Source organism: Stenotrophomonas sp. STEN046, from assembly GCF_056759755.1.
On record NZ_JBRRDR010000015.1, the window covers coordinates 1 to 86,263 of the forward strand.

General features: G+C 65.9%; 83 protein-coding genes, 1 tRNA gene and 1 riboswitch. Of the genes, 22 read left to right on the top strand and 62 right to left on the bottom strand.

The window, feature by feature from the left end; translation table 11 throughout:
- Positions 1-110: 110 nt before the first annotated feature.
- Positions 111-1,403, bottom strand: a complete 1,293-nt coding sequence (locus ACVOLJ_RS09265; protein WP_475280926.1) for a tryptophan--tRNA ligase — start codon at positions 1,401-1,403, stop codon at positions 111-113.
- Positions 1,404-1,511: 108 nt separating this feature from the next.
- Between ACVOLJ_RS09265 and ACVOLJ_RS09270 the strand changes: the two genes are divergently transcribed.
- Positions 1,512-2,306: a hypothetical protein gene (locus ACVOLJ_RS09270; RefSeq protein WP_475280925.1), complete on the top strand. Its 795-nt coding sequence runs from the start codon at positions 1,512-1,514 to the stop codon at positions 2,304-2,306.
- 64 nt (positions 2,307-2,370) lie between these two features.
- On the opposite strand, the gene ACVOLJ_RS09275 is transcribed toward ACVOLJ_RS09270, so the two are convergent.
- The 3 genes from ACVOLJ_RS09275 to rocF form a co-directional block, all read right to left on the bottom strand.
- The gene (locus ACVOLJ_RS09275; RefSeq protein WP_475280924.1) at positions 2,371-2,592 is read right to left on the bottom strand and encodes a CsbD family protein; all 222 of its coding nucleotides are present in this window, start codon (positions 2,590-2,592) and stop codon (positions 2,371-2,373) included.
- A 196-nt stretch (positions 2,593-2,788) separates the two neighbouring features.
- Positions 2,789-2,926 (bottom strand): entericidin A/B family lipoprotein, encoded by a 138-nt coding sequence (locus ACVOLJ_RS09280; protein WP_053520147.1) that lies wholly within the window; start codon positions 2,924-2,926, stop codon positions 2,789-2,791.
- Positions 2,927-3,086: 160 nt separating this feature from the next.
- Positions 3,087-4,007, bottom strand: a complete 921-nt coding sequence (rocF, locus tag ACVOLJ_RS09285; protein ID WP_475280923.1) for an arginase — start codon at positions 4,005-4,007, stop codon at positions 3,087-3,089.
- 125 nt (positions 4,008-4,132) lie between these two features.
- Between rocF and ACVOLJ_RS09290 the strand changes: the two genes are divergently transcribed.
- Positions 4,133-5,068 (top strand): hypothetical protein, encoded by a 936-nt coding sequence (locus ACVOLJ_RS09290; RefSeq protein ID WP_475280922.1) that lies wholly within the window; start codon positions 4,133-4,135, stop codon positions 5,066-5,068.
- Positions 5,069-5,566: 498 nt separating this feature from the next.
- Positions 5,567-5,971, top strand: coding sequence for a hypothetical protein (locus tag ACVOLJ_RS09295; protein ID WP_475280921.1), 405 nt, complete (start codon positions 5,567-5,569; stop codon positions 5,969-5,971).
- Between the two features lie 33 nt (positions 5,972-6,004).
- Here the strand turns inward: ACVOLJ_RS09295 and ACVOLJ_RS09300 are convergent, their stop codons facing one another.
- From ACVOLJ_RS09300 to birA, 6 genes are all read right to left on the bottom strand, one after another.
- A complete protein-coding gene (locus ACVOLJ_RS09300; protein ID WP_481564010.1) occupies positions 6,005-6,307 on the bottom strand; it encodes an addiction module antidote protein in 303 nt (100 codons plus the stop codon).
- A 57-nt stretch (positions 6,308-6,364) separates the two neighbouring features.
- On the bottom strand, positions 6,365-6,652 hold the full coding sequence (locus ACVOLJ_RS09305) for a type II toxin-antitoxin system RelE/ParE family toxin (RefSeq protein ID WP_475280919.1): 288 nt from the start codon (positions 6,650-6,652) through the stop codon (positions 6,365-6,367).
- A 205-nt stretch (positions 6,653-6,857) separates the two neighbouring features.
- A tRNA-Thr gene (locus tag ACVOLJ_RS09310) sits at positions 6,858-6,933 on the bottom strand.
- Between the two features lie 41 nt (positions 6,934-6,974).
- Positions 6,975-7,820 (bottom strand): SPOR domain-containing protein, encoded by an 846-nt coding sequence (locus tag ACVOLJ_RS09315; protein ID WP_481564011.1) that lies wholly within the window; start codon positions 7,818-7,820, stop codon positions 6,975-6,977.
- A gap of 9 nt (positions 7,821-7,829) precedes the next feature.
- Positions 7,830-8,561 (bottom strand): type III pantothenate kinase, encoded by a 732-nt coding sequence (locus ACVOLJ_RS09320; RefSeq protein ID WP_475280917.1) that lies wholly within the window; start codon positions 8,559-8,561, stop codon positions 7,830-7,832.
- The gene (birA, locus tag ACVOLJ_RS09325) at positions 8,558-9,523 is read right to left on the bottom strand and encodes a bifunctional biotin--[acetyl-CoA-carboxylase] ligase/biotin operon repressor BirA (protein WP_475280916.1); all 966 of its coding nucleotides are present in this window, start codon (positions 9,521-9,523) and stop codon (positions 8,558-8,560) included. The genes ACVOLJ_RS09320 and birA overlap by 4 nt, the downstream gene beginning before the upstream one ends.
- Positions 9,524-9,666: 143 nt before the next feature.
- On the opposite strand from birA, the gene ACVOLJ_RS09330 reads away from it, so the two are divergent.
- Both ACVOLJ_RS09330 and ACVOLJ_RS09335 read left to right on the top strand, forming a co-directional pair.
- Entirely contained in the window at positions 9,667-9,942 is a 276-nt protein-coding gene (locus tag ACVOLJ_RS09330; RefSeq protein WP_475280915.1) for a hypothetical protein, read from the top strand.
- The gene (locus ACVOLJ_RS09335) at positions 9,909-10,697 is read left to right on the top strand and encodes a M90 family metallopeptidase (RefSeq protein ID WP_475280914.1); all 789 of its coding nucleotides are present in this window, start codon (positions 9,909-9,911) and stop codon (positions 10,695-10,697) included. Before ACVOLJ_RS09330 ends, ACVOLJ_RS09335 begins: the two co-directional genes overlap by 34 nt.
- Before the next feature lie 46 nt (positions 10,698-10,743).
- Here ACVOLJ_RS09335 and ACVOLJ_RS09340 read toward each other — a convergent pair whose 3' ends face one another.
- From ACVOLJ_RS09340 to ACVOLJ_RS09465, 26 genes are all read right to left on the bottom strand, one after another.
- Positions 10,744-12,168, bottom strand: coding sequence for an ATP-binding protein (locus ACVOLJ_RS09340; protein ID WP_475280913.1), 1,425 nt, complete (start codon positions 12,166-12,168; stop codon positions 10,744-10,746).
- Positions 12,169-12,190: 22 nt separating this feature from the next.
- Positions 12,191-12,874: a response regulator transcription factor gene (locus ACVOLJ_RS09345; RefSeq protein ID WP_004136763.1), complete on the bottom strand. Its 684-nt coding sequence runs from the start codon at positions 12,872-12,874 to the stop codon at positions 12,191-12,193.
- A gap of 72 nt (positions 12,875-12,946) precedes the next feature.
- On the bottom strand, positions 12,947-13,315 hold the full coding sequence (locus tag ACVOLJ_RS09350) for a hypothetical protein (RefSeq protein WP_475280912.1): 369 nt from the start codon (positions 13,313-13,315) through the stop codon (positions 12,947-12,949).
- 212 nt (positions 13,316-13,527) lie between these two features.
- Entirely contained in the window at positions 13,528-14,532 is a 1,005-nt protein-coding gene (gene dusA, locus ACVOLJ_RS09355; RefSeq protein WP_475280911.1) for a tRNA dihydrouridine(20/20a) synthase DusA, read from the bottom strand.
- 135 nt (positions 14,533-14,667) lie between these two features.
- Complete coding sequence (locus ACVOLJ_RS09360; protein WP_481564012.1) at positions 14,668-17,427, bottom strand: peptidoglycan-binding protein; 2,760 nt, start codon at positions 17,425-17,427, stop codon at positions 14,668-14,670.
- A 61-nt stretch (positions 17,428-17,488) separates the two neighbouring features.
- Positions 17,489-18,289 (bottom strand): lysozyme inhibitor LprI family protein, encoded by an 801-nt coding sequence (locus tag ACVOLJ_RS09365; protein WP_475280909.1) that lies wholly within the window; start codon positions 18,287-18,289, stop codon positions 17,489-17,491.
- Positions 18,290-18,518: 229 nt separating this feature from the next.
- Entirely contained in the window at positions 18,519-19,973 is a 1,455-nt protein-coding gene (locus ACVOLJ_RS09370) for a SulP family inorganic anion transporter (protein WP_481564013.1), read from the bottom strand.
- Between the two features lie 227 nt (positions 19,974-20,200).
- Complete coding sequence (locus ACVOLJ_RS09375) at positions 20,201-20,878, bottom strand: hypothetical protein (RefSeq protein WP_475280907.1); 678 nt, start codon at positions 20,876-20,878, stop codon at positions 20,201-20,203.
- Position 20,879: 1 nt separating this feature from the next.
- Positions 20,880-21,158: a hypothetical protein gene (locus ACVOLJ_RS09380; protein WP_475280906.1), complete on the bottom strand. Its 279-nt coding sequence runs from the start codon at positions 21,156-21,158 to the stop codon at positions 20,880-20,882.
- Positions 21,158-24,646: a TipJ family phage tail tip protein gene (locus ACVOLJ_RS09385; protein ID WP_475280905.1), complete on the bottom strand. Its 3,489-nt coding sequence runs from the start codon at positions 24,644-24,646 to the stop codon at positions 21,158-21,160. The genes ACVOLJ_RS09380 and ACVOLJ_RS09385 overlap by 1 nt, the downstream gene beginning before the upstream one ends.
- Complete coding sequence (locus ACVOLJ_RS09390; protein WP_475280904.1) at positions 24,643-25,248, bottom strand: tail assembly protein; 606 nt, start codon at positions 25,246-25,248, stop codon at positions 24,643-24,645. Before ACVOLJ_RS09390 ends, ACVOLJ_RS09385 begins: the two co-directional genes overlap by 4 nt.
- On the bottom strand, positions 25,241-25,981 hold the full coding sequence (locus tag ACVOLJ_RS09395) for a C40 family peptidase (RefSeq protein ID WP_475280903.1): 741 nt from the start codon (positions 25,979-25,981) through the stop codon (positions 25,241-25,243). Before ACVOLJ_RS09395 ends, ACVOLJ_RS09390 begins: the two co-directional genes overlap by 8 nt.
- A gap of 63 nt (positions 25,982-26,044) precedes the next feature.
- The gene (locus ACVOLJ_RS09400; RefSeq protein ID WP_475280902.1) at positions 26,045-26,740 is read right to left on the bottom strand and encodes a phage minor tail protein L; all 696 of its coding nucleotides are present in this window, start codon (positions 26,738-26,740) and stop codon (positions 26,045-26,047) included.
- 149 nt (positions 26,741-26,889) lie between these two features.
- Positions 26,890-28,071: a hypothetical protein gene (locus ACVOLJ_RS09405; RefSeq protein WP_481564014.1), complete on the bottom strand. Its 1,182-nt coding sequence runs from the start codon at positions 28,069-28,071 to the stop codon at positions 26,890-26,892.
- Positions 28,037-28,507 carry a hypothetical protein gene (locus tag ACVOLJ_RS09410; RefSeq protein ID WP_481564015.1) on the bottom strand — a complete coding sequence of 157 codons (471 nt, stop codon included), beginning with the start codon at positions 28,505-28,507 and terminating at the stop codon, positions 28,037-28,039. The genes ACVOLJ_RS09405 and ACVOLJ_RS09410 overlap by 35 nt, the downstream gene beginning before the upstream one ends.
- Before the next feature lies 1 nt (position 28,508).
- Positions 28,509-29,732, bottom strand: coding sequence for a carbohydrate binding domain-containing protein (locus ACVOLJ_RS09415; protein ID WP_481564016.1), 1,224 nt, complete (start codon positions 29,730-29,732; stop codon positions 28,509-28,511).
- Entirely contained in the window at positions 29,702-30,841 is a 1,140-nt protein-coding gene (locus tag ACVOLJ_RS09420; RefSeq protein WP_481564017.1) for a hypothetical protein, read from the bottom strand. The genes ACVOLJ_RS09415 and ACVOLJ_RS09420 overlap by 31 nt, the downstream gene beginning before the upstream one ends.
- Before the next feature lie 74 nt (positions 30,842-30,915).
- Positions 30,916-32,064, bottom strand: a complete 1,149-nt coding sequence (locus ACVOLJ_RS09425) for a hypothetical protein (RefSeq protein WP_475280897.1) — start codon at positions 32,062-32,064, stop codon at positions 30,916-30,918.
- A gap of 8 nt (positions 32,065-32,072) precedes the next feature.
- Positions 32,073-32,402 (bottom strand): phage tail protein, encoded by a 330-nt coding sequence (locus ACVOLJ_RS09430; protein ID WP_475280896.1) that lies wholly within the window; start codon positions 32,400-32,402, stop codon positions 32,073-32,075.
- Complete coding sequence (locus ACVOLJ_RS09435; protein ID WP_475280895.1) at positions 32,399-33,583, bottom strand: phage tail tape measure C-terminal domain-containing protein; 1,185 nt, start codon at positions 33,581-33,583, stop codon at positions 32,399-32,401. Before ACVOLJ_RS09435 ends, ACVOLJ_RS09430 begins: the two co-directional genes overlap by 4 nt.
- 264 nt (positions 33,584-33,847) lie before the next feature.
- Positions 33,848-34,105 carry a DUF1799 domain-containing protein gene (locus ACVOLJ_RS09440; protein ID WP_475280894.1) on the bottom strand — a complete coding sequence of 86 codons (258 nt, stop codon included), beginning with the start codon at positions 34,103-34,105 and terminating at the stop codon, positions 33,848-33,850.
- Between the two features lie 50 nt (positions 34,106-34,155).
- The gene (locus ACVOLJ_RS09445) at positions 34,156-34,464 is read right to left on the bottom strand and encodes a phage tail assembly chaperone (protein ID WP_100441274.1); all 309 of its coding nucleotides are present in this window, start codon (positions 34,462-34,464) and stop codon (positions 34,156-34,158) included.
- Positions 34,464-35,123 (bottom strand): phage tail protein, encoded by a 660-nt coding sequence (locus ACVOLJ_RS09450; RefSeq protein ID WP_475280893.1) that lies wholly within the window; start codon positions 35,121-35,123, stop codon positions 34,464-34,466. Before ACVOLJ_RS09450 ends, ACVOLJ_RS09445 begins: the two co-directional genes overlap by 1 nt.
- 78 nt (positions 35,124-35,201) lie before the next feature.
- Positions 35,202-35,558 (bottom strand): tail completion protein gp17, encoded by a 357-nt coding sequence (gp17, locus tag ACVOLJ_RS09455; protein WP_475280892.1) that lies wholly within the window; start codon positions 35,556-35,558, stop codon positions 35,202-35,204.
- Positions 35,559-35,572: 14 nt separating this feature from the next.
- Positions 35,573-35,923 carry a head-tail adaptor protein gene (locus ACVOLJ_RS09460; RefSeq protein ID WP_475280891.1) on the bottom strand — a complete coding sequence of 117 codons (351 nt, stop codon included), beginning with the start codon at positions 35,921-35,923 and terminating at the stop codon, positions 35,573-35,575.
- Positions 35,920-36,432 (bottom strand): head-tail connector protein, encoded by a 513-nt coding sequence (locus ACVOLJ_RS09465; protein ID WP_475280890.1) that lies wholly within the window; start codon positions 36,430-36,432, stop codon positions 35,920-35,922. The genes ACVOLJ_RS09460 and ACVOLJ_RS09465 overlap by 4 nt, the downstream gene beginning before the upstream one ends.
- Before the next feature lie 381 nt (positions 36,433-36,813).
- Between ACVOLJ_RS09465 and ACVOLJ_RS09470 the strand changes: the two genes are divergently transcribed.
- Positions 36,814-37,770, top strand: coding sequence for a cation diffusion facilitator family transporter (locus ACVOLJ_RS09470; protein ID WP_475280889.1), 957 nt, complete (start codon positions 36,814-36,816; stop codon positions 37,768-37,770).
- A gap of 111 nt (positions 37,771-37,881) precedes the next feature.
- Positions 37,882-38,307, top strand: a complete 426-nt coding sequence (locus ACVOLJ_RS09475) for an organic hydroperoxide resistance protein (RefSeq protein ID WP_049438558.1) — start codon at positions 37,882-37,884, stop codon at positions 38,305-38,307.
- Between the two features lie 134 nt (positions 38,308-38,441).
- Here the strand turns inward: ACVOLJ_RS09475 and mmsB are convergent, their stop codons facing one another.
- Genes mmsB through ACVOLJ_RS09500 form a run of 5 tightly spaced genes read right to left on the bottom strand, consistent with a single transcriptional unit; the run spans position 38,442 to position 43,980 of the window.
- Positions 38,442-39,332, bottom strand: coding sequence for a 3-hydroxyisobutyrate dehydrogenase (gene mmsB / locus ACVOLJ_RS09480; protein ID WP_475280888.1), 891 nt, complete (start codon positions 39,330-39,332; stop codon positions 38,442-38,444).
- Positions 39,329-40,504: an enoyl-CoA hydratase/isomerase family protein gene (locus ACVOLJ_RS09485; RefSeq protein ID WP_475280887.1), complete on the bottom strand. Its 1,176-nt coding sequence runs from the start codon at positions 40,502-40,504 to the stop codon at positions 39,329-39,331. Before ACVOLJ_RS09485 ends, mmsB begins: the two co-directional genes overlap by 4 nt.
- Complete coding sequence (locus ACVOLJ_RS09490; protein ID WP_475280886.1) at positions 40,501-41,298, bottom strand: enoyl-CoA hydratase; 798 nt, start codon at positions 41,296-41,298, stop codon at positions 40,501-40,503. Before ACVOLJ_RS09490 ends, ACVOLJ_RS09485 begins: the two co-directional genes overlap by 4 nt.
- On the bottom strand, positions 41,295-42,449 hold the full coding sequence (locus ACVOLJ_RS09495; protein WP_481564018.1) for an acyl-CoA dehydrogenase family protein: 1,155 nt from the start codon (positions 42,447-42,449) through the stop codon (positions 41,295-41,297). The genes ACVOLJ_RS09490 and ACVOLJ_RS09495 overlap by 4 nt, the downstream gene beginning before the upstream one ends.
- 25 nt (positions 42,450-42,474) lie before the next feature.
- Positions 42,475-43,980, bottom strand: coding sequence for a CoA-acylating methylmalonate-semialdehyde dehydrogenase (locus tag ACVOLJ_RS09500; RefSeq protein ID WP_475280884.1), 1,506 nt, complete (start codon positions 43,978-43,980; stop codon positions 42,475-42,477).
- A gap of 115 nt (positions 43,981-44,095) precedes the next feature.
- Here ACVOLJ_RS09500 and ACVOLJ_RS09505 point away from each other — a divergent pair, with 115 nt between their 5' ends.
- Both ACVOLJ_RS09505 and ACVOLJ_RS09510 read left to right on the top strand, forming a co-directional pair.
- The gene (locus ACVOLJ_RS09505; RefSeq protein ID WP_475280883.1) at positions 44,096-45,463 is read left to right on the top strand and encodes a helix-turn-helix domain-containing protein; all 1,368 of its coding nucleotides are present in this window, start codon (positions 44,096-44,098) and stop codon (positions 45,461-45,463) included.
- A 179-nt stretch (positions 45,464-45,642) separates the two neighbouring features.
- Positions 45,643-46,596 carry a DUF1028 domain-containing protein gene (locus ACVOLJ_RS09510; RefSeq protein WP_481564019.1) on the top strand — a complete coding sequence of 318 codons (954 nt, stop codon included), beginning with the start codon at positions 45,643-45,645 and terminating at the stop codon, positions 46,594-46,596.
- Positions 46,597-46,665: 69 nt separating this feature from the next.
- Here the strand turns inward: ACVOLJ_RS09510 and ACVOLJ_RS09515 are convergent, their stop codons facing one another.
- Positions 46,666-48,540 carry an RpoH suppressor gene (locus tag ACVOLJ_RS09515; RefSeq protein WP_481564020.1) on the bottom strand — a complete coding sequence of 625 codons (1,875 nt, stop codon included), beginning with the start codon at positions 48,538-48,540 and terminating at the stop codon, positions 46,666-46,668.
- A 114-nt stretch (positions 48,541-48,654) separates the two neighbouring features.
- Positions 48,655-48,886: riboswitch (cobalamin riboswitch) on the top strand.
- 219 nt (positions 48,887-49,105) lie between these two features.
- Here ACVOLJ_RS09515 and metE point away from each other — a divergent pair.
- The 4 genes from metE (at position 49,106) to ACVOLJ_RS09535 (ending at position 53,688) form a co-directional block, all read left to right on the top strand.
- Complete coding sequence (metE, locus tag ACVOLJ_RS09520; protein ID WP_481564021.1) at positions 49,106-51,403, top strand: 5-methyltetrahydropteroyltriglutamate--homocysteine S-methyltransferase; 2,298 nt, start codon at positions 49,106-49,108, stop codon at positions 51,401-51,403.
- 68 nt (positions 51,404-51,471) lie between these two features.
- Positions 51,472-52,143 carry an epoxyqueuosine reductase QueH gene (locus tag ACVOLJ_RS09525; RefSeq protein WP_481564022.1) on the top strand — a complete coding sequence of 224 codons (672 nt, stop codon included), beginning with the start codon at positions 51,472-51,474 and terminating at the stop codon, positions 52,141-52,143.
- A gap of 55 nt (positions 52,144-52,198) precedes the next feature.
- The gene (pncA, locus tag ACVOLJ_RS09530; protein WP_475280879.1) at positions 52,199-52,825 is read left to right on the top strand and encodes a bifunctional nicotinamidase/pyrazinamidase; all 627 of its coding nucleotides are present in this window, start codon (positions 52,199-52,201) and stop codon (positions 52,823-52,825) included.
- 143 nt (positions 52,826-52,968) lie between these two features.
- Positions 52,969-53,688, top strand: a complete 720-nt coding sequence (locus ACVOLJ_RS09535; protein ID WP_481564023.1) for an NYN domain-containing protein — start codon at positions 52,969-52,971, stop codon at positions 53,686-53,688.
- Here the strand turns inward: ACVOLJ_RS09535 and purU are convergent.
- A complete protein-coding gene (purU, locus tag ACVOLJ_RS09540) occupies positions 53,681-54,532 on the bottom strand; it encodes a formyltetrahydrofolate deformylase (RefSeq protein WP_475280877.1) in 852 nt (283 codons plus the stop codon). The genes ACVOLJ_RS09535 and purU overlap by 8 nt on opposite strands.
- 114 nt (positions 54,533-54,646) lie before the next feature.
- On the opposite strand from purU, the gene ACVOLJ_RS09545 reads away from it, so the two are divergent.
- A complete protein-coding gene (locus tag ACVOLJ_RS09545) occupies positions 54,647-55,558 on the top strand; it encodes a LysR family transcriptional regulator (RefSeq protein ID WP_481564024.1) in 912 nt (303 codons plus the stop codon).
- A 3-nt stretch (positions 55,559-55,561) separates the two neighbouring features.
- Here ACVOLJ_RS09545 and ACVOLJ_RS09550 read toward each other — a convergent pair whose 3' ends face one another.
- The 3 genes from ACVOLJ_RS09550 to ACVOLJ_RS09560 form a co-directional block, all read right to left on the bottom strand.
- A complete protein-coding gene (locus ACVOLJ_RS09550; RefSeq protein WP_481564025.1) occupies positions 55,562-56,665 on the bottom strand; it encodes an NADH:flavin oxidoreductase/NADH oxidase in 1,104 nt (367 codons plus the stop codon).
- 122 nt (positions 56,666-56,787) lie between these two features.
- Positions 56,788-57,594 (bottom strand): NAD-dependent protein deacetylase, encoded by an 807-nt coding sequence (locus ACVOLJ_RS09555; protein WP_475280874.1) that lies wholly within the window; start codon positions 57,592-57,594, stop codon positions 56,788-56,790.
- Between the two features lie 43 nt (positions 57,595-57,637).
- On the bottom strand, positions 57,638-58,051 hold the full coding sequence (locus ACVOLJ_RS09560; protein WP_475280873.1) for an acyl-CoA thioesterase: 414 nt from the start codon (positions 58,049-58,051) through the stop codon (positions 57,638-57,640).
- A gap of 92 nt (positions 58,052-58,143) precedes the next feature.
- Between ACVOLJ_RS09560 and ACVOLJ_RS09565 the strand changes: the two genes are divergently transcribed.
- Positions 58,144-58,779, top strand: coding sequence for a LysE family translocator (locus tag ACVOLJ_RS09565; RefSeq protein ID WP_481564026.1), 636 nt, complete (start codon positions 58,144-58,146; stop codon positions 58,777-58,779).
- 28 nt (positions 58,780-58,807) lie between these two features.
- Here the strand turns inward: ACVOLJ_RS09565 and ACVOLJ_RS09570 are convergent, their stop codons facing one another.
- The 8 genes from ACVOLJ_RS09570 to ACVOLJ_RS09605 all read right to left on the bottom strand — a co-directional run bounded on the left by ACVOLJ_RS09570 (position 58,808) and on the right by ACVOLJ_RS09605 (position 67,446).
- Positions 58,808-59,176: an XVIPCD domain-containing protein gene (locus ACVOLJ_RS09570; RefSeq protein WP_481564039.1), complete on the bottom strand. Its 369-nt coding sequence runs from the start codon at positions 59,174-59,176 to the stop codon at positions 58,808-58,810.
- A 161-nt stretch (positions 59,177-59,337) separates the two neighbouring features.
- Positions 59,338-59,949, bottom strand: coding sequence for a hypothetical protein (locus ACVOLJ_RS09575; RefSeq protein WP_481564027.1), 612 nt, complete (start codon positions 59,947-59,949; stop codon positions 59,338-59,340).
- Positions 59,950-59,976: 27 nt separating this feature from the next.
- Entirely contained in the window at positions 59,977-60,396 is a 420-nt protein-coding gene (locus ACVOLJ_RS09580) for a hypothetical protein (protein WP_475280870.1), read from the bottom strand.
- A gap of 446 nt (positions 60,397-60,842) precedes the next feature.
- Positions 60,843-61,349, bottom strand: coding sequence for a hypothetical protein (locus ACVOLJ_RS09585; protein WP_481564028.1), 507 nt, complete (start codon positions 61,347-61,349; stop codon positions 60,843-60,845).
- A 203-nt stretch (positions 61,350-61,552) separates the two neighbouring features.
- Entirely contained in the window at positions 61,553-62,572 is a 1,020-nt protein-coding gene (locus tag ACVOLJ_RS09590; RefSeq protein ID WP_475280865.1) for a ribonucleotide-diphosphate reductase subunit beta, read from the bottom strand.
- A 129-nt stretch (positions 62,573-62,701) separates the two neighbouring features.
- On the bottom strand, positions 62,702-65,113 hold the full coding sequence (locus tag ACVOLJ_RS09595; RefSeq protein WP_475280864.1) for a ribonucleoside-diphosphate reductase subunit alpha: 2,412 nt from the start codon (positions 65,111-65,113) through the stop codon (positions 62,702-62,704).
- A gap of 564 nt (positions 65,114-65,677) precedes the next feature.
- Entirely contained in the window at positions 65,678-66,778 is a 1,101-nt protein-coding gene (zapE, locus tag ACVOLJ_RS09600; protein ID WP_475280863.1) for a cell division protein ZapE, read from the bottom strand.
- Positions 66,775-67,446, bottom strand: a complete 672-nt coding sequence (locus ACVOLJ_RS09605; protein ID WP_475280862.1) for an alpha/beta hydrolase — start codon at positions 67,444-67,446, stop codon at positions 66,775-66,777. Before ACVOLJ_RS09605 ends, zapE begins: the two co-directional genes overlap by 4 nt.
- Before the next feature lie 43 nt (positions 67,447-67,489).
- Between ACVOLJ_RS09605 and ACVOLJ_RS09610 the strand changes: the two genes are divergently transcribed.
- Positions 67,490-68,347, top strand: coding sequence for an EamA/RhaT family transporter (locus tag ACVOLJ_RS09610; RefSeq protein ID WP_475280861.1), 858 nt, complete (start codon positions 67,490-67,492; stop codon positions 68,345-68,347).
- 52 nt (positions 68,348-68,399) lie between these two features.
- Here the strand turns inward: ACVOLJ_RS09610 and ACVOLJ_RS09615 are convergent, their stop codons facing one another.
- From ACVOLJ_RS09615 to ACVOLJ_RS09625, 3 genes are all read right to left on the bottom strand, one after another.
- Positions 68,400-69,839: an ExeM/NucH family extracellular endonuclease gene (locus ACVOLJ_RS09615; RefSeq protein WP_481564029.1), complete on the bottom strand. Its 1,440-nt coding sequence runs from the start codon at positions 69,837-69,839 to the stop codon at positions 68,400-68,402.
- 143 nt (positions 69,840-69,982) lie between these two features.
- The gene (locus ACVOLJ_RS09620) at positions 69,983-70,501 is read right to left on the bottom strand and encodes a c-type cytochrome (protein ID WP_475280859.1); all 519 of its coding nucleotides are present in this window, start codon (positions 70,499-70,501) and stop codon (positions 69,983-69,985) included.
- Between the two features lie 199 nt (positions 70,502-70,700).
- Complete coding sequence (locus tag ACVOLJ_RS09625; RefSeq protein ID WP_481564030.1) at positions 70,701-71,318, bottom strand: TetR/AcrR family transcriptional regulator; 618 nt, start codon at positions 71,316-71,318, stop codon at positions 70,701-70,703.
- Between the two features lie 157 nt (positions 71,319-71,475).
- Between ACVOLJ_RS09625 and ACVOLJ_RS09630 the strand changes: the two genes are divergently transcribed.
- The 4 genes from ACVOLJ_RS09630 (at position 71,476) to ACVOLJ_RS09645 (ending at position 76,547) form a co-directional block, all read left to right on the top strand.
- Positions 71,476-72,639 carry an isovaleryl-CoA dehydrogenase gene (locus tag ACVOLJ_RS09630; protein ID WP_475280857.1) on the top strand — a complete coding sequence of 388 codons (1,164 nt, stop codon included), beginning with the start codon at positions 71,476-71,478 and terminating at the stop codon, positions 72,637-72,639.
- 10 nt (positions 72,640-72,649) lie between these two features.
- The gene (locus ACVOLJ_RS09635) at positions 72,650-74,260 is read left to right on the top strand and encodes a carboxyl transferase domain-containing protein (protein WP_481564031.1); all 1,611 of its coding nucleotides are present in this window, start codon (positions 72,650-72,652) and stop codon (positions 74,258-74,260) included.
- A gap of 8 nt (positions 74,261-74,268) precedes the next feature.
- Positions 74,269-76,284, top strand: coding sequence for an acetyl/propionyl/methylcrotonyl-CoA carboxylase subunit alpha (locus ACVOLJ_RS09640; RefSeq protein ID WP_481564032.1), 2,016 nt, complete (start codon positions 74,269-74,271; stop codon positions 76,282-76,284).
- 83 nt (positions 76,285-76,367) lie between these two features.
- Positions 76,368-76,547, top strand: a complete 180-nt coding sequence (locus tag ACVOLJ_RS09645; protein ID WP_481564033.1) for an NHLP-related RiPP peptide — start codon at positions 76,368-76,370, stop codon at positions 76,545-76,547.
- Between the two features lie 3 nt (positions 76,548-76,550).
- On the opposite strand, the gene ACVOLJ_RS09650 is transcribed toward ACVOLJ_RS09645, so the two are convergent.
- Positions 76,551-77,714, bottom strand: a complete 1,164-nt coding sequence (locus ACVOLJ_RS09650; RefSeq protein WP_481564034.1) for a putative peptide maturation dehydrogenase — start codon at positions 77,712-77,714, stop codon at positions 76,551-76,553.
- 119 nt (positions 77,715-77,833) lie between these two features.
- On the opposite strand from ACVOLJ_RS09650, the gene ACVOLJ_RS09655 reads away from it, so the two are divergent.
- Entirely contained in the window at positions 77,834-78,118 is a 285-nt protein-coding gene (locus ACVOLJ_RS09655; RefSeq protein WP_475280852.1) for an NHLP-related RiPP peptide, read from the top strand.
- 7 nt (positions 78,119-78,125) lie between these two features.
- Here ACVOLJ_RS09655 and ACVOLJ_RS09660 read toward each other — a convergent pair whose 3' ends face one another.
- From ACVOLJ_RS09660 to aceB, 4 genes are all read right to left on the bottom strand, one after another.
- Positions 78,126-80,624 carry a putative peptide modification system cyclase gene (locus ACVOLJ_RS09660; protein WP_481564035.1) on the bottom strand — a complete coding sequence of 833 codons (2,499 nt, stop codon included), beginning with the start codon at positions 80,622-80,624 and terminating at the stop codon, positions 78,126-78,128.
- Between the two features lie 15 nt (positions 80,625-80,639).
- On the bottom strand, positions 80,640-81,680 hold the full coding sequence (locus ACVOLJ_RS09665) for a GGDEF domain-containing protein (RefSeq protein ID WP_475280850.1): 1,041 nt from the start codon (positions 81,678-81,680) through the stop codon (positions 80,640-80,642).
- 337 nt (positions 81,681-82,017) lie between these two features.
- A complete protein-coding gene (gene aceA, locus ACVOLJ_RS09670; RefSeq protein WP_481564036.1) occupies positions 82,018-83,319 on the bottom strand; it encodes an isocitrate lyase in 1,302 nt (433 codons plus the stop codon).
- A 64-nt stretch (positions 83,320-83,383) separates the two neighbouring features.
- A complete protein-coding gene (aceB, locus tag ACVOLJ_RS09675) occupies positions 83,384-85,006 on the bottom strand; it encodes a malate synthase A (RefSeq protein WP_481564037.1) in 1,623 nt (540 codons plus the stop codon).
- A 110-nt stretch (positions 85,007-85,116) separates the two neighbouring features.
- On the opposite strand from aceB, the gene ACVOLJ_RS09680 reads away from it, so the two are divergent.
- Entirely contained in the window at positions 85,117-86,085 is a 969-nt protein-coding gene (locus tag ACVOLJ_RS09680) for a LysR family transcriptional regulator (RefSeq protein ID WP_481564038.1), read from the top strand.
- Positions 86,086-86,263: the final 178 nt, after the last annotated feature.

Consider the following 86,263-nt stretch of genomic DNA (forward strand, 5'->3'; position numbering starts at 1 on the left):
GGGCGGGGGGGGCCCGCACATATAGGGGCGGGGGGGGGGTGGGCCCGGGTCGGGCGGGCGGGGGGCCGTATTCCCCCAGCCCGGGCGGGGCCCGCGCCCGACACTACCCCTTACGCTTCGCGCAGCAACGCAAGCGCGGCAAGCACGGCATCGACTTCGGCATCCAGCTTGAACAGCTCGCTCTGCAGCTGGTCGCCCTGCTCGGCCTGCTTCAGCACGGCAATCAGCTGTCCGGCATCGCGCGGCGAATCAAAGCCTTCACTCTGGATCAGCAACGTGCCATCGCCAGCGGTCAGCTTGAAGTAGAAGCGGCCATCCTTTTCGCGGTACTGCTTGAACAGCGGCGGCGCTGCGCGGGCCACGCCAGCGTCTTCGCTGGCGATGTCACCAGCGCTGGACAGATCACGCAAGCCCACCGCATGGCGCAGCTCGGCGAGCAACGGCGCTGCCAGCTGCTCACGCAGCTGCTGGCCACGACGCGTGAGCAGCGCTTCGATTTTTTCCGGCTCGGCCATCAACGCGTTGTAGCGCTCGCGCAGCGGCGACAGCTCCTCATCGATGCGCTCGAACAGCTGCTGCTTGGCATCGCCCCAGCCAATGCCATCGGCGAAGGCCTTGGCGAAGGCCGCGGTCTGCTCCGGGGTGGCAAACGCCTGGTACATCTGGAACAGCGCCGAGCCCTCGGTGTCCTTCGGCTCGCCCGGTGCGCGCGAGTCGGTCAGGATCGAGAACACCAGTTTCTTCAGCTCCTCGCGCGGTACGAACAGCGGAATGGTGTTGTGGTAGCTCTTGCTCATCTTGCGGCCATCCAGGCCCGCCAGCGTCGCCACCTGCTCGTCGATCACCACGTCCGGCAGCGGGAAGTACTCCTTGCCGTAGACGTGGTTGAAGCGCTGGGCGAAGTCGCGCGCCATCTCGATGTGCTGGATCTGGTCACGGCCCACCGGCACCTGGTTGGCCTTGAAGATGAGGATGTCGGCCGCCATCAGCACCGGGTACATGAACAGGCCGGCGCTGACGCCCGCATCTTCATCCACGCCTTCCTCGCGGTTCTTGTCCACCGCCGCCTTGTAGGCGTGGGCGCGGTTGAGGATGCCCTTGCTGGCGATGGCGGTCAGGAACCACATCAGCTCGGTGGTCTCGCGGATGTCGCTCTGGCGGTAGAACCACACATGCTCCGGGTCCAGGCCACACGCCAGCCAGCTGGCCGCGATCTCCAGGGTCGCGCGCTGGGTGCGCTGCGGGTCCTGCGACTTGATCAGGCTGTGCAGGTCGGCCAGGAAGAAGAAACTCTCGATGTCCGGCGCACGGCTGGCCGCAATGGCCGGGCGGATGGCGCCAACGTAGTTGCCCAGATGGGGCGTGCCGGAGGGGGTGATGCCGGTAAGGACTCGGGTCGTCATGACTGCGTGGGGTAACCTTCAATGAACGGGGCCAGTTTACCGTGCACGCGGTCAACCCCGTCAGAGCCCCCGGCGCGTTTGTTCACTCAACCCCGCTGGAGACGCCCGATGAAACGCCTGCTGCCCCTGCTGCTGATCCTGCCCCTGGCCGGTTTCCGCCCGGCCCCGATGCCGCCGCCGGTGTACGACGATGGCCCGGTGCGGGTCGCCCTGGTGGACCGCGACCGCGGCACCGAACTGCGCGCCTACCCGGCCGACGGCCAGCGCTGGGTGGCCGGCGAGCGCGGTCATCGCTACGCGGTACGCCTGTACAACGACAGCCCGCGCCGGGTACTGGTGGTGCTGTCGGTGGACGGCGTCAACGCCATTTCCGGCGAAGATGCCGATCCTTCGCAGACCGGCTACGTGCTCAACCCGGGCCAGCGCGCGGACATCACCGGCTGGCGCAAGACCCAGGATGAAGTGGCACAGTTCGTCTTCAGCAGCCCCAGCGGGAGCTATGCCAGCCGCACCGGCCGTCCGGACAACGTCGGCGTGGTCGGCGTTGCCGTCTTCGAGGAAGCGCGCCGCTGGCGGCCGCAGCCCAGCCCGATCCTGCGCCGTCCGCTACCGGCGGCCGAGGCCTCTGCCGCCGCAGATGCCAGCGCCAGTCGCATGGAAGGCTACTCGGCCAAGTCGCAGGCACCGGCACTGGGCACCGGCCACGGCGCCCGCGAGAGTTCTTCGGTACGTGATACCGATTTCGAACGCGCCAGCCGCACCCCGGCCCAGGTTCTTCAGCTGCGCTACGACAGCGCCCGCAACCTGCGCGCGCGCGGCATCGTGCTTGATTCGCCCTCGCGCCTGGATCGCCAGCCTCAGGCCTTCCCCAACCGCTACGTACCCGACCCGCCGGCGCGTTGAGCGCGAACAGCAGAACGCCCGCACCATCACGGTGCGGGCGTTGCAGGATGCAGCCGCTGCGCGGTTACTTGTAGTCCGGGTAATCCTTGTGCATCGCCTTCTGGAAATCACGCACTTCGGTTTCCGCACGATCCTTTGCCCAGCCATAGCGTTCCTGCAGGCGGCCGGCCAGATATTCGGCATTGCCTTCGGCCACATCGAAATCATCGTTGGTCAGATCGCCCCACTTCGCCTGGGCCTTGCCCTTGAGCTGCGACCACTTGCCGGAAATGATGTCTTTGTTCATCGCTGAGGCTTCCTTTGAGTGCAACGGCGTTGTTACCGTGATTGCAGGGTGCCGCATGCGCTGTTGAAGCACGGTCAACCGACCATGAAAATGCTGCTCACCTGCTTGAATGGTTCACTACGCCTGCACCCCAACACGCGCCCACGAAAAAGGCCGGGAAGATCCCGGCCTTTTCCTGTTGCGCACCGCGTCGGGCTCAGTTGCCCTTGGCAGCATCCTCAACCTTCTCGCCCGCCTTCTGCACGTCCTTGCCGGCGCCGGCAACGGTGTTGCAGCCGGCCAGCATGGCCACAGAGAACATCGACAACAGCATCAGGGCAACTACGCGCTTCATGGGCTTCTCCTTGGGTTCGCCGCTACCGTTCAATCACGGGATCGGTTGGTGATCGGGGCGGCAGACTGGCCTGAAGCCACCCCTGCCGCGTGAAGTGCAATCTGGCGGCAGTGGCGTGGAGCGGATGTGAACGGCGCGCAGAACCGTTCAGGCTGCCCCTTCAATCGCGCATCAGGGTGGACTTGCCGAACAGGCTTTCAACCAGGTCCACGGCCAGTTCGGCGGTGCTGTTGTGGTTGTCCAGCAGCGGGTTCAATTCCACGATATCCAGCGAGCCCATGCGCCCGCTGTCGGCGATCATCTCCATCACCAGCTGCGCCTCGCGGTAGTTCACCCCGCCCGGCACCGTGGTGCCCACGCCCGGGGCGATGCTCGGGTCGAGGAAGTCCACATCGAAGCTGACGTGCAGATGGGTGTTCTCGTCGATGCCGGCCAGCGCCGCTTCCACGGTGCGCTTCATGCCGTTCTCATCGATGTAGCGCATGTCGTACACATCGACCTTGTGGGTCTTGATCAGGCGCTTCTCTTCCGGGTCCACCGAGCGGATGCCGATCTGGTGCATCTGCGAAGGCTTGATCGCCGGCGAGGTGCCGCCCAGCTTGGTCAGCGCATCCGGGCCCAGGCCGCACAGGCAGGCCACCGGCATGCCGTGGATGTTGCCCGAAGGGGTGACCTCGCTGGTGTTGAAATCCGAATGGGCATCCAGCCACAGCACGCGCAGGTCCTTGCCCTGCTCGCGGCACCAGCGCGCCACCGCGGTGATCGAACCGATGCCCAGGCAATGGTCGCCCCCCAGCATGATCGGCATGCGCCCGGCCTGCAGTTCGGCGTAGCTGGCTTCCATCAACGCGTGGTTCCACGCCACCACTTCATCCAGGTGGCGATAGCCCTGCACCGGCGCGGTCCACGGGTTGCGCGGGCCATCCAGGTTGCCCAGATCGCGCACGTCCACGCCGCGCGCTTCCAGCGCCTCGGGCAGGCCGGCCACGCGCAGCGCTTCCGGCCCCAGGCGGGCGCCGCGATGGCCCGCCCCGATGTCGGTGGGAACGCCGATCAGGGATACGGAAATGGGATGGGCCATGGGTGCCTCCTGCGAACGAAAAAGAAGCACAGTCTAGCCAGACGCATGTGACACCACTCGCGGCGGTGCAGCAGGACAGGCGCGTGGTTAAGATCGGCGTTCCACACGGACGATCGGAACATCCCATGGCGCCTCCCGCCCTCGCCTACGCCCAGCAAGCCCTGATGCAGCTGCAGCAGCGCATCCATGCCTTCACCCTGGAAGAGGCGGACGAGTACGAGCTGGATATCGACGACCTCACCCAGCCACTCGGGTCTTCGCAGCTGCAGCGGCTGACCGTGGCGCCGCTGTACGGCGGGCTGCACGTGGAATTTTTCGGCAACCCGTGGGACGAGCCATTCGAATGGACGCTGGCCTGCCTGTCTGACCCTGCCGTCGCCGCCAGCGTGATGTCGCTGTGTTTCACCGGCCCGGATGAGGGCGCCAACGGCACCCGCGAGTGGGAGTTCAGCGCATTGCTGGACAGTGCTGTGCAGTTCCCGCGCCTGCGTTCACTGGTGATAGCGCCCACCGCACCGGAGCACCACAACGCATCGCTGATCCAGCGTGCCGGTTCCATCATGGAAGAAGGTGGAGAGATCGCCCGTTTCGCTGCCAAGGCCCCCCATCTGAGCGAGCTGGTAGTGCCCAATGCACCGGACGCCACGTTCTTCGAGGTGCCGCTGCCGCATCTGCACAGCCTGCGCATCGGCGGCGGCTTTGACACCCAGCACTTCATCGAACGGCTTGCCACAGCGCGCAACCTGCCTGCGCTTGGACTGCTGGATTTCACCGAATCCAGCGAGGTGCAGTTCACCTGGGCCGAGCAACGCCAGGTCGATGCAGTGACCCCGTTCGCGGCCTATGAGCGGCTGTTCGCCAGTGACGCACTGGAGCCGGTGCACACCCTGCGCCTGCGCAACAGCGCGTTGGATGTGGAGCAGCTGCAGGCACTGCATGCGATGCGCCCGGGGTTGCAGTTCATGGTGATCCAGGCGGGCATGGGCGGCTATGTCAGCCACTTCGCCAAGGATGTATTCCCGTGGCGACACCTGGTGCCAGGGGATACGGGACAGCGCTGACGTCGACGTTTGGCGACAGGTGGGTTGTGTGCAAGGTTTGGACAGCGCGTCAAGCTGCCTTTGCAGTGCCTATGCCGCAGGGCATCTGACGCGTGGTTGCAGAGGATGGCATCAGGCGCCTGGATCAAGGCTGCGCAGGCTGTCGTTTTTGCCTGCGAATCGGGCAATACAGGCCAATCGCGATAATTCATTTTTCCTTTCGCAAAGCACGGATTCATCGGAACAATTGATTGGCAGGTCACGACTTCGCGTGCCCAAGATGAATCGCCATCGACAACGGATGGCCGGGACTTCCAAGCCCGTGTATCGAGGATGTTTACGCTTGTCAGCCGGCGTCGCTCGTATGTGGGCGGCGTCGGTTGGCAATCCGTCTGCTGCTGTATGGCGGGCGGTGCGTGGGGGCCTCGTGCCCGCCGGCTCTTCGATACGGTCTTGGAAGCCACGCATCGCCTGCCACCCTTTACCGGTGGCACCTCCGTTCCTGCCGAGGCTGCCCGCATGTCCAAGACCCACCATCCATATCTGACCGCCACCCTGGGCGATGCCGCCGCGCGCCTGCCACCCGAACTGGCCCTGCCGCTGGAAGCGGCCTTCGCCTCTGCGAACGACGTGCCTGCACCCATTACCCTGCCCAGCTGTCTGCAACGCATCCGTGCAGTCGATGCGTCCGACGGCCAACCTTGGCGCAGTCCCGCAACGACGCCGGCGCAGGGAATGGCGATTGCCCGCGCCGATCGCGCAACTGCCGGCCTGATCACGCTGCTGGAGATTTTCCACGCCAGCGAACGTGTGCGCGTTGATGGCGAAGAGAAAGACGATATCGGCGATGGCACGCGAGAGGGATTGCTGCTCGCATGTCGTGGGCTGGCAGAATATGTGGTGTTGCAGTTGCACGTGGAGTGAGCTGCCGACGTGCATGCCTGATGGAGCGCTGGTCTACATGGCGCTGGCGTGCAGCTGCACACCCAGGGCCCGCGTCACCTTGAGGATGGTTGCAAAATCGGGGCTGCGCTCGCCCGACAGGGCGCGATACAGGCTCTCACGCGACAAGCCCGCCGCACGTGCAACTTTGCTCATCCCCTGGGCGCGCGCGATATCACCCAATGCCCTGGCAATGAACGCCGAATCGCCGTCGCTTTCAGCAATGCAGGCATCGAGATACGCAGCCATTTCCTGTGGCGTCCGAAGGTGCACGGCCACGTCAAATGCTTCGAGTTCGACCTTTTTCTTGATGGCCATGATGCGGTTGCTCCAGTACCTGGTGAAGGAGACGGTGCGCCTGCACTCGTTCGAATGTCACAGGGAACGCGCCATTTCCCGTGCCTTGTCGATGTCCCGCTGCTGTGAACGCTTGTCACTGCCAACCAGCAGAATCACCCACTGGTTGTGTCTTTGGGTGTAGTACACGCGGTAGCCCGGCCCAACATCGATGCGCAGTTCGGAAATGCCATCGCTCAGATTGCGGTGGTCCCCCGGATTTCCTCCGGCGAGCCGAACTATCCGGGCCAGGATGCGAGCTCGCGCGGTCACGTCCTTGAGAGCGTCAATCCATGTCGCGAACTGACGGGTACGCTGGATCTTCATGAAGGAATGTAGCCTACTGGCTACACCTCTTCAAGCACTGGATGCGGGAGGACCGCACCGCCAAGACAGCGCGCAGTGGATGGAACATCCGGCAGCCGCCAGCGCAGCGCCGAAAGTCACAATGAAAGATGAGAGGAAAAGTACTGTGGCCGGCAGCAACGCTCGACCCGCTGCCCCGCTTGGGAGGAGCGTCAGCAATGGCTGATGGTGCCGCTTATCCGAATCGAACGGATGACCTACTGTTTACAAGACAGTTGCTCTACCAACTGAGCTAAAGCGGCACGGGGTGAAACGCCGACGGCAGCGCCGCGGTGGAGGGATTCTAGCGCAGTCGCGCGCATTCCAGCGAGCGGCCCTGCGCGGCCCCACTGCGCTGCTGCGCCTGTGCCGGTTCGGCGGCGGCGGCCAACTGCCCTTCCAGCCACCACTGGCCGGCATCGCCACTGGCTACCAGCCGCGGCTGGAAGCCCGCCGCCTGCACGGCCGCGATGCGCCGCTCGGCGCCTTCGCGGTTGCGGTACTGGCCCAGGGCGATGGCGTTGGTCTCTTCGCCCTGGCTGATGATGTAGTAGTCGCTGAGGCCGGCGGCAACGACGCGCTTGACCGTGGCCTGGGCGTCCTCGCGGCTGGCGGCCGCTGGCAACAGCACGCGATAGCGGGCGCTGCCACTGGCGGCCGGCTGCTCACGCAGGCGCACCTGGCTGAGCAGACTGCCCGCACGGCCCTGTGCAGTCGTTGCCGCCGCGCGGTCGGCGAATGGGCCCAGGGCGATGCAGCGCGCAGGCGCAGGCGGCTTCTCAGCCACGGGCCTTTCCGCGATCGGTTCGGCCGGCTTGGCAACGGCGGCCACCGTTTCGGTGGGCTTGGGCGCTTCAGTCGGCTTGGCTGGCGGCGGCGCAGCGACGGCCGGCGCGGGTGCTGGTGCTGGTGCAGCTGCGACGGCGACGGTCGGCGCGGCTTCGCGTTCCACCAGCGCTTGGCTGGGCGCAGCGGCAGTGGTCTGTGCCACGGCGGCCGCATCGGTACCGCCGGGCAGCCAGCGCAGCTCGGCCACGCCGGCCGGAGGCGGCGGCAACGGCGCCCGCGCAGGTTCATCGCGCAGCAGCCACCAGCAGGCAACACCAAGATTGAGGATCGCCAGCACGACGATCAGGGCACGGGTCAACATGCGCCGATACTAGCCTGCAGGCTGGTGCACCGCCCAGCGGGCGAGGCCATCCAGCACCAGCGAGGGGTGATAGTCGGCGCCATCCAGCAGCGGCATCAGTGCCGGTGCGCCGCCGCCATGCACCAGCAGCGACGGCATCACGCCCAGCAGCGTCTGCGCCTGGCGGGCGCTGCGCTCGACCAGGGCCACGGCGGCACCATCGCAGCCGGACGCCAATGCATCGGCGGTATCGTTGGCAAATTCGCTGTAGTCACCGCCGCTGGCGGGCAGCTGCACCGCGCGCGCATGCAGGGCCTCGCGCATGGTGGTGGGCGAGGCGGAAATACGCCCACCGTGATGCTGGCCATCGGCATCGAGCAGGTCGATGGTCAAGGCGGTACCTACCCCGACAACCAGCACCGGCCGCTGCGCCTTGGCGGCCGCCAGCAGCGCCAGGAAGCGATCGACGCCGAACTTTTCCGGTCGCGCATAGGCGATGCGCACGCCTGCACATTGGGCGCTGGTGCGCACCACATGCACGTGTTCAAAGCGGCGCTGCAGCTGATCCAGCATGGCGCTGGTCAGCGACGGTGCCGCCACGCTGGCGACGAACGCGGTAGCGCCGCTGGGCAGGCTGTGCGGCGGTTGCGCGGCCATGCCCTCGGCGCCATGCGCCCAGGCCTGTACGTCACCGGCACGGTCACCCTGCAGCGGTGCGAACTTGAAGCGCGAATTGCCCAGATCGAACAACCAGTCGCTCATGCCTTCCTCACGCTCACTTCGCCGGCATGCAGCAGGCGCTCGCGGCCGTCGATGCGCACGCGCAACGCGCCGTCGTCGGCCAGGCCGAGCGCGGTGCCGTGCTGCCACTGGCCATCCAGCTGCACGCGCACTTCGCGCCCCGCCAGCATGTCGAACGCTGCATAGCGCGGCAGGAACGGCGCCAGCCCGTCGCGATCGAATGTTTCCAGTGCCGGCAACAGGCGGGCCAGTACCGCGGCCACCACCGTGTTGCGATCCACCGGTTCACCGGCCAACGTGTCCAGGTCCACCCAGGGCTGGGTGATCTGTTCGGCAAAGGCCGGCGGCATGTGCACGTTGATGCCGATACCGATGACCGCGCGCGCCGGGCCGGCGTACTCGCCGCCGCCTTCGGCCAGCAGGCCGACCAGCTTGCGGCCGTCCACCAGTACGTCGTTGGGCCACTTCAGCTGTGCCTGCGCATAGCCCAGGTCATGCAACGCCTCGGCCACGGCGACCCCAGCCACCAGGCTCAGGCCGGCCAAACGGCCCAGGCCACCCTCGAACAGACGCAGCACCGACAGGTAGACGTGCGCCGCCAGGGGTGAGGCCCAAGTACGGCCGCGACGGCCCCGGCCACCGGTCTGGCGCTCGGCCAGCAGAACGCTGACGCCGCGCTGGGGTGCGCTGCAACGCAGCAATTCTGCGTTGGTGGAGTCCACCGTCCAGGCCACCTGCAGGTCATGCAGCAGGGCGGCAGCGTCCTTCGGCAGGCCGGCACGAATGGCAGCCGGGTCCAGCAGGTCGATCGGCCGGGTAACCCCGTAGCCCTCGCCAGCGCGGCCCTCGATCTCCACCCCGGCAGCCCTAAGCCCTTGAATGCGCTTCCAAATGGCGGCCCGGGTCTGCCCCAGCTCACGCGCCAGGGCGTCGCCGGACAGGCGACCGGCAGCGAGTTTGGCCAGCAGTTGGCGATCGTCCACGGCAGCTTCCACAAAGACAGGACGGAATTATGCGGGAAAGCCGCCAGCGACGCCCGCCGGGCCCGGTTCGGCCGGGCTTCCAATCTGGCGCCGGGTTCGGGCTAGAATCGGGAGCTCACCCTCCCTTAACGTGGATGTCGTCAATGCGCCGTTACGCCCATTGCCTGATCCTGCTGACGATGCCCTTCGCGGCGTCTGCAACGGCAGCGCTTGATGACAGCCGTGGCGCTTGCGTGTATTCGGCAAGCGACGCTGCCTCGCAGCGCGCACCGGCTGCCGCGCCGGCCCCTGCCGCAAAGCCGGCACCGGCACGCCCGGCCGCCAACACCAGTGGCAGTGGCGGCGGTGGTGATGACGATGTTCTGCAGCGCATCCGCGCGCCGAAGTGGCACAGCTACCTGCCGGGCATGTTCCGCTGATCAAGTCGTTGCTGCGGTGGCTGCGGCCCGCGCCGCGGCCGATTGAAGACGCACACTGGAACGCTGCCTGCCACCGCGCCGCATGGTTGCGCGGCCTGGACGACGAACGCCGCAACAGACTGCGCGTACTTGCCACGCGCTTCCTGCATGAAAAGACCATCTCCCCGATTGGCGAGCTGCAGCTGCAGCCTGCCGATGGCGTGCTGCTGGCCGCATTGTGCTGCCTGCCCTTGCTGGAGTTCGGTGAGGTTGGCCTGGAAGGCTGGTCGCAGCTGATCGTCTACCCCGATGCATTCCGCGTGCATCGCAGCCACATGGATGCGGCCGGCGTGCTGCACGAATGGGATGACGAACTGATTGGCGAGTCGTGGGACAGCGGTCCGTTGATCCTGTCCTGGGCCGATGTGCAGGCTGATCTGGCCGCGCCGCACGAAGGCTACTGCGTGGCGGTGCACGAGATGGTGCACAAGCTGGATGCGCTCGACGGTGCGATGGACGGCACGCCACCGTTGCCGCGCGCATGGCAACGCGAATGGGCGGCCGCCTTCCAGCAGTCCTACGACGCCTTCTGTGCGCAGGTGGATGCGGGGGTGGAAACGCTGATCGACCCGTATGCGGCTGAAGCACCGGAAGAGTTCTTCGCGGTTGCCAGCGAGTACCACTTCTCCGCGCCGGACCTGCTGGCCGAGGCATTGCCGGAGGTGGCCGTGCACCTGCGCCGGTTCTACGGCGAGCCGCCGAAGATGGTGGGTTGATTCATCCGTTCGCCGGGCATGGCCCGGCGAATCCGGATGCAAAGGCTTACGGTCCCGGCGGCAGACGTACTTCGAAGCGGGCACCGCCCAGCTCGCTGGAACGGGACACCATCAGTTCGCCGCGGTAATCCTTGATCAGGTCCTGCACGATCGACAGGCCGATGCCGTGGCCCTGCACGCGCTCATCGCCGCGCACGCCACGCTGCAGCACCTTGCCGATATCCTCCGGCGCGATGCCCGGGCCGTCGTCGTCGACCGCCAGCAGCAGGCCGGCGCGACGTGCGTTCGGTGCCGGCAACGGCTGCGCGGTCAACAGCACGCGGCGCTTGGCCCACTTGAAGGCGTTTTCCAGCAGGTTGCCCAGCAGTTCCTGCAGGTCGCCCGGTTCGCCATGGAAGCGCGCGGCCGGGTCGATATCGAATTCGCACAGCACGCCCTTCGACGCGTAGACCTTTTCCAGGCCGCGCACGATTTCCTCGGCGTTGGATTCGATCGGCAGCGGCGCGGAGAACAGCTTGTGGCCCGACGAAGCGGCGCGCGCCAGCTGGTAGGACACCAGGTTGTTCATGCGCTGCAGCTGCACGTCCAGTTCCTCGCGCAGGGCACCATCGCCGGCGCCACTGTCCATCTGCGTGCGCAGCACCGCGATGGGTGTTTTCAGGCTGTGCGCGAGATCGGCCAGGGTATTGCGCTGGCGTTCCAGGTTCTCGCGCTCGCCTTCGATGAAGGCATTGATGCTGTCGGTCAGCGGTTCAAGCTCGCGCGGGTGGCGTTCGCTCATGCGCTCGGTTTCACCGCGCTGCACCTTGGTCAGTTCGGTGATGACCCGGCGCAGCGGCCGCAGGCTCCACTGCAGGATGACCGTCTGCAGCAGCAGCAGGATCAGGCCGATGCCGCCCAGGTAGAACCAGACGCGGCTGCGGAACACGCGCAGCTGCGCACCCAGCGCGCGCGAGTCTTCCATCACGTAGATGGTGTACGGGAATTCAGTGGCGGGGTCGGCATCGGCGTCCCACACCAGGCCCAGGCCATAGCGGTACACCGAGCCCTGGCTGCCGTCGATCTGGATCATCGGCAGCGGGCCTTCGAACACTTCCTGGCGCGGCGCCAGCAGGCCACCACCGACGGTGGGCAGCATCGGACCCTCGGCGGACATGGAATTGCCCTTGCCGTCGGGCATCACCACCTGCAGGTAGAGGCCACTGCCGGGCACGTCGAAGCGCGGATCCGGTGGCTGCTCGCGGATGTACAGCGAGCGGTCACGGGTGAAGTCGATGCCGGCCGCGTAGGCGGTGGCGTAGTTTTTCAGGCGCTCACGCAGGTTCGCCTTCGCCGTATCGGCGAAGGCGGCATCCAGCGCGTAACCGGCCAGGGCCAGGAACGCGACCAGACCCACGGACGCGGCGAACATCTGGCGCGCCTGCAGAGAGCGCGGCCGCCAGCGTCGGAAGAACCACAGACGGCCGGACATCGTTTATCGCCTGCTGAAGGCCTCAGCCCTCGTTGCGCGGAATCGCGAAACGGTAGCCACGACCGCGCACGGTCTCGATCGGCTTCAGTTCGCCATCCGGGTCCAGCTTCTTGCGCAGGCGACCGATGAAGACCTCCAGCACGTTCGAGTCGCGATCGAAGTCCTGCTGGTAGATGTGTTCGGTGAGGTCGGCCTTGGAGACCAGTTCACCGGCATGCATCATCAGGTACTCCAGCACCTTGTACTCGTAGCTGGTGAGGTCGACATTGCTGCCGGCAACGCTGACGGTCTGCGCGGCCAGATCCAGGGCAACCGGACCGCATTCCAGGGTCGGCTTGCTCCAGCCAGCGGCGCGGCGCAGCAGCGCGTTGACGCGGGCCAGCAGCTCTTCCACATGGAACGGCTTGACCAGGTAATCGTCGGCGCCCTGCTTGAGGCCCTCGACCTTGTCCTGCCAGCTGGAACGTGCGGTCAGGATCAGCACCGGGAACTTCTTGCCTTCATCGCGCAGGGCCTTGATCAGCTCCATGCCCGACATCTTGGGCAGGCCAAGGTCGATGATGCCGACGTCGAACGGCACTTCGCGGCCCATGTACAGGCCTTCTTCGCCATCCTGTGCAGCATCGACGGCAAAACCTTCGCGCTTGAGCCGGGCTGCCAGGGTCTCACGCAGCGGGGCTTCGTCTTCGACCAGAAGGATACGCATGAACTCTCCCTAGTGTGCTGGGTGTGGCCCGGAGGCCTGTGGGTACGGGTTGATAGCGTCAACTATCCCTGTTCAGGGGTTATCGCCGCGTAGTGATGACATATCCGACCGCGGCGTGCGCGGCTGTGAACGTGCCGGGGCGGGGTCGTCCATGTAGCGGACGCGACCACGGTCGTCCATGTATTTGACCCGGTTGATATCACGACCATCGAACGGCACCCGCTCTGCACCCAGGATGTGGCCGCCGGTGGTGCGCTGCACGCGGCGCACGGCATCGGACAGCGAGCGCTCGTTGTTGGCCGCGCGGCCACCCCGCTCCATCATTTCAGCACGCCCCTGTTCCCGCTGCGGATCCTGCGCCAGCGCCGAAGACAGCGGGGCAGCCGCCAGGACCACGCAGGTGGCCAGGGCAATACGGCGGTGGAAGGGAGCGGAAGACATCGATGCGATCCTAGCCGAGCACGGCGATTCGTTCAAAAGTCGTAAATCGGGACACCGGAATGGAACCCGGCGTTTTACAAATCTTTTGCAAATTCTTGGTTTCGAGCGGTGAATCCGGTCTGAACTTTTCTGACTGCTGCGTCGCGTTGTTCAGCTAAGTGAACATTCGGGACGATTCCGGCGTTCTTGTCAAGTCAGAAATGTGACTGCGGTCACGCTGCGGCGCGATCGGCTTCGCGTTCGGTGACGGCCAGTGCCTGCTCGAGCAGCGCCCAACCGGCCCCCGGGCGATGCGCGCCCTCGCTCAGCACCTGGCGGAATGCGCGGCCACCGGGCTGGCCGTGGAACAGGCCCAACAGGTGGCGGGTGATGTGCTTCAGGGCCAGGCCTTCGCCCAGGCGGGCCTCGATGTAGGGACGCATGGCGCGCAGCAGCTCGGCCCGCGGGCGCAGCGCTGCGCCGGCCTGCAGCGCCTCCAGCTGATGCAGCAGGTAGGGGTCGTGGTAGGCCGCGCGGCCGAGCATCACGCCATCGACATGCGCAGCCTGCGCCTGCACCGCTTCGATGCTGGCCAGGCCCCCATTGAGCACCACCGGCAGCGCCGGGCGCTCCTGCTTGAGGCGGTAGGCCCAGTCGTACTTCAGTGGCGGAACCTCGCGGTTCTCCTTCGGCGACAGCCCCTTCAGCCAGGCGTTGCGGGCGTGCACCACCACCATCGCCGCGCCGGCATCGACCTGACGGTCGACGAAGCTGGCGAACACGTCGTAGTTGTCGTCTTCGTCTACACCCAGCCGGCATTTCACCGTCACCGGGATATCCACCGCGGCGACCATCGCTGCCACGCACTCGGCCACCAGCACCGGCTCGCGCATCAGGCAGGCACCGAAACGGCCGGCCTGCACGCGGTCGGACGGGCAGCCACAGTTGAGGTTGACCTCGTCGTAGCCCCAATCGGCAGCGATGCGCGCGGCCTGCGCCAACAGCGCCGGATCGCTGCCGCCCAGCTGCAGGGCCAGCGGCTGTTCGCTGGCATCGAAGCCGAGCAGGCGCTCGCGGTCGCCATGGATGACCGCGTTGGCGTGCACCATTTCGGTGTACAGCCGTGCGCCCGGCGCCAGCAGGCGGTGGAACACCCGGCAGTGGCGGTCGGTCCAGTCCATCATGGGGGCGACGGACAGGCGCAGGGAATCGGCGTAACGGGCGGTGGCGGACGTCATCGGGCGGTTGATCGTGGAGACTGGCAATGCCAGTGAGATCAATAGTTTACACCGATAGGCTGAACGGGGCCGGCCGGGGCCGGGCACTGCCCGGAGCCGGCGCACAGCCGGCCCCGGGAAATCCTCGCGGCCGCCTTACTGCGCGCGCCCCTTCACCTGTTCCTGCTGCTGTTCCTGCACGCGCTGGTTGAACTGGGTATCCAGCTCCTCGGTCTGGCGGGTGCTGGCTTCAACCGACTGCGAAACGGCCTGACGGCTGTCGACGAAGGTGCGCTGCGCGGCCGGATCGCCGACATTGCCCTGCACGGCGAACAGACCGCTGCCATCCGGGCGTGCGACCACGTGGTCGATCTGGCGCATGCCGGCAATCTTGCTCTCGTAGGCCAGCTGGCCGGCGGCCCGTTCGGTGTCCTGCGCGTTGGCGAACAGCGGGCACAACCCGGCCTGGACCCGCTGCTGCTGCAGCACCTGCAGCTTTTCCAGGGCCTGCTCGAAACGCCCGTGCTCGGCGTGCGACGGATCGCGCATGCTGGGAAGCGCCGCTGCGGCGGCGGGCTCGGCCCGGGCCGGAGCCACCGGTGCCGCCGAATGGCCACCGGCTTTCACTGCCGCCGGATCGTTCACCTTGGCCAGGGTCAACCTGCCCGCCTTGCCGTCATCATCCAGGCCGTTGTTGGCCTGGAACTGCTTCACCGCGGCAACGGTGTCCTTGCCGTAGATGCCATCGGCCGCCAGCGCTTTGCCGTCGGCGCCCACGTGGCCCAGTGCCGCAAGCTTGCCCTGCAGTGCCTTGACCTCGTCTCCGCGCTCGCCCTTCACCAGCATCCCATCGGCCATCGGCGCCTGCAGCGTGGCACGTGCGGCCTGCGCCGCTTCCGGGCCCTGTGCCTGCACCTTGCCGCCCAGGGTGATGCGGTCATTGAGCATGTCGCCGAGGTACTTGCGGAACTGCGCAGGCTCCACTTCGATGTGTGCGTGCACCGCACCCGGCGAGCCCACGTCGGACTGCCGCACCAGCGGCGCGCCGTACTCGACGAAATCCCCGGTCTTGTACGGAATGGAGCCGCGTTCGCCGTGCAGCACCTGTCCCACCAGTTCGCGCCGGGCATCGCCAACCGGGTGGCTGTAGATGCTGATGGAGTTGGTGCCGTCGTTGTTGAGCTTGACGTAGCCGGCGACCGGATTGGGAACCATCAGATTGCGGCCACCTGACCGGTCGGTCAGGATCAGGTCCTTCTGCACCAGCGGAATGTTGTTGACGTCGCCACGCCGGCGCACGGCCTCCAGCTCGCCCTCGACCATCTCCGCGCTACGGTCGACCCGGCTGGCATCGCCCGCGCGAACGGCGGCGGCGTTGGTGTTGGGATGATGGATCTTCAGTTCCCGGAACGCTTCTTCGCCACTGATGCCGTGACGCAGGATGCGGTTGCTGCCGCCATTGCCGAACGGCTCCACCACCGAGATGCGCCCGCCGCCAGGTGCAGCGGCCGCAACAGGCCCGCTGTGGCGCTCGGGCGCAGGTGCCGTGGCGGGTCCGGCCGGTGCAGCAGGCGCGGCCGGTGTCGGCGTTGCAGGGCGGTGCTGTGCCGCTTCGGCCTGGATTGCATTGCGCGTGCCTGCGTCAGCCATGCCGGTGGCCGGCAGATGGTGCTGCTGCTGGAAGGTGTTGAGGGCGTGCTGGCTCCCCGCCCCCAGGTAACCATCGGCGGTAATCGCTTTGCCCCGTGCATCGGTGAGCCCCAACGCCGCCATGTCAGCCTGCAGCGCGCGTGCCTCGCGGTCGATCGCGCCCAGCGTTGCCGGACCGGCCTTGCCATCCACCGGGGTCAGCCCATGATCGCGCTGGAAGGCTTCGACGGCCTGCCGGGTAGTGGCATCGAACTGTCGGTCGGGGTGAATGCCCTGCGCGCCTGCGCCGCCATAGCCCAGTGTGTGCAGGTTGTGTTCCAGCTTTTCCACCGCGCGGCCGCTGGAACCTTCTTTCAGGACCTGCGCACCGCCACCGTGTCCGTGCGCTCGCGCCTGTTGCAACGCCACCCGGATGTCCGGATCACTGCCCTCGGTGGCGGGCGCAAAATCGCGGTGCCCCACTTTCAGGTGTGCGCGATCCATTTCGGCGGAGTGCTGCGCATAGGCATCTTCATACCCGGCAGCGACATCGGCAGCAGCCAACCCGGCATAGGAAGGGGTGCGATGGCGGATGGCAGCGGCCTGGTCGCGCAGTTCTTGGTAGTCACCACCGCGCTTGAGCACCGCTTCCAGGCCATCTAGCCGGCCCGGCAGCTGGTTGGCAGTCTTGGCGATCAACGCGATGGCCTCGAAGCGCTTGTCCTCGGCGATGCCGCTGCCATGCTTGTCCAGCATGGTCATGGCGATATTCGTGGCATTGCGCACCTGCGGGTAATCGATGTGCGTGTGGATCCACTGCTTGCCTTCCGCCGAGCCGGCCCAGGCATTGATGCTGTCGCGCGTCGGCGCATCGATGAAGCGGATGGATGAGCGCTTTCCCTCACCATTGCCGTGGCTGAGCAGATCCGCACGCAGGTCAGTGCGATCATGCGTGAAGGGCAGGTTGTGTGCCTTGGCGTAGGCACTGGCCTGGTCGATGACCCCATCGACATACGTTGTCTCGCCCGGCTTCAGTTTGCGCTCTTGCGTCGCGCCCAGTGGCCACTCGCCACGTTGGCCGAAATCCACCTGGATGGTGCCCAGCGAATAGCCGCTGTTGTCCCTCACCGCGCTGACCGTGCCCCATTGCGGCTCATTAAGGTGCTTGGTGATACCGGCAATGCTGAGGTGGTACGACGATCCGCCACCTTCGGTGCCGCGTCCGACAGCAAAGAATACCGCTCCGGCAGTGGCGTCCAGGTTACGCGTGTCGATATTGTTCGGCATGGCTCACTTCCTTGTCCGTGGAGGGATGACCGTGATGCAGTTGCCTGTTGGCGACGGTGGATCAGGGCGTCAGCACGCGCGCGTGCAGCTCGACGGCGCGGTTGGCGTACCGGTTGATGCGGCACGACTGTGCATCCAGCGCCTGTCCGACGCCGTCGGTGGCCGGGCTGCAGCGCTTGTCGGTGTCTTCAGCCCAATCGGCCTGCTCGTCCATCCAGCGGTCCTTGGCCGGACCATCGGGGCCCCCCATCAGCCGGGCGACCTGCTTTTCAAGCAGTCCCTGGTGATGGGCGAGCTCGGCTGCGTCGCAGGCTTCCAGCTGGTCGTCCATGCCGCGGGCGTCCTGCACGCAACGCGTGTATTCCGGACGCAGCGTGGCCTGGGTATAGGAGGTATCCGGCGGTGCGCTCTGCGCCAGCAGCTGGTCGGCACGGTTGGCCACACGGTACAGGCGGCATTCCTGCGCGTGCTGCAGTTGATCTGCGCTGCTGTTGGAAGCGGCGGTGCAGTGACGGTCGGTGTCGTTGCGCCAGGTCGCCTGGGCGGCTGTCCAGGTCTGCTTCGCACTGCCATCCAGCGTTGCGACGGCCTTGGCGGCCGCGTCAGCCAGACGGGTTTCCTGATAGGCCAGCTCGTCTTTGCCGCAGGCAGCCAGCTTGCCGGCATCCTGTCCGGCTTCATCCACGCACCAGCCATAGGCCGAGCGCAGACGGCCATCGGTATAGGACGCATCACGCTGCGGCTTCGCACCTTCGGTCGAGGCCGGTGCCTGCACTTGGGTCGCACCAGGCGCTGCTGGCTGCAGCGCAGCAGCAGCGCTATCGGTTGGGGGCGCCTGGCAGGCGGCCAGTACCAGGCACATCGCCAGCATTCCTCCCCGCCGCGTGCCAGGAGAGATCCGTTCAAGGCCCCGACGGGCATTTGCTGCCTGCATTGCTCACTACTCCCTGGCACGTGGCCGGCTGTGCCGGCAAGCAGGGGCCGTCCATCGGCCCCGTGACGGGGACAATGCTACGTCAGCCTTGGTTTCAGATGGCTGACTGGATTCAGCTTTCCGGGGTGTCGCGCAGGCCCAGGCCGAAAACCACGGCTCAATGCACCCTGCCGCGTGCGCCCACCTTCTCCACCAGCGTCTGGCTGGCCGCATTGAGGCCGACCACGGTGACCTGCGCGCCATGCGCGGCGAGCTTTTCCTGCGCGCGTTCCAGCGCGGCCACGGCGGTCAGGTCCCACAGATGGGCATCGCGCAGATCGATCTGCACCTTGGCCGCCACGTGCTGGTAATCGAAGGCGGCGCCCAGTTGCCCGGCCGAGGCAAAGAACACCTGGCCGCGCACGCGGTAGACCTGGGTATCTGCGCTGTCTTCGCGCTGCACATCGAGCATGCGGCCGACCTTGCGGGCAAAGAACAGCGCCGAGAGCAACACGCCGCTGAGCACGCCCTTGGCCAGGTCGTGAGTGGCCACGGTGACCACCACGGTCAGCAGCATGACCGCCGACGAGCTGCGCGGATGCGTGCGCAGGTCGCGCAGCGAGCGCCAGCTGAAGGTGCCGATGCTGACCATGATCATCACCGCCACCAGCGCCGCCATCGGGATCTGCCGCACCAGGTCGCTGCCGTACACCACTAGCACCAGCAGCAGGGCACCGGCCACCAGGCAGGACAGGCGGCCGCGGCCTCCGGAAGTCACGTTGATGACCGACTGGCCGATCATCGCGCAGCCGGCCATGCCACCGAGGAAGCCGGTGAACGTGTTGGCCACGCCCTGCCCGACGCACTCGCGGTTGCGCTCGCTGGGCGTTTCGGTGATGTCCTCGACGATCTGCAGGGTCATCATCGATTCCAGCAGGCCGACCACCGCCAGCGTGGCCGACACCGGCAGCAGGATGCGCAGCGTTTCCCAGGTGAGCGGCACATCGGGAATGAGGAAGTGCGGCAGGCTGTCAGGCAGCTGGCCCATGTCCCCGACCGTGCGCACGTCGATGCCGAAACCGATCACCACGGCGGTGAGCAGGCCGATGGCCACCAGCGGCGAGGGCACCACGCGGGTGATGCGCGGCAGCAGGTAGATGATGGCCAACGCGGCAGCACACAGCACGTACACGGTAGGACCACGGCCGACCAGCTCGGGCAGCTGTGCTACGAAAATGAGGATCGCCAGTGCATTGACGAAGCCGGTGATGACCGAACGTGAGACAAAGCGCATCAGCGAGCCGAGCTTGAACACGCCGGCCAGCACCTGCAGCAGGCCGGCCAGGATGCTGGCGGCGAACAGGTACTGCAGGCCGTGGTCGCGCACCAGATCGACCATCACCAGCGCCATTGCACCGGTGGCGGCGGAGATCATGCCCGGACGGCCGCCGGCAATGGCGGTGATGACCGCGATGGAGAATGCGGCGTACAGGCCCACTTTCGGATCGACGCCGGCAATCAGCGAGAAGGCGATGGCTTCGGGAATCAGCGCCAGGGCGACGACCGTGCCGGACAGCAGATCACCACGGATGTTGCCGAGCCATTGCTGGCGCAGGGGGTAGAGAGTTTGCATGGAAAAGCTCCGCACGCACGCGGGCATGGCCACGTGGCGCTGCAGTGGAAGGACACGGTTGCCTGGGCCGGCGATGCCGGCTGCCGAAGAGCGGCAGGGTTCAGGGTGGCGTGATCACTGCAGTGCGTCGTCGGGGAGCGTGGAAGGGGCGCAGTCTACGGGAAGGCGCCGGGCGGCTCAAATGGCCGACCGGTTCCTTCTGCACCCGAGGTTACGCACCGGCGGCGCTAGTAGCCGGTGACGTCAAGCACGGCGAGGGCCGCGTTGTTCCCGGTATAGGTGAACCCGGTCGGCAGAGGCAATCCGTAGTAGGGACCGTAGGTGCGTCGCGCTTTGGGTGTCATCCCGAAGGTGATGGTGCCACCGTTCACAGCCCCGCCGGCAACACTCACGTCCTCGTATTGCAGGTATTCCTGTGGATCACCCCATCGCCGGAAGGTGTTCACCGAATCGAACGCATAGACCAGAGGCATCACTGCCCAGGCGCGCCCGGGATCAAACTGTGCACTGCCCTGCCAGCCGGGCCGGGTCGATGCCGAGCGCAAGCCAGCCACCCGCGCAGCCTTTCTGCCGGCGTCGAACATCAACCGGCCAGCACTGTCGCGGATGATCAGGCCAAAATTGCTCGGCGGCTCCTGCGGCGGCGCGTATACGTACCACTGCACCACTGCACCGGGTGGACCGAACAGATACAGCCCGGTCGGATAGCCATCGATCTGGTTGTAGTACTGGCAGCCCACCACCGAGGTCGAGCGCACGGCCACGGTACCAGCGTGGTTGCCGATGAACCGGCTGCCTTCACTGTCCAGCGTGTCGGTGCCTTGAGCGAGCATCGCCAGTGTGGGGAAGGCATCGTCGACCAGCACGGTGCCCCAGTCATTGATGATCTTGATTCCTGAGGTCATGTCAGCGTGCCCATATTTCGACGGTGCCGGGATAGCGCCTATTGGCGGGGACATTGACGTGACGCCAGCTGATGGTGCCGGAGGCCATGTCAATGGTGAAGTCCGGGGCATACTGGCCACGGGCGACTGCCGTCAGATCGGTATCCTCCGGCTGCCGGGAGAAGGCAGCGCTGCCATCGACTGTGCCGTACTGCACGCGTGCAAGCACGCGGAACAGCCGGCCCTGCGGGTCATAGCCCAGACTGCCATCAGCGTTGAAGACCTGGATTCCTGCTGGCATCACCACACTCCCATCTGCACGCGCAGCGTTCCGGCTGCATCAAATACCTGGATCACGTTGTTGACGATGGTCAGATAGCCGCCGGTGTCAGGGCCGGTCATGGTCATCGCACCGCTCTTGTCCAGTCGCCAGCGTGGCTGCCCACGGGCACCCACTGCATTGGACTGGATGAAATCACCGATCATCGCGTTCTGGATCCTGCCGTTGCCGATCAATGCCTGGCTGATGAAGGTCTGCCCGTTCTCGACCACGAAAGGCGTGGTGATCTGCCCGTTCCTCTCATTGATCAGGGCAAAGCGATCGGCCTGCATCAGGATCTGGCTCTGGTAACTGCCATCGGGCTGCTGCTCGACGCCCAGGCCCATGCCGGCCATGTAGATCTGCCCGGCGCTGGTGATCTGCGCCTTGACCGTATAGGTCGCGCTGACCTTGCCATCCAGGTTCACCACCGCCTGCGAGACCTGCTGGATCGCAGCACTGACACCTTCGATCTTGCCGGGAACACCATCAATGGATGCCTCGACGGTATCCACGCGCTTGGCCAGTGCGGCGTCCTTCTCGGCCATCACGCTGTAGACGGTGATGGCGCCAGCACTGACGTCGTTCTCACCGACGTTGTAGTCCTCCTCACCCGCGCTGTGATCGCTGACCTGGGCAAACAGGCCGTCGACCTTCTGCCCCTGCGCAGCCACCTTGCCGTCGACGTCGGTGACGTCCAACTCGAGCTGGTCGACACGACCAACAATAGCGCCAGCTTCAGCAACAGCATCGCCGATGTCCTTCCAGTGGCTGCCCGGTGGCGTTTCGTTGCCTGCAGCGCTGCCTTGCCAACTCCAGATCCGGCCGTCGTGGATGACGGTCTGGCCCGGGGTGTAGGTCGCCGTCGCGTCCCAGACCAGCGGCAGTACCCCGGTGATGCGCTCGATCTTGCCCCTCAGCTGCTGACCCAACGCGCTTTCGTTGATGCGGCCGGCGAAGTACGCGTCGTAGTCGTCCGGATTGCTGCTCGATTCGCCGATCACGCCCTCATCCACCGGATGCCAGGGACCGATGTTGCCGCTGCGATCCACCAGCCGTCCCCAGAACCAGAACCGCGCGCCCGCTGCCAGGCCGTTCATCTGGTGCTGGGCCTGCGGATAGGCGAAGTCGCCCAGCTTGATCGCACTCTCGCGATTGGGGCCAGTGCTGTACCAGAGTTCGGTCCGCGCGGTATCGGTTGCGCCTTCGGGGAAGCCCCAGAACAGCGCGATGCCGAACGGACGGCTGCTACTGGTCAACGATGAGAGCGCCGGCGGCGGCGTGGTCTTGCCCTCGATGGTGGTCAATGCACTGAGCATCGGCTGCGACACCGCGCCCAGCGCATTGACCGCGCGTACCCGGGCCAGGTACTGGCCGGCGTACACACCCCTTACTTCCAGGCTCTGCGTACCCACGCGCCCGGCCCGCACCCAGTTGAGATCACCGCGACGCCATTCCACGTCGTAGCCGATCGCCTTGTCTGCGGCATCCCATTCGATGGTGAGCACGGAGGTGGCGATGCCCTGGTCGATCACTACATGCGAGGCCATCCGCACGTTGGCCGGGGGCGGCTGCACGCTGGGCGGCACGATGCTGATCGGCAGCTGTTCCAGGCGCGTGCCATCGTCGATGGCAGCGTACTTGCCCGGTACGTGCTTGAGCGCGGTGACCTGATAGGTCAGCTCCTCGCCTTCGCTGATCGACAGCACGCGGTACTGCTGCAGTGCCAGCTCGGACGACTCCAGTGCCCAGACCGACTGCGCGACCGGCAGCGCCGACCACGGCGCGGTGACGGTGACCGTCTCGCCGTCCACCGATTGCACGGTGCGCGCTTCGGAATGACCACTGGGCAGCGTCGCACGCAGGGTATCGCCGGCTTCAATCTTCTCCGGTGGCTGGTCCAGCACCAGCGTGCGCGTGCCCGCGCTGCGGATACGACCCGCGTTGCGGCGGCCGGCCCGGTTCGGATCGGCTACCTGGATCACATCACCCGGCATGCAGGCCAGCGCGTCCAGGCCCACCGCGAAGCTGATGGTCTCGGTTTCCAGCATCTCGGTATGCAGGATGTGGTTGCCAACGCGCTGCGCCTGCGAGCGCGAGTGGCAGCCTACCGCTGTCACTTCGGTCTGGTTGATGCCGTAGCGGGCGACACCGGGCAGGTGCTGTACCACTTCCACCTTCTGCCGGCCGAAGTCCTCCGGATCGATCCAGGACACCAGGGCGACGGTGTGCCGGGCCTTGCGGCTGCTGCCTTCGTAGCGGAAGCGCCCGTCGATGACATTGGCCTGGCTGTAGGTCTGGATCGGATCCTTCGGCATGTCGGCCGAGGCCATCACCTGCCCCGCGGCGTAGAAGCTGATACCGCGGAACATGCTGGCGATGTCCTGCAGCACGCGATAGGCCTCAGCGCGGGTCTGCAGGTACAGGCTGCAGGTAAAGCGCGGTTCCTTGCCGCCCTGGCCATCACTGACCAGTTCGTCGCAGTAGCGCGCGATCTGGTACAGCCGCCACTTGTCCACCCAGTCCAACGGAACCCGGTGGCCCAGGCCGAAGCGATCGTTGGTGACGATATCGAAGAACACCCAGGCCGGGTTGTTGGTCCAGCCACTCTTGAAGGTACCGTCCCACACGCCACTGTAGATGCGGCTGAGCGGATCGTAGTTGGACGGGATGCGCACGATGCGCCCCCACAACTGATAGGAGCGGGTTGGAATGTTCTGGAACTGGCTGGCATCGACCTGCACCGCCGCCAACGCGCAGTTGGGATAGCGCAGCTTGGCATCGATGATCTCGGTCATCGACAGCACGTTGATGGTGTCGGCGATGGTGCTGCTGTTGGCGTTCGCGGTCAGCCGGCGGATGCGTACCTGCCACTGGCTGCCCGACGGCAGATCGATGCGGCGGCTGCGCTCGTACTGGCTGGTGGTCTTGCCACTGAAGGCATCGTTCAGCACGGTGCTGAACGGACCACCATCGGTAGACAGGTCCACTGCGTACATGATGCGGTAGCCCTCGGTGTCGCCATTTTCAGTGTTGGTTTTCTGCAGTGCCGGCACTGCGAAGCGGATACGCACCGCCGACAGGTCGGCACCGGACACGGTACGCACCACCGGCGCATCGCTGCGCAGTTCGACGTTGATGCCGACTTCATTCTCGATGGAGGGGAAGCCCGCGATGTGCTCCTGGTCCTGGGTGCCCGAACGCGTCTGCACATCCACGCCGGAGAAATTCTGCGTACCGTCCGGATTCTCGATGGGTACCTGGTCCAGGTAGATCGACTGCTTGCCGGCGACCAGCCCGCGGATCTCGCCTTCACTGGCAAGGTCAATAATGCGGGCAACCGCCATGGAATGCAGGCTGTCAGGTGTCTCCACCGGCGTACGGGCATTGCTGGCGCCCTTCTTGGCGCCGGCCAGTACCGGAAGCGGTGCACCGCGCTCACGCGGTTTGGAATGAGTGATCTGATTCAAAACTGGTCCTCCGCCAGGATGCCGCCGCTGATCACGGCCGAGCCGATGAACATGCCTTTGCTGTCATGGCCGCCATAGGCCACCGGCACGGGATTGCCTTGCGCCTGTGTATTGACGGTGCCGTTCATGCTGTAACTGGGTGCGTTGTCGGGAGAGTCTTTGGCGCCCAGGCCTTTGGGCTGGGGAGAGAGCATCTGCGTCACGCCGCCAATGACCATCGAAACGCCCATTTTGATCATTGGCTCACCGATTGCCCCGTATCCATAGGCCGATGCAATCGCGCCGACTACGATCAGTACGACACCCGCAATCGTCTGCAGCACGCCGCCTCGTTTGCTACCCACCATGACCGGCGCAATGCGGATTTCGTCCTGGCCCGGCGGGTCGTGAAGCTGCTCTTTGGACAGGTTCTGACTGCCGGCGAACACGGCAAACTCCATGCCCTTGGACTTGGCCCCCATCAGATACTGCTGGAAGCCCGGCAGCATCGTGCACAGCGCATGCACGGCCTCGGCCGGGCTGTTCACTGCCAGCCGGAACTTGCGCCCGAAGCGAGCACCCAGCTTGCCGTACAGACGAATGGTACGAAGACGATCAGTCATGGCGCACCTCGCGATGGCGGACGATGCAGCGTGTGCGTTCGGCCCACATGCCGCCGTAGGGCACGGTCTCGGACAGGCGGCCATGCAGGTGATGCAGCATCTGGCCGTCGCCCAGATAGACGCCGGCATGATTGGCGACCGGTGAGCGGATCTGCATCAGGATCATGTCGCCACGCTGCGGCTCGCCATCGATCAGTTCGAAACCTTCCGCGCGTAGCCGATCCAGGCTGTACAGGTCCTGGCCCTTGTCCCACCAGTCGTCGTCGCGGACGTATTCGGAGAGGGCGATGCCCAGTTCGCGCGCATGGAAGTCACGCACCAGGCTGTAACAGTCCAGCACGCCATGCGCGAACTGGCGGCCAACCAACGGCGCGACATAGCCGTTCGGCTGGACGGTCTGCAGATCGCCGCACTCGGGCGCCTCGCCGTCGACCTGACCGACGCTGATGATGTGCCAGGTCAGGCCACTGTGCTCGCACATCACCCGATCCGCGTCCGACGGTGTGGCCGCCGCGTCAGGATGGCTGTGCACCAGGGCCAGCACCTCGCCCTTGTCCTCGGCCACGGCGTAGTCCTCGGCCGGCAGGCGGAAGTGCTCGCTTGGGGTGCCCGCCAGATTGCGGCAGCGCAGATAGTGTTCATGGCCATCGATGGCCACGATCAGCCCGCAGCACTCGCGCGGGTAGTCGGCCACGGCATGCGCCTGGATGGCCTGCAGGGTTGTTGGTTGCATGTTTCACCCATGAAAAAGGCCCGCGCGAGCGGGCCTTGAAGTGGAAAGTCGGGAAAGGCGGGGTCAGGAGCGAAGCAGGCCCGCGGCGGGGAAGCCGCCGTACGGCAGGGGTTTGTCCTGACCGAAGCGCAGCTTGCAACTGCGCACACGGCCACCACACTGGTCACGTGCAGGATCATCGGTGGCCACGTCGTCGCCATCGGCGACCGCCGGCCCGTTGTAGCCGCAATAGGGGCCACGGTAGCCACCGCGCACCAGCCAGCCGCACATGCCGGCGATGATCTGCCGACCAGGCAACTGCTCGCCATTGAGGTCGATGGCCGTGGTCAGTTCAAACTCGACCATCTGCTTGTCTTCACCGACCTTGCGCTCGATGAACCAGACCTCATCGGGAAAGTGTTCTGCAGGGTCGGCGCTGGGATTGCCTTCCTCGAAGTTGGTCGCATCCAGATACTTGGCCAGCGTCTGCCGACGGATCACGCGGGCACCGACCAGATCGTCGAACAGCAGGCACATCGCGGTGATGCGGCCGTCGATGTTGCTGACCCGCAGCCGCGGGTTCGGTGGCTGGTCGCTGGTGCGCTCGAAGCCGCTGGCCTCGATCGGCCAGGGGCCGTACTCTTGGCCCTGCCACCAGATCACCCCGCTCTGCAGGTGTGCGTGGAAGAACAGCTGGTCGGCACCAAAGCTGCTGGCGTCCAGTTCGAAGACGGTGATGCGGCCACCCGGCTCGAGTTGCTGGGCATCGGCGGTGATCATGGAGTGCGCTCCTGTGCGGCAATGGGGAATGGCGGTACGGGATGGGAGGGTTGGCCGCAGGGCACGATGACGCGGTGCCCTGGGCGCAGTGAGGCATTGCTGGTGAAGCAGCTGATGCGTCCGGGTTCGGTGTGGGTTGCGCGCATGGCTCAGAGCTCCGCGTCGGCGTGCACCAGGACCTGGGAGGTGGTCGACCACACCACCACCGCGCCCCACTGCTGCATGTTGTTGGACATCCTGGACAGCACGGCCGCGTCCACGGTGGACTGCCAGCCCGGATCGCCCCCGTTGAAGTTGATGAGACTGCCCTCGGAGCCGAAGCCCACCAGGTTGAGCGCGACCGATGGCGAGGTGATCCTGGGCGCCACGCGCTTGCGCACCTTGAACGGAATGCAGGCACGCGAATCGCCGTTGGCGGTGTAGGTGATGCCCAGGATCCGGTTCACATCGACCGTTTCGTAGTAGCGCTGGCACAACAGCAGTTCATGCGCCTCGGGCCTGCGATCGAAGTCGGTCGCGGTATCGCCTTCCTCGACCTGCACTTCAGCCAGGTAGACCACACCACTCTTCTGCCCTGCCCCGAACGCGCGCCCCGCGAAGTTCGCGCCCGCATCCAGCCACAGACTGAGCTGCAGATAGCTGTCGGCGCCCAGGGTCTGCCCTGCGATGCCAGGCACGTCCACCGTCAACTGATGCCAGCGCCACATCGTATCGAGCGTGATGCCGCCGCCGATGCTGTCAATCGCCGTTGAGCCGCCGGTGCCGAAGGATTGCTGGAATTCCAGGCCCACCTTGAAGTTGTCGACTGTGGCCCGAGCCTTGAAGCTGATGGTGACCCGCTTTCCCGCGCACGTACGCACGTCCTCGATGCGCTGTTGCACCAGTGCCATGCTGTCGGCGCCAGCGACACTTTCAACGGTGAGTTTCAGCAGGTGGCGCGAGCCCGCGATCAGTCTGCCCGCCGCACCACCACCTGCGGCGATGTCGTCGCGCGATGCGGAGAGGGTGGTCGAGTGGGAGTTCACCAGCCAACGATCTGCGGCATGACGGGCGCCTGTGGCTGCGGGAAAGGCCGTGCCCCGCTGCCAGACCCGGAAGTCGCCATTGATCAGGCGGTTGCGGCCTGCCATCCGGCTATCCAGGTCGTCCACGGCGGCCTGTACGCCGTCCAGCCCCACGTAGACCTCGGCAAAGTTCTCGTTGATCTTGGTGAATGCCGGCCGCTGCGTTTCACCCCGTTTACCATTCGCTTGAAGGGTATCGAGGTCGATGATCTTTCTTGCCATGAGCGCTCCTCTAGATGCCTGCAGGCCCGCGATCCGGGCGATCACGGTCGGTAGCCGCGCACAACCAGTCAAATGCCTCCGGCTGCGGCAGCTGTTGCCTGATCTGATCCCAGGTCTGCGCATCTTCGGGCGATGCAATGGTCAGGTTCTTCAACGCCAGATTGACCGCGTCGCGCCAGGCAACCATCGCTCTGGCCTCGCAGGAAAGCCCGGGGATCACACTGCTGGTGTAGCTGCAGCAACTTTCTACGGATGTATGGCCCAGTGTCTGGGCGAACTCGCACATCCATTGCTCCGCCTGGCGTCGCAATAGATGGAGATGCTCAGGGGATCCAGCCGGATAAGGCAGCGGCACCGGCGAAGGCGCGTTGCCTGCCCGGATCCAGGTCTCGTAGTCTCGCCACATCCAGTGGCCACGCGGAATGAATGCTCCGCTGTCTGTGCACTTGATGATGTCCGGCTCGTGCGTCAGTTGATACATGTCAGAGCTCCGCATCCGCAGTCCAGTGGAAGGAGGAACCCCAGTTCCCGGGTGCCGACACGTAGTTGACCTGGGCTCCGGAATGGCCGGGGTTGGTGATGGAAGTCACCGTGCCTGCAGCACCGGATGCACCGGAAACCTGGCCGGCGGCACCGGTTGTGTCGTTGTAGACGGTGTAGGCAGGTGTCGCCCGCTTCAGCACGCGGCAGCGGATGTGCGAGGTACTGCCCACGCCGACCGTGCGGTCGTAGAACTGGTTGTCCCGCCCGGATACATCAGCGGTGCCCGGCGGTACATCGATGTTGTAGCTCTTCTCGAAGTAGCGCTGGCACAGCAGCAGCTCCAATGCGTCTGGTCTACGCTCGAAGTCGGTGGCTGCCGCGCCATCTTCCAACTGCACCAGTGCGATGTCGAAGTTTCCGGTCTGATGGCCCAGGCCAGGCACTCGATTGCTGAAATCCGGACCGGTGGACACCCACAGCGAGACCCACGTGCAGTGCCCAGCACCATTGGTGTTCTTTCCGGCCACGCTGGGTACATCGAATGTCATCGTGTACCTGGTCCAGGTTCCTGTCAGCGTGGCGATGCCAGCAAATATCTGCACCGAGGAGTCCTGGCCACGGAGATCCTGCTCGATTTCCACGGCAATCTTTGCGCCAGGGGCTGCCTTCGCATAGAAAGACAGCGTCAGCGTCCTGCCGCTGAGCAGTGTTACGTCTTCGATCAGTTGTGAGACGCGCTGGTAGCTGTTTCTGGCAGAGGAAGCACCCACGTTGACATTCATGTACCAGCGCGGGTTGCCGGGAACCGCGGTCTGCCCGGGTTCCAGCGGGAAGCGCGCCATCGAAAGGGTCCCATTGCCGTTGTCGCGCTTCCAGCGATCGGCCAGATAGTGCGAGCCTGTGCCCTGCGCCAGGCCCCACCCGCGCTGCCAGAAGCGGAAGTCACCATTGACGAGGTAGTTCCTGGCCAGTGATCTTCCCGCCAGTGCTGCATCCAGGGCGGCTGGAATTGCAGCGACTACCTGTTGAGCGTCATTCAGGCCGCTGTACACCTCGGCAAAGTTTTCGTTGATCTTGGTGAATGCCGGCCGCTGTGTTTCACCCCGTTTCCCATTCGGTTGAAGGGAATCGAGGTCGATTATTTTTCTTGCCATGTCAGGTTCCTGTTGTTCTGGTGAGAGACCGCTGCGGATCAGAACTCGGCATCGGCCCACCAATGCCACCAGCCACCCCAACGGCCTGCGTTGTTCGACCAGTTGACTTCATAGCCTGAGTTGGACGCATAGTTCACAGTGCACGGCACCCTCGAAATGTTGTCCTCGGCGATGTGCCCATCCTGCTGCACGGTGTCAGCCGAAATGATCATCACGTAGGGGTGGGCGCGCTTGGAGGTCTGGAACCGGATGCTCTGGTAGTGGGCGATCCCCGGTGTATTGACTGAGAACGCTTCGCGGCCTTCGTTGGTCGCCGTGTTCGGCGGCACGTCCAGCGCGTAGCTTTTCTCGTAGTAGCGCTGGCACAGTGCCAGTTCCATACCCGCTGGCCGCCAGTCAAAGCGCGACGCCGTGCGACCTGCTTCGACCTGGAACTGGGTGAAGCCAAACGATCCGTTCTGACCCACCAGCTGCCCGCCCTGGCCCGTACCGCACAGGTCGAACACCACGTACAGATGATCGTTGCCATGGGTGCCAAGCGCCTTCCCTTTGGTGCTTGGCACGCTCACGGTGATGCTGTGGCGGCTTGCCGCCGTCCCCAGTGTGAGCACACCGGCTTCGGTAACCGTCTGTGCCGCAGGTGAACCTCCCGTTCCGAAATCCTGGATGACACGCACGCCCACCCTGCGACCCGGGACATCGCTGTTTGCCCATACCGATATCGTGATATCGCCGCTTGCGCTGCGGACACCCTCGATCCGCTGTCCCATCCATGCACCACTGCTGGCGACGGCACCGGAAACCGTGCAGACGAGGATGGAGCGGGTGTCCTCCGGGTATCCGGCCTGCCGGCCGTCATAGACAACGCGCTGGATGTCCTGGTTGCAGCTCAACGCAGAGTTGGAGAAGCGGTCAGCGAAGAAGGTTTCCGCCCCCAACGTCCCTGCGCCGCTGCCGACGCGGCCGGAGGTCCGGCGCTGCCAGAACTGCAGGCCACCGTTGATGAGCAGGTTCCTGCCTGGGATGCGCTCGGTGATCACCGCTTCAATACCCTGCGGAACCGATGCCAGTGCGTCGTAGACTTCCGCGAAGTTCTCGTTGACCTTGGTGAACGCCGGGCGCTGTGTTTCACCCCGCTTTCCGTTCGGTTGAACGGAATCGAGGTCGATGATTCTCAATGACATGCCTGCTGATTCCTTGTCACTTTGGGTGTGGCACGGAGCCGCTTACGCCGCGGTCGTACTCGCCGATTTCAGATTTCTGCGTCCAGCGTGATTCCGGTACCTGCGCCGGCCGAGTCGCCGCTCTGCAGGATGCCGGCCTGACCTGCAACCCCGTCAGTCAGTGAACCGATAATCGTCATCCGCGTTGATGAAATTTCCACTGCGTCGAGGGTTGTCAGGCCAACCGCGCCGGTTCCCGTAAGGAGCCGCCACAGTGGCAGGCTGGAAAACCCGACTTTGGGAAGGGTGCGCATGCGCTGGTTGAATCGATAGGTCAGGTAGACCTTGTTGTCACCTCGGATGAGTCCGACGCCAGCGTTGAAGCGAACACCGCCATCGAAGTGGTCTCCCGTGGCATCAGCCTGGTAGTAGCGTCGGCAGCGCTGCATTTCTTCGTCCAGCGGACGCCATTCGAAAGCCGTCCCCATGGTGCCGTTCTCCCACTGGAACTCGCCGAAGTAGAGCTGCCCGTGCTGCGCACCCAGGCCAGCAGTGCGATTGGCGAACTGGGTGCCCGCCGATACCCACACGCAGACCACCACGGCCCCCTCATCGGATAGTGTCTTTCCCGAGATGGAGGGCAACGTCACCGTCTTGCGGATTCTGTTCAGGCCGGGGGCGAGCTCGAAGACCTCTGGTGCAATGGCCAGTACCGGTGCGCTGCCCGTGGCGCCGAATGTCTGCGCGAACTCCAGGGCAATCCTGCGCCCCCCTGCACCCGCATTGAATACCAGGAAAGACACGGTGCTCTGAGCATCGGCGAAGTTGCGCACATCCTCCACACGCTGCTCGAATACGAAGAAGTGCTTCTCCTGGTCGGTGTTTCCACTCGAGCTGGCGGACAGCGTGTATTTGCTGCGGGGAAAATTGTTGTCCCCCATCGCCGTGGGATTCCGTCTGAACACCGGATCGGCGATGCCCTGCATCTGAAGGAACCAGCGATCAGCCGTGTACCTTCCGGATGTGCTGAAGCTGGTGCCCCGCTGCCAGCAGTCAAAATTTCCGTTGATCAGGCGATTTCTTCCCGAGACAGCACGCGCGACAGCCTCGGGAACTGCGTCCACCGCCAAGGCCACTTCCTTGAAATTCTGGTTGATCTTGGTAAAGGCTGGGCGCTGGGTTTCGCCCCGTTTGCCGTTGGGCTGGATGGTGTCCAGATCGATCTGCTGAAGATCCATGTCCGCTCCTACGGCTGGTACGTCTGTTCAAACGTCGCGGTGATGCTGAACACCGAACCGCCCAGGTGCGCATCGGTATACGTGTCGCAGCCATACAGGCCGGTGCCCAGCGGGCCTCGCCAGAAGAAGCTCCGGCCCACGTGGCCATCCAAAAACGCCACGATCTCGTTGATCGTGCTGCGGTTCCCTACGAACTGCAGCTGATAGCTGCGCAGGCGGGCATTGAGCCCGTCTGCTGCTGCCTGCGCGTAGCCATCGCCGAAGCGCGCACGCTTGACGGTGGCGGTGGTGGTACCGGTGCTCTGGCTGGTTGCCGCCCAGGTAAAGGTGTCGGTCATCGTGCTGCACTCCTGCTGAGGACGCCGCCAGCCTTCATGTCACGCATCTGCAGATCGCGGTACTTGCGTTCCACGAACTGGCCGATCTCGTTGCCGAACTGCTGCAGCATGCTTTCGTTGCTGGTCACTTCCTTGCCGCCGTTGTTGTCGATACGGATGTTGACGCCCACACCACCACCGCCGCCGCCACCGTGTGCGGCCACGCCCAGGCGGCCATCGGGCCCTCGCTGCAGCGGCATGATCGCCTCGGGCCCTGCTTCACCGAACACGCCAGCGCCCTTGGCGAAGGCGAACAGCTGCGGGGTGTTGTAGATGCCGCCGGAATAGGCCGACAGGCTGGGCGACTGGTAGACGCCACCGTTTGCGTTGGCCTCCACCCCGGTGCCATAACCGAGCAGGCCCGTGATCTTTTTGACGCCCCAGACGATTGCCTGCTGGATGGCGATCATCTTGAGGTCGGCGATGATCGACTTGGCCAGTTCCTTATAATTTGACTTGCCCGTCTTCACGAAGCTCTGCAATGCCGCCTCGGCTCCGGTGAATGCCTTGGAAAATGCATCCTGAGTGGACTTGGCGGAGTTCTCGGTCTTTTCCATATACTCGCCGAGCGCGCTGCCGAAGCCCTTGCGGAACCCGGAAAGGCCCTTGGTGTCCTTGCCATCCTTGCCATCCTTGGCGCCCTTGGCATCACCCGCATTGGCGTCGCCGGCCTTGGTGTCCTTGGAAGCCGCCAAGCCTGCTGCAGCCGTCGCCTCGTCCGTCGCTGCATCCTTGGGCGCCAGGTCGACCCCCATCAGGCCGGCGATCTTCCTCGCACCCCAGACCAGCGCCTGCTGTCCCGCAATCATCTTCAGGTCGGACAGGACGGACTGGGCCAGCTCCTTGTACTTCGACTTGCCGGTGGTCACGAAGCTCCGCAAAGCCTCGTCGGCGCCGGTGAATGCCTTGTCGAACGCCTTTTTGGCCGCCGTGGCGGTATTTTCGGTCTTGCCGATATAGTCGCCGAGCGCGCCACCCAGGCCCTTGCGGATGCCCGCCAGGCCCATGTCATCCTGTTGGGCCTTCTCTTCTTTCTTTGCAGCCTTGCCGGCGTCCGCGCCCGCAGCAGTTGCGCCTGCCTTCGCCGCCGCCTGCAACTGCGTGTTCAGGGCAGTCAGCTGCGTGGACAGTGCGGTGACCAACGAAGCGCTGGTGGTCAGCACGGCATTGAATGCCTGCTGCACCGTACTGATTTTTTCCAGCTGCCGCTGGAACTCCTGCGTGGTGCCGGTCATCTCGGTCATGCTGCGCCTTGCTGCCTGCATGGCCGTTTCCAATGCGTTGCTGGCCTCCACGGTGGCCCGTGTGCTGCCAGGCGATGTAGTGCTCATTGAGTGTTCCTCGGGAGAGTCGACTCCGCATCGGCGGAGCCGGGATCGGCCATCGGCGTTGCCGCGATGGCCGGCTCATTCCTGCTGCATCTGCTCCAGGGCAGCGCGTTCGATGACGCGGATGGCCGCCATCACCTCGTCGTACTGGTCGCCGTCGAGCGCTTCTCGCTCCAGCTCCCGGTAGACCACGTTGTAATCCAGCCCGATCGGGCCACCTGCGCCGACGCGCCACTGGGTGGCAACCCGCGAGAAAAGTTCGATGGGAAGCACGCACTCCGGCCACAGCTCAACCTGTGGCGGCGGAAAATGCTTGGCCTTCAATCCAAGCTGCATCAGCTCGGACTCGGTGGGGGCCCGCCAGTACAGGGCCCCCACCGCCTCGATCAGTTTCCCTTGCGTGCGACCTGCAGCGCCTGGGTGTAGCCACCGATGATGGCGCCATCCAGGCCGGCCTGCTGCTGCAGCGCCAGCTCGACGCCGGCGGTGTCCAGCGTCACATCGGCATCCCAATCCACCACGATGTCCAGGATTGCCTGGGCCACGCTCAACGTGTCATCGCCCAGACGCTCCAGCAGACTGGCGTAGTCAGCCACCGGCAGGTGCCGGTAGGTCAGGTTGAGCTTCTGCTCGCGGCCGTGACCGACGATGGTCAGCGTGCTTTTGAAGCTCTCCGGCGCCTTCACCTGGAACATCAGGCGCCCTCGACCAGGATGGAATCGGCCAGCGCGGTGAACGTCGCGGTGGTGCCCATCGGGGTGTTGGCGGCCATGGTCGGGTCGCCGTTGTAGCTCAGGTAGCCGTACCAGTACAGCACGTCACCACCGACCAGCTTGGCGCGCAGGATCACCGGTTCACCCTTGGCGTCGACGTTCTTCAGTGCCGAGTACCACGGCTTCTTCGGATCGTAGAACAGCGGCAGGGTAATGGTCTTGGCGTTCTTGAAGGTCGGCATCTGCACCTGGCGACCGGTCGGGTCCTCCAGCAGGGTGCCGCTCCAGTACTGCTGCTCGCCACCGGCGGTGGTCGGGTCGCCCTGCTGGTCCAGGTCGACGAAGGCACCGGCCTTGCGCAGCACGCCGGCACCGCTGGTGGCGGGGAACAGCACGTTGTCGGTGGTGTCGATGCCCAGCAGTTCAACGGTGCCGGTGGCTTCAGCGCCGGCGCGGGTGGCGCGGTTGTTCAGGGCCGGCCAACCCGGCAGTTCAATGACCACCACATCGCCGGTATCGACGCTGTTGGCGGCGACGCTGGCCAGTGCCGGAGCAGCCTTGGAGATCGCACTGGTGGCGATGGCGGTGGAGACGACCGGTGCGAAGCCGAACTGGGTGCCCTTGGGAAGCTTGAGTGCCATGTTGCATTTCCTCGTTTGGATTGAAAAAGACGAAGCCCGGCATGTGCCGGGCTTCAGGTGGTGCGTGGAGCAGTGGAACTACGGGTTGGCGTACCACAGCCCGAACTCGAGCCGTGCGCCGTACTTCCTGAGTGCCGGCTCATGCACGGCAATGGCGGCGCCAAAGGATTCAGACTTCGGCAGACCTGCGCAGACCTGATCTTCGATGTCACGGATCAGGGTGTTGGCCTGGGCACGGGTGTCTGCCCAGACGGTCAGCTGCACGCGGGCGTGCTTCTGTTCGGGGATGGACCCTTCGTTGAACCACAGTGCCTGCCCACCCACCTGCTGGTACACCGCGCAGGGATAGGTGACTCGGTCCGGTGGAACATCCGGGTACAGGCGTCCCTGCAGCAGTCCGCCAAGCAGCTGCTGCAACTTCGGTTCGTAACTCATCGCAGTGTCCTCGCTCAGGCGGTTGCAGCCAGCTGTTCGGTGAACAGCACGGCGGTGTGTCGCGTGCCAAGGTCGGGCGCCACACCGGTGATATCGAAGGTGTGGCCGTCGTGCACGATGCGCATGCCGGCACCGATGCCTGCTTGCTGCGCTGGCGCCAGGCGCACCTGGAAGCGCTGCCGACGGATCATCGCCGGCAGCCCGCTATCCAGTTTCACCCGTGCTGCGCCGTCGGCTGTTTCGGCGGCGATGGCCGCCCACAGCTGGGTGACCTCGACCCAGGTATCCAGCGGCTGGCCCCATGCATCGTTGCGCCCATCCTGGCGCTCGATGCGGATGCGACGATTGAAGTGACCGGCATTCATGGCGTTGCCGCCGCACGATACGGGTCAAGCAACGCTGCGACGCCGAACGGCAGCTCCATCGCGATGGCGGCAACGCCGACCGGCACGTCGATGGCGTGCGTGGAAACCACCACGGCCTCGCGATGCGCATACAGGTGGCCCAGCAGCAGGCGCACCGCAGCGCGGATGCTGTCGTTGGCCGGCAGTCCCTGCAGCAGCTGCGTGCTGCGTTCGCTGGCCACGGCCAGGCGACGATCAGCGACGTCGCGCATGGCCTTGGCCTTGGCCGTGTTGGTCTCGGCATTGGCGGCGGCGACCGCGGCATCGTGCCCGGTCACCGCCGCCGCCATGTCCTGCGGCAACTGGTCCAGCGCCAGGTCCAGTGCCGCCTGGTCGGCAAACAGCGCCCGCCGCAGGTAGGCCGACGCCGCGTCGGTCGCAGCTGCCAGCAGGTCGCCCAGGATGGCGTCGTCGTAGTCGCCGTCGATACGGCAGTGCATGCGGCACTGCTCAAGTGTCAGCAGGGGCATCGAATCCTCCTTCGTTGATGGATCGTGGATGCCCCGACCCTGCGCACGCGGCTACGCCGCACGCTGTCTTCAAGGACGGCGCGAAAAGGGCAGGGTCGGGGCGGAAACAGAAACGGCCCCACCAGGACTGGCAGGGCCGCAAGCACGATGACGCGGTGCCGACGGGCGGCATGAACGCAAAAAGCCCCCGGCGGTCGCCAGAGGCTTGTATGTCATCGTGGTTTAAAAGATACGCTTGAGGTGTGCACCCGTCAATCTTTGAACCGTCACCAGTCTGGTGACTTTTCCAGGGCCTGCGCCGGTGCAGTCACGGTGGCGTGCAGTGGGCTGGATAGAATGGCGTGGCGCTGCTGCCGCAGCGCTTTCCCTGCTGGATTCCGCATGCCTGCCACTACCGAACGCTACTTCGATACACACACCGAACAGGGCGTATTGCGCCTGTCCATTGCCGGCTCGCTGCTGCTGGCGGCAGCGGCGGTGGTGTTCGGCCTGCTGGCAAACTCGTCACTGATCATCTTCGACGGCATCTACGGATTGATCGACGTGGTGATGACCTGGTTGTCGCTGCTGGTCGCGCGATTGATCGCGCTGTCCACGCAGACCGATGCGCTGCAGTCGCGACTCAACCAGCGCTTCACCATGGGCTTCTGGCACCTGGAACCGATCGTGCTGGGGGTGAGCGGTACGTTGATGATCGGCGCGGCGCTGTATGCGCTGGTCAATGCCGTGGATGCGCTGATGTCCGGTGGCCGCCAGATCGCGCTGGGGCCTGCGATCCTGTTTGCCGGCCTGTCGATCGTGGCCGAAAGTGCGCTGGCGTGGTTCGTGCTGCGTGCCAACCGGCGCATCGGCTCGGAGTTCATTGCGCTGGATGCGAAGAACTGGGTGATCGCCGCGAGCATGTCGGCCTGCTATCTGGTGGCGTTCCTCGGTGGCGTGCTGGTGCGTGGCACCTCGCTGGCCTGGGTGGGGCCGTACATCGATCCGGCCATCCTCGCCTTCGTCTGCGTGCTGGTGGTGATTGCGCCGTTGGGCACGGTACGGCGGGCGTTGGCCGGCATCCTGCTGGTCACCCCCCCGGAACTGCAGGCGCATGTGGATGCGGTGGCGCGCAGCATCGTTGCAAAGCACGGCTTCGTCGAGCACCGCAGTTACGTGGCGCAGGTGGGCCGGGGCGAGCAGATCGAGCTGTTCTTCGTGGTACGCGAGGACGATCCGCCGCGGCCACTGCTGGAGTGGGACCACCTGCGCGATGAGATCGGCGATGCACTGGGTGAATCCTCGCCGGACCGCTGGCTGACCATCATGTTTACCACTGACCGGGAATGGACGATCTAGGCCGGGCGGACGATTCGTCAAATTTTCAGGACGAGTTGTCACCCATCATCCACAGAATCCGGGCACAGTAGACATCATCGAATCACCCACCCACTGACCAGGAGCATCACGATGTCCATCGAAAAGGTTCTGTACACCGCCCAGGCCACCTCCACCGGCGGCCGTGAAGGCCGTTCGGTTTCGTCCGACAACGTGCTGGACATCCAGCTGTCGACCCCGCGTGAGCTGGGCGGCGCCGGCGGTCCGGGCACCAACCCCGAACAGCTGTTTGCGGCTGGCTACTCGGCCTGCTTCCTGGGCGCGCTGAAATTCGTGGCCGGCCAGGCCAAGGTCGCGCTGCCGGCAGAAACCACCGTCACCGGCAAGGTCGGCATCGGCCAGATCCCGACCGGTTTCGGCATCGAAGCCGAGCTGACCATCAACGTGCCGGGCGTGCCGCGCGAGCAGGTGGAAGAGCTGGTGCAGAAGGCCCACATCGTCTGCCCGTACTCGAATGCCACGCGCGGCAACATCGACGTGACGCTGATCGTCGCCTGAGGCAAAAAAAATGAGCGGATGCCGGTCGAAACCGTGCATCCGCCCATCCCACCCCGGGTGGGCCCCGGCACATGGCCAGGGACGCATTCGCTTCTGCAGCGCCGAGTCCATGCTCGGCCCTACATGTCCAGGCCTTACTTTTCGCTCGTGATCAGCTGCACGACACTGGAGAAATCCAGCTTGCCGCGGCCGGCCTGGTGGTTCATCGAGTACAGGTTGCGCGCCACTTCGCCCAGCGGAATCGACGCGCCGACACTCATCGCCGCTTCCACCGCCAGGCCCATGTCCTTCAGCATCAGATCGCTGCCGAAGCCGCCGCTGTAGCCACGCGAGGCCGGTGCATTTTCCAGCACGCCCGGCCACGGGTTGCACACTTCGGTGGCCCAGCTGCGGCCGGTGCTGACCGCCATCATCTGCGACAGCACCTTCGGGTCCAGCCCGTGCGCCACGCCCAGCGCGATGGCCTCGCCGGTCACCGCCATGATCACGCCCAGCGCCATGTTGTTGCACAGCTTGGCGACCTGGCCGGCGCCACTGGCGCCCACATGGAAGATGTTCTTGCCCATCGCCTGCAGCACCGGGCGCGCGCGCTCCAGTGCATCTTCTTCGCCACCGACGATGAAGGTCAGCGTGCCGGCCTGTGCGCCAGCGGTGCCGCCGGACACGGGCGCGTCGATCATCTGCAGGCCACGTGCGGCGGCGGCTTCAGAGACCTTGCGCGCGCTGGCCGGCGCGATCGTGCTGCAATCGATGACCAGTGCACCGGCCGGAATCGCGGCAAGGATGCCGTCATCGCCCAGGTACACGCCTTCGACGTGGCGGCTGGCCGGCAGCATCGAGATCACCACTTCGGCATCGGCCAGGGTTTCGCGTGCCGTTGCCGCGGCGCTGGCGCCGGCATCGACGGCGGCCTGCACTGCGGCCGGTACCAGATCGAACACGCGCACGCTGTGGCCGTTCTTGACCAGGTTGGCGGCCATCGGGCCGCCCATGTTGCCCAACCCAATGAATGCAATGCGGCTCATGCCAGGTTCCTTTCAACGTTGGGGGTGCCCAGGTCGGCCAGCGGATGCGCGGCTGTGGCCCAGGGGGATGCGAAGAAGGTATCGGCCCACGCAGCGCTGGCATCGGCCAGGGTGGGCGGATTCCACGAAGGAGTGCGATCCTTGTCGATCAACAGCGCGCGGATGCCTTCGGCGAAATCGCCGTGCGCGGCGCAATGCAGGGCAGTGATGTACTCCAGCCGGTAGATGCTGGCCAGATCCTGGCCATCCGTGCGCCGCTGCAGTTCGAAGGCCAGCCGTGCCGAACCCGGGGCGCCGGCTGCAAGCGTCTTCTGTGCGGCCTGCAGCCAGGCGTCATCGGTCTGCAGGGTAGCGATGCGTTCAACGATCGCGGCAAGGTCATCGCCTTCGCACAGCGCATCGACCGTCGCCGCATTGGCCAGCAGCGGGCCGGTGATGGCATCGCTGGCGAACGACAGCAGCAGCTGCGACAACCGCTCGTGGTTGCGTGCCGCATCGGCCGACCAGGCCACCTGCAGCAGCGCATCGAACACCGCGCTGCGCCGCTCTTCGGCGACGTGCACATCTGCCAGGCCCGCGTAGATCGCATCGCCCGGGTTGAGCAGCGCGCCGGTCAGTGCCAGGAACAGGCCACCATTGCCCGGCACGCGCGGCAGCAGCCAGCTGCCACCCACGTCCGGGAACAGGCCGACGGTGATTTCCGGGAAGGCCAGCTTGGAACGCTCGCTGACCACACGATGGCTGGCACCGGACATCAGGCCGATGCCACCGCCCATCACGATGCCGTGGCCCCAGCACAGGATCGGCTTGGCGTAGGTGTGGATGAGGTAGTCGACGCGGTATTCGACGTCGAAGAACTCGGCGGCGTAGTCGTTCTCGCGGATGTCGCTGCGGCCGCCCTCGCGGAAGGCGCGCATGCTCTGGTACAGGCTGTGCAGGTCACCGCCGGCGCAGAACGCCTTTTCACCGGCGCCCTGCAGTACCACCAGGGCGATGCCATCGTCGTCGGCCCAGGTCGACAGCTGCTGCAGCAGCAGGTGCGCCATCGGCAGCGAAAAACCATTGAGCGTGCGCGGCGCGTTGAGCGTGGCGATGCCGATGCGCGTGCCATTGCCGGCCACGCGCTCTTCGAACAGCACCGGTGCGTCATCGGCAACGGTGTCGGCGGTCATGCGTTCTTCCACTGCGCGGCGCGCTTTTCCAGGAAGGCGCTCACGCCCTCCACCTGGTCGGCGGTGTCGAACAGGTCGACGAAGGCTTCGCGCTCGGCCACCAGCGCCGAGGCATGGGTGCCGCTGCGGGTGGACTGCACCAGGGTCTTGCAGGCGGCGATGCTGGTCGGGCTCTGCTTGCCGGCCTTGGCCGCCCATTCCAGCGCCAGTGCCTTGGCTTCGCCCTTGCCGACCTTCTCCTCGGCAAGCCCAATCCGCACGGCGGTTTCAGCATTGATGCGCTCGCCGAGCAGGATCATGCGCTTCGCCCAGCCCTCGCCCACCAGGCGCGGCAGGTTCTGGGTACCACCGGCGCACGGCAGCAGGCCGACGGTCGCTTCCGGCAACGCCACCTGGGCGTGCTCTTCAATGATGCGCAGGTCGCAGGCCAACGCACATTCCAGGCCACCGCCCATCGCATAGCCGTTGATGGCGGCGATCGACACGCCGCGGAAGCCGGACAGCGCTTCGAAGGCTTCACCGAAACGGCGCGCCGCCTCGCGTGCAGCGGCCTTGTCACCGGAGGCGAACTGGTTGAGGTCGGCGCCGGCAGAGAAGAACTTCTCGCCATCGCCGGTGATCACCAGCGCGTAGATGTCACGGTCTGCATTGAGCGCGCCCACCAGGTCGCGCAGCGCCGACAGGCTGTGCACGGTCCAGGTATGCGCCGGCGGGTTGTGCAGGGTGATGACCGCGGTGTGGCCATCGGCCTCGACCTTCAGGCCTTCGTGCTGCTGGGTACGCCAATCCTTCATCGCAGTTCCTCTTCGGTGTTGAGCAGGTGACGGGCAACGATCACCCGCATGATCTCGTTGGTGCCTTCCAGGATCTGGTGCACGCGCGAATCGCGCAGCAGGCGTTCGATCGGGTATTCGCGGATGTAGCCGTAGCCGCCGTGGATCTGCAGCGCTTCGTTGCAGATGTTGAAGCCGGCATCGGTGGCGAAGCGCTTGGCCATCGCGCACCACACGTTGGCATCGCTGGCGCCGGCATCGAGCTTGCGTGCGGCGGTGTGCACCATCTGCCGCGCGGCGACCAGATCGATGGCCATGTCGGCCAGCTTGAACTGCAGCGCCTGGAATTCGGACAGGGTCTTGCCGAACTGACGGCGCTCGCCCATGTAGCGGCGTGCGGCATCCAGCGCGCCCTGGGCGGCACCCAGCGAGCAGGCGGCAATGTTGATGCGGCCGCCGTCCAGCCCCTTCATCGCCAGCTTGAAGCCGCCGCCTTCCTCTCCCAGAAGGTGGCTGACCGGCACGCGGACGTTTTCGAAGGTGATGCCACGGGTGGGCTGGCTGTTCCAGCCCATCTTCTCTTCCTTGCGGCCGAAGCTGATGCCCGGCAGGTCGGCCGGCACCGCGATGGCGCTGACACCGCCCGCACCGGCGCCACCGGTGCGCGCCATCACCACCAGCAGTTCAGTGGCACCGGCGCCGGAGATGAAGGCCTTGGAACCGTTCAGCACGTAATGATCGCCATCGCGCACGGCGGTGGTCTTCAGCGATGCCGCATCGGAACCGGCACCCGGTTCAGTCAGGCAGTACGAGGCCAGCTTGCTGCCCGAGGACAGGTCGGTTCCCCATTCATCGCGCAGCGCCGGCTGGCCCCACTTGGACACCATCCACGAAGCCATGTTGTGGATGCTGATGTACGCCGCCGTCGACGGATCGACGTTGGCGAGCTCCTCGATGACGACGGCGGCGTCCAGTCGGCTCAGGCCGCTGCCGCCGACTTCCGGGTCCATGTACAGACCGCAGAAGCCCAGTTCACCGGCCTTGGCGATCGCCTCGCGCGGAAAGATGCCCTCCGCATCCCATCGCGCGGCGTGCGGCGCCAGTTCGGCCTGTGCGAAGTCGCGCGCCGCTTCGCGGTACGCCTGCTGCGCTTCGTCCTGTTCCGTCGTCATCGAGTGGCTCATGGCTGCTCCCTGCTTACTTCAGGCTGATCGTGGTGTTGACGCCGTGGCTCAGCGTCTCATCGTCGAACCAGCGCGCGGTGACGGTCTTGGTCTGGGTGTAGAACAGCACCACCTGCTTGCCGTACGGGCCGAGGTCGCCCAGCTTGGACGCGCGCGAACCGGTGAACGAGAACAGCGGCACCGGCACCGGAATCGGCACGTTGATGCCGACCTGGCCGACATCGATGTCTTCCTGGAAACGGCGTGCAGCGGCGCCCGACTGGGTGAACAGCGCGGTGCCGTTGCCGTTCGGGTTGCTGTTGACCATGGCGATGGCCTCATCCAGCGTTTCTGCTTCGAGGATGACCAGCACCGGCCCGAAGATTTCTTCCTGGTAGATGCGCATGTCGGTGGTGACACCGGCAAAGATGGTCGGGCCGACGAAGTTGCCCTTCTCGAAACCATCGACCTGCGGCGTGCGGCCATCCAGCACCAGCTTGGCGCCCTGCTCCACACCCGAAGCGATCAGGCCTTCCACGCGCTCGCGGGCACTGCAGGAAATGACCGGGCCAACGTCAGTGCCGGCCACGGTGCCAGCGCTGACCTTCAGCGTCTTTGCCTTGGCCACCAGATCCTGCACCCAGCCGCGCGCTTCACCAACCAGCACCAGCGTGGAGGCCGCCATGCAGCGCTGGCCAGCGGCACCGAAGGCGGCACCAACCATTGCGTTGAGGGTCTGTTCCTTGTTGGCGTCCGGCAGCACCACGGCGTGGTTCTTGGCGCCCATCATGCACTGCACGCGCTTGCCGGCCAGCGAGGCGCGGTTGTAGACGTGGGTGCCGACACGGGTCGAACCCACGAACGAAACCGCCTTGATGTCCGGGTGGTCGCAGATCGCGTTGACCACTTCCTCGCCACCGTGCACGACGTTCAGCACACCCTTGGGAATGCCTGCTTCCAGCGCAAGCTCGACCAGGCGCATGGTCACCATCGGGTCCTGCTCGGACGGCTTGAGGATGAAGGTGTTGCCCGTTGCAATCGCCATCGGGAACATCCACAGCGGGATCATCGCCGGGAAGTTGAACGGGGTGATGCCCGCGCACACACCCAGCGGCTGCATGATCGAATAGGTGTCCACGCCGTTGGCCACGTTGTTGGCCACTTCGCCCAGCTGCAGGTTGCCGATGGCGGCGGCGTGCTCGACCACTTCCAGGCCACGGAACACATCGCCTTCGGCGTCGGGCAGGGTCTTGCCCTGTTCGGCGGTGAGGATGTGCGCCAGCTCGCTCATGTTCTCGCGGATCAACTGCTGGTACTTCAGGAAGATGCGCGCACGGGTGCCGATCGGGGTCTTGCGCCAGGTCTTGAAGGCTTCCTTGGCGGCGGCCACGGCAGCGTCCACTTCGCCGGTGGTGGCGAACGGCACCTGGGCCAGCACGTCCTGGGTGGCCGGATTGATCACGTCCTGCCAGTGGGAGGTGGCCGATTCAACGAACTGGCCATCGATCAGCATGCGGATACGGGGCGCTGCAACAGACATGACGACATTCCCACGGGGTGCGAAAGATGCTTGGCATTATTCACAGCGCGCGCCTCGATTTCCGGGCTGAATCCGCTTAATCTGGCCAACACGCCAGACGATTCCTGTTAATTCTGTGAATTATTCAGCTCCCCAGCGGCAACTTGGTCTGCGCCTGCTGCGGCTGCGCGAGCAGCGCGGTTACAGCCAAGCGGCCTTGGCACAGGCGCTCGGTCTGTCGGCCAGCTACCTGAACCAGATCGAGCGCAACAAGCGCCCACTGACCCCGGCCGTGCAGAAGAAGCTGGGCCAGATACTCGGCGATGTTTCCTCCCTGTTCGACGACGATGAGCCCGCGGCACTGCAGGAAGCGCTGGGCGAGACGCTGCGCGACCTGGGCTTGGCGGAGGTGAGCGCCACCGAACTGCGCGCGCTGGCCGGCAACCTGCCGCAGGTCAGCCGCGCGCTGCTGGATCTGCATCGCCGCCACCTGGCCCTGCGCGAGCACGCGGCCGCGCTGGAATTCCAGCTCGGCGAACCCGGCGCCGGCAGCACCCTGCCGGCCGGCGACCAGGTACGCGAGTTCTTCAACCGCATGCACAACCACATTCCCGAACTGGACGAGCTGGCCGAACAGCTGTTCGCCGAGTGGGGGCTGTCGCCGGGGCATGTGGCGCCGCGCCTGCGCCAGCTGCTGGCCGACCGCCATGGCGTGATGGTGCAGGTGGCCGCGCTGCAGGCCGGGCGCGAGAAGCGCCAGTACGACGCAGGCAGCCGCACGCTGTGGTTGCCCGACTATCTGGAAACCGGCCAGCAGGCCTTCCAGATGGCCGCCGAGCTGGCGTTGCGCGGTTACCTGCCGCAGATCGATGCGGTCATCGCGCGTGCAGGCTTCCACGATGACGCGCGCATCGCGCAGGCGCGCATCGGCATGTCGAACTACTTTGCAGGCGCGCTGGTGATGCCGTACCTGCGCTTCCTGCGCGCGGCCGAGTCCAGCAGCTACGACATCGAGCTGCTGGCGCACCAGTTCGGCGTCGGCTTCGAGGCGGTCTGCCATCGGCTGAGCACGCTGGCGCGCCGCAGCGCGCCGGGGCTGCCGTTCTTCTTCATCCGCGTGGACCGCGCCGGCAACGTGTCCAAGCGCCACTCGGCCACCGATTTCCACTTCTCGCAGGTCGGCGGCTCGTGCCCGCTGTGGATCGTCTACGAGGCCTTCAACCAGCCCGGCCGCATCCTCACCCAGACCGCGCGCATGCCCGATGGCCGCCGCCATTTCTGGCTGGCGCGGCAGGTCAGCAGCGGTCCGGTGGGCCACGGCCAACCGCGCAAGACCTTCGCGGTGGCCTTGGGCTGCGACCTGCAGCACGCCGAGCGCTTGGTGTATTCGCTGGGCCTGGATGTGCAGAGCCCGGGCAATTCGGTGTCGATCGGGCCCGGTTGCCGGGTGTGCCCACGCGAAGACTGCATGCAGCGCGCGTTCGCGCAGTTGCCGGGGCGGTAGGGGTGGAGTTTCGGCAGGGCTGCGCGGCCTGTTGTAGAACCGAGCCCGTGCTCGGCTGCTCCTGGTTCAATCGTCGGAATATTCGATTCCGATGAGCGTTCATCCACGCATGGCGTGGATCTACTAAACCTTTCGTGCGCAGGCTGCATCTCATTGCAATGCCTGCCCTGGAGATGGCCATGTCCCTGCTGCGCCCCTGTCTGGCCCTGTTGCTTGCTGCCGTCGCGACGCCCGCGTGGGCGACCTTCTCCATCGCCGCGTGCAACGAGACCGGCGACTGCGGTGTTGCCGTGGCCACTCACAACCTGGCCGTGGGTGGCGTCGGTGTGCCGTGGGCGCAGGCGAAGGTGGGCGCGGTCGCCAGCCAGTTCGAGACCAACCCCACCTACGGCACGAAAGGCCTGGCGCTGCTGGCCAAGGGACGCACGCCTGCACAGGTGCTCAAGCAGCTGCTGGACGAAGACGGTGACTTTGATGGCACCACCATCGCCGAGCGCCAGGCAGGGGTGGTCAGCGCACGCGGCGGCAATGCGCAGTACACCGGAGCCTCCGCGCAGCAGGCGGGATGGGCCGGTGCACACGGTGAGGGTATGTCGAGCGTGCAGGGCAATGGCCTGGCTGGGCCGGAGGTGCTGGCCGCGATGCAGCGCACCTTCGCTGCCTCGCAGGGTGCATTGGCCGCCCGCCTGCTGGCTGCGCTGGAGGCAGGGCAGGCCGCAGGCGGTCAGCGTAGCGGGCAATGGTCGGCGGCGCTGCTGGTACGCACGCCCGGAGGCGACTGGCAGGACACCGACCTGCGCGTGGACGCCGATCCACATGCGGTGGCAAGGCTGCGCGAGCTGCACGACATGCGCCTGTCCAATGAGGCGATCATCCGCGCCGAACAGCGTTGGGAGAAGGGCGATGTGGCAGGCGCGCGCGCAGCGCTGGCGACTTCGTTGTCGCTGGCGCACGGCTGGGACCGCACCTGGGCGCGTGCCGCGCGCCTGGCGATGCGGCAGGGCGATACAGCGTTGGCGCGGGAGTATCTGGCGGGGTTGCGTGCACTCAATCCGGGCTGGGTGAAGCAGGAGCTGACGCTGCCTCTATATGCGCCACTGCGGGGTGATGCAGTGGTGGAGCCGTGGCGGTAGCCGGCGGTAGCCGGCGGTAGCCGGCGGTAGCGCCGGGCCATGCCCGGCGAGCGCGGCGCTGGCCGGCGATCAATAGATCGGCGTCACCTTCATCTGCGGCAGCGGCCGCGGCGCACCATCGGTCAGGTCGGGGCCAAGGTCATCCCAGCTGCGGCCCTGTTCCACCATCAGCCCCCACAACTGCTGCGAGGCCAATCGCTTGTCTTCCGAGCCCAGCTTGTAAGACGGCGGCGGTGGTTCACCGGTCGCCACCATCGAATAGGCCGCGCGATAGGCCAGCACCTGCTGTGCCGGATCATCGGTACGCGATACCTCCAGCGTGTAGCGCTGGTAGGCCGAGGCCAGGTTCCGCCAGCGTATCCAGTAGTGGTTCTCGAACGAGAACGAACAGAAGCGGGCACCGGCCAGGCTGCCCTTGTCAGCGATGCGGGTCAGCACTTCCTGCGGCATGTCCAGGTTCATGCCGCCCTCGTCGCCCTGCAGGCTGACGTGCACGATGCGGTCGCGGTAGCCGGGCGCGCGTGCCTGCAGCAGGTCACGCCAGTTCTGCATGGTCGCTACCACCGCGAACAGGAAGCGGCCCAGCTCGCCCGCCGCCAGCGGCGTGGCGATGGACTGGTAGTGGCGCTGCCAGCCATGGCGGTTCTCGGTGGGCAGGAACACCGCGCGCTCCAGCGCCTGGCGCCCGACCGCACCGTGGCTCACATCCTCGGCATGCTGCGGGTACACCAGGTTGATCGCAAAGGTCGGCCAGCGCGGCATCGCCGCATCGAACAGGTGGATCGGGAAGTTGCTGCTGATGCCACCGTCGGAGAACCAGCAGATGCGGAATGCCGTAATCACCGGTCCACACGATTGCCCCGCGCTGGTCAGCCCTTCCATGCTGTCTGCCACGTTGTGTTCCTGGTCCGGTGCGGCCGCAGACGGCTCGCAACGACGCTCACGCCGCGACGGTTCGTGCAACGGCACCGCGCTGATCAGCAACGGGAAGCTCAGGCTCATCCGGGTAGCCACCAGTACCGGCAACTGCGGTCCCTGCGGCAGATGGTAGTAGTTGCGGCCTTCCACCTCACGCGGCGGGCCGGCGTGGTCGACCAGCCACTGCACCACGCAGGGCGGGAACAGCTGCGCGAACTCCTCGCGCAGGAACCAGAACTGCGCGCCGCCCAGCGGCAGTGTGCGCGGTTCGTTGTGCGACACACAGCTGGTAATCATCTGCAGCGTGATCGCATGCGGACTGTCCGGCTCGCCGGCATAGCGCGGCGCGTCATGCAGGTCGGCGAACGTGAGCGGAGCGTCCAGCGACTTGCCGGCCAGCCGCTGCAGGCTGTCATGCAACCATTCGGTGAGCGCGGGCTTTTCCGGGTCGCCGCCCAGGCCGCTGCACAGGCCCAGCAGATTGCGGCGCGCCACCCGCGCTACCCGCAGCGCGGCACCGGCCACGCCGGCGCCGTAGGCGCACAGCAGCGACGGCAGCAGCGTTGCTGCGACCCCGCTCCAGCCACCGCCCCACCAGCCCAGCCCCAGCAGCAATGCCAGCGACACCAGCACCTCCAGCGGCGCGATCTCGAACACCGCAATGGCCAGGCACAGCAACTTGCGCGGCCAGCCGGCATTGCCGGTCAGCACCACCAGCAGTCGATAGGCCGCCCGTGCGCCACGTGCCGGCTGGAACAGCCGGTAGATGAAGCCACGCTGCGACAGCTGCGCCGATACCGCCGACAGCCCGCCATAACCGGCATCGCCGGCCAGCGCCTCGCCGGCCTGCTGGCGACGGTCGCCATAGGCCGCTGCCGCCGCCACCGCCGCGGCAATGGCACCGGCCGAGGTGCCGCCGATGCTTTTGAAGCGGTACTCGCGGGCCAGCGCGAGCACCGCATTGGGATACACGATGCCGCTGGTGATGCCGCCCTTCATGACCAGATCGCAGTACTTCGCCGCCACGAGCCACCTCCCGTCTGTCGATGTGCAGTATCGCAAGAGACGCTCTCACAGCCTGAGAAGCGAGCCACACCCCTGCACTGTGATACGGGCCCTTGACCGGACGGCCACAGCGGCCTACCTTGTGCACGCCGAAGGTATCCATCGCTTCATTCGCATGAAGGGATGGATTTAAACGGGAATCCGGTGAAGGCGCCTCGCGCGCCCATTCCGGAGCTGCCCCGCAGCGGTGAATGGAAACGAATCCTGCCAACAGCACTGGGCTCGCGCCTGGGAAGCGGCAGGTACTAGGTGGGCCAACCGGCCCGTGTCCATCAGCCCGAATACCGGCCCCGGCCGGGGGACACGACCGTCCCCCGATTCGACCTGGAATCTCCGCGGGGAGGTTGCCGGGGCCACTGTCGTCCTGCGCATGCGGGGTGTGTGGTCACGTGCGCCCTTTTCACGGCATCCGGTTCGCCCGCGGGGGCGAAGGTCGCTGGCAAGGCGCCCGTGGGCCGGCAACGGCACGCGTCGCCGGGCAGTTCCTTCGTTCCTCAATGCCGATATGCAATGAGGACACGCTGCAATGACCACTGTTACCAACCTGGGTTTCCCCCGCATCGGCGCCAAGCGCGAACTGAAGCGGGCGCTCGAACGCCACTGGGCCGGCCAAGACGATGCCGCCACCCTGCTGGCCACCGCCAGCGGGCTGCGTGCCCGGCACTGGCAGCTGCAGATCGAGGCCGGCGTCGATGTACCGCCGAGCAACGACTTCAGCCTCTACGACCAGGTACTCGACACCGCCTGGCTGTTCGATGCCATTCCGCAGCGCTACCGTGCGCTGGCCGAGCGCGATCCGCTGGCCGCCTACTTCGCCACCGCGCGCGGCCTGCAGCGCGATGGCGTTGACCTGCGCGCGCTGGAAATGACCAAGTGGTTCGACACCAACTACCACTATCTGGTCCCGGAACTGCAGGCCGGCCAGGTGTTCGCGCTGCGCGGCGACAAGCCGCTGGCCGAATTTGCCGAAGCCACAGCGCTGGGCATCCATACCCGCCCGGTACTGCTGGGGCCGGTCAGTTTCCTGCTGCTGTCCAAGACCACCGATGGCAGCAACGCGCTGGACCTGCTGGATGCCCTGCTGCCGGTGTATGCCGAGCTGCTGGGCAAGCTGTCCGATGCCGGCGCTGACTGGGTGCAGCTGGACGAACCGCTGCTGGTGCAGGACATCAGTACCGACGCGCGCACCGCCTATGACAACGCCTACGCGGTGCTGTCCGCTGGCAAGCGCCCGAAGCTGCTGGTGGCCACCTATTTCGGCGCACTGGATGACAACCTGGCGTTGGCGGCCAGCCTGCCGGTGGATGGCCTGCATGTGGACCTGGTACGCGCACCGGAACAGCTCGATGCACTGCTCAAGGCGTTGCCGGCCGACCGCGTGCTGTCGGCCGGCCTGGTCAATGGACGCAACATCTGGCGCACGCATCTGGACAACGCCCTGATCCTGGCCCGCTTTGCCCAGGTCAACCGGGGCGCCAACAAGCTGTGGCTGGCACCGTCGTGCTCGCTGCTGCACACCCCGGTGGACCTGTCGCTGGAAAAAAAGCTGGACGACGAGCTGAAGGGCTGGCTGGCGTTCTCCACGCAGAAGCTGCAGGAACTGCGCCTGCTGGCCGATGCACTGGATGGCAAGGCCGACGCCGAGGCCGGCCTTGCCAGCAACCGCACCGCGCTGGAGGGCCGCCGCCGTTCGCCGCGGGTGCACAACCCGGCCGTGGCCGCGCGCCTTGCCGCGCTGACCACTGCCGATTCCCAGCGCCACAGTGCGTACCCGCAGCGGCGCGCCGCGCAGCACGCCGCATTGCAGCTGCCGCTGCTGCCGACTACCACCATCGGCTCGTTCCCGCAGACACTGGACGTGCGCGAGGCGCGCGCGAAGCACAAGTCCGGCAAGCTCGGCCTGGCCGAGTACGAGGCGTTCCTCGAACAGCAGACCGCCCATGCGGTACGCGTGCAGGAAGAGCTGGGCCTGGACGTGCTGGTGCATGGCGAGTTCGAGCGCAACGACATGGTCGAGTACTTCGGCGAGCAGCTGGAGGGCTTCGCCTTCACCGGCAACGGCTGGGTGCAGAGCTATGGCTCGCGCTGCGTGAAGCCGCCGGTGATCTTCGGCGATGTCAGCCGCCCGCAACCGATGACAGTGCGCTGGTCCAGCTACGCACAATCGCTTACCAGCAAGCCGATGAAGGGCATGCTGACCGGGCCGGTGACCGTATTGCAGTGGTCGTTCGTGCGCGATGACCAGGAGCGCGACGTCACCTGCCGGCAGATCGCACTGGCGCTGCGCGATGAAGTGCATGATCTGGAAGCCGCTGGCATCGGCGTGATCCAGGTGGACGAACCGGCCATCCGCGAGGGTCTGCCGCTGCGACGGGCGCAGTGGCGCGCCTACCTGGACTGGGCGGTGGAATCGTTCCGCATCAGCACCAGCAGCGTGCGCGATGCCACCCAGATCCACACCCATATGTGCTATTCCGAGTTCAACGACATCATCCACTCGGTGGCGGCCATGGACGCCGATGTGATCTCGATCGAAACCTCGCGATCGCGCATGGAGCTGCTGGATGCCTTCGTGAAGTTCAACTACCCCAACGAGATTGGACCGGGCGTGTATGACATCCATTCGCCGCGCGTACCGGACAAGGCCGAGATGGTCGACCTGCTGCGCAAGGCACTGGCCGTGCTGAAGCCGGAACAGCTGTGGGTGAACCCGGACTGCGGCCTGAAGACCCGTGGCTGGCCGGAAACCAGGGCCGCGCTGCAGGCGTTGGTGGCAGCGGCGGTTGAGCTGCGCGCCGAACACGAAGACGCACGCGTCGCCTGATTTCACTTCCCCTGCAACCCGATGCATGGGCCGCCGCCGTTGCCGGCGGTCCGTGCGGTAGCCAAACGATGACCGAACTTCAACGCCCTTCCCTGTCGCTTCCCGAGAACGGCAAGCGCCTGCTGCTGCATTCCTGCTGTGCGCCCTGCTCGGGCGAAGTGATGGAGGCGATCACCGCCTCCGGGATCGACTACGCGATCTTCTTCTACAACCCCAACATCCATCCGGTGAAGGAATACGAACTGCGCAAGCAGGAAAACATCCGCTTCGCCGAACAGCACGATATTCCCTTCATCGACTGCGACTACGACACCGACAACTGGTTCAGCCGTGCGCGCGGCATGGAAAACGAGCCCGAGCGCGGCATCCGCTGCACGATGTGCTTTGACATGCGTTTCGAGCGCACCGCGCTGTATGCGCACGAACATGGCTACGACACCATCAGCTCCTCGCTGGGCATTTCGCGCTGGAAGAACATGGCGCAGATCAATGACTGCGGGGTACGCGCAGCATCGCACTACGAGGGGCTGCAGTACTGGGACTACAACTGGCGCAAGGGCGGTGGTGCCAGCCGCATGGTCGAGATCAGCAAGCGCGAGCAGTTCTATCAGCAGGAGTACTGCGGCTGCGTGTATTCGCTGCGCGATGCCAACCGTCACCGCCGCGAGAACGGCCGCCCACGCATCCAGATCGGCCTGCTGTATTACGGCCAGGACAACGATCCGCCCAGCAGCGATTGACGTCCGCGCAGGGGGCCGCCACGCTGGTCGCCCCCTCCGTTGTGTTGGACCTGCCATGACCCCTCTGCCCGCCGATGTCGCCCTGCTGGTGATCGACCTGCAGCCGGATTTCATGCCCGGTGGCGCGCTGGCCTGCGAACAGGGCGACGCGCTGGTGGAGCCGATCGCCGCCCTGCTGGCGCAACGCCGTTACCGCACGGTGGTGGCCACCCAGGACTGGCATCCGGCCGACCATGCGTCGTTCGCCAGCCAGCATCCCGGCCACCTGCCGTTTGAAGCGATCCTGCTGCACGCACAGCCACAGACCCTGTGGCCGGACCACTGCGTACAGGGCAGCGACGGTGCCATGCTGCACCCGGGCGTGGACTGGACCGTGGCCGACCTGATCCTGCGCAAGGGCACCCGCCAGCAGGTGGATTCGTACAGCGCGTTCCGCGAAAACCATGGCCCCGATGGCACCCGTCCGGCGACCGGCCTGGCCGGTTGGCTGCACGAACGCGGCATCCGTGAAGTACATGTCTGCGGCCTGGCGCGCGACTACTGCGTGCTGTGGAGCGCACAGGACGCGGTGAAATCCGGCTTCCGGGTGACGTTCCTGTGGGAACTGACCCGCCCGGTGACCGAAGCCAACGACGGAATGGTGCGCGAGGCACTGGCGAAGGCGAAGATCGCGATTCTGTAGTCGGCGTGTCGCCTCTGCCGCTTGTGTGCCTGATTCGCACCCTGCAGAATCGAAGCCATCCAGCCCTCCAAGTACACCCCCCAACAGATCGCGGGACGGCCGAACCGAGGGCTTTTCATTGGATGAAGCCAGGAGGGCAAGGCATGCCAACGGCAGTTCTCATTGATGGCGGCTACTTCATCAAGCGCTTTCGCCGCATCGAGCCCCACAACGCCCACAACGCTCAACGCGCCGCAGAAGTTGCCCACCGATGGGCCATCGCGCATCTCAAGCATTCAAATGGCGAGCGACGGGACCTCTACCGCATTTTCTTCTACGACTGCCCGCCGCTGCGCAAAAAAATGCACAACCCGATTTCCGGCCTGTGCATCGACTATTCGCGATCCGACGAAGCACTGTTCAGATCCAGCCTTCACGAGGCACTGAAGCAGAAGCGCAAGGTGGCCCTGCGTCTTGGCCACCTCACCGATTTCAGCTCGTGGACGACCGGATCCCGAACCTTCGACGACCTGCTCAAGGGCAAGCGAACGTTCGGCGATCTTCAAGCCGATGAGCTGCAACCGAATGTGCGACAGAAAGGCGTAGATATGCGCATCGGCATCGACATTTCATCACTTGCGCTCAAGCGCCAGGTGCGTCAGATCATTCTGATGGCTGGCGATGCTGACTTCGTGCCGGCCGCGAAGCTCGCCCGGCGTGAAGGGGTGGATTTTGTGCTGGATCCGATGTGGTCATCCATTCCCAAAGGGCTTATGGAACATATTGATGGCGTGCGCTCGACCTGCCCCAGGCCATCGGATCAGCAGCATGCGCGTGCTGGGCAAATGCCCTGTTCCATTTCCGGCACCGCCCGCGTTACCTGAACACCACCGTGCGGTGACCGTTGAGCAGTATCCGGTGCTCCACATGCCGGCGCACCGCCCGCGCCAGCACCTGCGATTCGGTATCGCTGCCCAACCGCACCAGTTCGCGCGGGCCCATCGCGTGGTCCACGCGGGCCACGTCCTGCTCGATGATGGGGCCTTCGTCCAGGTCTTCGGTAACGTAGTGCGCGGTGGCACCGATGATCTTGACCCCGCGCGCGTGCGCCTGGTGGTACGGCTGCGCGCCCTTGAAGCTGGGCAGGAAGCTGTGGTGGATGTTGATCGCCCTGCCCGCCAGCGCGCGGCACAGCGTGGGCGACAGGATCTGCATGTAACGCGCCAGCACCACCAGATCGATGCGTTCGCGCTCGACCAGATCGATGATCTGCTGCTCCTGCAGCGCGCGCGTTTCCGCGTTCACCGGCAGGTGGTGGAACGGCACCTGGTAGGACGTCGCCAGCGGCGCGAAGTCAGCGTGGTTGGACGCTACGGCGGCGATATCGACCTTCAGCTGGCCGCTGTGGGCGCGGAACAGCAGGTCGTTCAGGCAGTGCCCCTGCTTGCTGACCAGCACCAGCAGGCGCGGCCGGCGGCGACCATCGTGCAGCTGCCAGTCCATGCCGAAGTCGGCAGCCAGTGCGGCCATGGCGGTATGCACCGTGTCCAGCGGCAGGCCGGCATCGCGGTCGAAGTGCACGCGCAGGAAGAACCGACCGCTTTCCTCATCACCGAACTGCTGGGCATCGAGAATGTTGCAGCCGTGGTCGAACAGCAGGCCGGACACCCGGTAGACGATGCCGGTGCGGTCGGGGCAGGACAGGGTGAGGATGGAATCAGGGCGCATCGGCTGAGTGTAGGGCAGCCCCCTGGCCGCGTGGACGATGGTCACCGATGCAACCGAACCGGTTGGGACAGACCCAAGCCATACTTGGCCTCCTGCATGGCAAGCTGGGTGGTCATGAACCTGTTGCAGCTCATCCGCAGCTTCACCCGCACCGCAGAAACCGGCAGCATTGCCGCTGCGGCCCGCAATCTGGGCATCAGTGCCACCGCCGTCGGCCAGAACATCAACCGGCTGGAAGCGCATCTGGGCGTACGTCTGCTGAACCGAAGCACGCGCCAGCTGGCGCTGAGCGAGGCCGGCGCGCTGTACCTGGCGCAGGTACGCCACATTGAAGCCGACCTGACACGCGCGCAGGCCATGGTCACCGCCGGCGATATCGAACCGGCCGGGCCGCTGCGTATCGCCAGCAGCAGCGCATTCGGCCGCCACGTCCTGGCACCGTTGCTGCCGTCGCTGCAGCAGCGCTACCCGCAACTGCAGCTGGAACTGCGCCTGACCGACCGCGCGGTGCAGCACGGCCCGGAAACGGTGGATGCCAGCATCCGCATCGGCGCGCAGCTGGAAGATGGGCTGGTGGCACGCCCACTGGCACGCATTCCCTTCGTGTTCTGTGCATCGCCCGGATATCTGAAGGCGCGTGGCACGCCGCAGGAACCTGCCGAACTGGCCCAGCATCTGGGCCTGCTGCACCGCTTCCCCACCGATGGACGACCGCTGCGCTGGGGCCTGCTGAAGGAGGGCCAGCGCGTGGATGCCGCGCTGCCGCCGAGCATGGTCTGCGATGACATCGACGCCCTGGCCGAACTGGCCGCGGCCGGTGCCGGCATTACCCGGTTGGCCGCGTTCGTAGCCGAGCCCTACCTGCGCGACGGGCGCCTGCAGGCGGTGTTCGGGCCGGCAAGCCACTGGCAACCGGTGCCGATGGACGTCTACTTCTGCGTCAGCGACCGCCGCGACTTCACCGCCAAGATCCGCGCGCTGTTCGAGCACCTGCAGGCCGGTATCGCCCCGGCCTGGCAGGTGTAGCCCTCAGCGGGCGCTGAACACACCGCGCGCATCGCGCGGTTCGCAGCGCAGGTACTGCGGCGACGGCACCACGCTGTCGCCCAGCGCGGCAGCGGCATGCCACGGCCAGCGCGGGTCGTACAGGATGCCGCGGGCCAGCGCGATCGCGTCGGCCTGGTTGTGGCGCAGGATCGATTCGGCCTGCTCCGGCTCGGTGATCATGCCCACCGCGATCACCGGCATGCGCACTTTCTTGGCCTTGATGGCAGCAGCGAACGGCACCTGGTAACCGGGGCCGACGCTGATCTTCTGACGCTCATGCAGGCCACCGCTGGAGACATGCAGGAAGTTGCAGCCGCGCGCATCCAGCACCTGCGCCAGCGCCTCGCTCTGCACGATGTCCCAACCACCGTCCACCCAATCACTGGCGGAGATGCGCACACCCACCGCGACTTTGTCCGACACCGCCGCACGCACCGCGTCGAACACTTCCACCAGCAGGCGCAGGCGGTTCGGCAGCGAGCCGCCGTAGCCATCGCTGCGACGGTTGCTCAGCGGCGACAGGAACTGGTGCAGCAGATAACCGTGCGCGGCGTGGATCTCGATCAGCTCCAGGCCCAGGCGCTCGGCGCGCACCGCGCTGGCGGCGAAGGCGGCAACGATTCCGGCGATAGCTTCCTCGTCCAGCGCCTGCGGTGCCGGGTCGGTCGCATGGAACGGCAACGGCGACGGCGCGACCGTGGCCCAGCCACGTGCATCGTCGGCCGGCAACTGGCCGCCGCCATCCCACGGACGGTTGACCGAGGCCTTGCGGCCGGCATGACCCAGCTGCACGCCGATCGGCATCGACGACCAGCGGCGCACGCTGGCCAGCACCTGCGCCAATGCGGCTTCGGTGGTGTCGTCCCACAGGCCCAGATCGGCCCAGCTGATGCGGCCGCGCGGCTCGACGGCAGTGGCTTCCAGGATCAGCAGTCCGGCGCCGGACTGCGCCAGGTTGCCCAGGTGCATGGCATGCCAGTCGCTGGCGCAGCCGTCTTCGGCGGAGTACTGGCACATCGGCGCGATGACGATGCGGTTGGACAGGTTCAGGGGGCCGAAGGACATCGGCGAAAACAGCTGGCTCACGGCAGGGGGAGGTGTACCAAAGGGGGTACGTATTGCACCGCTGTGCGGCCGACATAGCAACCGCGTGGATGGATCGCTGTTTCGTGCGACCGCGCTGCGCGCTCGCCGGGCATGGCCCGGCGCTACCGGCCCACGACCCCGGCCAGCGCCTCGGCGCAGTCGCGCTCATCCTTGAACTGCAGCAGGTCATCGGCGCGGGTGCGGCCGCGGTTCAGCGCCGCCACCGGCAGGCCCGCCCTGGCAGCAGCCTGCACGAAGCGGAAACCGGAATAGACCATCAGCGAAGATCCCACCACCAGCACGGCATCCGCGCGCTGCAGGTGCTCGTGCACCGCCGCAACGCGCTCGCGCGGCACGTTTTCGCCGAAGAACACCACATCCGGCTTCAGCAGGCCACCGCACTGCGGGCAGTCCGGCACCGTGAACGCGGAAAAGTCGGTTTCCAGGTCGGCATCGCCGTCGGGCGCGATGCCGGCCTGCAGCGTTTCCCAGCCGGGGTTGGCCTCCAGCAACCGCTGCTGGAAGGCTTCGCGCCCGCCGCGCGCCTCGCAGCCCATGCAGCGCACCCGGTCCAGCCGCCCATGCAGATCGATCACGTTGTGGCTGCCCGCGCGCTGGTGCAGACCGTCCACGTTCTGGGTCAGCAGCACCTGCAGCTTGCCGCGGCCTTCCAGCGCGGCCAGCGCCTGGTGGGTGCCATTGGGCCGGGCATGGCCGAAGCGCGGCCAGCCCAGCAGGCTGCGTGCCCAGTAGCGCTGGCGGGTGGCCGCCTCACCCATGAAGGCCTGGTAGGTCACCGGCGGCGTGCGTTTCCACTGGCCGTCGCTGTCACGGTAGTCGGGGATGCCCGAGGCGGTACTGCAACCGGCGCCGGTCAGCACGAACAGGCGCTGGGCGCGGTCGATGAAGTCGGTCAGCGGCAGTGTCATGGGTGCCAGATGGGGGCGCGTGGATGCCCCCACAAGCAGCAGGTCAGGCGGCCGGGGCCGCATCGGGCAGGCGCGGCACCGCGGTCGGCTGGCCATCCTCGCCCAGCGCGATCATCACGAAGTGGCCGCGGGTGCACAGCTTGCGCTCGCCGCTGTGCAGGTCCTCGGCGATCAGCTCGACCTCGACCTTCATCGAACTGCGGCCCACCTCGACGATGCGGCCGATGGTTTCCACCATCTGGCCGATGCGGATCGGCAATTTGAAGTCGACCTGGTCGCTGCGCGCGGTCACCACGGTGCGGCGCGAGTAACGGGCCGCCGCCAGGAACGCGGCCTTGTCCATCCACGCCAGTGCCTGGCCACCGAACAACGTGCCCATGTGGTTGGTGTGGTTGGGGAAGACGATTTCGGCCATGCGCACTTCGATGGGCGGCACGGTCTCTGGGATCGGGGTCATGACGATGCTTCGGGGGTGGGGTGGCGATGATTTTACGGCAGGGCGGTGAAGGCACAGCGCTACAATCGCTCAGCCCTCCAGGACCATTCGCCATGCCCGCCACTTCCGATCTGCTGGCCTTCGCCCTGGTGTCGCTGGCCATGGTGCTCACGCCCGGGCCGAACATGATCTACGTGATCTCGCGCTCGATCTGCCAGGGGCCGGTGGCCGGGCTGATCTCGCTGGGTGGGGTGGCGCTGGGCTTTGTGTTCTACATGCTGTGCGCGGCGCTGGGCATCACCGCCCTGCTGATGACCGTGCCATTTGCCTACGACGCACTGCGCATCGGTGGCGCCCTGTATCTGCTGTACCTGGCCTGGCAGGCACTGAAACCCGGCGGCCGCTCGCCGTTCGCGGTGCGCGAGCTGCCGGTGGACGGCCCGCGCAAGCTGTTCGCGATGGGCTTTTTGACCAACGTTCTGAACCCCAAGGTGGCGGTGATGTACCTGTCGCTGCTGCCGCAGTTCCTGCACCCGGACAGCGAAGGCAGCGTGCTGCTGCAGTCGGTGGTGCTGGGGTCCACCCAGATCGCGGTGAGTGTGACCGTGAACGGCATCATCGCGTTGATGGCCGGCAGCATCGCCGGCTTCCTTGCCACGCGGCCGACCTGGCAGATGGTGCAGCGCTGGTTGATGGGCACGGTGCTGGCCGGGCTGGCGGTGCGCATGGCGGTGGATGGCCGGCGGTGATGACTCTTCCGATGCTGCAGCGATACTCCTATCTCAAGATCGATGGGCCGTCCTGCGTATGGACAAGCTGTGCGGGCTGTTGTTCAAGGCTCGCTGCTTGCGATTGACTCAATGCATCAGCACGATGAAGCGACTCCGCTTCAGGCGCACGAAGCGCATCCATCGTATTCATGTGTCCTCGGCGATGGGCTGGATCATCCATTGCTCCCTCCACTATGAAGACCCTCTCACCCCGAGCCAGGCTTTCTGTCGGGTTGTTCAACACAACATGGTCAACCCGCGAAAGCCCCTGCTCCTTCGCCAGTACCAGCAGGCTTGCGGTCATCCGCTGGCTCGACTCGTCCCACGGCTTCCCATGCTCGGCGTCCAGGCGTTCCACACCAGCCCTTAGCTGCATATAAAGAGAAAGGTCTGCATCACAAAGTGCAGCTGTTGAAGAAGGCACTCGATGTAGCGACGGTGAGTCGTCGGCGGGAGTGCCAACTCTGTCCGCAACTGCGGTGCGCTCGGCGTCAAGTTCTGGCTCTGGCCTGCGCCGTCGCTGCCGCTGCGAGGGCGCTATGTGCTGGTCATAGTGTGCGCCGTAGTAAAGCTCGTAGTTCGCATGAGGGCCAACAGACGGAGCCTCTGTCTTGAACACCCAGCGATCTGATCCAGTGCTTGGCTACGGTTGATCCTTCCGGCCTGGAGTTCCGCCGCAATGGCTCCATATTGTTGTGGCCGGTTACCTGTGCCGGAAACGCCAATATCCGGACCGCCAGCGGCGACAATTTCGCGCTGGACCTGGACATTGCTGAGAGTCGCAGCTGCTTCTCCTCGCAACTTGCTGTTTACATAGGATTGCTTAGTCGTCGGATCTGATGGTTCGGTGAAGAGATGGTGCCCAACTTCGTGAGAAAGAGAACGTGCGATTCTGGAGCCTTGCCCGATTGCGTTCCCGTCAATGACGATCTTCTCACGGGGAGCAATATAGGTTCCCATACCGGCTTGCCCCCAGACAATATCCAGATCGTCGCGTTGGGCCTGCGCGAGACCCGCTCGCAGTGTTGGGGATTTCGCCAGAAGCGGCGCCAACGAGGGGTCGGCCAATGGCGAGGCCGGACGACGTGCTGCTCCTGGGCGCCCTCCCTCCTGCGACTGTGGCAATCCAATTTCTTCAGTACGCTCCATGCTGCGGCTCCTTCGCAATGACAGGGGTCACTGACTGATCACTACCCGGGTCAGTGTGACGTTGTCCAAGGCGAGCCCGAGCACGACCTCAACACCGTTCACCCGGGCGGTCCAGTAAGGGCGGGAGTCAGGCGCATCGGGGTGAGGTGGCTCTATGGTGGAGTCCTCCCAGATGATTTCCTCGAGCGCGATGCTGGGTGGCACGACATCAAACGCCAGCTTCGCATGCGCAGGATCGTCGAGAGCACTTCTGAGAGTGATGTTCCGGATCTCAAGGTCGCCCAGCATTCCGCGTTCTGCGATCCGCTCGCTCCTCAAACGCTGTCGAGTCGGCTCTCCCAGATGCGTGTGAAGTTGTTCATTCAATGCGTCGACATCATCAAAACGCACGCTAGTCAAACGCTCGATATCGTTCTTGAATCGCTCCATACCAATTTCACGCTCCATACCAGTTTCACTCCCTGATTTGACGGGCTGTCTTTGATTCAAATGATGCGAGGGGGTTGGGCGTGCACCGCTCGAACACGCTGACAGTAGCAACGCTGCAATAGTGATTGTGAGGCAGCGATACCCTGCTACCCAGGGGCGGCGCCGAAGTCCACCTTTTGATGAAGAAGCGCATTTCTCGACCGATGCATTCATGAAAGTACCTCTCGCGGGAGTCCCACTTTCGCGAATCTAGCACGACGTCGGAGTCGAACCGGTCACTGGCCGTGGGCACTCAATCGCCGATGTTGCAGGTCGGCTCGGTATACCGAAGCCGTCTGCCGGGTTGGCGGTGCGCATGGCGGTGAATGGCCGGCGGTAACGCCGGGCCGCGCCCGGCGCACTGCCTGCCGCACTACGAGAACCTCCCGCGCTGCGCGCTCGCCGGGCGTGGCCCGGCGCTACCTTCAGTGCACGGTCGGTCCGGCAACCAGCCGCTCCATCGATTCCGCGCAACGGCGGCCATTGATGGCCAGGCACTGCATGGCGTGCGTGGCATCGACCAGTTGCTTGCCCTGCAGCGCAGACGCGCTGCCATTGGCCTGGGCAAGATGGTGATCGCACAGCATCAACGCAGTGCCTTCGATGCCCTGCATCAGGCGGCGCAGGCGCAGCAGCAGGTGGTTGAGTTCGTGCGCGTTCGTCGGATCGGGGCTCATGGTGGTTCCTCCATTACGGATCAGGCCACCGTTGAGGGTGGCGGACGATGCGTGGCTGCAATCCCGGAAAAACCACTGAAAAACCGGTGGGCGTTCGCCCTCCAACGCATCGCCGCCATAGGCGTGCGACGGTCCACCAATCGCCACCGGACAATGCTGGCGACGCTTGGCGAGCCTAACAGTGATTCTTCTGCGGGATTGCAGTCCCGGCGGCTGGTGCGCCAGCAGCACGCCATGATGTGCAGCGGAATCCACGTGATTCCAGAGGCTTACGCGACAGGCGTGCGGAATGCGGGCAGGGCCGACGCGTTGGGTCGTGATCGACCGTTGATGTGGATTGCGTCATTGCGGGCGCGTCAGCCGAGCATGGGCTCCGCTCTACAGCGAGTCCACGTGCGGCAACAAAAAACCCCGGCGTTGGCCGGGGTTTTCCGTTGCGACAGACCTGACCGCTTCGATCAGAAGTTCATGTCGAAGGCGACTTCGCCCTGCACGCCGACCTGGTAGGCCGAAGCGCGGCGTTCGAAGAAGTTGGTCAGTTCCTGCACGTCCTGCAGTTCCATGAAGCTCAGCGGGTTGCGCACGTTGTACTTGCGCTCCATGCCCAGGCGATGGAAATGGTTGTCGGCGCAGTGCTGCAGGTACTGGCGCATGTCACGGGTGGAGATGCCCGCCACGCCACCGGACAGCACGTCCTCGGCGAACTGCACTTCGCACTCGATGGCCTCGGCCAGCATGTCATAGACATCCTGCTTCATCTTGTCGTCGAACAGGTCCGGCTCTTCCTCGCGGATCACGTCCACGCACTCGAAGGCGAAGTCCATGTGCGCGCTTTCGTCGCGGAACACCCAGTTGGTGCCCGAGGCCAGGCCATTGAGCAGGCCGCGCGAACGGAAGTAGTACACGTAGGCGAACGCGGCGAAGAAGAACAGGCCTTCGATGCACGCGGCAAAGCAGATCTGGTTGAGCAGGAACTGGCGACGCTCTTCACGGGTCTCGATGCGCTTCAGATCCTGGATCGAGTCGATCCACTTGAAGCAGAAATCGGCCTTCTTCTTGATCGAGTCGATGTTCTCCACCGCGGCGAAGGCTTTGACGCGCTCGTCCGGGTCCGGCAGGTAGTTGTCGAGCAGGGTCAGGTAGAACTGCACGTGCAGCGCTTCTTCGTACAGCTGGCGCGACAGGTACATGCGCGCTTCGGGCGCGTTCAAGTGCTGGTACAGGTTCAGCACCAGGTTGTTGGACACGATCGAATCGCCGGTGGCGAAGAACGCGACCAGGCGGTGAATCAGGTGGCGCTCGCCCGGCGACATCTTGCTGTGCAGGTCGCTGATGTCGATCTGGAAGTTGATCTCTTCCACCGTCCAAGTGTTCTTGATCGCGTTCCGGTACATGTCATAGAACTGCGGGTAGCGCATCGGGCGCAGGGTCAGTTCAAAACCGGGATCGAGCAGCATCTGCTTGGGCTTGTCAGCCATGGGTGTTTCCTTGTCTTCTCGGGTCAAAACGCCGGGCGTGGCCCGGCGCTACCTTGGTGTTTCCGTAGTGGAGCAGCAGTGCCGACCAACGGTCGGCACCCACCGCGCGTTGATCCACCGCGCGGTGTATTACTGGCAGGCTTCGCAGGCTTCCGGGTTTTCCAGCGAGCAGGCAATCGCCTCTTCCGGGCTGAACACCTTCTCCGGGCCGGCGCTTGCGGTGTGGCTGACCGTGGTCTTGGCGATCTTGGTGGCCGGGCGCGAACGCAGGTAGTAGGTGGTCTTGATGCCCTGCTTCCAGGCGTACATGTACATGGAGGACATCGCGCCGATGTTCGGGCTTTCCATGAACAGGTTGAGCGAGGCCGACTGGTCGATGAAGGCGCCACGCTCGGCGGCCATGTCGATCAGCGAGCGCATCGGCAGTTCCCATGCGGTGCGGTAGACGTGGCGCAGCGTTTCCGGAATCTGCGCAATGCCCTGGATCGAGCCTTCGGCCAGCTTGATCGCGTCGCGCATCTCCGGGGTCCAGTGGCCCAGCTTCTTCAGCTCGTTCACCAGGTAGCGGTTGACCTGCAGGAAGTCACCGGACAGGGTTTCGCGCTTGAACAGGTTGGACACCTGCGGCTCCACGCACTCGTAGCAGCCGGCAATCGAGGCGATGGTCGCGGTCGGGGCGATGGCGATCATCAGCGAGTTGCGCAGGCCGTGTTCCTTGATGCGCTCACGCAGGGCGTCCCAACGCTCGGCATCTTCGGGCACCACGTTCCAGGCATCGAACTGCAGCTCGCCGCTGGCCGCACGGGTGTCGGCGAAGGACGGATGCTTGCCGCGTTCCTGGGCCAGTTCCACCGAGGTTTCCAGCGCGTGGAAGTAGATGGTCTCGGCGATCTTCTTCGACAGCGCGCGGGCTTCGGCGCTGTCGAACGGCAGGCGCTTGCGGAAGAACACGTCCTGCAGACCCATGCAGCCCAGGCCGACCGGACGCCAGCGCAGGTTGCCGCGGCGTGCCGATTCGATCGGGTAGAAGTTCAGGTCGATCACGCGGTCGAGCTGGCGCACGGCCAGGCGCACGGTGTCGGCCAGCTTGTCGAAATCGAACTCGCCGTTGCCGTCGAAGTGGTTGCCCAGGTTGATCGAACCCAGGTTGCACACCGCGGTCTCTTCAGCCGAGGTGATTTCCAGGATTTCGGTGCACAGGTTGGACAGGTGGATCACGTTGCCGGCGCGCAGGGTCTGGTTGCTGGCGCGGTTGCACTTGTCCTTGAAGGTCATCCAGCCGTTGCCGGTCTCGGCCAGGGTACGCATCATCCGCGAGTACAGCTTGCGCGCGGAGATGGTGCGGTTGGCCTTGCCCTGTGCTTCGGCCTGCAGGTAGGCGGCCTCGAAGGCTTCGCCGAACAGGTCGGTGAACTCGGGCACCACGCGCGGATCGAACAGCGACCATTCCTGGTCGGCCTCGACGCGCTTCATGAACAGGTCCGGGATCCAGTTGGCCAGGTTCAGGTTGTGCGCACGGCGCGATTCGTCGCCGGTGTTGTCACGCAGTTCGAGGAAATCCTCGATGTCGGCGTGCCAGGTTTCCAGGTACACGCAGGCCGCGCCCTTGCGCTTGCCACCCTGGTTGACCGCGGCCACCGACGAATCCATGGTCTTCAGCCACGGCACGATGCCGTTGGAATGGCCGTTGGTCGACTTGATCAGCGAGCCACGCGAACGCACGCGGGTGTAGCTGACGCCGATGCCGCCGGAGAACTTCGACAGCTGGGCGATATCGCCGTACTTGGAATAGATCGACTCCAGCGAATCCTGCGGCGAATCCAGCAGGAAGCACGAGGACAGCTGCTCGTGGGTGGTGCCGGAGTTGAACAGGGTCGGGCTGGACGGCAGGTAGTCCAGGTTGCCCATGCGCTTGTACAGCGCCAGGGTTTCCGGAACGTCCTCGCTGAGCGCGCTGGCGATGCGCAGGAAGAACTGCTGCGGGGTCTCGATCACCTTGCGGGTGTGCGGATGGCGCAGCAGGTAACGGTCGTACAGGGTGCGCAGGCCGAAGTAATCGAAGTTCAGGTCCAGCGACATGTCGATCGCATCGTTGAGCTTGCGCGCATTGGTCTGCACGAAGTTCAGCAGGCGGTCGTTGATCAGGCCCACTTCGTGGCCACGGCTGACCGACTGCGAGAACGCGTAGATTTCCTGGCCCGACACTTCCTTGGCGATGTAGTTGGCCAGCAGGCGGGCGGCCAGGCGGCCGTACTCGGGCTCTTCACCGATCAGCAGGGCGGCGGTGCGGATGGACAGTTCGTCCAGCTCGCGGGTGGTGGCGCCGTTGTACAGGCCGGAAATGGTGCGGGTGGCCACGCGCATCGGATCGACCGCGTGCAGGCCTTCGGAGGAACGCTGCACCGCGCGCACGATCTTGTTCAGATCCACCAGCTCGGTCGTGCCATTGCGCTTGGTCACACTCATCGCGTTGGCCGTCGGCGGCGACGTCAACAGGAACTCGCTTTCCTTTTCGATGGTGGCGCTGGATTCGGTGGTCACGGCGTGAGTCCTCTTGGCGTGATGGATGGTGGCTCGGTGCATCGGATGACGCGGCCCGGGACATGACAGCCCAGGGTGGCAGACCGGTGTCGCAGGAATTGAGACCCTGCGCCTGTGGCTGCTGCTGGCTGTGCTGACCGGTGCCGCTGCGGGCATGGAGGGCGTATCACCGGAAGCTCCGGCGATCCATTCCATGGACCCGGCGGCTTGGGGTCCCCACAACCGACAGCCACAAGATAGTGGGGGTCAGAGGGTCCGTCAACGCCAAATGTAGTGAAATTGGGTAATCCCTTGCGCCGCAAGGATCGGGCCATCAGCGCCCGGTTTGGACGCTTTGGACCTGCTGGAACCGGCTGCGCAGTCAAGCCCGGAACGCATCGCGGCGGTGGCAATCAGCGCCCCACCAGCGGAACGATGACAGCTTCACATGACAGTGATGAAGCTGGCTAGGGACAACCCTGTGGATAGATGGTGGGCAAGCGGTGGGCTGCCGGTGGACGGGGTGGCCTGCGGCCGATCCGGTCCGTCTGCGACAGCCGCACACCGGGCACGGCGGTCGGCGCCTCACGCCCGGTGCGGGGTACCCAGGTACTCGGCGCTCTGCATTTCGATCAGGCGCGAGGCAGTGCGTTCGAACGCACCCTGCAGGCGCTGGCCGCTGTACAGCTCCACCGGCGAGGTGCTGGCGGTGCAGACCAGGTTGACGTGGCGGTCGTACAGCTCGTCGATCAGGTTGACGAAGCGGCGTGCGGCATCCTCGTTCAGGCGGTCGAAGGCGGGAATGCCGCCCAGCAGCACGGTATTGAACTCGTGCGCGATCTCGATGTAATCCGACGGGCCACGCGGGCCTTCGCACAGCGCGGCAAAATCGAACCAGGCAATGCTCTTGCCGCGCGCGCGCACCGGGATCTTGCGGCTTTCGATTTCGATGTTGCCGGCCTTGGCCGCCTGGCCGCCGCTCAGCTCGTTCCAGCGCGTGGCCAGCCAGGCATCACTGTCGTCTGCCAGCGGCGCGCGGTACACCGGCGAACGGGTCAGCGCGCGCATGCGGTAATCCTCGGTGCCTTCGGCGTACAGCTCCACGCAGTAGCGCTGCAGCAGGCCGATGGCCGGCATGAAGCTCTCACGCTGCAGGCCGTTGAGATACAGGTTTTCCACTGCGGTGTTGGAGGTGGTGACCAGGGTCACGCCCTCGGCGAACATCCGCTCCAGCAGGCGCGCCAGCAACATGGCATCGCCGATGTCGGTGACGAAGAATTCGTCCAGCACCAGCACGCGCAGGTTGCTGCGCCACTCCTGGGCGATCTTCGCCAGCGGATCGCTCTGGCCCTGGTGTTCGCGCAGGCGCTCATGGACGCTGCGCATGAAGCGGTGGAAATGGGTGCGGTACTTCTGCTTGATCGGCAGCCCGTCGTAGAACAGGTCGACCAGGAAGGTCTTGCCACGGCCAACGCCGCCCCAGAAGTACAGGCCCTTCACCGGTTCGGGCTTCTTCCAGAACGAGGACAGGCGGTCCAGCCAGCCGTCTTCGGCGCTGTCCACCAGGCCCAGATGGATCCGGTCCAGTTCGGCCAGGGCCGCATGCTGGGCCGGGTCGTTCTGCCAGTCGCCGCGTTCCACCCCGGCCGCGTAGCGCTGGGTCGGGGTCAGTTCCACCTCGCTCATGCCGCCGCGCCCAGCCAGTGCTTGACGCCGTGGGTGAGCGCGCCGCGCAGGTCGATCAGCTTGCGATGGAAGAAGTGGCTGGTATCGGGCATGCGCACCAGTTCGTGCGGCGCATCGAGCGTATCCAGCCACTGGTAGACGGCCTGCGGATCGACGATCTCGTCCTGCTCGCCCTGGATCACCAGCCAGCGCGCCGGCGGGGTGATGCCTTCGAAGTCCCAACGGCCCGCTGGCGGCGCGATCGAGATCAGCGCTTCCGGCTGCAGGTCCGCGGCGGCTTTCAACGATACGAACGAGCCGAAGCTGAAACCGGCCAGCCACAGGCGGTCATCCGGGCGCTGCGCGCGCACCCAGGCGGTGACCGCCTTCAGGTCGTCCTGCTCGCCCAGGCCGTGGTCGAACTCACCGGCCGAGCCGCCGACACTGCGGAAGTTGAAGCGCACCGTGGCAATGCCCAGTTCGCGCAGGGTGGTGGCGGTCATGGTGACCACCTTGTTGTGCAGGGTGCCGCCTTCGGTGGACAGCGGATGGCAGATGATCGCCACGATCGGCTGCGCCGGCACATCGGCCTTGGGCAGGTCGACGACCACTTCCAGCGGACCAACCGGGCCATCCAGCACCAGGCATGCAGTTTCGCCAGCGGCGACAGGGAACGAGGGCTTGTGCATGGCACCATGATAGCGTCCCCCGCCCCTGCCCTGTGCCCGCCCCATGCTCTACCTGTCCTTGGCCGTGATCTGCAGCGTGCTGGTTTCGGTGTTGTTGAAACTGGCCGGCCGCCGCCAGCTGGATGTCGCGCAGATGGTCACCTGGAACTACCTGGTAGCAGCGACGATGACCGCCGTGGTGCTGCAGCCGCCGTTGGATGCGCTGCGCGCGCCGCATGCCCCGTGGGTCCCGCTGCTGGCGCTGGCCGTGGTGCTGCCGTCCATTTTCCTGGTGCTGGGCCGCGCGGTGGCGGTGGCCGGCATCGTGCGCAGCGATGTGGCGCAGCGGCTGTCGCTGCTGCTGTCACTGGCGGCCGCGTTCCTGTTCTTCGGCCAGAGCGCCAGCACCTGGAAGCTGGTCGGGCTGGGCCTGGGCCTGCTGGCGATGGTGGCCATCAGCCTGCGCCCGCGCGGGCCGGCGCTTACCGCCGCGAGCGGCGGCTGGGGCTGGCTGCTGGGCGTATGGGGCGGTTTTGCGGTCGTGGACATTCTGTTGAAGCAGGTCGCGCTGTCAGGCACGCCATCCATGGCGGCAGTACTGGCCAGTTTCAGCGTGGCCTTCGTGTTGATGCTGGCGCTACAGCTGTGGCGGCACTTCAGCGGCCGCAGCCGGCTGGCCTGGCGCAACCTGGGCGCCGGCGCGCTGCTGGGCCTGCTCAACGGCGGCAACATCCTGTTCTACGTGCATGCCCACCAGGCAATGCCGGACAGCCCGGCCACGGTGTTTGCAGGCATGAACATCGGCGTGGTGGTGCTGGGCGCGCTGGTAGGCGTGTTGGCCTTTGGCGAACCGACCACGAAGTGGAACCGCGCAGGCCTGGCACTGGCAGTGCTGGCGATCGGGTTGATTGCCTGGGGGTGAGGTGTCGCCGGGCATGGCCCGGCGCTACCTTCCAACCCGGGCCCGGCAAACGTTACTTGTCGAAGCCCAGCAGCAGCGGGTCGTGGTCGGAACTGCGCCACGGGCCCTGCACGTTGCGGCCCTGGTAGCCGCTGGCGTCCTGCTCGTCGGCATTGCTGTGCCATTCGGCGGCACCGCGCAGGCGCTGGGCCATGCCGGGGCTCAGCAGCGCGTGGTCGAGGCGACCGGTGTAGCCGTTGTAGACGTAGCTGTAGGGTCGTTCGACCTTGGCCGCCTTGAACGCGTCCTGCCAGCCCAGGTCATGCAGCGTGCGGATCGGGTCTTCCATCGCGTAGGCGTTGAAATCGCCCAGCAGCACCACGTCCTTCACCTTCAGGCGGCCAGCTTCGGCCTGCACCCACTGGTTCAACTGCTTTGCCGATTCCACCCGGGTGGCATTCCAGCAGCCCTGGCCATCGTTGCGGTCGGCATCGGCGCCGCTGGCATCACGGCAGCCCTTGGACTTGAAATGGTTGGCGACCACCATGAACGGTGCGCCCTTGCCCTGGAAGGCCTGCGCCAGCGGTGCGCGGCTGTGTTCGGCGAACGGACCGTCGAGCCGGGTCAACGGCTTGCCCAGCGGCTTGAACGCGCTCCTGCGATAGATGATGCCAACCCGGATCGGGTTGCTGCCCGGCCCCTCGCCGGCATCGACGAAGGCCCACTGCTTGTCGGCGGCAAGACCGGCGTTGAGGGCGCTGACCAGTTCGGCGATGGCCGACTGCGGGCCATAGCCATCGTTTTCCAGTTCCATCAGCGCGGCGATGTCGGCACCGAGCGCGTTGACGGTGGCCACCAGCTTGCCGACCTGCGCCTTGTGCTCTTCCAGCGTGCGCGCGCCGCGCAGGGTCGGGAAGCCACCGCCCTGGCCATCGCCGTTGAAGTAGTTTTCCAGGTTGAACGCGGCGATATGCAGGCTGCCGGGCACCTGGGGTACCGCCGGGCGCTGCGGCTCGGGAAGGGTCAGCGTGCCATCCACCTGCAGGCTCGGCCGGCCCTGTGCATCCACCCGCACGGTGCCTTCCACGTTGCGCAGCTGCATGCCGGTACGCAGCGGCGGGTTGCCCGGCAGGTAGGCCACGCTGGCCGGGTCGCGGGCATCGCTGCCGTCGTCCAGCAGCAGGCGGCGGCGCTGGTTGTCGGCCATCACCTGTTCGATACCGGCGCTGCCGGGCACGGCCACTTCGGTGGGTTGCCAGAGGCGGCCATCGAAGGCCACGGTCAGCTGGCCGAAGCGTTCCAGGCCGTCGGTGCCGACCAGGGTGAGCGGCGCGGCGATGCGCACGCGCTGGCCCTGCAACGCACGCCAGTCGGTCGGGGCGGTGGTCAGGACCACGGCGGTGCTGCTGCGCGCTGCCGGGCTCGAGGTCGGCGCGACCTGCGGCTGGGCCTGGGCAAAGGCAGCGGTCGGCAGCAGCAGGGACAAGGCAAGGGCGAGGGAACAGCGGCGCATCGACGGGCGACTCCACGGAAGAGGCGCACAGACTAACCCTGAAATGCGAAACCCCGCCTGCGCAGCGGGGTTTCGGCCTTGGTAGGCAAAGGTCATGACCTTCGTGCGATGCGTGGTTGCCGGCCAGCGGCCGGCACTACCGGTTACTTCAGGTTGCCCAGCATCCAGTCCACGGTGGCGTGGATCTGTTCCTCGGTCAGCGCCGGGTTGCCGCCCTTGGGCGGCATGATGCCGCCATCGGGGCCGGTGTAGCCTTCGATGGCGTGCTTGTAGAGCGTGTCCTTGCCCTGTGCCAGGCGCTTGTCCCAGTGCGAGTGGTCCAGCGTCGGTGCCATGCCCACGCCGGTGGTGTGGCAGGCCGTGCACAGGTTGTCGAAGATCACCTTGCCATCCTTGGTGCCGCCATAGGCCACCTGCGAAGCGGCCTTGGCCAGTGCGGCCGCCGCAGCTGCCGCCTGTGCGGCGGCGCCGGTGCTGCCGGCATAGACCGCGCCGGTGGGCGAAATACGCTGCTCGGTGCGCTTGGCCGCCGTGGGCGACACTTCGGGCGGAATCCGGGTGTGGATGTAGGCGGCAAGCAGGATCAGGCCGAGGGTGATGGCCATCAACAGCGCGATCACCATGGAGAAGCGTTTCAGGAACTCCAGATCGTAATTCCGCACTCTTCGTTACCCCTGGCTGGTAGTCGATGGACCACGGCTGAGCGACTGCGTGATGGGCCGAGTATAGAACGCACTTCGCGTGCGACAACAGGCGTCAATGCTGGTGCGACGCAACATGCGGCCTCGGCCGCATGAGGTAGCGCCGGGCCGTGCCCGGCGAGCGCGCAGCGCGGCAGAAGCCGCCGGGCATGGCCCCGCGCTACCGATTTGGAGGTGCACCGATCGCGCGCAGGCAGAAGCTGCAGATCGCATCCACCAATGCCCCCTCGTCGCGGTGGGCTTCGCGGCTGGGTGCGGTCGGTCCCACCATCGCTTCGGTGAAGGCACCGACCAGGCAGGCGGCGGTGGCGTGGGCATCCTGCGCGGGCAGCTCGCCGGCAGCCACGCCCTCTTCCACCAGCCGCAGGAACACGTCACCAAAGGCGCGCCGCCCGCGCATGCGCTCGGCCTCCACGTCCGGGTCCACCGGTTCCACGATGAAGGCATGGGCCAGCCCGGGCCCGGCCAGGGCGCGGCGGACGAAGGCGGTGATGGCCAGGCGCAGGCGCTCGCTGGCCACCTGCGGCCCGCTGGCGATGCGCTCCATGATCTCCACCTCATGCGCCACCGCAGCGTTGAGCACCTCCACGAACAACTCCGCCTTGGACGGGAAATGCCGGTAGATCAACCCGGTGGACACCCCTGCCTGGGTCGCCACGGCCGTCACCGGGGCGTTTCGCCAGCCGCCGGTGGCGACCAGCTCGCGGGTGGCCAGCAGGATCCGTTCACGGGCCCCAGCCAGGCGTTCTTCCATCAATGCAGAGCGTTTATAGGCCATGTTCTGAGTCTAGTTTCAATTTTTGAATTTGTATTCACTTCTTACCCGAACCCCGCTACGCTGGGGTCCAATCGCCCGTGCGGGCCGCTGCTGTGAACAGCGCCTGCCCCCCTCCCGGGTGCGTCCATTCCCCACCTTCCCTCGTGGAGCCACCGCAATGCACGTGCCATCCCTGAACTTCGATCTCGGCGAAGATATCGACCTGCTGCGCCAGAGCGTGGCCCATTTTGCCGCTGCCGAGATCGCGCCGCTCGCGGCCGAAGCCGACGCAACCAACCAGTTCCCGTTGGCACTATGGCCCAAGCTGGGCGAACAGGGCCTGCTGGGCCTGACCGTGGAAGAAGAATACGGCGGCACCGGCATGGGCTACCTGGCCCACGTGGTGGCGATGGAAGAAGTGTCGCGGGCCTCGGGCGGCATCGGTCTTTCCTATGGCGCGCATTCGAACCTGTGCGTGAACCAGCTGCGCAAGAACGGCAACGAGCAGCAGAAGCAGCGCTTCCTGCCCGGCCTGTGCAGCGGCGCCCTGGTTGGCGCACTGGCGATGAGCGAACCGGGCGCCGGCTCGGACGTGGTGTCGATGAAGCTGCGCGCGGACAAGCGCGGTGACCGCTACGTGCTCAACGGCAACAAGATGTGGATCACCAACGGCCCGGACGCCGACGTACTGGTGGTCTACGCCAAGACCGACATGGACGCCGGTGCCAAGGGCATCACCGCGTTCCTGGTCGAGAAGGGCATGAAGGGCTTCTCCACCGCGCAGAAGCTGGACAAGCTGGGCATGCGTTCCTCGCCCACCTGCGAGCTGGTGTTCCAGGACTGCGAGATTCCCGAAGAGAATGTGCTCGGTGCGGTCGGCGGTGGCGTGCGCGTGCTGATGTCCGGCCTGGACTACGAGCGCGTGGTGCTGTCCGGTGGTCCGCTGGGGCTGATGGCCGCAGCGATGGACGTGGTGATGCCGTATGTGCACGAGCGCCACCAGTTCGGTGAGCCGATCGGCAGCTTCCAGCTGATCCAGGCCAAGATCGCCGACATGTACGTGGGCCTCGGTGCCTGCCGCGCGTATGTCTATGCCGTGGCGCGCGCCTGCGACCAGGGCCGCACCACCCGCCAGGACGCGGCCGGTGCGATTCTCTACGCCGCCGAGAAGGCCACCTGGCTGACCGGCCAGGCGATCCAGATCCTCGGCGGCAACGGCTACATCAATGAATACCCGACCGGCCGCTTGTGGCGCGACGCCAAGCTGTATGAGATCGGCGCCGGCACCTCGGAGATCCGCCGCATGCTGATCGGCCGCGAACTGTTCCAGCGCACCCTGTAAGGCTATCGCGATGACCGTCCTGAACAGCCAGCTGCAACCGGGCAGCGAAACGTTTGAAAGCAACCGCGCCGCGATGCAGGCCGTGGTTGATGACCTGCACGCCACCCTCGCCCGCACCGCACTGGGCGGCAGCGAAGCGGCGCGCGCCAAGCACACCGCGCGCGGCAAGCTGCTGGTGCGCGATCGCATCGACGCGCTGCTCGATCCGGGCAGCGCCTTCCTCGAGATCGCGCCGCTGGCCGCGCACGGCATGTACGACGATGCCGTGCCCGCTGCAGGCGTGGTGGCCGGCATCGGCCGGGTCAGTGGCGTGGAATGCGTGATCGTGGCCAACGATGCCACGGTCAAGGGCGGCACGTACTACCCGATGACGGTGAAGAAGCACCTGCGCGCGCAGGAGATCGCCGAGCAGAACCACCTGCCGTGCATCTACCTGGTCGATTCCGGCGGCGCCTTCCTGCCGCTGCAGGATGAGGTGTTCCCGGACCGTGACCATTTCGGCCGCATCTTCTACAACCAGGCCAACCTGTCCGCGCGGGGCATTCCGCAGATCGCCTGCGTGATGGGCAGCTGCACCGCCGGTGGCGCCTACGTGCCGGCGATGAGCGATGAAACGGTGATCGTGCGCGAACAGGGCACCATTTTCCTCGGCGGCCCGCCGCTGGTGAAGGCGGCTACAGGTGAAGTGGTGACGGCCGAAGAACTGGGCGGTGCCGACGTGCACACCCGTATCTCCGGCGTGGCCGACCACATGGCCGACAACGACCTGCAGGCATTGGCGCGGGTGCGCGCGATCATCGCGCAGTTGAACTGGCGCAAGCCGGAACCGGCGATGGCGATGCAGCCGCCGGAACAACCGCTGCTGCCGGCACAGGACCTGTACGGCGTGATTCCGACCGATACGCGCAAGCCCTATGACGTGCGCGAAGTAATCGCACGGCTGGTCGATGGCTCGCGTTTCGATGAGTTCAAGCCGCGCTACGGTGCCACCCTGGTCACCGGCTTCGCGCATCTGAACGGCTACCCGATCGGCATCATCGCCAACAACGGCATCCTGTTTTCCGAGTCGGCACTGAAGGGCGCGCACTTCATCGAGCTGTGCACCCAGCGCAACATCCCGCTGGTCTTCCTGCAGAACATCACCGGCTTCATGGTCGGTCGCAAGTACGAACAGGGCGGCATTGCCAAGGACGGGGCCAAGCTGGTGATGGCGGTGGCCTGCGCCAAGGTGCCCAAGTTCACCGTGGTGATCGGCGGTTCGTTCGGTGCCGGCAACTACGGCATGTGTGGCCGCGCCTATTCGCCGAACTTCCTGTGGATGTGGCCGAACGCGCGCATCGGCGTGATGGGCGGCGAGCAGGCCGCCAGCGTGCTGGCCACGGTCAAGCGCGATGGCATCGAAGCCAAGGGCGGCCAGTGGCCGGCGGCGGAAGAAGATGCGTTCAAGGCGCCGATCCGCGACCAGTTCGAGCAGCAGGGCCACCCGTACTACGCCAGCGCACGCCTGTGGGACGACGGTGTAATCGACCCGGTCGATACCCGCCGCGTGCTCGCCCTGGCCCTGTCGGCCAGCCTCAACGCCGCCCCGCAGCAGACACGCTTCGGCGTGTTCCGCATGTAATCCGTGCCATGACCGAGCAAGCTCCTATGAAGCACGTTGCCATGTTCACCAAAGTCCTGATCGCCAATCGTGGCGAGATCGCCTGCCGCGTCATCGCGACCTGCCGCCGCCTCGGCATCGCCACCGTGGCGGTGTATTCCGATGCCGACCGCAATGCGCGCCACGTACGCCTGGCCGACGAGGCCATCCACATCGGCCCGGCCGCCGCGCGCGAAAGCTACCTGCGCGGCGACGTGCTGCTGGACGCCGCACGCCGCAGCGGTGCACAGGCGATCCATCCCGGCTACGGCTTCCTGTCCGAGAACGCCGACTTCGCCGATGCCTGTGCCGCCGCCGGCATCACCTTCATCGGGCCGCCGGCCAGTGCGATCCGTGCGATGGGTGACAAGAGCGCGGCCAAGGCGCTGATGGCCAGGGCCGGCGTGCCACTGACCCCGGGTTACCACGGTGAGCAGCAGGCGCCGGAATTCCTGCGCGCACAGGCCGACGGCATCGGTTACCCGGTGCTGATCAAGGCCAGTGCCGGCGGCGGCGGCAAGGGCATGCGCAAGGTCGAGCGCAGCGAGGACTTCGTCGATGCGCTGGCCAGCTGCCAGCGTGAAGCGGCCTCGGCGTTCGGCAACGACCACGTGCTGGTCGAAAAATATGTGGAGCGGCCGCGCCACATCGAGATCCAGGTGTTTGGCGCTGGCCATGGCGAGGCGGTCTACCTGTTCGAGCGCGACTGCTCGGTGCAGCGCCGCCACCAGAAGGTGCTGGAAGAAGCACCGGCACCGGGCATGAGCCCCGAACGCCGCGCCGCGATGGGCAAGGCCGCCGTCGATGCCGCACGCGCGGTGGGCTACGTGGGCGCGGGCACGGTCGAGTTCATCGCCGGCCCGGACGGCGACTTCTACTTCATGGAAATGAACACCCGCCTGCAGGTCGAGCACCCGGTCACCGAATTCATCACCGGCACCGACCTGGTGGAATGGCAGCTGCGCGTGGCCGCCGGCCAGCCCCTGCCCAAGCGTCAGGACGAACTGGCCATCCATGGCCACGCCATCGAGGCACGCCTGTACGCCGAGGATGCCGACCGTGGTTTCCTGCCGTCCACCGGCACCCTGCGCCGCCTGCGCCTGCCGGCGCCGTCGGCACACGTGCGTGTGGATACGGGTGTGGAAGAAGGTGACAGCATCACCCCGTACTACGACCCGATGATTGCCAAGCTGATCGTCTGGGACGTGGACCGCGATGCCGCGCTGCGACGCATGAGCCAGGCCCTGGCCGACTGCCAGGTGGTGGGCGTGACCACCAACGCCGGCTTCCTGCGCCGATTGGTGCATACCGATTCGTTCGCCAACGCCAAGCTGGATACCGCGTTGATCGTGCGCGAGCAGGCCGCACTGGCCACCCAGGGTGATGCGGACGCCGCACTGTGGGAGCTGGCGGCAATCGCTGCGGTGACCACCACCGCGCGCGCTGCGGCCGACGCCCGTGACCTTCATTCGCCATGGCAGGCACAGGATGGCTGGCGCCTGGGCGCATCGGCGCCGCGCCTGCTGCCGCTGCAGCAGGGCGAGCACACCCGCACGCTGAAGGCATGGACCCTGGCTGACGGCTGGCGCGTGCAGTGCGACGACGATGCGCCGAAGCACATCGTCGGCCACGCTGATGGCCAGGCCCTGTCAGTGCAGCTGGACGGCCGTCGCTGGCGGTTGCAGCTGCAACGCGACGGCGACCAGTTGTATCTGTTCGGTGCCGATGGCCAGCACCGTTTCACCCTGCACGATCCGGTGGGCGAATCCGAACAGGCCGGCGCCGATGCCGGCAGCCTGCTGGCACCGATGCCTGGCAAGATCGTGGCAACGCTGGTGGCCGCCGGTACGCAGGTCAAGCGTGGTACGCCGCTGGTGGTGCTGGAAGCGATGAAGATGGAGCACACCCTGCAGGCACCGGCCGATGGCACGGTGAAGGGCTATCGCGCCAAGGCAGGCGACCAGGTGGGTGATGGCGCGGTGCTGGTGGATTTCGAGGCAGACTAGCCGCGCTGGCATCAGTCTCGAGTATCTGGCAACAATGGCAGGCCACAGCGGGTCGCCACAGACCCGCTGCAAGGCGCCTCCCATTGCCCGAGGGATCGATCACACCGTTGTGCACGATGGTGCAGCAGCTGGCCAGCAAGGAAGAGTTCGAACAGTCACGCCAGGCCCTGCTGGAATATCTCTCGGGTGCAGGGCGCACGGCCATGAACGTGGTTTTCACGTTCGAGTCGCGTCAGATGCAGAAAGTCATTTCCGCATGCTGAGACTCAGCGGGTTGCTGGCCAGATCCGGCCTTCCGGGTCCAGCTCGGTTGTTGCAAGCACATCACTTCGCCAACCGAATCCACAGATCGCCAGCACACCTTCGGCCATTGGCTGCAGGCCGAGCATCTGCTCGGCCTCGGCTTCATTGATCGCCGCCGTTACAAACGCGCCCAGTCCGTGCGCGGTGGCCGCAGTGTAGAACGCCTGCGAAACATGTCCGGCATCAAGCGTGACGGCTCGATAGGCCTTGGCGTGGTTCCGGTATTTCCAGAAACTGCGTTCGAAACGGCACACCAGGATCAGCTGGACGTGTGCCCCGGCAAACCAGTGCTGCCCCGCCAGCAGCCGCAGGTTGAAGGCCGCCAGGTCGTCGGGCTGCTGGTCCAGGCGTGCCAGTTCGTGAGCAACCGCATGATAGTGATACAGCCCCGGCTGCAGCGCTTCCACGTTGCGAACGACCAGAAACGCTTCCAGCGGATGCAGCCCCCCGGCAGACGGTACATTCTTTTTCAGGAAACGCACGCCCGGCTCGGTTTCCACCAGCGACTGGGCCATCAGTACCTGCTGCAGCAGTCGCGCCAGCAACGGCAACGGCAGTGCCCGGTCGGGCGCGTAGTTTCGGCAGGTCACCCGCGACTGCAGCAGTGGCTGCATCGGGTCTTCGTCGTCGCGGGGCAACGCCACTGCACCGACCTGACGCGGCGGTGCCTCTGCTGGTGGAGGGCCGTAGCTGCGCACCAGATCCTGTGCCGTCACCAGCTGGGCGCGCTCCATGTCGCCCAAGCTGTCCACGTCCTGCCAGCGCGACTGCTGGTAATGCAGTGCCGACAGCGGCCACCAGTGGTTCTCTCGAACTTGCTGATCGGCGAGGAATGCGATTTCGTGCGCAGGGTCATCACTGACCAGCAATCCCTTCCGCAGAAGCGCTAGAACACGTTCGCGCGATTGCGCATCATCGGGCACGTTCTGCCACTGCTCGGCGCTGCATTCCAGCAACCACAGGCAGCTGTCGCGCTCGATCACACAAGGTGCGTGGAGATGCGCTGCACGCACCTGCAGCTCGCTCTGAAAACTGACCCCTGTGCGGCCACCGAGCAACCCTGCCAGATCGAACGCTGGGTGTTCAACTGGCTCGACCATCATGGTCCGGCAGCGGCGGAATCTCATGGCGTGTGCCCCGAATAGCTTCAACAAGCGGCGATCATACCCGGGCAGCTGCGCACAACCATCAACTCCGCACCGGCGCAGCCGATACTTGTACTTTCCCCAACCTGCGGTAGCGATCCATGTCCCGTTCCGTCCTGCCCCCCGAAATCGTCCAGGTCCTGTTGAAGCGCCTTTCCAGCGACGATGCCTTCCGTGCTGCGTTTGCTGCCGATCCGGCGAAGGCACTTATTGCACTGGGCGCCGATGCTGACAGCGTTGCTGCCTGCAACACGCCGCTGGACTCGCTGGGCGGCAAGGAAGAATTTGCCAGGGCGGAAGCGTTGATGAGCGAGCGCCTGGCTGCGACGGGCCCATTCAAGGTGCCCTTCATGTTCGAAAGCGGCCTGAAGGGGCTCCAGGACTAAGCCGCCCTCAGGGGATTCCTGCCTGCTGCGGGCTGGCCGCAACGGCCAGCCGGCGTGCATCGGCCACATTCAATGGCAGCAGGACCAGGGCACCCGCGTCCTCGGCGAAGGCCAGGCCGGTGCGCTGGCGCAACCAGTGTTCCCTTCGCTCTGCGGCCTGATCGCGACCGAGGGCGCGCTCGATATCCAGCTGCAGTACATGCCACTGGTATAGCGTGCCGTTGGCCAGCGGCTTCATCAGTGCCGAAGCGGCCTCTGCATTGCCGGCATCCAGCTCACCACGTGCGCGAAGCAGCAGCCACAGCTCCTGCAGGCGTGGGTCGGTACTACGTTCAACCAACGCCTGCAGTGCAGGACGGCGGGAGCGCAGCTCGCTGTGCAAGCCGGCGCGTTGCAGGTGATAGGCCACCGACAGTGCTACGAAAGCGCGATGACGGGGCGCAGCGCCGACACCCTCATCGACCGCGGCCAGGGTACGGTCCAGCAACCGCGCGTACTGCTGCCGGGAACCGCTGCCGCCGGCCTGTGCAGTCCATGCCTCCGACTGCAGGGCCAGGATGTCGCACAGCTCCTCCACACTCGCACACTGCTCCACGGCCTGCGCCATCTCAGCAGCCGCATCGCTGGCCTGACCCTGCAGGGCGAGCAGCCCGCTGTACTCCATGCGCGCGCCGAATCCGCGCGAGGTGATGGCTTCACTGCGTTCGCGCGCCTTCTTGGACTCTCCATCCAGCGCCAGCGCGACCGCCTCCAACATGTCGCCGTGCCAGTTCGGCAGCGCTCCTGCTTCCCTGAACGCAGCGACGGCAGCCTTGACCTCGCCACGCGCAAGCTGGGTGCGGCCGACGAAGGAAAGGACCAGCGCGCGCTGTGTTTGATGGCGTTCCAGCAGCGGCATCATGTCGGCCAGCGCGCCGTCATAGTCGCCATAGGCAAACAGGGCCATCGCGTGATTCATCCAGCCAGCCGGATCGTCCGGATACAGCTGGGTCAGCATCCGCCACTTCTCGGCACTGCGCTGCGGAGGAGCGCCGCTGAAGTCCGCACCCCAGGCGTCCAGGTACAGCTGGTCGCGTGCGCTGAGCCGCGTGCGCCCCGACACGGCCTGGCGGTACAGTTCGCCGGCCGCCGACACGTTGCCCATGGCGTACTGCAGCCGCATCTGGCCGATGTAGGCAAAGGTGAACTGGGGATCGAGTCGGGTAGCCTGCTGGAAGAACAGCAGCGCTTCATCGAAGCGCTCCTGCGCCAACGCATCGCTGCCCTTGGCATAGGCATGCAACGCATCAAGATTGGCGGTAGCCACCGTTGGCAGTGGTTTCTGCTCGCGGCTGACATCGTGCAGCGCCTCACCCAGATCGCTGCGCAGTGCCTTCACCACGGTGTCGGTGGAGGCCAGGATCGAATCCAGGCCATTGCCATCGGCGAAGTGCGTGTAGACCGTCTGGCCACTGCGTGGATCCACCACCTCCACGCCCACCCGTACCTTGCCGTTGAGCTCAAGCACGGTGGGCATCAACACCGCACGCGCACCATCGCGAAGCGCCACCTCGATCGCCAGCGCGCGATCCAGCCGCGCATTGGCTGGGCGTTGCATCAGCTGCAGGGTGTCGCGCACCTTCAGTTCGCTGAGAATGTTGACGAAGCGCGATTGCCCCAGGCTGATGTAAAGCGCCTGTTCAAGGCTGGAATCCAGCTGCGGGTAGGCCGTGCTGTTGCTTACTGCCGCCAGGATCACCCAGTCACGTTCAGCGAACGCGATCGCTGGCGCAGGCCGCAGCAGCGTCCACATCACCACGGCCAGCACCACCGCCAGCGTCGCCTCGGTAAACACGGCAGCAGGCCGACGCCACAGCGGCAGATCCCGCCAGGCTTTGTCACCCGAACGGGGCCGGCGCAGCGGCGCGCGGCCACGAATGCCGACTTCGAATACCTGCTGCCGTTCGCCGATCCCCTTGAAGCGCCAAAGCCCGTGATCCTTCCAGCGCAGTTCGTCCGCTGTCCAGGGCAGCTCGCTCCCGGCCCGCCGGGTCATCTGTTCGGCCGCCGAAGACACCAGCACCTGACCGGGCCACGCCAGCTGCATCAAGCGCGCGGCCATCGGTTTGGCCAGCCCTTCAGCCTCCACCGGCTTGGCGCCGTGGGCGACGGCCTCGGCGCTGTTGTCCCACAGCAGTATGTCGCCGACGTGCAGGCCTGCGCGTGCGCGCAGCACGATGCCACGCTCCTGGCCCATCACGTCAACTGCATTCTGGTAGGAAATGGCGAAACCGATGCCATCGATGGCGCGTTCAAACAGAACGAACAATCCATCGGATCGATCGATCAGCTGGCCGTTCCAGTGCTGCTGCAGGCTCAAGACGAGGCGGTCGTGCTGCTGGAAGAATTCGGCTGCGGCGACATCGCCGATACGCTCCACCAGCTGCAGCGAATCGCACAGGTCGGTGAACAGCAGCGCCCGCAGCTGGGCGTTATGCGGGGTCGACGTTCCGTTGTCGCCATTCATCGCCAGGGTCTCCGCTCATTGTCCATCCGGACCATCGGTCCACCGCAGGCAGTTGCCGCCTGCGCGCTTGGCTTGGTACAGCGCTCGATCGGCGCGAGCGTACCACTCGCTCCAGTCCGCGTCAGGGTCCAGCAGGGAAGCCCCGATGCTGGCCAGGCTGACGTGCGGGGTACCGTGGCTGCGCTCCAGCAATCCGTGCACCGCGCTGAGGATGAACTCGGCGGCATGCTGCACGATCTCGACGTTGCCCCGGCGCAGGATCAGGCAGAACTCGTCTCCGCCCAGGCGGCAGGCCAGGTCGTGTTCACCGGCCATCGAGCGCAGGATGTTGCCCATGCTCTGCAGCACCCGGTCACCGGCCTGGTGCCCGTGGCGGTCATTGATCTGCTTGAACCGGTCGCAGTCGATCAGCAGCAGCGCCTGCGGCAGGCCATCGGCGTGGCTGCGGCACTCCTGCAGGTACAGGGTCAGGCCACGGCGGTTGTGCAGGCCGGTCAGTTCATCGGTGCGCACCAGCTCCCGGGTGTGGGTCAGCTGGTGGGTGGTGATGTACAGGTTGTCCAGCGCGGTTTCCAGGTCGTGGTTGCGCCGCCGCAGCTGGCTGATCAGCATCTGTTCGTTGGTCAGCACACGCAGGATCGTGCGCCGCAGGAAGTAGGCCACCAGGCCAGGGTCGGACTCCACCAGGCGATGGAAGTCGGCCGGGCCCAGTTCCAGCACCTCGCAGTCGGCCATCACCCGGGCGCTGGCGCTGCGCAGATGGTCGCCCATCAACAGGCCCAGCTCGCCGAAGAACTCATGCCGGCCGAGCGTCTTGAGCACCAGGTCCTCACCGAAATCGAGCTCGACCAGGCCTTCGAGGATGATGAACATGCGCTCGCCGCGATGGCCGCGCTGGAACAGCCACTGCCCCGCTTCCAGCCTGTGGGGCTGGGCAAACCGGGCGAACAGGGCCACCTCTTCTTCCGAAAGCAATGCATGCACGATCTCGGCCATCGCCACCTGCGCGATACCGGTTGTCGTGTCGATGTTCTCGGCCGCACCCCTGCCGGTCATTCCCTGCACCTGCCGCCAGCGTCCCCTGGTGAGCCGCGGAGCATATCAGTGAATCAAACTGTGCGCCGCTTCTCATTTTCGTGAAGACGCGGCGTGCCGTCGCACACGCAGGCAAGCTCCCCATTCACCCGCGTTGACGGTGGGAAGAAAGCAAACCATATCAATATCTTGGCGTGACCACGACGCCGATTGTCGCAGCGCCCGCAGATACAACAACGCCGGCAGATCCCCCGATCTGCCGGCGTCGTCTGGCCCTTCCCTGGCCACCCTGATCGGGTCCGAGGCCGGTGGCGCCCGGTACGTCACGTGCTGCCGGCCAGCGGCCGGCACTACCGGATCACGCGGCCCGTTCGCTGCGGCTGCCGTGGAACTGTTCTTCCTCGGTCGACCCGGTCAGCGCGGTGGTCGAGGACTGGCCCTGCTGGATCGCCTGGGTCACCGCATCGAAGTAGCCGGTGCCGACTTCGCGCTGGTGCTTGACCGCCGTGAAGCCCCGCTCGGCGGCTTCGAACTCGGCTTCCTGCAGTTCCACGAAGGCGCTCATCTGCCGGCGCGCGTAGCCGTGGGCCAGGTTGAACATGCCGTAATTGAGTGCATGGAAACCGGCCAGGGTGATGAACTGGAACTTGTAGCCGTAGCTGCCCAGCTCACGCTGGAACCTGGCGATGGTGGCGTCGTCCAGGTTCTTCTTCCAGTTGAAGCTGGGCGAGCAGTTGTAGGCCAGCAGCTTGCCCGGGAACTTCGCGTGGATCGCCTCGGCGAATTTCCGTGCGAATTCCAGGTCCGGCTTGCCGGTCTCGCACCACACCAGGTCGGCATAGGGCGCATAGGCCAGGCCGCGGCTGATCGCCTGGTCCAGGCCATTGCGGGTCTTGTAGAAGCCTTCCACGGTGCGCTCGCCGGTGGCGAAGGGCGTGTCGTTGGCGTCGATGTCGCTGGTCAGCAGGTCGGCCGCTTCGGCATCGGTACGCGCCACCAGCAGGGTCGGCACACCCAGCACGTCGGCGGCCAGGCGCGCGGCATTGAGCTTCTCGATCGCCTCGCGGGTCGGAACCAGCACCTTGCCGCCCATGTGCCCGCACTTCTTCACCGAAGCCAGCTGGTCTTCGAAATGCACGCCGGCCGCGCCGGCTTCGATCATCGCCTTCATCAGTTCGAACGCGTTGAGCACGCCGCCGAAACCGGCCTCGGCATCGGCCACGATCGGCTGCAGGAAGTCGATGTCATCCTTGCCTTCGGCGTGGTGCAGCTGGTCGGCGCGCAGCAGCGTGTTGTTGATGCGCTTGACCACCGCGGGCACCGAATCGGCCGGGTACAGCGACTGGTCCGGGTACATCTGCCCGGCCAGGTTGGCATCGGCGGCCACCTGCCAGCCGGACAGATAGATCGCCTTCAGGCCGGCCTTGACCTGCTGCATCGCCTGGTTGCCGGTCAGCGCGCCCAGCGCGTTGACGAAGTCGCGCTCATGCAGCGACTTCCACAGCTTTTCCGCACCCAGCCGGGCCAGTGAGTGCTCGATGTGGACCGTGCCACGCAGGCGCACCACGTCGGCGGCGCTGTAATTGCGCTGGATGCCTTCCCAGCGCGGGTTGGTATCCCAGTCGTGCTGGATCTGTTCGGCAGTGGGCAGCTTGCTCATGTCTTTCTCCAGTTCGGTTCGTGCGTGCAGCGGGGAAGGGAAGATGGCGTGGTGCAGGCGACGATCAGTCGATGCGTACGTACGCCGGCAGGGTCAGGAAATCGGTCAGCTCATTGCGGCGGCTCAGATCGCCCAGCAGGGCGATGGCCTCTTCGATACGACCACCGCCCGGCAGGGCGGCGGTGTCGCCCAGACGGGCCGGCAGCTGCGCCAGGGTCGCGTCGAGCAGGCCCAGATCAATCGCGGTGCCATCGTCCAGCTGCTGGCCTGGCGTGTGCAGCCACTGCCAGAGCTGGCTGCGGCTGATCTCGGCGGTGGCCGCGTCCTCCATCAGGTGATGGATCGGCACGCAGCCGTTGCCATCCAGCCACGCGGCCAGGTAGCGCACGCAGACTTCCACGTTGCCTTCAAAGCCGGCGCGGGTGATGGTGCCCGGCGGCCGTGCGATCAGTTCATCGCGACCGACGCGCACATCCTGGCGCAGCACGCTGTGCTGGTTCGCGCCGGGCATATGTTCGTCGAAGATCGCCATCGCCACCGGAATCAGCGCCGGATGCGCAACCCACGTGCCGTCGTGGCCGGCGGTGACTTCGCGCAGCTTGTCGGCACGCACGCGGGCCATCGCCTGTTCGTTGGCGGCGGCATCGTTGTTGATCGGAATCTGCGCGGCCATGCCCCCCATCGCATGCGCGCCGCGGCGGTGGCAGGTCTGGATCAGCAGTTCCGAGTAGGCCTTCAGGAACGGCTGGGTCATGGTCACCTGGCCGCGCTCGGGCAGCACGCGGTCGGCGTGGCGGCGGAAGGTCTTCAGGTACGAGAAAATGTAGTCCCAGCGCCCGCAGTTGAGGCCGACGATGCGCTCGCGCAGGGCGTGCAGGATCTCGTCCATCTCGAACACCGCCGGCAGCGTTTCGATCAGCACCGTCACCTTGATCTGGCCGTGCGGCAGGCCGAGCATGCCTTCGATGTGCGACAGCGCGGTCTCCCACAGCGCGGCCTCTTCCATGCTCTGCAGCTTGGGCAGGTAGAAGTACGGGCCACGGTCCCTGCTCTGCAGGGCGCGCGCGTTGTGGAAGGCGAACACTGCCGCGTCGAACAGGCCGCCGGCCAGCGGCTGGCCGTCGATGGCCACATGCTTCTCGTCCAGGTGCCAGCCACGCGGACGCACGATCAGCACGGCCTGTTCCTCGTACGGGCGCAGTGCGTAGTGCTTGCCATTGGCGGCGGTGAACTGCAGATCACCCCGCACGGCCGCGGCCAGCGACTGCTGCCCGGCCAGCAGGTTGCGCCAGGTCGGCGAGGTCGAATCCTCGAAGTCGGCCATGAACACCTTGGCGCCGGAGTTCAGTGCGTTGATGACCATCTTCGGGTCGGTCGGGCCGGTGATCTCGACGCGGCGGTCCTGCAGCGCGGCCGGCAGCGGTGCCACGGTCCAGTCGCCACTGCGGATCGCAGCGGTGTCTTCGCGGAAATCGGGCAGGCCGCCCTGGTCGAAGTAGGCCTGGCGCTCGCGGCGTGCCTGCAGCCGTGCCTGCCGGCCCGGTTCCACCGCGCGGTGCAGCGACACCAGCAGGGCCAGCAGCGGCGCCGGCAGCACGGTGGCCTGACCGGCCACCTGGGTCGCCAGGGCGATGCCCGGGGTGGCCTTGGCGGCGGTGGAAGGAACAGCGGAAGCGACGGCGGACATGGGGCAACTCCAGCAGTGGGGGAACGACCCCACCGTGCGACCGAAGCCCTGTATTTGGCAAAACAGTTTTTGCAATGCTTTACATAAGTCGTGCTAATACTTATGACGCCATGAGCACACGCACCCCGCCAAGCCCTCGTTTTTCCTACAAATCCGACCGGCTGAAGCCGCTGCGCGCGTTCTGCCAGACGGTGCGGCTGGGCTCGGTCTCACGGGCTGCTGAGGCGCTTTTCGTCAGCCAACCGGCCATCAGCCTGCAGCTGCAGGCGCTGGAGCGCGAACTGGGGGTGCCGTTGTTCGAGCGCAGCGGCCGCCGTCTGGTGCCCAGCCGCGAGGGCCAGCTGCTGTACGAAATGGCGCAGCCGCTGGTGGAAAGCCTGGACGGGCTGGAGGCGCGCTTCCGCGACAAGGTGCGCGGGCTGGACGCGGGCGAACTGAACATCGCCGCCAACAGTTCGACCATCCTCTACCTGCTGCCGAAGATCATCGAACGCTTCCGCCAGCATTACCCCGATGTGCGCCTGACCCTGCACAACGCGATCAGTGCCGACGGCACCGACCTGTTGCGCGAGGATGCCGCCGACCTGGCGATCGGTTCGATGACCGATGTGCCGGCCGACCTCAGTTATGCCCCGGCCTACCGCTTCGAGCAGGTGTTGATCGCCCCGCATGACCACCCGCTGGCCAGCGGCGCCGAACTGGAGCTGGCCGACATCGCGCGCTACCCGCTGGTGCTGCCACCGAAGCGGCAGATCACCTACCGGCTGGTCGACCAGGTGTTCCAGCGCCACCGCATCGCCTACACCGTGGCACTGGAAGTGGGCGGTTGGGAGGTGATCAAGCAGTACGTGGCGATGGGCATGGGCATTTCCATCGTGCCTGCGCTGTGCCTGAACGACGCCGACCACGAGCGGCTGGCAGCACGTTCGATGAAGCGCTGGTTCCCCGAGCGCAGTTACGGGGTGATCGTGCGTCGGGGCAAGGCGTTGTCGGCGCAGGCGCGGGCGTTCATCGAGCTGATCCAGCCGGAGTTGTTCAGCCCGCGCGATTACGACCAGAGCGGGCATTCCGAGCGGTGAGGGGTGTTCGGCAGGGCTGCCGCCCTGCACCTGCGGTAGTGCCGGCCGCTGGCCGGCAACAGCAACAGCAACAGCGGGCTATCCGTGGAATGGCGGGGGGGGTCCGGTTACGGGGGACGCGGCAAGTACGGCCCTGTAAGCGCGGTCGCCGCATCCATGCGGCTCACGCCCCCGCAAC

Coding starts and splice junctions, on each gene's coding strand:
- ACVOLJ_RS09265 (WP_475280926.1), bottom strand. CDS start 1,403: ATGACGACCCGAGTCCTTACCGGCATCACCCCCTCCGGCACGCCCCAT.
- ACVOLJ_RS09270 (WP_475280925.1), top strand. CDS start 1,512: ATGAAACGCCTGCTGCCCCTGCTGCTGATCCTGCCCCTGGCCGGTTTC.
- ACVOLJ_RS09275 (WP_475280924.1), bottom strand. CDS start 2,592: ATGAACAAAGACATCATTTCCGGCAAGTGGTCGCAGCTCAAGGGCAAG.
- ACVOLJ_RS09280 (WP_053520147.1), bottom strand. CDS start 2,926: ATGAAGCGCGTAGTTGCCCTGATGCTGTTGTCGATGTTCTCTGTGGCC.
- rocF (WP_475280923.1), bottom strand. CDS start 4,007: ATGGCCCATCCCATTTCCGTATCCCTGATCGGCGTTCCCACCGACATC.
- ACVOLJ_RS09290 (WP_475280922.1), top strand. CDS start 4,133: ATGGCGCCTCCCGCCCTCGCCTACGCCCAGCAAGCCCTGATGCAGCTG.
- ACVOLJ_RS09295 (WP_475280921.1), top strand. CDS start 5,567: ATGTCCAAGACCCACCATCCATATCTGACCGCCACCCTGGGCGATGCC.
- ACVOLJ_RS09300 (WP_481564010.1), bottom strand. CDS start 6,307: ATGGCCATCAAGAAAAAGGTCGAACTCGAAGCATTTGACGTGGCCGTG.
- ACVOLJ_RS09305 (WP_475280919.1), bottom strand. CDS start 6,652: ATGAAGATCCAGCGTACCCGTCAGTTCGCGACATGGATTGACGCTCTC.
- ACVOLJ_RS09315 (WP_481564011.1), bottom strand. CDS start 7,820: ATGTTGACCCGTGCCCTGATCGTCGTGCTGGCGATCCTCAATCTTGGT.
- ACVOLJ_RS09320 (WP_475280917.1), bottom strand. CDS start 8,561: ATGAGCGACTGGTTGTTCGATCTGGGCAATTCGCGCTTCAAGTTCGCA.
- ACVOLJ_RS09330 (WP_475280915.1), top strand. CDS start 9,667: ATGCGCCGTTACGCCCATTGCCTGATCCTGCTGACGATGCCCTTCGCG.
- ACVOLJ_RS09340 (WP_475280913.1), bottom strand. CDS start 12,168: ATGTCCGGCCGTCTGTGGTTCTTCCGACGCTGGCGGCCGCGCTCTCTG.
- ACVOLJ_RS09345 (WP_004136763.1), bottom strand. CDS start 12,874: ATGCGTATCCTTCTGGTCGAAGACGAAGCCCCGCTGCGTGAGACCCTG.
- ACVOLJ_RS09350 (WP_475280912.1), bottom strand. CDS start 13,315: ATGTCTTCCGCTCCCTTCCACCGCCGTATTGCCCTGGCCACCTGCGTG.
- dusA (WP_475280911.1), bottom strand. CDS start 14,532: ATGACGTCCGCCACCGCCCGTTACGCCGATTCCCTGCGCCTGTCCGTC.
- ACVOLJ_RS09360 (WP_481564012.1), bottom strand. CDS start 17,427: ATGCCGAACAATATCGACACGCGTAACCTGGACGCCACTGCCGGAGCG.
- ACVOLJ_RS09365 (WP_475280909.1), bottom strand. CDS start 18,289: ATGTGCCTGGTACTGGCCGCCTGCCAGGCGCCCCCAACCGATAGCGCT.
- ACVOLJ_RS09370 (WP_481564013.1), bottom strand. CDS start 19,973: ATGCAAACTCTCTACCCCCTGCGCCAGCAATGGCTCGGCAACATCCGT.
- ACVOLJ_RS09375 (WP_475280907.1), bottom strand. CDS start 20,878: ATGACCTCAGGAATCAAGATCATCAATGACTGGGGCACCGTGCTGGTC.
- ACVOLJ_RS09380 (WP_475280906.1), bottom strand. CDS start 21,158: ATGCCAGCAGGAATCCAGGTCTTCAACGCTGATGGCAGTCTGGGCTAT.
- ACVOLJ_RS09390 (WP_475280904.1), bottom strand. CDS start 25,248: ATGACTGATCGTCTTCGTACCATTCGTCTGTACGGCAAGCTGGGTGCT.
- ACVOLJ_RS09395 (WP_475280903.1), bottom strand. CDS start 25,981: ATGCAACCAACAACCCTGCAGGCCATCCAGGCGCATGCCGTGGCCGAC.
- ACVOLJ_RS09400 (WP_475280902.1), bottom strand. CDS start 26,740: ATGATCACCGCCGATGCCCAGCAACTCGAGCCGGGTGGCCGCATCACC.
- ACVOLJ_RS09410 (WP_481564015.1), bottom strand. CDS start 28,507: ATGTATCAACTGACGCACGAGCCGGACATCATCAAGTGCACAGACAGC.
- ACVOLJ_RS09425 (WP_475280897.1), bottom strand. CDS start 32,064: ATGGATCTTCAGCAGATCGATCTGGACACCATCCAGCCCAACGGCAAA.
- ACVOLJ_RS09430 (WP_475280896.1), bottom strand. CDS start 32,402: ATGACCGACACCTTTACCTGGGCGGCAACCAGCCAGAGCACCGGTACC.
- ACVOLJ_RS09440 (WP_475280894.1), bottom strand. CDS start 34,105: ATGCAGCTTGGATTGAAGGCCAAGCATTTTCCGCCGCCACAGGTTGAG.
- ACVOLJ_RS09445 (WP_100441274.1), bottom strand. CDS start 34,464: ATGTTCCAGGTGAAGGCGCCGGAGAGCTTCAAAAGCACGCTGACCATC.
- ACVOLJ_RS09450 (WP_475280893.1), bottom strand. CDS start 35,123: ATGGCACTCAAGCTTCCCAAGGGCACCCAGTTCGGCTTCGCACCGGTC.
- gp17 (WP_475280892.1), bottom strand. CDS start 35,558: ATGAGTTACGAACCGAAGTTGCAGCAGCTGCTTGGCGGACTGCTGCAG.
- ACVOLJ_RS09460 (WP_475280891.1), bottom strand. CDS start 35,923: ATGAATGCCGGTCACTTCAATCGTCGCATCCGCATCGAGCGCCAGGAT.
- ACVOLJ_RS09465 (WP_475280890.1), bottom strand. CDS start 36,432: ATGCCCCTGCTGACACTTGAGCAGTGCCGCATGCACTGCCGTATCGAC.
- ACVOLJ_RS09470 (WP_475280889.1), top strand. CDS start 36,814: ATGCCTGCCACTACCGAACGCTACTTCGATACACACACCGAACAGGGC.
- ACVOLJ_RS09475 (WP_049438558.1), top strand. CDS start 37,882: ATGTCCATCGAAAAGGTTCTGTACACCGCCCAGGCCACCTCCACCGGC.
- mmsB (WP_475280888.1), bottom strand. CDS start 39,332: ATGAGCCGCATTGCATTCATTGGGTTGGGCAACATGGGCGGCCCGATG.
- ACVOLJ_RS09485 (WP_475280887.1), bottom strand. CDS start 40,504: ATGACCGCCGACACCGTTGCCGATGACGCACCGGTGCTGTTCGAAGAG.
- ACVOLJ_RS09490 (WP_475280886.1), bottom strand. CDS start 41,298: ATGAAGGATTGGCGTACCCAGCAGCACGAAGGCCTGAAGGTCGAGGCC.
- ACVOLJ_RS09495 (WP_481564018.1), bottom strand. CDS start 42,449: ATGACGACGGAACAGGACGAAGCGCAGCAGGCGTACCGCGAAGCGGCG.
- ACVOLJ_RS09500 (WP_475280884.1), bottom strand. CDS start 43,980: ATGTCTGTTGCAGCGCCCCGTATCCGCATGCTGATCGATGGCCAGTTC.
- ACVOLJ_RS09510 (WP_481564019.1), top strand. CDS start 45,643: ATGTCCCTGCTGCGCCCCTGTCTGGCCCTGTTGCTTGCTGCCGTCGCG.
- metE (WP_481564021.1), top strand. CDS start 49,106: ATGACCACTGTTACCAACCTGGGTTTCCCCCGCATCGGCGCCAAGCGC.
- ACVOLJ_RS09525 (WP_481564022.1), top strand. CDS start 51,472: ATGACCGAACTTCAACGCCCTTCCCTGTCGCTTCCCGAGAACGGCAAG.
- pncA (WP_475280879.1), top strand. CDS start 52,199: ATGACCCCTCTGCCCGCCGATGTCGCCCTGCTGGTGATCGACCTGCAG.
- ACVOLJ_RS09535 (WP_481564023.1), top strand. CDS start 52,969: ATGCCAACGGCAGTTCTCATTGATGGCGGCTACTTCATCAAGCGCTTT.
- purU (WP_475280877.1), bottom strand. CDS start 54,532: ATGCGCCCTGATTCCATCCTCACCCTGTCCTGCCCCGACCGCACCGGC.
- ACVOLJ_RS09545 (WP_481564024.1), top strand. CDS start 54,647: ATGAACCTGTTGCAGCTCATCCGCAGCTTCACCCGCACCGCAGAAACC.
- ACVOLJ_RS09555 (WP_475280874.1), bottom strand. CDS start 57,594: ATGACACTGCCGCTGACCGACTTCATCGACCGCGCCCAGCGCCTGTTC.
- ACVOLJ_RS09560 (WP_475280873.1), bottom strand. CDS start 58,051: ATGACCCCGATCCCAGAGACCGTGCCGCCCATCGAAGTGCGCATGGCC.
- ACVOLJ_RS09565 (WP_481564026.1), top strand. CDS start 58,144: ATGCCCGCCACTTCCGATCTGCTGGCCTTCGCCCTGGTGTCGCTGGCC.
- ACVOLJ_RS09570 (WP_481564039.1), bottom strand. CDS start 59,176: ATGCAGCTAAGGGCTGGTGTGGAACGCCTGGACGCCGAGCATGGGAAG.
- ACVOLJ_RS09575 (WP_481564027.1), bottom strand. CDS start 59,949: ATGGAGCGTACTGAAGAAATTGGATTGCCACAGTCGCAGGAGGGAGGG.
- ACVOLJ_RS09580 (WP_475280870.1), bottom strand. CDS start 60,396: ATGGAGCGTGAAATTGGTATGGAGCGATTCAAGAACGATATCGAGCGT.
- ACVOLJ_RS09590 (WP_475280865.1), bottom strand. CDS start 62,572: ATGGCTGACAAGCCCAAGCAGATGCTGCTCGATCCCGGTTTTGAACTG.
- zapE (WP_475280863.1), bottom strand. CDS start 66,778: ATGAGCGAGGTGGAACTGACCCCGACCCAGCGCTACGCGGCCGGGGTG.
- ACVOLJ_RS09605 (WP_475280862.1), bottom strand. CDS start 67,446: ATGCACAAGCCCTCGTTCCCTGTCGCCGCTGGCGAAACTGCATGCCTG.
- ACVOLJ_RS09610 (WP_475280861.1), top strand. CDS start 67,490: ATGCTCTACCTGTCCTTGGCCGTGATCTGCAGCGTGCTGGTTTCGGTG.
- ACVOLJ_RS09615 (WP_481564029.1), bottom strand. CDS start 69,839: ATGCGCCGCTGTTCCCTCGCCCTTGCCTTGTCCCTGCTGCTGCCGACC.
- ACVOLJ_RS09625 (WP_481564030.1), bottom strand. CDS start 71,318: ATGGCCTATAAACGCTCTGCATTGATGGAAGAACGCCTGGCTGGGGCC.
- ACVOLJ_RS09630 (WP_475280857.1), top strand. CDS start 71,476: ATGCACGTGCCATCCCTGAACTTCGATCTCGGCGAAGATATCGACCTG.
- ACVOLJ_RS09635 (WP_481564031.1), top strand. CDS start 72,650: ATGACCGTCCTGAACAGCCAGCTGCAACCGGGCAGCGAAACGTTTGAA.
- ACVOLJ_RS09640 (WP_481564032.1), top strand. CDS start 74,269: ATGACCGAGCAAGCTCCTATGAAGCACGTTGCCATGTTCACCAAAGTC.
- ACVOLJ_RS09650 (WP_481564034.1), bottom strand. CDS start 77,714: ATGAGATTCCGCCGCTGCCGGACCATGATGGTCGAGCCAGTTGAACAC.
- ACVOLJ_RS09655 (WP_475280852.1), top strand. CDS start 77,834: ATGTCCCGTTCCGTCCTGCCCCCCGAAATCGTCCAGGTCCTGTTGAAG.
- ACVOLJ_RS09660 (WP_481564035.1), bottom strand. CDS start 80,624: ATGAATGGCGACAACGGAACGTCGACCCCGCATAACGCCCAGCTGCGG.
- ACVOLJ_RS09665 (WP_475280850.1), bottom strand. CDS start 81,680: ATGACCGGCAGGGGTGCGGCCGAGAACATCGACACGACAACCGGTATC.
- aceA (WP_481564036.1), bottom strand. CDS start 83,319: ATGAGCAAGCTGCCCACTGCCGAACAGATCCAGCACGACTGGGATACC.
- aceB (WP_481564037.1), bottom strand. CDS start 85,006: ATGTCCGCCGTCGCTTCCGCTGTTCCTTCCACCGCCGCCAAGGCCACC.
- ACVOLJ_RS09680 (WP_481564038.1), top strand. CDS start 85,117: ATGAGCACACGCACCCCGCCAAGCCCTCGTTTTTCCTACAAATCCGAC.